Origin of the sequence: Clostridium sp. KNHs216, from assembly GCF_006714885.1 — a bacterium.
Taxonomy (GTDB): domain Bacteria; phylum Bacillota; class Clostridia; order Oscillospirales; family Acutalibacteraceae; genus Caproiciproducens.
Genome location: NZ_VFMF01000001.1, coordinates 1,667,941 through 1,783,283, shown reverse-complemented (window position 1 = coordinate 1,783,283; position 115,343 = coordinate 1,667,941). Strand labels below are relative to the sequence as shown.

Genomic DNA, 115,343 nt, shown 5'->3' with positions numbered 1-115,343 from the left:
GCTCCCTGCCGCCGGTCACTGCGCCGCAGACGGCGTCGCTGTGTCCGTTGGCGAACTTGGTCAGGCTGTTGACTACCAGGTCGGCTCCCAGGTCGAGGGGCCTTGCCAGCGCGCCGGTCATGAAGGTGTTGTCCACCACAAACCGGGCGTTGTGGGCATGGGCAATATCCGCCACGGCCCGCAGGTCGGGAACGGCGATCATGGGATTGGAGACCGTCTCCGTATACAGAAGGGCGGTGTTGGGACGGAGATTTGCTTTGATTTCGTCCAGATTTGTAAAGTCGATGAATGTGGTCTCCACGCCATAATTACCGAGAATCTTGGTGAAGATCTCCAGAGACTCGCCGTAGAGCGTCCGGTCGGAGAGAATATGGTCTCCCTTCTTCGTCAGCGCGATCGCCGCCGTAGAGATGGCGCCCATGCCGGAGCTGCAGCAAATGGAGTCCTCACCGTGCTCAATGAAGGTTATCAGCTCCGCAAGGGCGGAACGGTTCGGATTACGGTTGCGGTTATAGCAGAAGCCCTTTTCGTCGTACCGATTCTGCAGGTCGTCCAGATCCTCCACGTTAAACGCGGTGGTCATGAAAATCGGAAGCGCCTCGGGATTTGTCACCGGATACCGGGTATAGGCTCCCTTGGCGAGTATATCGGTGGAAAAAGTGAACTCTTTTTCGGTTTCCTTAAACATGATAGATTGTTGTCTCCTTTTTATAAAGCCGGCGAGGTCCGCCGTTTTCGCCGGGAATTACGAGGCCGATTTACCGGACTTGGCATAAGCCTCGCTGGTGATGCGGCGGGCCTCCTCGCGGATGGCTTCCTCCTCTGCCGCCACCTTGGGATCATCCTCGTAGAACAGGTTGAAGTCAGGATCAACCTTACCTGAACCCAGATAGCGGGCCTTGTAATCCTTCAGCAGTGTCCAGAACTTTTTGCGCAGGCAGATCAGCCCCAGCAGGTTCCCAAACACAGGAATGACCAGAGTGAGGTCCACAATGGTCCAGAACAAATCGGGGCCATTGCCTGTGAGTACTATGGAGGTCACGATAACGATGTTGGGCAGCGGGAAGAGAAACTTGAAAATCTTAATGACCCGGTCGCGGAGGACGGGATGATACCGCAGACCGTGGTTGATGATCGATATGTAATAAGTAAACCATCCGCTGGTGGTGGTAATGCCGAACATAACGCACATTAGGCCGATGAAAATAGGTCCGACGATGCCGAAGTTGTGCTCGAACGCGGCGATAGTCAGCGTGGCGCCGGTTTTTCCGGTGCCCAAAACGCCGGTGACCAGAATAGACAGGGCCGTGATGGAGCAGACAATAAAGGTGTCTACAAACACTTCAAAGCAGCCCCACAGGCCCTGACGAACGGGATGGACGGTGTTGGAGGTGCTGTGAATCTGGGGGGAAGAGCCCTGCCCGGCCTCGTTGGAGTTCAGCCCGCGGGCGACGCCGTTGCGCATGGCTACCACAATGGTGGCGCCGCCGAAGCCGCCCAGCGCGGCGGAGCCGTGGAACGCGTCGTGGAAGATGGAATAGAACACGCCGGGCAGGTTCCGGTAGTTGAGCGCCATCAGAAGGACGCCGCCTAGAAGGAAGGCCGTGCATTTGAACGGAACCAGTTTTTTGGCCACCGCTCCCACGCGGGGAACGCCTTTGTAAATAATGTAAAACACAAATATGGAATAAATCACTGTGACGGCAATCATATTGAAACCGAAAGTGGTATTCAGAACTTCGGAAATAGTGTATGCCTGAGAACCGCCCAGGAACTGTGCCACAAATCCGATGCCGAACAGCCAGGCCAGAGCGAAGCCGTATTTATGCCCCTGCTCTCTTCCGATGCCCTTTTCCATGTAGTAGGTAGCACCGCCAAAGTATTCCCCTTTTTCGTTCTTGTTCCGGTAGTGGCAGCCCAGGGTGATCTCCACCATCTTGACCATCATGGCCACCAGACCGAACACCCACATCCAGAACACGGCGCCGGGGCCGCCCACCGCCACCGCGGTGGCGATACCGCCGATGCAGCCGCAGCCCACGCTGCCGCCGATCGCAATGCAGATCGCCTCGAACGGAGTGGTCTGTCCGGCCTTTTTGTTATGAGTTTCCTTGCTGGTAAGACTGCCCAGAGTGTGGTGCAGCATATGGCGGAAATGCGCAATCGGAAAGAAACCGGAACGCACCAGAAAATACAGACCTACGCCGATGACAAACAGAGTAAACGGCGCGCCCCACAAGAAGCTGTCCAAGTTTGTAAGGACACTGTTCAACATATTGTAATTCCCCCTCAGTTTTTCTCTACGGATTTAGAAAATGCCTAACTCACCAAACGAGTGCGGGAATGGGCTGCAACCAAAACGCTGATAGGGAGCGCATACAACCCGCTTCCTTTTTTATCCCCAATCGAGCTGCCTTTCTCCATGCTCCTCACGGGAGAATACGCTGGATGAGGGAATAGATACTTTCTCTGTTCCGGCCGGGAACAAATCGGAAAATTGAATTTCCATTGCTAATTGTAAAGTCTATAGCGGCCTTAGAGTCAAGGCTGATACGAATTTTCTACATTTCATGGGGATTCAGAGGATTGAAATTGTGTAAAATGCTGATTTTTTGCAAAGAATAGTTCACTGAAGGCATATAAATGCAGTTGAAAACGTGCTGTCTGTCAATAAATTTGTCCGTTCAGAATAAAGACGGTGGAAAAACTGTTTACGGCTGCAGAGTCGAAAGTGTGATTTCCCAAGGATTATGATATAATGATCGCAATCGGTCATGGCGCGGGGTTTGACAAGTGTGTCTGGTATGACAGTTGGGGAGTATGACCGCCCTTCTCCCATTGTCTGTGCCGGACCCGAAAAAGCGGAGGAGACAAGCAAATATGGATAAGGAAAATCTGTACTCCATTGGCGAAGTCGCGGGGATTCTCGGAATTTCCGTGCAGTCGCTGCGGTACTACAGCAATATCGGGCTGCTGGAGCCGGCTTATACCAACCCGGAAACGGGATATCGTTACTACTCCTATATCCAGCTCTCCCTCATCGACCGCATCCGCTATCTGGAGACAATCGGGCTGTCGCTGAAGGAGATCAAGGATGCCTTTTCCGCAGGAAACGGCAAGGCGCTGCTGCCTTATCTGGAAAAGCAGCTCAGGGAAAAGCTGGCTGAGCAACAGAAAATGCAGGAGACTGTAGATATTCTGAAATGGTACATTAACTTTTTCCGCTATTCGGACAGACAGCAGTTTCAGGCCGTTCCCTATAAGCAGATGATCGGGGAGCGCTACATGCTGGCGGTTTCCAGCCTGCCGGAAGAGCGAAATATTCAAAACTCCAACCAGCCTTCAAAGGCATCCTTGCTACTGCGAAGCCTGAAAGCCGACAAGAAATTCAAGGATGTTGCTTTCTTGCGGCAGAACGGCAATATCATTTCCTTTCAGAGCATGTTGGAGAAGAAGTGGGAATCGCAGAAGTATTTTGTGTATCTCAAGGGCGACCCGGGATTTGAGGACCCCAATATCCTTCGGATCCCCGCCGGCGAATACCTGTGCTTTCAGGGCCGCCCTCTGGTCAACGACTGGGATACTACCTATATCCAAAAGCTTTTTGAGACGGTTCCGGAAAGCGAGCTCCCCACTCTTGTAATCGCCAACGAGTACGAGGAGGACTTCACCAGCTTTATGGAATCCCTTTATGAAATTCAAATCCTGATCTGGCAATCGGACTACCAGTCTAAGGAGGAGCTCTTCTTCCATAAATTCCCGATCTGACCGGACTCAAGCCGCTTCCCCGGTAATTTGCGGCAGTGAACCTGCGAAAACTGCCATCGTATTTCACTGGAAAGAAAAATTGTCTTTATCATAGAAAAAGGCAAGCGGACTTCTGGATGTTTTTGCTTTCTTATGCACCTAATGTTTTATTTAGATAAGTTATGAGAACGAGCTTTATCTATAAAGCAGAAAACCAGCATATCATTCAATCTGAATGATATGCTGGTTTTTAGACATTTTACTTGGCAGTACCCATAAAAAACTTATGCTTTCCGCTTCTTGATTTCGGCCGTCAGAATGGGGAGGACCTCATTCAGATTGCCCACGACACCGTAATCGGCCACAGAGAAAATAGGCGCATCCGGGTCCTTGTTAATGGCGATAATGACATCGGAACCGCTCATGCCTGCCAGATGCTGGATCGCGCCGGAAATTCCGCAGGCGACATACACCTTTGGAGCAACGGTCTTTCCCGTTTGTCCTACCTGATGGGAGTGGGGAATCCATCCCGCGTCAACTGCGGCACGGGAGGCTCCGACCGTAGCTCCCAATGCGTCAGCCAGTTCACGGACAGGAGCAAAGCCTTCCGGCCCGCCCAGCCCGCGACCGCCGGAGACGATGATCTCGGCGCCCTCCAGATCTACCAGCGCGCCGCCGGCTTCTTTGATATCTTCCAACAGTTCCGTACGGATTCGCTCGGCGGAAACATGAATGTCTTCCCGGATCACTTCGACGGAACGTCCGGTTTCCGCCTCCGGTTTTTTAAACACGCCGGGGCGTACGGTACCGATCTGCGGACGATGGTCGGAACAGAGGATGGTGGCCATCAGATTTCCGCCGAAAGCGGGGCGGGTCCAGGCGACATTTCCGCTCGCCTCGTCAATGTCCAGTGCGGTACAGTCGGCTATCAGGCCGGTCTTCAGCCGACAGGACAGACGGGGGCCCATATCGCGTCCAACACAGGTCGCTCCAATCAAAACAGCCGTAGGGCCATATTTTTCCACCAGTATGTAAAAAGCGTCGGTATAGGCATCGGTCGTATATCGGCGGAACTCGGGACCGTCCACCGCTATAATCCTGTCGGCGCCGTGAGCCGCCGCGGACTTAACCGCTTCATCGACCCGACTGCCGATCACCACTCCCACCAGCTCACCGTCCTGTGCGGCAGCAAGCTTACGGCCCGGGGCTAAAAGCTCCAGCCCAACGTTCCGGGCCTTCCCTTCCTCGTCTGTCTCAATAAATACCCATAAATCCTTATTCTTGACTTCCAATGATGCGTTCCTCCCTATTCTTAGATAATGTGGGCACCGCTGAGCATCCGGCACAGCTGCAGTGCCGACGCTTCATCCGATTCTTCCTGAATCTTCACACCACACGACTTGCACGGAGGCGTAAAGCTTTTTACAACTTTGGTGGGTGAGCCTTTCAGACCGACTCTCGCCAGGTCAATTGTAAAATCCGCGGAAGTCAGAGTAGGGATATCCGCGCGATTTGCCGCCATCTTGGTCTTTACAGAAGGGTATCGGGGTTCAAAAGAAGGCTTGGTCACGGTAATTACACAAGGCATTTTCACCCAGATCATATGAAATCCTTCTTCCGCCTCCTGTTTTACCCTGACCCTGCTTTCTTCTACAACGGCTTCCACTGCACACGTAACCTGAGGATAATCCAGATGTTCCGCGATTTCGGGACCAACCTGAGCGGTGTCTCCATCTATTGCCTGCTTCCCGCAGAAGATAATATCAAATTTTCCTTCCAGTTCCTCTACCCTGGCAATTGCCCTGGACAGAATATAACTGGTAGCAAGCGTATCGGAACCGCCGAACACACGGTCGCTTACCAGATAAGCCTTGTTCCCGCCAACCGCAAGACACTCTTTCAGAGCGGCTTTGGCCTGTTCAGGGCCCATAGACAGCACGACGATCTTGCTGTCCGGATTCACATCCTTAATCCGGGCAGCGATTTCCAGAGCATATGCGTCAAAGGGATTCACAATGCTGGGAACGCCGCTGCGAATCAGCGTATTCGTAACAGGATCGATTTTGATCTCCGTTGTATCCGGAACCTGTTTTACACAGACTAAAATATTCATATGAGTAGTCACCCTTTCATGTTCATGCGAAATATGGAAAAAACAGCGGCACTGTTAATATGATGAGTATGCCTATCAAAACAGACAGCAGTATATTTGCCTTGAAATAATCAGCAAACGAATATCCCGCCACCATCGAAATCCCTATTTGCGCGCTTGCAATGGGAGTACACATGGCAAGGCTGCACGCATAGCAGACCGCCAAACCGAACGGCAGCGGACTGAAGCCAAAATGCGAGCATAAGGATAAAACCGGTGTCAGCACAATAATGACTGCCGTGGAACTGCTGATAAAATTACTTACCAGCATAGACAATATTACCGCCGCGATCATCAGTGTTTGCGGTGCGAAGGATTCTCCCAAAACAGAAACCAGGCCACTGGCGATCAGCTTGTCGCAGCCGCTCTGGCTGATCCCGGTCGCTAACCCCAGACAGCCGGACAAGCGAATCAGAACGACCCAATCCATATTTTTAATCACCGATTTTTCTGTTGTACAGCGTGTTATAATACACAGCAGTGCGCCGATCACAGAAGCTACTCCGATCGACACGGCTTCCGTAACGAACAGCACGCATACGAAAAGCAGAATGACGAGCATCACGTATTGCTTGCCCGGATGGGTTCCCGCAGGCAGCTGCTCCTGGCGGGCAGAGAAATCATCCAGTTCTTCGTGATCCGCCTTGTCTTCGTCCGGCCACTTTTTGATACTTGCCGGATACCAGATCAGTTCCACATACAATAGGAAAGCGGCAGTCAGGATCAATCCTACAGGCAAATAATCGAACACACGGTATTCTATATTGTAAGTGCCTTTTACCAATGCCTGTACGGCAAGCTGAGGCGTAGACCCCATCAATGTCCAGACACCGCCAAATGTTGAGCTCATCACAATAGGCATGCACAAACGCTTCATGTGCATATTGGGGGATGTTTTGACCATCGTATTGATGATCGCCATAAACATGGCAATCACCATGATATTGGACAGGAAGGAAGCCAACGCGGCTGAAATGACAATGCTTACTGCCAGGAATTTTCGTTCGCTGTTTATTCCGGATTTAATGATCCATTTACTGACTGTGTTGGCGGCGCCGGTATCAAATAAGGCGTCGCCAACGACCAGCATTCCGGCAACCATCAGCGTTATATCGCTGGAAAATCCGGAAAAAGCCTGGGCAGGCGTACAAACTCCTGTCACAACCAACAGTGCACATCCCAAAACCGCTGTTGCAGCACTGGGGATCCAATCGGTCAAAAACAAAAGAATGCAACCTGCAAGAATGACCAATGCAATTGTCGCTGGACTCATAGCATAATTGCCTCTTTATCGTTTAATTCATTATTTCAAGATGCTTTGCATACGGCTGAGAATCTTTTCACTGCCGTTTACGATCTCGTCGAATACTTCCTGTACGGTTTTTACGTCATGAATAATTCCGCTGCACTCGCCGATGGGGAACAGACAGCCTTCTACATTGCCGTCTTCATAGCAGGCGCGTTGAATTTTCCCGCTGATAACCGTCAGCAATTCATCGATTCCTGCCCCTCGATTTTCCATTTCCAGGGTCCTGGCGGAGGCCTCGTTCTTACTGACGCGGTTCGCGTTGCGCAAAGATTTCTGAACCAGCATGGTTCCGTTTTCCTCTGTTTCAATCAGGCGCTGTTTGAAATTTTCATGGATCGGGCATTCTTTGGTGGCGACAAAACGCGTGCCCATTACCACTCCTTCCGCACCCAGCGCCAGTGCGGCCATGAAGCCCCTGCTGTCGGCGATGCCGCCGCCGGAAATCACCGGAAGCTTTAATTCCTCGACCGCCTTGGGAATAAGAGCCATAGTGGAAACATCATCCATACCCGGGTGACCGGCGCACTCAAAGCCCACGATCGTAACCGCGTCCACGCCCGCGCGTTCAACGGTCTTCGCGTAGCGCACCGCCGGGACCTTGTGCATGATTTTGATTCCGTGATCATGACAGGCCTGTACATACTCCGCCGGATTGCGGCCGGACGTCTCGATAATCGGTACCCCGGCCTCAAAAGCAGCGGCGAAATAATTGTCGGTATTGTCTTTATAGTCTTTGTGCGGCAGCATGGAAATGTTCACCGCAAACGGCTTGTCCGTTAATGTTTTTGTCTTGCGGATCTCTTCTGCAAGGCCTTCTTTATCCTGAAAACGTGTGGCGTTTATAATACCAAGGCCTCCCGCGTTGGAAACCGCCGCCGCAAATTCCGCGGTGGCAAGCCACTGCATCCCTCCCTGAATAATGGGATATTGAATGCCGAACAATTCAGTAATACGAGTATTCATAAAGAAATCAATCCTTTCCATTTAGAAAACCAAACAACCGACGCTGTAGCCGACTGTAACAAGCGCAATAAATGCCGCAATCATGGGAACCCAGCCGTACCTGACCATAAACGAACCTTCCACGTCTCCGCTTCCACAGACAAAGGAGGTCGTAGTCGTGCAGCCCGGAGTCCACATTGCATAGTGAATCGCGCAGATCATGACAACGCCAAGAGCCGGTCCGTTGACCCCGGGGATCAGAAGAGTAAGAGGCGCGGCCACTTTGAAAAGAACCATTGCGATACTGTTTGAAACAAAGTTTGTCGCGAGCAGCGCGATGCCGATGCAGACAACAACAAACAGGGCCGCAGGCATCCCCTGAACGACAGGGCCGAACACACTCTGCATCCATGCGGTGATGCCAAGCTTTTCATCCGCAAAAACAGTACCGAGCAGACGGACGGTACCAATCATCATACAGCTCTGCCACGCTATCTTTTTAGTCATTGTGTTAAAGTTCATGAGAGGTTTGCCATCGACGGGAACAACACACAGCACACAAACGCACAGCAGAATCGGTATTGCCGAACCCAGACCGCTGCAGAAAGCGCCTATTGTATTGTAAAGCAGGGGAATCGGCTGGGTAATATCGCCTGCGACCCAGCAGAGCACGACCGCCGCAAAGCATCCGCCGGCAAACTTTTCGGCTTTGGACATTTTCGTCATGCTGCCTTTCAGCTCATCCATGTCCAAATTGACTAATCTGGAGGCATCCATTTTATAAATCATCTTCATAATGAGTATAAGCAGGGCAATCCATACGATACCAATCGAACAGCCGATAATCGCGGACTGTGCAATGCTGATTTTAATACCGAAGGCTTCGGAAACCCACCCCATGCCGGTAATGAAGTTGCCGTGACCGATCGCGGTCATACCGTTGCCCGCAATCGTGATCCATGCAATACAGCAGAACAGGAACTGGGAAAACCGTTCCTTGCGGTCATAGCCGCAGGTATCCAGAATTTCTTTTGCCAAGGCCAGAAACATAACACAGGTCGCGGAAGAGGTCATAAACAGCCCCAACGCGAACATTGCCGTAAAAAACATGGAAATAATCAGGTAAGGCCTGCCCCTGGTAAATTTACGCGTAATGAACCAGACTGCGATACGCCGCGACAATCCGGTCTCGGAAAGGACGGCATTTACCATCATACAGCCCATTAGGAACGAGAACATCCAGTCGCCGAACGAGCCTTTGATGGCCTGTGCAGGCGTCATGTATTTGGTCATACCAAGTAAACAGACTGTAAGTATCGACGTCCAGCCGGTGCCAACGAAAATCCAGAGATAAAGCGCCATAATAAAAATACCGATGATTTCAATGCCATCTGCGGTAATAGGCGCCGGCGCCGGAACCAGAAACTTGAAAATCAGCCAAATGGCTAAAGCGAAAAGAACATGGAACACATTTTTCTGAGAAGATTTTGCGTTAACTGCGTTTGCCATATAATTTACGAACCCTCTCTCACTATATTGTTTTGGGGGGATTTATCAGACATTGCCGCTTAGTCCTTGCAGATGTCGCTGTTGATAATAACGCGCTGGATCTGGTTGGTGCCCTCGAAAATCTGGTAAATTTTTGCATCACGGAAGCGCTTTTCAACCGGATACTCTCTGCTGTAGCCATAACCGCCGAGTACCTGGACCGCGTTCGTGCAGACGTTCATCCCTACGTCGGCCGCAAAACACTTTGCTGCCGAAAACAGTTTACGGTCAACGACACCGGCATCTGCACAGCGGCAGGCATGCCAGACCATTTGTCTTGCCGCTTCCAGCTGCGTGTACATATCGGCCAGCATAAAACCGACACCCTGAAATTTGCAGATTGGTTTTCCGCCAAACGAAGTGCGTACTTTTGCGTAGTCTACCGCGCATTCATAAGCATACTGCGCATTGCCGATCGCGCCCGCACCCGCCGTGGGCCGCGTCCTGTTCAGGCTGCGGTTCATGATCGCCATCCCTTCGCACTCCGCACCGATCAAATTGGCTTTCGGCACGCGGCAGTCTTCAAAAATGATGTCCGTCGTGGCGGAAGTACGATAGCCCAGTTTATCCTCATGCTTTCCGACAGAAACACCGGCCGATTTCGTTTCTACCAGGAAGCAGGAGATCCCCTTGTTCCCCAGGCTGCGGTCTTTGGTCGCAAATACCAGCAGCAAATCGGCGACGCCGCCGTTCGAGATAAAGCATTTACGGCCGTTCATTACAAAGCTGTCCCCATCGTCTACATAAGTAGTACGCATGGATGCCGAATCCGAACCGGAGTCCGGCTCGGTAAGGCAGAACGCCATGACGCCGCCGTTGTTCAGACATTCCGCAACCAGATTTTTATGGTAATCGGTACCCGACAGCAATGCCGGCAGGCTGCCCATAAAGCACCCGGCGATCGCACCGGCAAAACCGGCGTCTCCGCGCGCGATTTCTTCTTTTAGCAGCGAATATGTAAAAATATCCAGTCCCATACCGCCATACTGTTCCGGCAAGGTCATCGTGGTAAGGCCCATATCAAACGCCTTGCGATAAAGCTCGTGCGGAAATTCACCGGCGATATCCAGGTCTTTGACACCCGGAATGATTTCTTTATCGGCAAATTCCCGGACCATCAGCCGCAGCTCCTGCTGTTCATCGGTCAGAAGATTGTAACTCGTTTTCATTTCAGCACCTCTTGTTTATTTTTGTTTTGCCCAACGGCTTTCCATTTCGTCTATTTTTTCTTTTGATAAGCCGATCCCGCTGAGGACTTCATGGTTGTATTCGCCCAGCTCACTTGCGCGCCTCATCACCGCGGGCGTTTTGGAATATTTGATCCAAGGACCGCGTGCTTTATAACTGTCCGTGTTTTTCATGCTGGGCATTGCTTCAATGTCGACAATTCCGCCGTGTGCAAGCAGCTGCGGGTCTTGTGCGACTTCACGGGTCGAGTTGATTTTACTTGCAACCAGCCCGAATTTCTCGACGGTCTTTACCGCATCGTCGATATTGTCGAAGGTTTTAAGCCAATCTTCAATAGCGGCAGCGATCTGGAGTTTATTTTCAATGCGGCTGTTTCCCGTTTTATATTGCGGATCATCAACCATTTCAGGCTTTTTAAGTACCTCGTTGCATAAAATCTCCCAATGCTTATCAGTGAATGCCGCCAAAACGATGCACTGGCCGTTTTTTCCTTCGAATATGCCATAAGGCGCCAGACTGATATGATGGCGGCCCTGCCTTTGGGGGTCACGCCCCATCAACGCGTGGTCGACATACAGGTTCATGCTTGAAACGCACTCCAGCATGGAAACATCCAGATACTGGCCCTCGCCGGTTTTCAGCTTGTGATACAGCGCCGCGGCTATGGCGGCGAAAGCATCCTTGGAAGACACCATGTCCGCCAGCACAATGCCGATCTTGGTGGGCATTCCGCCCGGTTCCCCGGTCAGGTCCATTATGCCGCTCCTCGCCTGCACAACGATATCAAATCCGGGCCGATACGCGTCCGGTCCATACTGACCAAATGCGGAAATAGAGCAATAAACTATGCCCGGGGCAAATTCTTTTACCTTGTCATAGCTGATGCCGAACTTTTCCATTACGCCGGGGCGGAAGTTTTCGACAAGAACGTCGGCTGTTTTAATCAGCTCTTTGATGGCCGCAACGCCTTCAGGATCTTTCATATTAATAGTGACCGACTTTTTACCGCGATTGTTCCAGAGATAAGTAAGCGCCTGCCCATCCAAACGCGGATACAAATTTCTTGTTGCTTCGCCGGTTACCGGCGGTTCGATTTTAATTACCTCAGCCCCCAGATCGGCAAGTGTGCTCGTACAAGCCGGACCGGATACGTGCGCAGTAAAATCGATAACACGGACGCCGTCAAAAATTCCTGCCATACTATCTTCTCCTTTTTCTTTCAGCTGTATTTCCTAAATATTGCGGACAATATCAGTCTCCCTTAAACTTTGGCCTGCGCTTTTCAAAGAATGCATAAACAGATTCTTTGTGGTCGTTTGTACGCTCACAGATGGTTTGGAACTCAACTTCCATTTCCGTGCCTTCCTCAAAAGCGTGATATACTGAGCGATTAACCATCTCTTTGATATATCCGTACGCTTTGGTCGGCCCGTTGGCATATTTTTCAATATACTGTGACAATCGCTCCCCGATCTGCTCCTGGGGAACCGCTTCGGTAACAAGTCCCCACGCGGCGGCATCCCGGCCCGAAAATCGCCTGCCCGACATCAAAATATCCTTTGCACGCACCGTTCCCACCGCACGCGTAACCAAATAGGTTGCGCCGGAATCCGGGACGTAGCCGATGTTTACAAATGCGAACACCATCTTGGCATCCTCCGTAACGATTTGAAAATCGCAGGACAGCGCCATGCAGAGACCGGAACCCGCTGCAGCTCCTTCCACAACGGCCACCGTAGGTTTCTTCAGATTCAGCAATTTGAGATTCAGTTCCCCTCCCAGACGGCAGCTTTCCCAGGTACCGTATTCGCCGCGGTCCAGTCGTTCCTTCATTGCGTTCATATCGCCGCCGGCACTGAAGACGCCTCCCGCGCCGCGGAGCACCACCATGCGGATCTCATCGTTCTTTTCACAGTAAGCAAGAGCATCCATTAGCTCTAATTTTACCGGATTGCCAATCGGATTTCTGATTTGCGGCTGGTTGAGCGTGATAAACCCTACTGCATTTTTTACATCCAACAGGATGTATTTGTATTCCATACTAGAATTCATTGCTGCCTTTTTTCCTTCCTGCTCTTTTGTAGTTTAAATCATTGAAATATCTCTTGGAAGACGGAAAAATTCAAGAATGTTTGTTTAATTTGATCATAACACACTGCTAAATTTGATATTCATTAATCATTTTATAACACATTGTCCATTTTTTATCAATTCAGATTGTGCTATAATCTATTCCATAAATGAATACAAATTCTGTTTTGTACGATTAGGAGAGATGTTTTATGACTTTTGAACAACTGCAATATTTTATTTCTGTAGCAACCTACGAAAGTTTTTCTGAAGCCGCTGCGCATAACAATATTTCCCAGTCTTCCATTTCAAAACATATTGCCTCCATCGAAAAAGAAATAGGCTCCGCTTTATTTGACCGCAGCCGGCGGCGCATTACTTTAACTCCGGTTGGCGTTATCTTTCTGGAATACGCACAGAAATTGGTTTCTATTTACGAAAAATTACAGAATAACATAAAGGTCTGCGCCTATGAGAACGGACAGGTTCTGACCGTCGGCATGCATTGTCTGGCCATGCACTACGACGCATTGCCCGCGATTGTTGAATTCAAGAACCAATATCCGAATCTCAACTTGCGTACAAAACATCTTCCAAACTGGAACATCTGGGATACTCTGGAAAGCCATGAGTGCAATTTTGGCATTTTATATGATGACGGGATCGATTTAAGCAAATATCAGATGCTTACATTAGCGGAAGATCATCTCGTTTTTGTGGTACCGAATTCACACCCGCTGGCTTCCAGAGAAAAAGTATCGATTCTGGAACTTAAAAGCTACCCAATGGCTTTTTCCCGTTCCCGTACACAAATGTTCCGTATCGCGGACAATGCCTGTTACCGATTCGGCTTTGAACCACAAATTTCCGTTCAGGAATCTTTTCCGGAGCCCCTTCTCTCTCTGCTCAGTATTCAGGGGCTCGGCATGCTTTTTCTCGATCATGCGCTGCGGTACTATAATCTGGAGAATCTGAAAGTGATTCCTCTCGAAGAAGAAATTAAAGTCCCCCTGGTGCTGACCCGGCAGGCGAAAATGCCAATGAATGCGACTGAAAAAATGTTCTATCATTTTATGGAGACCTATTCGGCAATCCATACCGACGACCAACACTTTTAACATAGTCTGTTGCCTAGTAAAGTGAACTGCCGCCGTATCCTTAGGTATGGATATCAGCCCCCTGCATTGAATTTTTCAGCAATTAGCTTTTTAGATAAAAATACGAAGGTGTGCCGCAATAAACGGCACACCTTCGTGTTTTTAAATGGACATCTTCTTTTTATGAGGAATCGTTATTTCTGCGGCGTCACTCCAGGATCGGATGATCGATATCCACAGTGATCTTTTTAAGCTTGAATTTTCCGACTTCTTTCCTGAGCCTGTCGGCCTGTGCGGACAATTCTTCGCTTGCCGCCGCACTTTCCTCAGCCGTGGCAGAGTTGGTCTGAACTACGGAAGACACCTGATCCACCCCCAGTATGATCTGCCGGACCGCGGCAGCCTGGTCGTCGGAAGCCTGATTGATTTTTTCGATGGTTTGACCCACAAGTTCCACTTCGGCAGCAATTTCATTTAATTCTTTCGCGGTGAGATCGGCAATTTGCGAGCCCCGTCTCACACTTTGTATGGAGCTTTCAATCAACTCCGTCGTCTGCTTTGCCGCATCCGCCGATTTGCTGGCTAGATTCCGTACCTCATCCGCTACCACGGCAAACCCTTTACCTGCGCTCCCTGCCCTTGCGGCTTCCACGGCCGCGTTTAAAGCGAGAATGTTGGTTTGAAAGGCGATATCATCTATTACTTTAATGATTTTTCCAATTTCATTGGACGAGGTGTTGATTTCCTGCATCGAAGAAAGCATTTGTTTCATCTGAATGGTACCTTGTTCAACTTTTCGGGAGGTTTCTTTTACATAGCTTGATACAAGCCCGACGTGTTCCGCATTTTGCCGAACTTTTTCGGACACTCCATTGCCGGATGAGGCAAGCTCTTCGACGGAACTCGCCTGCTCTGCGGCGCCCTGGGCCAGTACCTGGGCTCCATTGGAAACCTGCTCCGCTCCACTGCCAACCTGCTGCGAGGACTGTTCGATTGAGGAAAGGGTCTCATTTAAACTGTCGGCTATTTTGAGCAGGGCCTGCCTGATCGGAATAAAGTCCCCGTTATACTGCTGCGTAATCCCGCCCGTCATATCGCCTTGCGCCATTGCTCCTAAATTGACGGAAATATCGTGAACGTACATTTTCAGTATTGCCGCGGCAGATTGAAGCGAGGCTGCAAGGGAACCGATCTCATCTTCGGAAACATAGGTGATATCGATATCCAGATTTCCGTCAGCAAGTTTTTTGGCCGCTTCGGCCATTTGATTAATCGGTTTGCTCAATGTGTCTGCCATCCGGATTCCCCAGCAGATCGAAGCAGTGATTCCTAAAACAATCATGATGGTCAGGATAATCAGCATGGCGTTGGCCAAATGGTTGTTGGAATCATTGATGGCTTTCGCCTCGGTTACCTGATTTTGCATACACAGGGTATAATTATCGATTACTTTTGAGTTAATCGTGTTAAACGTATCCAGATTTTTCATTGCGTTGGAGGTGTTGCCCTTCCTGGCCTCTTTTATCGTGTCATTCAGTGCCGGCAGAAACTGTTCGTCATACATTTGCATTGTTTCAGTAAACAATGCCCTGGTTTTGGCTGCGGATATGGTGCTTTCATATTGCTTTACATCCAGAGCATAGGCCTCTTCGTATTTCTTCGTTTCTTCTTCAATTGTCTTCATCTTTTCCAAGTCATTGCAATAAATGATGTAATCCCTGGCTTGTCCTTTTAAGCGGTCCAGATGAAGCACAATGTCGGAGATGACCAACAGAGGCACCGTTTGTTTTTCATATAATTTCGTATTGGATTCTTTCATGCGCATCATACTGTAGATCCCAGCCGCCCCGATTATCGCTGTAATCAAAGAAATAGCTAAAAAAGAGAAAATAAGCTTCTGGGCAATTTTTAAATTTTTCATATCCTTGCCTCTTCCCTGAAATGATTCCTCACCTGAATGAAGTCAAATGTAGTATCGGCAGATATGTCAATTTATTTAGATACTTTTGCGAAAAGTTATTGACAAATATTATTTTGTATGATTAAATAATGAATAAATTAGACAGATAAATATTGTTTCATCCATGAAATTACAGATTATCTGTCTATTTATTAACAAATTTGGGAGGTAAAGGTAATGAAAAGAATTTTAGCGATTTTTGTGGCACTGACTTTGGTTTTTGCCATGGCAGCGTGTTCCGGTCAGTCGTCGACGTCCAGTAAGTCGGATGCGGCATCGGAAGGAGCGCCGTCGGCCGGTACATCGGATTCATCCGTTTCCCCTAAAGGTGATGATGGGAAGATCACCATTGGGTATTCGCTGAAAACCGTGCAGGAAGAGCGGTGGCAGCGCGAGCTGAATGGCTGTAAAGAGGCAGCGTCGAAGCTCGGAGTTAATTTTGTCTATCAGGTGGCCAACGGGGATGCTCAGACACAGATTTCTCAGATTGAAAATCTGATGACACAGGGCATCGACGTGCTGATGGTTACTGCTGTCGACGCGGGAGCGCTGTCCAACGTACTTGAGACAGCGAAAAACCAGGGGATTAAGGTTCTTATTTATGACCAGCAGCTTACCAACTCCTACGGGGATGCGTTTGTAGGATATGATGATTTCAGCAACGGCTCCCTCATTGCCCAGGTGCTGGATACGCTGAAGGTGAGCGGAAATGTGGTCCTTCTCAACGGGGACAAGACCTCCGGTATCGAAAGCGTTATTGAAGGAGAAAAATCCGTTTTGAGCAAGCTGGACGTGAAGATCGTAATGGAGCAGTACTGCCAGAACTGGGCGGCGGAGAACAGTCTGGGCTACGCGCAGAATGCACTTTCTCAGTATAAGAACAATATCGCGGCCTTCGTCTGCATGAACGACGGTATCGCTTCCGGAGCGATCCAGGCCCTGACGGATGCAGGCATAGCCGGTAAAGTAGTGGTGACCGGAATGGACTGCGAACTGACTGCCGTACAGAGAATTGCAAAGGGGACTCAGACTTCCACTCTGTATAAAGACAGTGCGGCGCTTTCCCAGGCCGCCATTGAAACCGCAGTTAAGCTGGCAAAAGGCGAGAAAATCTCCGATTCTAAAACAATTAATTTCGGAGTTGACGATATGCCGCATGTCGTTGTAAATTCCGTCGTTATTACGAAAGACAACATAGACAGCGCTTTGGTCGATAAGGGTGTTTACACGAAAGAAGAAGTTTATGGGAAGTAATTCTTTGCGTTTCCGTTAGGCACCGGGCAACTTTTAGGTGAATTGGGGCAAGCCCTTTCTTGCCCCAATTTCGGGAAAGGAGCAGACAATGAAAGACTATATTCTGCAGATGAAAAACATAACAAAACTGTTTCCCGGAGTGAAAGCCCTGAGTGATGTGACATTTAATGTTATGCGCGGCGAAATCCATGCACTGGTGGGCGAGAACGGCGCCGGAAAGTCTACACTGATGAAAATCCTGAGCGGTGTTTATCCCAAGGGCGAGTACGTCGGGGAAATGATTGTAGACGGACAGAAACAGGAATACGGCTCTATTAAGGACAGCGAAAAAGCAGGAATAGCGATTATTTATCAGGAACTTGGTCTGGTGAACACCATGACCGTGTGCGAAAACATCTTTCTGGGAAACGAAATCGTTAAAAATGGAAAAATCGATTGGGACACACAGAATAAAAAAAGCATTGAACTGCTGAAGATGCTCCATCTGAACGAGAGCCCTAATACGGTTGTCGAACAGCTTGGAACCGGAAAACAGCAGCTGATTGAAATTGCGAAAGCACTGAATAAAAATGTAAAGATTCTGATATTGGATGAGCCGACCTCTTCCCTCACAGAGGCGGACAGTGAGAATCTGCTGGAATTACTGAGACAGCTGAAAGCTTCTGGAATTACCTGTATTTATATCTCTCATAAGCTGAATGAGGTGCTGGAAATTTCAGATACGATAACCGTCCTGAGAGACGGGCAAACCATTGTAACCAAACCGACAAGTGATATGAATGAAACATCGCTGATTACCTATATGGTCGGGAGAAACATGGATGAGTGTTATCCCAAGGCCAAGCATGAAGCGGGTGAAGTCATATTTGAAGTAAAGGACTGGACCGTCCCGAAGAAAAAGAATCCCGGTCAGTATATGCTTAATCATGTTAATTTCAAAGTGCGCAGGGGAGAGATCGTAGGAGTCGCAGGGCTTGTGGGAGCAGGGCGGACCGAATTTGCCATGAGCCTTTTTGGAGCACTCGGTGAAAAAGCCACCGAAGGTGAAATCTACCTGAACGGCCAGAAAAGAAAGCCATTCAAGAATCCGAGAGAGGCAATCAATTCCGGCGTTATGTATTTGTCGGAAGACAGAAAAAGATACGGTCTGGTGTTATCTTCCGATCTCCGGACCAATATCACAATGGCGAGTCTGGACAAGATTTCCCGGATGGGTGTCATTGATTTAGATCAGGAGACAGAGAAAGTCGGGAAAGGCATTAAGGAGTTGAATGTAAAAACTCCGTCCATGCTTCAGCTGGCGAAAAACCTAAGCGGCGGAAATCAGCAGAAGGTAGTTATCATCAAGGCGCTTTTGACCGAACCGGCTATTTTATTCCTGGACGAGCCGACGAGGGGAATTGACGTAGGAGCAAAATACGAAATCTATCAACTGATGAACATGTTGGTGGATCAGGGAATCAGTATTGTGATGATTTCCTCAGAACTGCCTGAAGTCATTAGCATGAGCGATCGGGTTTACGTAATGTCTGAAGGAAAAATGCAGGCGGAGCTGGACAGTGAGGCGGACAACATCTGTCAGGAAAAAATCCTTTACTATGCAGCGGGAGGAAAATAAATTATGGGCACAAAAAAATTAGAAGGAGCAAAAAATCTGACCACTACGTTATACAAATCCAGCTTGTTTATTGAGCTGATCGTAGTTTTCGTACTGTTTCAGATTTTGACGGATGGAATATTCATTACCACGCGAAACCTGTCGAACCTGATGATGCAGGGCGTTACCTGTTCGCTGATCGCAGTAACGATGATGCTGGTCATCGTTTCCTGCAACGCCGATCTTTCTGCAGGCAGCGCGCTGGGGTGCATGGGTACTATTGCCGCCATTTTACAGGTGACCTTCGCGTGGGGAACCAATATGACCATCCTGGCGGTTTTCGCAAGTGCGATCGCCATCGGGCTTTGGCACGGATATTGGATCGCATACAAGAAACTGCCGGCGTTCATTGTGACACTGGCGACTCAATTGGTGTTGAAAGGGCTGATACTCCTGATTGGAAACGGCGCTTCTATCGGCCCGGTAAGCGAGTCGTTTTCATTGATGGGAAAAGCCTATTTACCGAATGTCTTTTTCAAAAACGCCGCGTTCAACGATCTGAGTCTTCTGATCACCATTGTACTGATTGCTCTTTACATCGTTTTTTCCGTTATCAATGAAAAAAAGAGAATCAGCCAGGGGCTGATCCAACCAAACTGGAAGAAAAAAATCGCCACTCTCAGCGCAATTTCAGTTGTCGCGTTTGGAATCGCGAGCATCTTTATTTTCTACAAGGGTTTTCCTTACGCAATCCTTATCCTGATAGCCCTTACAGCTTTGTTCCACTTTATTGTAAAAAACACCAAGTTCGGAAGATATGTTTTTGCAATCGGCGGGAATGCAGATGCAGCGAGGCTTTCCGGTATTAATATCGAACGTGTCACGATGGAGATTTTTATTCTGCACAGCATCGTGGTCGCACTTGCCAGTATTGTCTATCTGGGCCGCGTCGGTCAGGGAACCGCGTCAGCCGGCACGGGCTTTGAATTTACGGCGATTACAGGCTGTGTGGTTGGCGGAACCAGTATCATGGGCGGCCGCGGGAATGTAATAGGGGCGGTTATCGGAACCATGCTGATGGCAAGTCTCGACAACGGCATGAGCTTGCTGAATATGGGCCAGAGCAGCCAGTATATCATCAAAGGATTGGTACTTATGTTAGCCATTGCAATGGACGTTATTTCAAGAAATAAGAATGGATGAAGAAAATGGGTTACTATTTAGACAAAATTTCAAAGGTAGAGGTACATTTGGTGTCCGCACCGGTACAGGGGGGCTTCGCCGACGCAACAAGAAAAGTAGAAACAGTCGGATATACGGTTGTCGAACTGACCACGCAGAGCGGGATTACCGGCTTTGGGATCACCTACAATGAAGTGGGCGGGGAAGCGACAAAGCTTCTGATCGAAAAAAATATTGCACCGAAGCTCATTGGACGCGACCCTTTTGAGACCGAGGCTGTCTGGAACGAGATGGTCGCTTATCTCAGGGGTGTGGGACGGAAAGGCCTGATGTTCTGTGCCCTCAGCGCGGTAGACATTGCACTGTGGGACATCAAGGGGAAAATGCTTGATATTCCGCTCTACAGGCTGTTCGGCGGGAATGATCCCAAAGTTCCGGTATACGGAAGCGGAGGATGGACGTCGTATACGGACGAACAGCTGGTAGAAGAAATGGTCAGCCTGGTGAAAGATGACCGTTACAACATGATCAAGTTTAAAGTGGGCGTCGAGGGCGGACGCAATATCAATCGGGATGTTCAGCGGGTCGCAAAGGTGAGAGAGGCGGTTGGGCCGGACATCGGAATCCTGCTCGACGCCAACAACTGCTGGGATGCGGCGACCGGCGTCAGGTTTGCCAATATGGCAAGGGAATACGATATTATGCTGCTTGAGGAACCGGTTTTCGCTGACGATATCCCCGGCCTAAAACGGTTCAAAGAGGGAACGGATGTGCCTCTTGCGTCCGGTGAACATGAATACACGAAATACGGGTGCAGGGATCTTGTGCTGAACAATGCGGCCGATTTTGTCCAGATTGACGGAACAAGGACCGGAGGCTTTACCGAAATGCTGAAGATCGCGGCGATCACGCAGGCGTGGAACCTGAAGTTTGCGCCGCATGCCATGGAAAATATCCATATCCATCTGGTCAGCGCCTATGCAAACGCGCCGTTCCTTGAAAGGCTGAAGCTGTTCGAAAAAATCACGGCGGATGTTTATGTGGACGCGCCGGTTCCCGTAGACGGGTATATGACAATTCCCGACCTGCCGGGACTGGGGCTGAAGCTGAACAGGGACTTTATCAAAGAGCACGAATGTAAAATCTTTTAAATAATCAATTTGAGGTGAAATTTATGAAAATGCTAATGGACGGAAAATGGGTGGACTCGTCGGACGGTGCCGTGCAGAATGTGATCAACCCGGCAAACGGGGAGATTGTCGACACGGTGCCCAGCGCCACAAGGGAAGATGTGACCAGAGCGATCGACCTTGCCGAGAAGGCGCAGCCCGCCTGGGCTAAGATGCCTGTCAGGGAAAGATGCAAAATCCTGAGAAAGTTCTCCGCGGCCTGTATTGAGAAAAGGATGGAGCTGGGGAAAATCCTTTCCAAGGAAACCGGGAAACCGTATCTGGCGGAATCCGTGTGGGAATTTGACTCGGTTGCCTATGTGTTCGACGGAGCGTGTGAAATCGCAATGCACCACTACGGAAAAACGTTGCCGATCGCGACCGAACCTGGCTACGATACGGATGTCCAATTTACGGTAAATGAGCCGCTGGGTGTGATCGCCTGCATTATCCCCTATAATTTCCCGGCGGCTCTTTGGGCATTTAAGGTCGCCGCGTCCCTTGCGGCCGGAAACGCGGTGGTCATCAAAGCTCCGTCCTATGATCCCATGGCGGTACTCACAATGAGCAAAATGCTGGTAGATGCGGGCGTTCCGGGCGGTGTGGTAAACTGTCTGACCGGAAAAGGCAGCCTGGTGGGCGACTGGCTCGTGGACGATTTTCGGATTGCGTCGGTCAACTTTACCGGCAGTACGGAAACCGGCATCAGCATTGCCAAAACAGCCGCGAAGCATCTGACCGGTTACCAGTTTGAGCTGGGTGGAAACGATCCGTTCATCGTGTGTGAGGACGGCGATTTGGAGCTTGCGCTGAGAGAGGCGGGGGACAAGGCGAGGAACGCCGGCCAGTGCTGCAGTGCAGCCAAACGCTTTATTATACACAATTCGCTGAAAGAGGAGTTTTGCCGGCGCCTGGTCGACGAATATCTCAAACCGCTGGTTCTGGGCGACCCGTTTGACCCCAAAACGACGATGGGCCCTGTAATCAGTGAAGCGATGGCGAAAAAAGTTGTCTCCCAGATCGAGAAGACAGTCGAACAGGGCGCAAAGGTCTACTATGGCGGCAAACGAAGCGGCGCTTTTGTGGACCCGACCGTGCTGGTGGATGTAACCGATCAGATGGATATCACCAAAAACATGGAGGTGTTCGGCCCTGTGTGGCCGGTGATCGGGTTTGATACGGTGGAAGAGGCCATCCGTCTTGCCAACCTTACCGATTACGGCCTGTCGTCCGGCGTGTTTACCAAAGATATGAAGACGGCGGCAAAGTTCTGCCGCCAGATTAAAGCCGGATATGTGGCGGTCAACGGCTCGGGTGGATTCCGTGCGGCGGAACTGCCGTTTGGCGGCGGAAAGAAGTTGACCGGAAACAGCCGTGAAAGCCTGATGACGCTCATGGATGAGGTCACACAGAAGAAATCCATTATCTTACGCTATATTCTGGAGGACTAAATCTTTGTCAGAAAAACCTCTGCTGTTCTTTTCAGCGGCAGAGGTCGGTCTGACTGTCAGACGGGTGGAAGCTATGAAATTTGGAATACATTATATTTATTGGCGCAATGACCTGAAATGCAGAAGCTATACGCCCTATGTCGAACGGGCAAAAAAAAGCGGGTTCGATGTTTTGGAGATCGGCGATTACCTTTTCTTTGACCTGACTGGTGCTCAAATCGAGGAACTGGCGGCAGCGGCCAGAGAATACGATGTAGAGCTTGCCCTTGGACTTGATCCGCCGCAGGATGCCGCCCTCAGCGACGATGATCCGGCGGTCAGAGAAAAGGGAATCCGTTTTTATTCCGATATTTTTCCAAAGCTCAACAAGCTGGGAATCAAAGGAATCGGCGGGAATATGCTGAATGCGCCCTTCCGGCCTCCTTTTTCCGATCATCACCAGCGCGAATGGGCCAATGCAGTGCTGGCTTTACGGGAAATCTGCCGGCGTGCTGCCGATTACGGCCTACAGGTCAACTGCGAAATCGTTAACCGATATGAAGGCCATATCGCCAATACGGCTATGGATGCCAGAAAGCTGCTGGACGAAGTGGGCCTGTCCAATGCGAAGATGACACTGGACTCATTCCATATGAACGTAGAGGAATCCAGTTTTGCCAATGCCATCTTCGACGCGGGAGACCGTCTGGGACATTTCCATCTGGAAGAGAACCACCGGGGACTGCTCGGCACGGGACATCTTCCGCTGTATGAAATCCGGGACGCGCTGAGAAAGATCAACTACCAGGGGATCCTTACCATGGAAAGCCTGGTTCGTGCCGGGGGAGAACTGGGCGACTGCGCGCGGATCTGGCGCGATTTGACAGGATGGGCGGATGAGGAAACACTGGACCGAAATGCAAAAGCGTCCGTTGAGAGCATGAGATACCTGTTTTCACAGGGAACCTTGTAATTAAGGAGAAGAATCAATGGAAAAAGGAATTTATCCCGCACTGATCACACCTTTTAACCGGGACGGCAAGATTGATTTTTCGGCCCTGAACGAAGTGGTCGATCAATTGATCGGACGCGGGGTTGCAGGCTTCTATGTGTGCGGAAGCACCGCCGAAACGATGCTTCTTAGCCTGGACGAGCGCAAAAAAATTCTTGAATCGGTTGTGAACCGGGTTTCCGGACGCGTAGATATCGTAACGCACATCGGCGCACAGTATACCCCGGATTCCATTGAGCTGGCAAGGCACGCCGGTTCGGTGAGAGGGGTCAGCGCGGTTTCCTCCCTGCCGCCGATCTATTTCAAGTATACGGCGGAGGAACTGGCCGCCTATTTCCGGGAAATAGCGGATTCTTCCGAACTGCCTCTCATTGTGTACAACGCGCCGGCGCTGGCGGGAGTGGAATTCAAGAAGGAAAACCTCGGGAATATTTTCAGCCATCCTAAAATTGCAGGAATGAAGTACACCTCCTACGACCTTTTCGGTATGCAGCGGGTTATTTCCGCCTATCCGGATAAGCTCATCATCAACGGCCATGATGAACTGTTCCTCAACACCCTTCCGTTCGGCCTGAAATACGCGATTGGAAGCACTTTTAACTTCATGCCGGAAAAATTCACGGCAATCCGCGACTGCTACGAAAAAGGAGACCATGCGGCCGCGTATGCCATTCAGGATGAAGTGAACGAGATCATTGAAGGCCTGATTAAGGTCGGGGTGTTCCGGGGAGTCAAAGGAATGATGAAGGTCCTGGGGCTGCCCGTGGGCGATTGCCGCAGGCCGTTCAGCCCCCTGAGCGGGGATGAATTGGACTTTTTGAGCAGACTGGCCGAAAAATGCAAGAGATTTAATTAGGAGAATACATATGAATGCAAAATGGATCCATCCTGCAGACTTAATCTGCATGGTGATGCAGCGAATTTACGACCGTGGCCTGACGACCCTGACGGGAGGGAATCTTTCGGTCATGGATGATGAAGGGGTAATGTGGGTTTCGCCGACCAATGTGGACAAAGGATCGCTTACGAGGGACGACATCGTGAGAGTCTATCCGGACGGTCATTTTGAGGGAAAGCACAGGCCGTCCTCTGAATACCGGATCCACCATAGAATTTTGAAAGAACATCCGAATTTTCGCGCCGTCCTTCACGCGCATCCTCCCGCTCTGGTTACCATGAGCGTTCTGCACGAGGTTCCCGACACAAAGCTTACCGTTGCGGCTTATGAAGCTGCGGGCGAAGTCGGTCTTGCGGAATACGGCATGCCGGGCACGCTGAAGCTGGTAGAATGCGTAGGGAATGTATTCAGCTGCGGCTACAGCGCTGCGGTCCTGAAGAACCATGCTACTTTTCTGGCGAGCCAGGTGGACCTGTTCGACGCGTTCCGGCGCTTTGAGCAATTCAACAGTACCGCAGAGCTGCAATTAAACGCCGGTACCCTTGGCTGTCTGAAGAGTTTGACCAAACCGCAGATCGATGCGTATGAAGCCTCCGTCAAAAAGTACGCGGAGGCGGAATTCAGCGTTCGTTCGGAGGCGGAGCTTGCGCTGCGCCGGGACCTAACCGTAATAGCACGCCGCGCTTATGCTAAAGGACTCTTTACGGGAATGTTCGGTTCCGTTTCCGCCCGGACGGATGGAAACAATTTTATCATCAATCCCCGCTGCAGAGACAATGCCTGTCTTTCGGAAAGCGATTTTGTCAGGGTGGAAGAGGGGAAATGCGAAAGGGGCAAGACCCCCGACGACACCGCGGAAGTTCATCAGGCAATATACCGGAACAATCCGGACGTCAATTCGGTGATTGTTGCGGCTCCGGTCTGCGCCGCGTCGTTTGCCGTGTGCGATAGGGCTTTTGACGTAACCATCATTCCGGAATCCTATGGGGTGCTGAGAAATTCTGTCAGAATCCCGTTTGAAGCGCTGGTCAAGGACAAGGAGTCCATTGGCAGAACGATGAGCCTGGAGCATCCGCTTGGCATTATCGATCATTTGGGGATTGTGCTGGCGGGGCCGTCCCCTCTGTATGCCTTTGATAAATTGGAGGTGGCAGAGTTCACCGCGGTTTCCATCCATCAGGCCATTCGGAGCGGGAAAGAAATCAAAAGTATGACGAAAGAACAGCTGGAAGAGGCTGACAGCCAATAAAAAGGAGGAGACTCAATTGAGACTTGGAATCAAAGTGATCATGGGCTGTGACATTGCAGCACACGACATGAAGGAAGAGGTTATCGCTATTCTGCGGAAGAAGGGATACGATGTCACCGATGTCGGAACCTCCGGACCCGACCGTGGAGATTTTTCCGACGCTGCCGAACTGGTGGCAAACGGGATTCAGAGCGGGGAGTATCAAAGAGGGGTGCTGATTTGCGGTACCGGGATCGGTATGTGCATAGCCGCGAATAAATTTCATGGCGTGCGCGCGGCGCTGGCTTACGACGTGTTCCCCGCGGCCCTTGCCAGTGCGGACAACAACACGAATGTGCTGTGCACCGGCGCGTGGGTGATGGAATCGGCCGAAAAGTGCGCCAAAATGATCGAGACCTGGCTGCTGGTCCAGTATACGGGCCGCGATGTCGAGGGGATGGAAAGAGCCTCGGTAATTGAAAATCAGTATTGATGGGAGGAATGGAAATGAGTGATAAATTAAAGGTGATCATCGGATGCGACGGGAGCGGATATCCTCTGAAAGCGGCCATTGTCGAGGCCCTTATTCAGGATGGCTATGAGGTCAAAGACGTTGGCAGCCGTGCCGACAACACCGGCTATTATCTGGACGCCGCCGAGCCCGTGTGCAAGGGAGTTCAGGCGGGAGAGTACGACCGGGGCATCCTGGTCTGCGGTACCGGTCAGGGAATGAATATCTCTGCAAATAAATTCACCGGGATCCGTTCCGCCATCTGTTATGATATATTTACTGCCAAGATGTCCCGTGCGGACAATAACGCCAACGTGCTTTGCACCGGCGCGTGGCTGATGAAGCCGGAAGACGGGATAAAGATGGTACGGGTCTGGCTGAATTCCGACTATTACGACACCAATATCTACGGACTTGACAGAATTAAAAAGTTTGAGGCGGAGCGCAAAAGCAAATAAAGAATCATCATGATGCGGGGCGCGTTCCGAAAGGGGCGCGGCCGCAGCGGAGGCAATATGAAGACTTTGAATTTTTTGGCGATGGATTATGGGGCGAGTACCGGGCGGGGCATTGTAGGCGAGTTCGACGGCGACCGGGTCTGTCTCAGGGAAGTGCACCGCTTTGCCAATTACTTTGTAGACAACAACGGCACCTATTACTGGGACGTGTTTCGGCTGTTTCATGAAATGCAGCAGGCTATTTCAAAGGCCGGTTCAGATCTGGGCCCGGCAGCGGTCAGCAGTGTCGGGATCGACACCTGGGGGACCGATTATGGACTGATCGACAAAAACGGCCAGCTGCTTGGAAACTGCCGCTGCATGAGAAATGCGGGCGGTGAAGTGGTGGCGCAGTGTGAAAAAAAGATCAGTGTCCGGGAGCTTTTTGACAGAACCGGAATCCAGATGATCTATGGCAACACCGTATTTCAGCTCTATGAAAGGCTCCTAAACGGCGATCCGGCGCTGGCCCATGCGGATAAAATGCTGATGATGCCGGACTTGCTCGCGTATTTTCTCACAGGCAACAAGTTCAACGAATACACCATGGCGACGACATCCATGCTCTATAGCCCCGGAAAACGGGCGTGGGACTGCGAAATTGCCGACATTATCGGAATCCCGAATAAAATCTTCTGCGAAATCCTTATGCCTGGAAAGGACCGTTTCCCAGTACGCGGGGAGCTTTGTGAACAGGCCGGAGTACAGACACTGTCATATGTCCCCGTGGGAACGCACGACACGGCGTCTGCGGTGGCCGCGATTCCGCTGGAGGAGGATGTGGCGTTCTGCTCCAGCGGCACCTGGTCGATCTTCGGGATAGAATCCGACCGTCCCGTACTGTCTGAGGAAGCGTTTCAGGCGAATTTTTCCAACGAAGGAACGGCGGACGGGAAAATCAGACTGGTAAAGAATATCATGGGCATGTGGATTTTACAGCAATGTGTATCGGAATGGGCGAGGCAGGGGATTTCCCTTACCTGGGACGAGATCGTCCAGAAAGCATCCGAGGCGGCTCCTTTTCAATGCTTTATCAATTCGGAAGAACTTGAGTTTTACAATTCCGGCAATATGATAAAACGAATTCAGGCATTTTGTAAAAGGACGAATCAATATATTCCGCAGACGGTGGGCGAAATTGCCCGCTGCGTATACGAAAGCCTGGTCATGCGCTACCGGTATACGCTGGATCAGATGGAGGCTGTCACCAAGCGGAGGATCAAAGCGCTGCATATTGTCGGCGGGGGAAGCCGGAACAACATGCTGAATCAGTTCGCCGCCAATGTCATCAACCGGCCGGTGTACGCGGGACCTGTGGAAAGTGCATGTATTGGGAACGTTCTGGTACAGGCCAGTGCCTTTGGAGAAATTTCAGGACTGAACCAGCTGCGTGAAACCGTAAAACGCTCTTTTTCGATTGCAGAATTCCAGCCGCAGGATTACGATCAATGGCAAGAGGCATATCGAAAATATGAATCTATTCTTGGATATTGACCAAAGTGATTGACAAATTACCTAAAACGCTATAAAATTAATAATTAATTGATTATTAAGAATAAAAAAACCATGGTAGTGAGGAATTATGAACAGGTTACATCCCGATGAAAATACTCTGAATGCTCAAATCTCATCCCTTGTTGTAGATTGTATCGAAACGGGCGAGAGACTTCCCACAGAAGAAGAAATGATGGAGAAGTTTAACGTGAGCAGAACGCAATTGCGCAAGGAACTCAATATTTTTGAGGCAAATGGAATTATTGTCTCTCAGCAGGGGAGCGGACGCCATGTACAGGCGCCGGATATCGGTGCGCAGATTGTCGGCACGTGGTCGCTCTTAATACAGGCGAAGCCGGCACTGCTGCTCGACCTGATGGAAATCCGTTCCATGCTTGAAATTAGTACGATCCCAATGGTGCTTGAAAAGATTACGATCGATCAACTGCACAGTCTTGCCTATCAAATCTCTGAGATGAAGCGAAAGGCAGAGCAGAAGAAGACCTTTGCTAAAAACGACAGGGAATTTCACCGGGTACTTTACCTATGTATGGACAATGTCCTGCTTTCACAGCTCATGGGGGCTTTCTGGGATTTGTATGATAAATCAAAGATCGAGTCCTATCACGAGGGACTTGTGGAGCTGGCGGCCCAGCACGAGGAAATGCTGGACGCGATTATCCACAAAGATGCCGAGAGGCTGAAGACCCTGATGAGAGAGCAGCATGAGGACGCCCGGTATCAGATTATTATGTCCCTTGTAAATTCCGACGGGGACAGCCGGGACGAACACAAACATTTGATATCAGGCGTCTGATTGCTTTTCTGCGGCGCATTTCGGCCAACGCCGTCGCTGAAAGGGTCGGCATCGGTCGGTTTACTTTTTGTGCGCTCGGCGTGGAAAACAGGCATACTGATCGATTGGAGATAAACATGAAGATACAGAAAAGGCCCAAAATACTGGTGGTAGGCAGCCTGGTGATGGACCTGATCGTCAGCACGAACAAATTTCCCAATGCGGGGGAAACGGTGCTCGGAAACTCTTTCCGTACCGCTCCCGGAGGAAAAGGCGCAAATCAGGCGGTGCAGGCGGCACGGCTGGGTGCCGATGTAACGATGGTGGGCAAGATCGGACAGGATGCTTTCGGGAAAAGCCTGATTGATTCCTGCAATAAGTCCGGCATTCATACCGAATTCATAGCAGTTGACACGGATATTTCGTCTGCAGTCGGAAATGTTCAGCTGGAAGTCGGTGAAAACGAAACGAGAAACAGAATTATTGTCGTTTCCGGCGCCAATATGGCCATAACCCCGGACGATGTCGCTTTCTTAAAGGATACGGTCAGCCGGTATGATCTTGTGATTTTGCAGTTGGAAATCCCGATGGAAATCAATGAAATCGTCGCGAAATATGCTTTTGACAAAGGGGTCCCGGTTATGCTCAATTCCGCTCCGTCTGCGCCTCTTTCCGATCATTTGCTTTCCTGCCTGACTTATATTTCACCCAATGAGCACGAGGCTGCCGATCTTACGGGAGTTCACATCCGCAAAGACGGCAAAACGGTGAATCAGGGCGACGTCAGCGAAGCGGTCGGAAAACTGCTTGCAAAAGGCGTTAAGAATGTGATTATTACCTTGGGCAGCGCGGGCGCTGTTGTGGCGAACCCGGAAGGATCGGTCTATGCTCCGTGTGTGGATGTGGTGGAGGTAAAGGACCCGACCGCCGCGGGCGATTCCTTTGTCGGCGCCTTTTCAACCGCCGTGTGTGTTGGATTGAATCATAAACAGGCGCTGGACTTTGCCAATTATACGGCTGCTCTTACGGTTTCTCAAATGGGTGCGCAGCCCTCCCTTCCTGAATTGGAAGCGGTTATCGGGCTTATGAGAAGCCAGCATTATAACGGATTTGAATTTTCATTATTGGATGTTTTAAAAACAGCGGGAAGGAGTGAATGAATATGATAGAACAGGAAAGCCGTCAGGCTTTACAGACTTTTGTTGATATTTCAAAAGAGGAATTCGATGCATTCAGCAAAATTGTAACAGAGGAAAGCTATGAACAGGCAGTCGAATTGATTTTGAGTGCGGAAAAGAACGGCAATCGGGTCCATATTACCGGAATCGGCAAGCCGGCCCATGTGGCGGTATACATAGCTTCTCTTTTGTCCTCTACAGGAACGCCGACCTATTTCCTTCACGGCACCGAAGCCGTTCACGGTTCCTGTGGCCAGCTTGTTCCAGGCGATGTCGTGATTTGCATTTCAAACAGCGGCGAGACCGCTGAGCTGAAAGCTACGGTTACCGCGGTTAAGAATAACGGATGCAAGGTGATTTCCGTAACAGGTAATCCGGATTCATGGCTTGCCAGAGAGGGCGACGTCCATTTGTTTGCGGGAGTCGGTCAGGAGGGCGATCCTCTGAACCGTGCACCGCGGGCTTCTATCCTTGCGGAGATCTTTGTTCTTCAGGGACTGAGCGTTGTGCTTCAAACTACCAGAGGGCTTACGCCAAATGAATATATCAAATGGCATCCGGGCGGCACTCTGGGAAATCTGAGAGAAAATGAAAAATAATCAGGAGGGAAGCGTTTTGCTGAAAACAGCTTGTATCAATCCGGATATCATGCGTAGTCTTTCTTTATGCGGACATGGAGATAAGATTTTGATTGCAGACGGCAATTATCCGCTTGACTCCAAAAGCGGAAACGCGGCGAAAGTTTATCTTGGCCTGACAAACGGTGTTCCGGAAGTGACTCAGGTGCTCGAAGTGCTCAGTCAGGTAGTCAATTTTGAAAAAGCCGAAGTCATGGAACCTGATGGAGGGCAAGTTCCCATTTTTAATGAGTTTCAAGATATTCTCAGCGGGATGGAACTGAGCCGTTTAAAACGGTTTGAGTTTTATGATGCCTGTTGTCAGTCAAATGTCCGTCTTGTCATTTCTACCGGTGAGAAGCGCACGTTTGCCAATATCCTTCTCACTGTCGCAGTGGCGTAGCAAATTTATAATGATATAAAAAACTGCCATATATGATTTAAATCTGCTGGCATTCAGGCTAATACAATGTTGCCCGGTTCCATCATGACCGGCATTTATAAGAGCGGGAACTTTCTGCATGGCCTTGGAGGATGTCCTCGATTAGCAAGCGGCTATTGATTTTCGTTCCCTCAGGACAAGCGGGAGTGGAGATCTCCTGGGCGGTGATATTAAGATCGTCAATGAGTTTATTTTTCTTTAATCTTTCGAATGCTTCGCCCTCCGGATTTTTTATAAACAGGCTCCTTCCTCCGTAACCAATGAATGCCCGAAATCTTTAGATTTCGGGCATTTTTACGGTCAGCATTTCCCACGGTGAAATCAGCAGCATTCCATGAGGCGCAGGATGTTGTCAAAGGTGTCCCTCAGGTCCTTGCGACTGCGGGTTTTGGCAATGGAAAAAGGAACCGCTACGCGGTTGATGCTGAAAACGGCGGAAACGCCCTGCTCATAGACGCTTTCTATGTCGTCCGCGATATCTCCCACCACTGCAACAAGGGGAACTCCCGCCTTTTTAGCGCGTCTTGCCACGCCAATCACGACTTTTCCGCGCAAGCTCTGAGCGTCTATTTTTCCTTCACCGCTGAACACCATGTCCGCACCCTGCAGCAGCTCCTCGAACCTCACGGTGTCGAGCACCGTTTCTATGCCCATCTGAAGACGGGAGCGGAAAAAGGCTGCCATGCCGCCGCCCATGCCGCCTGCCGCGCCCGCGCCGGGAAGATTCGAAACATCGGAATTCAGCTCGCGGCGGATCGTTTCGGCTGCGGCGCGGAGCTGCTTATCCAGAAATACCGTCATCCGGTCATCCGCTCCTTTTTGGGGGGCGAAGACGAAAGCGGCTCCGGTTTCCCCGTACAGCGGATTGTCAATGTCGCACATTGTGATGATTTCCGCCTCCCGAAGTTCGGGCAAAAGGCCGGAGCAGTCAATGTGTTCGATTTTGGAAAGGGTTCCCCCGGTGGGGACAAAGGCCGTGCCGGAGCTGTCCAGGAAACGGATTCCCGCCGCGGCGGCGGCTCCGGTGCCGAGGTCGTTCGTGGCGCTCCCTCCAAGACCTATAATGATTCTTTTACATCCGCGTTTCGCGGCGTCAGCCATCAGAAGGCCTACGCCGTAGGTCGTGGCTTTATCCGGCTCCAGCCGCCCGCCCGCGAGGGGAAGCCCGGCGCAGGCCGCCATTTCGATTACCGCGGTCCGACCGTTGTCTACAAGGCCGTAAAAACTGGTGATATCCTCCATATAAGGCCCTTTTGAGGGAACCGAAATCTTTTCGCCGCCCATGGCGGCCAGAAAGGCGTCAACGCTTCCTTCGCCGCCGTCGGCGACCGGGATCGCGACGACCTGTGCCGAGGGGTCGTGCTCGTGGATGCATTGTTCCATAACAGAGCAAATTTCCAGGGAGCTGAGCGTTCCCTTAAAGGAATCCGGGACCAGAATCAATTTTTTCATAAGTATTTTCCTTTCACCTGATTACAGGATGCTCCATTGACAAAGGGTTCCAATCTGCTCGCCGTTTGTGCCCTTTCCAGGAAAGGACGGATTATTAATGGCAATATACAAGAAGAAAAGCACGCGAATACTTGGTTGTATTTCGGACGCTGTCCGGACAAAGATGATAGGAATAAAAGCAGTGCCGGGTTTCCGGCACTGCTTTTATTATAAACGGGAAAGCGAACGGGTTTCACCCTGTCACGGGGCAGCCAGAGTCAACACCCCGCATTTAAAGAAATCGCTTACCTTACCAAAGCAGGCTTCTTGGGATCGAATTTCCAGTTAGGGATCAAATACTGCATCGCTGCGGCATCGTTTCGGTCATGGAACTCAATCTTATTGTAAAGCTCGTTTGCCGCCATAATTTTTTCCATATCGGGATGAATCCCAAGGCCGGGCGCTTTTGGAACTTCCAGATATCCGTCCCTGATTTCAGGAGTATTTTCACAGAGGTTCTGTCCGTCCTGCCAGATCCAGTGCGTGTCCAGAGGAGTGGGAGTTCCGGGCGCCGCAGCGGCGACATGGGCATAGACGGTCAGGGTGATGTCGAAATGGTTGTTGGAATGTGACCCCCAAGTCAGCCCCCAGTCGTTGAGAATCTGTGCCATTCTCACTGTGCCGTTCATTCCCCAGAAATGCGGGTCCGCCAGCACGATGTCAACGGATTTGAGTGCCGTCGCATGATAAAATTGCCTCCAGTCGGTCGCAATCATATTGGTTGCGACCGGAAGATGAGTCGCATTTTTAAACTCGCACATAATCTCACGGCTGCTGTAGCCGTTTTCGGGGCCGCATGGATCTTCGATATAGGTAAGGACATTCTTCATGTCACTGCACAGTCCGATCGCTTCCCGAAGGCCCCATGCACCGTTGGGATCGATATTGATTCTTGCCTCGGGGAAGTGCTTCTTCAGCGCTCGGATCGTCTCCATTTCCTTTTCCCCGTCCAGAACGCCGCCTTTCAGCTTAAAGTTGCGGAATCCGTATTTTTCCTGCAAAGCCTGAGCCTGTTCCACGATTTTGTCCGAAGTAAGCATCTCTGTCCGCCGCATCCGGTACCAGGGGTCTGTATGGCTGCTCTCATCCAGATAAGGCAGGCCTTTCGCTTTTTCTTTATTGGACACATAGAACAGGTAGCCTAATGTTTCAACCCGGTCCCTTTGCTTTCCTTCTCCCAAAAGCGCGCACATCGGCAATCCCAGATATTGTCCCAGCAAATCCAGGAGCGCACATTCGATCGCCCACTCTGATTTCACAACAAATTTCAGCTTGCTGATATCCAGCATCTGGATGCCTTCACCGTCGTCCCCCTCCCCCTTTTTGGTGCCGGAGGCCGCTTTGTGGATGCTGTCCAGAACGGAGCGATAGGTACAGATATCTTTTCCGACAACCAGTGGAATACAGCTTTCCAGAGCGGTACGGGTATACTCTCCTCCATGGATTTCTCCAATTCCGGTGTGCCCCGCATTATCGGTCAGAATAACCAGATTTCGTGTAAAATAGGGACCATGGGCACCGCTTAAGGTCATCAGCATACTGTCATATCCCGCTACCGGTATCACTTTCATAGAAGTAACGACTGGATTTCCGGTTTTCATTCACAATCTTCCTTTCATCTAACGAATTCACAGCAATTGTCTCTTGAACACGCAGTCCCGGAAACAGCTGGATTTTTTACCCCGATCACCAAAAAAGAATGGTATTGGCTGCGGACCGAGTTGGGATAAAGCGCCCCAAATCGTCGGGGACCCACCTTGGCCTTAACAGGTTTCACGGATAACAGCGTCCTGGCGCTGCTTGACTTCCGGAAGCAGGCTCGCCCCGATGCCTGGTGTTTCGGGCAGCTGAATCTTGCCGTCCTTTATGACGGGAAGGTCGGTTACGAGGTCTTTGTACCAGGTGGCGAGATTGGCCCGGACAACCTCTTGGAAAAGGCCCGCGGGAGAGTGCATCGAAAGCTGGATGCCGGCCCAGAGGACAATCGGTCCGGAGCAGTCATGAGGGGCAATCGGAATGGCATAGCTTTCCGCTAAAGCCGCGATTTTTCTGCCCTCGGTCAGCCCTCCGCACCATCCCAGGTCGAGCATCGCGTAATCAAACGTCCCCTGCGCGAACATTTGCCTGAACGTAACGGCTCCGGCCAGTGTTTCGCTTCCGCAAATCGGAACGTCTATTTTGCTCCGCAGGTAGTTGATCGATTGGATATCATCCATTTTGCAAATCGGGTCTTCGGCCCAGAAAATATTGTACTCTTCCAGGGCCTTGCAGATACGGATCGCGGCCGGAACGCTCCAAAGGCTATGCAGCTCGCACATGACCTCCATTCGGTCACCCACGGCCTCCCGTATCTTTCTAAACGGTTCCAAACCGGCCTTAAGGTCTTCCAGGGAAATCGTGTTTCCCTGCACCTTGGACGCAAAGGGGTCAAAAGGCCAGATCTTCATGACCTTATATCCTTCGGACAGCAGGTCCTCTGCTAATTTTCCCGCATCCCGGTTGAATGCGATTTGATCGTCATATGGCCCTCTCATTTCGTCCTGCGCACCGATTTTTCTTCGGGATGCCCCGGCGTTGTAGGCGCTGCTGCTTGTGTTGAAGGAATACCCCGCGCATGTATTATAGACAGGAATGGATTGTCTTGCCGCTCCTCCAAGCGCTTCATAGACGGGAATCCCCAGACGTTTTCCGAACAGATCCCAGAGGGCGATATCGATCGCGCTGGCCGCGCGTACTTCCGCGCCGGAGCTGTGGTATCCAACGTATGGGGTCGTCAGGGTACGCGAGATGAACTCGATTTGGCGGGAATCCTTCCCGATCAGCCAAGGCCCAAGTTCGCCGTGAATGACCCCTTCGACTGCAGCCGTTCCCCTGAAAGCTTCTCCCAATCCAACCAGACCCTCGTCGGTTTCTATTTCTATCCAAATGATGTTAGGCATGCCTTGTAAGCGGATGGTTCTGATTTTCTTTATTGTTGATGATGACATACAGATGTACCTCCCAAACTGGTCAAACAATTTCCCCTGCGGCTCCGATTATTTGCTCAATTATAGATAGTATGAATAGCTGATCCACAGAATTTTTATGCCATTTGTCCAGATCACAAAACGAGTATACATTTCACCGAAGACCATGTCAAGGTTTGTTAGGAACCTAAAACCCTTGCTAATACAATAATAATTACTGATATTTATTCTAAAATACATAATAATAATGTATAAAATTTATACAAAATGCTATACGGGATAAAAGTGAAAGCAAATGAAAACAGATTGCTTTCACGAATGAAAAATGTATTTCACAAATTGAAATTTTAAGTATTTTCTATAAAGTTAAAATTTTATTGTTGGATTCCCTGTCAATGGATTTTAAAAGAGGAATGCTATAAGATACTACTTGTTGAATAATTAACAATTTCAATCGAAAAACGTGAAAATGTTCACGGAAACAACGCTGATAGGAGGTACTTAGAAATGTTTAAAGTTGGATTTATTGGCTTGGGAATCATGGGGAAACCCATGGCCCGGAATGTCCGGAAGGCGGGCTATGAACTGATTGTATTTGACCGCAATCCGGATACGTTGGAAATCTTTCGGGCAGAGGGGGCACAGATTGCCGCAACCGGCAAAGAGGTGGCTGAAAAATCGGATGTAATCATTACCATGCTGCCGAATTCGCCGCATGTCGCTTCCGCTCTTTTTGATAAGGACGGGATTGCGGAAGGACTCAGGGCCGGTCAGACGGTAATCGATATGAGTTCTATCAGCCCGGTGGCCAGTAAGGAATTTTATTCAAAGTTAAAGGATTTGAATGTGGATTTTCTGGACGCTCCTGTTTCCGGCGGGGAGCCGGGCGCTATTGAAGGGACCATCGCCGTCATGGTTGGCGGGGAAAAACCGGTATTCGACAAATACCGCGAGCTGCTGATGACCATGGCTTCCAGTGTGACATATGTTGGAATCGCGGGGTGTGGAAATATTACAAAGCTTGCAAACCAGATGATTGTCGCGGTCAATATTTCCATTATGAGCGAGGCTTATGTTTTTGCCAAAAAGGCCGGGGCGGATCCTCAGCTTGTTTTTGAGGCAATCCGTAAAGGCCTTGCGGGAAGCAAGGTGATGGAGCAGAAGTCGCCGAAGATTTTCAGCGACAATTACGATCCCGGTTTCCGGATCGAACTGCACATCAAGGATCTGCAAAATGTGCTGGATACGGCGCACACGGAGAACATCTCCGTTCCTTTCAGCGCAGAAGCGATGGAAATCCTTCAGTCGCTGAAGGCGGATGGCCTTGAGAAGAAAGATCATTCTGCAATCGCCAAATATTTTGAGAAGATCAATAACCTGAAAATCATGGGCTGATTTTCTATTCCGCTGTCCTCAGAGGGACAGCGGACACTCACTTCAACGCAGGAAGAAAGGATTACGCTTATGGATTTGGAAGACATAAAAGGAATAATCGTCCCTCTTATCACTCCGGTTGACGACAAAGAGGAAATTGACGAATCCAAACTCAGATTTATGGTAAACCGCGTCATTAACGGAGGGGTAAGAGGGATCCTTGTGTTCGGAAGCAATGGGGAATTCTACATGTTTCATGAAAAGGAGCATGAGAGAGGCCTGAAAATTGTTGTGGACGAAAACAGGGGCAGAGTTCCGGTTTATTACGGGATCGGCTCCATCGGTACGGCGCAGGGAGCTCGCGAGGCCAAAATGGCCGTTGCCGCCGGCGCGGATGGGATATCGATTCTGCAAACCATGTTTATTCAGCCGACGGAAGCGGGACTATACAAGCATTTTCGCACGATCGCGGAAGCGGTGCCGGATACGTATGTACTTCTCTACAACAACCCGGGAAGGTGCGGATTCGGCCTGACGGCGGACCTGGTCGAAAAGCTGGCCAGAAATGTAAAGAACATTGTCGGGATCAAAGATTCCAGCGGAAATTTCACCTTGCTCAGCGAGCTGATCCGCCGTACCCGCGACATAAACTTCAAGGTGTTTTCGGGGAAAGACACAATGCTTTTCGGCGGGCTTTGCATGGGCTGCGCGGGGGGCGCCTGTTCGATCGCAAACCTTTTTCCGGAACTTGTGTGCGGTATTTATGACAAATTCATGGCGGGCGATTACATAGGCGCCAGAGAGGATCAGTTCAGGCTGAATCCGGTAAGAATCTGTCAGGATGCCGTAAGCTTTCCTACCGCGACAAAAGATATGGCAAATATGCTGGGGCTCGACGTAGGAAAGCCCATTCTTCCGAGCGAGCCTTCGGAAGGTCCGGCGTGGGAAGAAATGAAACGCAGAATAGAGGAAGCGGGTCTTTTTGAATACTATTCAAAAAAATAGCGCCCTTGTCCGGGACCGTTGCCAAGCAGCTGTTTTATTTTCCAAATCAGCATGTTTTGTCCCGACTTTTACTATCATTAAGTTTACAGAGAAATTTATTTGAAATATGGAAATTGGGGTGAGAAAGAACATAACGGCTTCTTATGCGAAATTTGAAATAATGTATTGATAAGGAGAAATTTTATGGATATGGGTGTTTTGAGCCTGCTGGGGATTTTGCTGGCTATGGCGCTTTTTATCGTCGGTGTCTACAAGGGTTTCCCGATCATGATCATCGGCCCGGTCAGTGCGGTCGTCGTACTCCTGTTTTCCGGGCTGCCGATCATCGAGAACATGGGGGAAGCCTATGCGAAAGACTTCGGCGGTTTTGCAACGGACAATTTTTTGCTGTTCTTACCCGCGTGCGTTTTGGGCGCCATGCTGGGTGACTGCGGTGCTGCGGAGGACATCGCGGTGAAAATCTCAAGTCTGACCGAAAAGATGAGTGGAAAAACAGGAAAGTACTGGGTGCTGATGGGATTGTCCCTGATCACCGCGATTCTTTCCTTCGGCGGCGTCAGCGGATTTGTCGTAATCTTTACCATCGCGCCGATCTGCTACTCGATATTTAAAAAGCTGGATATCCCCTGGCATTTTGTCATCGCAGTGGCTGTGTACGGAGGCTCCATGTGGACGGCAATTCTTCCGGGCTCTCCGGCAATACAGAACCTGATTCCTATAAAATACCTGGGTACCGACCCGAAGGCAGCCCCGGTGATCGGCATCCTCTCAGCGGTGACCTGCATCGCTTTCGGCGCTTGGTATATCTGGTTCCAGCTTGGCAGAAACGAGAAGAGAGGCGAAGGTTTTGAGGTCACCGGGGAGCTGATGGATAAAGAGGCGGGGTCCTTAAACAACGCCATTCTTGAAAAAAACTGCTCGAATCTCCAGTTCCTCAAGGCATTGGCGCCTTCCCTTGTTCTGCTGATTGCAATGAATGTGTTTAATATTACGCCCTTTGTATCTTTGACATTGGGCTGCGTCGTATGCTTCGCGCTGTATTACAACAAATTTAAGCACATTGGCAAAACGCTGACAAACGGCTGTACCTCCACAATGAAATCGATTATGAATGTGTCTGCGGTCGTCGGCTTCGGAGCGATTGTCGAGCTTACTCCGGGATTTAAATACGTAGTTGAAAATCTGGATAAAATGCCCGGATCTCCGCTGTTCCAGTTGTGCCTGGCTACCAACATTGTGGCAGGGGTAACGGCCTCCGCTTCCGGGGGCGAGGGCATCGCGCTGAATGCGTTTGCAAATAAGTTCCTCCAGATGGGGGTCCCTGCGGATCAGCTACATAGAATTGTGAATATTTCCTGCTACGGACTCGATTCCATGCCGTATAACGGCTCGGTCATCAATCGCCTGAACTACACAAGACTGACGGTTAAAAACGGCTATTACCATGAGTTCATTCTGGGCGCCGTGTTCCCGTTCCTGAATTCGTTCTTCGCCGTGGCTTTGGCTTCCATGGGTCTTCACTAATCAAAAAAATTTAAAAAATCCCGGAAAATGAGACGAAAGGCTGCATTTGACGGGATTTTTTTAGAAAGATTTTGCGGTAAGTATAATTGCCTTACATCATAAAGCACAAGGAAAAAATATCTAATCCGGATATTCCGCGCTTATGGAAAGATGGACACGATAGGGCAAAGCGATGGTACGCGATAAAATACGAAAGAAGGTTGTGGAAATGAAAAATTACTTTCAATTTGATCAGAAGCTGACTTTTTCCAAGGCTGTATACTACAATCTGAACCCTGTGCCGGTGAAAAAACCGTGGCGCGACGCCACGGGCGGGTTCGGCAGCTTTGTTCCTCTTCAGGGGTGGATCGAGGTGTACGATACGGAAGGCAATTGCGGGCGTACTTTCTGCTCGTCCGGCTTGCTTTCCAACGTCCTTCCCCTGGTACTGACCGGAGAGACCCGCACCTATAACGAGTGGTACGATTATCTTTATTGGAAATTCCGGAATTTCGGTTTCCAAAGCGGCCAGATTTGCGATTTGGGCCAGTTTGACCGCATCATGCTTGAGATATTGGCTGAGCGGGAAGGAAAACCGCTGCACCGGTTTTTGGGTGCCGCAAAGGATTGGGCCGCGATTTATAAGGGCGGCGGCTCTCTGCTGTCGGATGACGATGATCTTGTGGCGGATATGGTCCGTTATGTTGAGGAAGGCAATAAAACAATCAAATTCAAAGTCGGAAGCGACTGGGGAAAAAATATGGACCGCGATGTGCGGCGCGTGGAATTGGTGCGAAAGGCAGTCGGTCCGGACATCCGAATCGCTGTGGATGGCAACCAGGTTTGGAATGTCGACGATGCTTTGCGTTTTGCCGACAGGATCCGTCCTTATCGTCCCGCATGGTTCGAAGAACCGGTGCATTCCCACGACATGAATGCTATCAGGGAATTTCGGGATCGGGCGGATATGAAAATCGGGTTCGGAGAATCCATGCGGAATTATTTCGCCTTTGAGACCTATGCCGAAAAGGGCGTGGACCATTTGATGCCGCTGCTGGGGCGCATGAGCGCAATGGGCGATCTGCTGAAAATCCGCGACCTGGCCCGGGAAAAAGGGCTGATGTTTTCTTCCGGAGGCACCGTCTGGCAGAACGCCTCGTTTGGCGCGCTGTATAACGAGAATGAGCCCCTGGAAAATCACGAACCGATGACACTCCCGATGGGAGAATGCTTAGAGGTGAAACCGACGGAAAAAGACGGCAGACTCTATCTGCTGCCCGATCTTCCCGGATCACCGGTGAGGATCGGCCTGAAGAAGCTGGAAGCAGACGGTACGCTGGAGAGTATGCAGATCTACCGCGCCAATAAAAATAATGTATCGTTTGCAGTCCGCGCCGCCTATTAAAGGGAGAGAAATGCATTGGCGAAATTGAATGAAATGCTGGAAGGCTACGAAATCCCCAAAATGGCGAAGGTCCGGCAGCTGTTTGACCGGACGCTGTTGGAAAATCTGGAAGAAAAACTGCTCGGGTTATTGCGCGGGAAGAATCTGCCGATTCAAAAAGGCGACCGTATTGCCATAACAGGGAGCAGCCGCGGCATCGCCGAATATCAGCGCATTATGCGCACAGCCGTGGCTTATGTCAAAGAGAAGGGGGGAATCCCCTTTATCGTGCCCGCTATGGGAAGCCATGGCGGCGGCACGGCGGAAGGGCAGGAAGCGATGCTTCGGGAACTGGGAATCACAGAGGCGGCGGTGGGCGCTCCGATCATTTCCTGCATGGACGTTGTCGAGGTGACAAGAACCGAGCTGGGGCTCCCGGTATATATCGATAAAAATGCCGTGGAAGCCGATGGGATTCTGCTGCTCAACCGTGTTAAAACCCATACCTCTATTCGCGAAAAATACCAAAGCGGCCTTATCAAAATGATGGCGATCGGCCTTGCCAAGCACAAGGGCTGCGCCATGACGCACAGCCTTGGGACGCCCTTTCTTGGTGAGAATATGGTGCGTGTCGGACTGACTGCGCTGAAGCATTTGAAAATCGTCGGCGGAATATCCGTTATTGAGAACGGATATGAACAGCTGGCGGATGTCTATGTTTCCCGGAAAGAAGAGATACCGGAAACGGAACCGGAAATTCTGAAACGCGCCATAGGGATGATTCCCCGCATTTATCTGGATAAAATCGATGCCCTGGTAGTCTTTGAACAGGGAAAAGAGATTTCCGGGACGGGTATGGACCCGGCGATTGTGGGGAGGCCCATCAACCGCCTGCCAAATACCGGCCCTCATGTGGAGGCGCTCGGAGTGCTGCGCATGACCGGCTTTTCCAGAGGAAACGCCAGCGGATGCGGCATGGCGGATTTTATCAGCCGCAGACTGCGCGACGCAATCGACGAGGAATATACGATCATCAATTCCCTGACGGGGATGAAGCCATTTCTTGCGAACATCCCCCCGACGCTCGCAACGGATAAACTGGTTTTTCAGGCCTGCGTCAAGGCGGCGGGACAAATCCGGCCCCAGGACCTGAAACTGGCCGTTATCCGCAGCACCCGGTCGCTGGAAGAAATTTGGCTCTCCAGGGCGGCGTGGGCGGCTGTATCGGAACCGGAGCGCATGGAAAGGCTGTCCGATTTCGAGGATTTGCCCTTTGACAGCGCCGGCATGCTGCAATTATTTGAAGCTGCGATTCCATGATTCCTGTATCCTTTGGGTTTTGCTCATAGCCGGTAATGAATGGAAGAGAGGAGCGAGAGAATGCAGATAGTAAAAGGGGGGACGGTTTCCGCTCTGCTGAAGACCGTCCCGATACCGAAAATGTTTCATGCAAAGCAGGAGTTCCCAAAAGACCGGATTGACCCCCGGGATATTCCGCCGCTGATCAGCCGCGAATTGTCTAAGCCGGAGTTCGGTTCCAAAATCAGGCCCGGCATGCAGATCGCCATTACGGCGGGCAGCCGGGGAATACGCAATGTGAATATCATTACAAAGGCAATCGCCGATTTTGTCAAATTGAAAGGAGCGGTTCCTTTTATCGTTCCCGCCATGGGGAGCCATGGCGGAGCGAATGCGCAGGGTCAGAAGGATATGCTGGCCGGGTTCGGAATCACGGAGGAATCTATGGGCTGCGAGATCCGTTCCTCCATGGAAGTCGTAAAGCTGGGAGTCTCCGATACCGGAAGGACCGTCTACATGGACAAAAATGCATATGGTGCCGACGGTGTTATCATTTCCTGCAGGCTCAAGCCGCATAATGCCTTTCGCGGAACGGTGGAGAGCGGGCCGTGCAAGATGATGACTGTGGGGCTGGGCAAGCAGAAGGGAGCGGAAGAGGTCCACAGCGATGGAATGGACCGGATTGCGCAAAACATTCCCTCCATGGCGAAGGTAGTACTGGAAAAGGCCCCGATTTTGTTTGCGGTTCCCTGTGTGGAAAACGCCTATGACGAAACCTGCCTGATTGAAGCGATTGCCCCGGAAAATATCCTGACAAGAGAAGCAGAGCTTTTACAATTTGCTTTTTCCAATATGCCGTCCATTCTGGTCGGAAGTGCCGATGTCCTTGTGGTAGACGAAATCGGTAAGAATTACAGTGGGACAGGGACCGACCCCAATATTACAGGGACATTTTCCACTCCTTATGCGACGGGAGGGCTAAAGGTTCAGAGGACCTGTTTTTTAAGGCTGAGCGAGGTATCTCATGGCAACGCCCTGGGCGTCGGTCTGGCCAGCTGCATCACCAAAGAAATTTTTGAGCAGATTGATCCGGAGGCAATGTATCCGAACTGTATTACCAGCACGGTGCTCCGGTCCGCTATGATTCCAGTGGTGGTGGCGACAGAGAAAGAAGCAGTTTCGCTCTGCATCCGCACGTTGAATAAGGTGGACAAAAATCGTGTCCGGATGGTGAGAATTCCCAACAGCCTTCATATTTCAGAGATCATGCTTTCGGAAGAATATTATGAAAGGGTAAAGAATTACGAGTTTAAGGGCGTGGAGGCTTTGGATAAACCGGAGGTACTGGCGTTCGACGAACAGGAGAGGTTAACGACCCCTTATTTGACGGTATAGAACCCGTGCTGTATCGCCCGTCCGGGGCTTCTTTTCTCCATTTTTGGGGGAAGGCGCGGCGGGAATTGCTTTTGGAGGAAGGAATGAAGATATATGACGCAGCAATTTGATGTGCTGATTATTGGCGCCGGCGCCGTGGGGAGCGCAGTCGCCAGAGAAATGGCGAGATATCAGTTGAAAATCGGTGTTCTGGAAAAGGAAATGGATGTTGCCTGTGGAAATTCGGGGAGAAACTCCGGGGTGCTGCATGGCGGATTTACTTATAAAACAGGTTCTCTGAAAGCGCAGTGCTGTGTGGAAGGAAACCGGGAATTCGACCGGGTGGCCAGGGAACTGGACGTTCCGTTTCGCCGTTGTGGAAAAGTGGTGGTCGGATTCAATGAAAAGGATATGGCCAGCCTGAAACGGTTTCAGGCGCGGGGAGAGGCGAACGGGGCCGTCGGGCTTGAGATCATCGACAAAAAAAGGCTGCAGGAGCTGGACCCCAGCGCCGGAGGAGAATTTGCGATGTATTCTCCGAATTCCGGAATTTTGGACCCGATCGCCTATAACATCGCATTGGCCGAGAATGCAAAAGCAAACGGTGTCAGTTTCTTTTTTGACCAGTGTGTGACAGGGATCGGACGCACGGACGGAATCTATGCGGTCAAAACGGAGAGGGACGTTTTCAAAACGAGATGGGTCGTGAACTGCGCCGGATTATACAGCGGGGTCATTTCAAACATGCTCGGAATCGGCGGCTATGTCATCCGCGGGTTCAAGGGAGAATACATCGTCCTGGATAAAAAAGCCGGGGCCTTTATCAATATGCCCGTTTATCCGGCTCCGAATGAGAACGGAGGATTCGCCACCCATGCGGTTCCCACTGTGGACGGCAATGTACTGATCGGACCGGATTCCTATATAACGGAGGATTTCGAGGATTTCGGCGTTACCAGTAAACATATTGAAGGGCTTTTAGAAGACGGAAGCAAAATGTTCCGGTACGTTAATCGCGAATACTTTATCAGAAATTTTGCGGGGATCCGGGCAAAACGGGTCGATCCGGAAACCGGGGAGGTCCTTGACTTTGTATGCGAAGCCAGGGATGAGGCACCGAATACCGTTAATCTGGTTGGGATCGAGTCCCCGGGGCTTACGAGCGCGCTTCCGCTGGCCAGAAGAGCCGTCGCCCTGATGGCGGCCAGAGAGGAACTGAAGCCGAACCCGAATTTTAACCCGATCCGCAAAGCGGTCCGCAAATTCAGCAGAATGAGCCTGGCGGAGAAAGAAGAGCTGATTAAAAAAGACCCGAATTACGGGGAAATCGTCTGCCGCTGTGAAAATGTCACCAGGTCGGAGATTTTGGCAGCGATTCACAATCCCTTGGGCGCCTGTACTGTGGAGAGTATAAAAAACAGGACGCGGGCGACCATGGGAAGATGCCAGGGCGGCTACTGTGAGATGCGGATTACAAAAATGATTGAAGAAGAGCAGCAGAAAAAAGAAACGGAAATCCTTTATTCTCGCAAAAATTCTTATATGTTTACTGGGAAGGTGAGAAAATAATGGCTGTTCAGCAGAGAGACGTCATTATTATCGGAGGTGGCCCCGCCGGGCTTGCCGCAGCGGTCGAATTATATAAAAAAGGGATCAAGGACCTCCTGATTATAGAGCGTGAAAGGAGCTTGGGGGGAATCCTGCGCCAGTGCATCCATGACGGATTCGGACTGACCCGGTTTCAACAGACCTTAAGCGGACCGGAATATGCCCAGCGCTTTATTGATGAAGTGGAAGAGCTTGGGATTCCTTACATAACCAATGCAACCGTGATTGACATTACCTGTAATAAAACGGTGCGCGCGGTATCTCCAAAGGGAATCCTTGAGTACCGGGCCAAAGCGGTTGTTCTGACCATGGGATGCAGAGAGAGGACACGGGGAGCCATCAGCATTCCGGGAACAAGACCGTCCGGCATCTACACGGCGGGCGTCGCCCAGTCCTATATCAATTTGAATAATAAAATGGTCGGCAAAGAAGTGGTCATTCTGGGGTCGGGGGACATCGGGATGATCATGGCCCGAAGACTGACGCTGGAGGGAGCAAAGGTAAAGGCGGTATTCGAAATTCAGCCTTATCCCAGCGGTTTGCCGAGAAATATCGAACAGTGCCTGAATGATTATGGAATTCCGCTCTGTTTAAGCCATACCATTACGCAGATCAAAGGAACCTCCCGTCTGGAGGGCGTTACGGTCGCGAGGGTCGACGAACAAAGGAAGGTAATTCCGGGAACGGAAAAGGACTATTCCTGCGATACCTTGATTTTGTCGGTCGGGCTGATCCCTGAAAATGAATTGTCTCTGGCGGCGGGGATCGATCTTGACGGCCGTACCAAGGGTGCGGTGGTCGATGAAAATGGTCAGACGAATGTGAAAGGGATTTTTGCCGCAGGGAACGTGCTGCAGGTACACGATCTGGTTGACTTTGTTTCAACGGAAGCGGAAAGAATGGCGGATGCGGCGGCACGGTACGTTTCGTGCAATTCGCTGGAGGCATGCGGGCTGAATGTCAGGACGGACGGCAACATCGTCTATACGGTCCCGCAGAAAATCAGCGGAAAAAAAGATTTTGTCCTCTCCCTGCGGGTGAAAAAGCCTATGAGAAACTGCGAGATCAGAATTTCCCAGAACGGAGAGGTAAAAAAGACAGTGAAAATGAAAAAGGCATTGCCTGCAAGCATGATTCAGGTGCCGCTGCGAAAAGAAGCCTTAAGTGATCGGGCGGATTTGGAGGTGGCCGTGACATGTTAAGAGAATATACGTGCATCCTTTGTCCAAACGGCTGTGAGATCAAGGTGCAGACCGAAGATGAAAAGGTGATTTCGATAGACGGGGCTTCCTGCCCGAAAGGCGAGGAGTATGTACGGCAGGAGGTGACGGATCCGCAGCGTAACATTGCTTCTTCCGTGCTTGTGGAAAACGGGGAACTGCCGCTTGCCAGCGTCCGTCTGGACAGAATGGTTCCGAAGGATAAAATATTCGACGTCATGGAGGAAATCAAAAGGGTCAAGCTCAAGGCGCCGGCGAGGGCGGGGCAGGTGGCGATTCGGAACGTGCTGGATTCAGGCAGCAGCGTGATCGTTACAAAAAATGTAAAAGCGATATAGTATGGGCTCATGATGGTTTTATTTAACAGAATATATGGGAGGAAAAGAGAATGAAAATAACGATTGAAAACATGGAAGTATTTCCGGTCGCGGGAAGAGATTCCATGGAACTGAATCTGAGCGGAGCGCACGCGCCTTATTTTACAAGGAACGTCGTTATTCTTACGGACAGCAGCGGTGCGACGGGTGCGGGGGAAGTCCCCGGCGGAAAGAAAATCACCGATGCGCTGGAAGAGGTAAAAGAGCTGGTCATCGGTACGAATCTGGGAGAGTATAAGAATACGCTACTGAAGGTAAAGGCTAAGCTGGAAAGCAGAAACGAGGCGGACGTAAGGGGAAACCAGACTTTTGACCAGAGGACGGGCATCCATGTCCTCACGGCGATCGAGGCGCCTCTGCTCGACCTTTTGGGAAAATCTCTCGGGGTACCCGTGGCCGCGCTTTTGGGGGATGGCATGGTAAGAAATAAGGTCCCTTTCCTGGGATATCTGTTTTATATAGGTGACAGGAAAAAAACGGATCTGGCATACGCTTCCGAACCGGATTCGAATTGCGGCTGGTACAGGCTCCGCCATGAAGAAGCGCTTACTCCCGAATCCATAGTCGAACTTGCAAAGGCGACTCAGAAAAAGTATGGTTTCCGGGATTTTAAACTGAAAGGCGGCGTGCTGGAAGGGAAAGAGGAAATCAAAGCCATCCGTGCGCTGAAACAGGCTTTTCCGGAAGCCAGGATCACTCTTGACCCCAACGGGGCCTGGAGTTTAAAAGAAGCAATCGAACTTTGCAAAGACATGCACGGTATCCTGACCTATTGCGAGGACCCGTGCGGAGCGGAAGGTGTATATTCCGGACGTGAGATACTGGCTGAGTTCCGGCGCGCTACGGGTCTTCCGACGGCGACCAATATGATTGCTACGGACTGGAGGCAGGTGAGCCATTCCGTTGTGCTTCAGTCCGTTGATATCCCGCTGGCGGACCCCCATTTCTGGACGATGCGGGGCTCTGTCCGGGTGGCCCAGCTTTGCAACGATTTCGGCCTGACCTGGGGAGCGCATTCCAACAATCATTTCGATATTTCCCTTGCGATGGTCGCCCATTGCGGCGCCGCGGCCCCCGGAAAGATCAATGCGATCGATACCCATTGGATCTGGCAGGAGGGGATCGAAAGGCTTACCAAGGAGCCGTTCCAGATCGTTGACGGATGCATAGAAATTCCGGCTAAGCCCGGACTTGGCATAGAAGTCGACAGGGAACAGGTGGAAAAAGCACATCGTGTTTACCTTGAAAATTGCCTTGGCGCGCGCGACGATGCGCTGGGAATGCAATATCTGATCCCGGGCTGGAAATACGATGCGAAAAAGCCCTGCCTGGTAAGGTGAATGCATTTGACGGCCCGGGCCGGGCCGGTTTTGCGGCAGCCTTTTTTGAGCCGTGGGGATTCTCTGTTTATCGGTTTCCGGTCCCTCCCATCTGACCGGAATCCCCGGCGGCTTTGTTGTGCCGCAAGAGCAATTGCTGACTTTTCTACGGTATATCCGGCATAGAAATGGAAGGAGGAGCTATGTCTCAGAAAAGGGTAATCAAAATCAACGACAGAGATAATGTCGCCATTGCTATCCATGAAATTCCGGCGGGAACGGAGGCGGCGGATGGCGTTTTTGCCAATCAAAATATTCCTCAGGGACACAAAATAGCGCTGTGCGATATCCCGGAAGGAGGAGAAATCCACCGGTACGGCGTAGTGCTGGGATATGCTTTGAGCGGCATAAAAAAAGGGGATTGGATCAATGAGCATATGCTTCAGCTTCCCGTTCTACCGGAGCTGGACGATATGGCGTTTGGAACCAATCTGGTCAGCGACCTGCCTCAAGCGCCGGTGATAACCTTTGAGGGCTATCGGAATCCCGACGGCGGATACGCGGGTACGCGCAATATCCTTGGCATAAGCACAACGGTTCAGTGTGTGACCGGCGTCCTTAACGTTGCCGTTAAAAGGATGAGGGAGGAACTTCTTCCAAAGTACCCGAACGTGGACGGCATTGTGCCGATCAACCATGCCTATGGCTGCGGGGTGGCAATCAATGCTCCGGAAGCCAGGGTGCCGATACGGGCGCTGCGCAATCTGGTCAGGCATCCGAACTTCGGGGGAGAAGTGATGGTGGTCGCGCTGGGCTGTGAGAAACTGACTGTGGAAATGCTTTTGGACAGCGGCGACATCAAACCGGAAAATGTTATCGCGCTGCAGGATAAATCCGGATTTCAGGCCATGATGGACTCCATTATGGAAATGGCCGAGCAAAAGCTTAAGCGACTCAACGCGCGAAAGAGAGAAACGCTGCCTTTATCCGATCTGTGCATCGGCATGCAGTGCGGGGGCAGCGATGCGTTTTCCGGCGTGACGGCAAATCCAAGCGCGGGATATGCAGCAGACCTTCTGGTCCAGGCGGGGGCGACGGTCCTGTTTTCCGAGGTGACGGAGGTAAGGGACGGCGTGCACCTGATTGCGGAGCGCTGCATTGACGACAGTGTCGGGAAAAAGCTGGCCGACGAGATGAAATGGTACGACCGGTATTTGGAAAACGGAGGAGTCGACCGTTCCGCGAACCCCACTCCCGGCAATAAAAAGGGCGGGTTATCCAATATTGTGGAAAAGGCAATGGGGTCCATTGCAAAGTCGGGGAAATCTCCGATCGTGGAGGTCCTGTCCCCTGCGGAGCGCCCGACAAAACACGGCATGATTTACGCCGCTACTCCGGCCAGCGATATTGTCTGCGGTCCCTGTCAGCTTGCGTCCGGCATCACGCTTCAGGTGTTCATGACGGGACGGGGAACTCCGTATGGCCTCGCCGCGGCGCCGGTTGTCAAGGTCTGTTCCCGGAACGACCTTAAGGATATGTGGAAAGACCTGATCGATCTTTCGGCGGGGGACATTGCGGTCGGGAATGCCACGATTCCCGAAGTCGGGACGCGGCTGTTCCAGATGATTGTTGATACGGCCAGCGGAACCTATAAGCCATGGGCCGAGGTTTATGGGCTGCACAATGATCTGTGCATTTTTAACCCGGCGCCAATCACCTGATGAAAGAATGAATTTGAATGCAGAAAACTCAGAAATTTTGACCATGCTTATGTTATAATAGCCTCGCGGCCGGGAGTCCTTGCGGACTTCCCAGGCGGGGCTTCGGGCGTTTCAATGGAATGTGGGAATCGGCCGGTTGAATGAAAAGGGATGGAGGATATTTTTCCATGGCTAAGATAATGATGCTGTTGTCCAAAAAGTATATGCAGGATCAGGCTGAAAAGGTGATCCGTGAAAACCGGTTTGATGTTGACACTATCAGAATTATTGAAACAGTGGACGCGGTTGACGAAGCCAGAAGGTGTATCGAAGAGGGAGCCAATATCATAGTGGCCAGAGGCGTGCAGGCACAGCTGATTAAAACTCATACCAATATTCCGGTCGTGGAAATTTTAATGACCGCTCAGGAGATAGGCCTTCTGGTTTTGGAAAGCAAAAGAATCATTAAAAAGGAAATTCCCTGCATCGCGATCGTCTCGCTGAAAAATATGATGAGTGATATTTCCTGCTTCGACAGGCTGTTCGGCGTCAAGCTGAACTGCTATATCATCGATAGCTTTGACGAAATGGAGCAAGCCGTGGAGAATGCCGTGAAAGACGGCGCGGATATCATACTGGGCGGCGATCACGTCATCCGGAGCGTGGAAAAATACCATATTCCGACTCTTTTTCTGAAATCCACGGAAGATTCCATGCGCGGCGCCCTGCAGATAGCTTCCAAAATGGCTTATGCGATCGACATTGAAAAAAGCAGCCAGGCTCAGTTTGAAACCGTGCTTGACATTGCGTTTAACGGAATACTCAAAATTGACAGCTATCGTACCATCCTGATTGTCAACCGTGTCATGGAGGAACTGCTGGGGAAATCGGAATCGGAAATCGTCGGCAAGCAGTTGGACGATGAGCTTGCTGATATCGACATCAATGCCATAGAAAGCATATTGAAGGGGGAAAGGGATAATTATTCCACTTCGATCAGGATCCGAAGAAATCCTTTACTTCTTTGTGTTGCGCCGATCCGGTGCGACCAGGTAATTACCGGCGCGATCCTTTCCTGCAGCAAAATCAAAAATGTTTCGCAATTCACGGATAAAAATATACATAATATGTATCTGTCCGGACGGATCGCACAGCTTGATTTTGGCGCTTTAAGGACACTGGAGCCCCAATTGAGGCAAAGCATCGAGCTGGGAAAAAAATATGCGCTGTCAAAGAACCCTGTCCTCCTTCATGGGGAAGAAGGAACGGAAAAGGAGCTTTTTGCCCAGTGCATCCACAATCACAGCGCAAGAAAGAATTTTCCGTTTTTGATGGTGAATTGCAGTTCCATGGGCAACAGAGAGCAATACGGTTATCTTTTCGGAAGTACTGCCGGTTCTGACGGCGGGGAGGGGGGCGCAAGCGGCATCCTTCAAAAATGCAATTTTGGCACGGTCTATATCGGCGAGATTGAACGGCTGGATTTTGCCAGTCAGTACGGGCTTTACAGGACAATATGTTATCAGGGGCTCATGCCGGGCAATCTGAACGGTGAAAAGAGTTATGATGTCCGCATCATTGCGGGGACACATCGGGATCTTAGCCTGCTTGTAAAAAACGGGACGTTTAGAAAGGACCTGTATTACAGTCTCAATGCGCTTACGCTGAATATTCCACCGATCCGCGAAAGAAAAGAGGATATTGAAAAAATGGTAAAACAGTATCTGAAGCAATTCACGGAGAAATATTCCACACATCTCACACTGACGGACGAAGCGATGGCCGTCATTCTGGAATACGGATGGGAAGGAAACCTGATTCAGCTGGAAAATTTTTGTGAAAGACTTTTTATTACGACTTACAAAAAAAATATCGATCAGGCTATGGTGACAGGTTTACTGGAGGAATTATATCCTGAAATAAAAGTTTCCAACGGAGAAAAGCACGTTATCGTGTATAAATATCCGGAAGTGTCCGACATCGTAGAGCTTTTGAAAAAATGCGGCGGAAACCACAAAGCGGTCGCCAGGGAGATGGGCATCAGTACCACGACACTGTGGAGAAAGATGAAAAAATACGGAATCGCCAACAATTACGAATACGAGCCACCAAATACGGAGAGAAGACCTTGAAACCAAATAAGCAAAAGCTGAGGCAAGATTTCTTGCCTCAGCTTTTTTTCTATGATTTTACTTTTATTAAATGATCGGAATAATTACGGACAAAAAATATTTCGCCAACTCCTCCGGGGATTGTCTCATGTTATTCTTAAGCCACCACTGCACCATGTCGACAAAGCTGCCGGCAATGTGGTTCACAAGAAAGTCCTCCGGTATGTTTTTATTTTTTTGTTCGACGCCTATTAATAGATGCTGAATAATCAGCTCGTTGAGATACTGCTTGAAAAAGTGCAGGAAAAGCTCGCCGCTTTCAGAAGTGAGGATACCTGTAATATTCTTTTTATTATCCTTCAGATGATACAGGATGTGAGTAATCATAGAGCCGGGATTGCCGCCGGCCAGCGAAAAGTCATGAGTTTTTTCCGTATTTAGTTTCTCGGAAAAAACATGGCTGAACAGATCGGTACACATTTCCTTGAGCAAATCATCCTTTGTCTCAAAATGGGAGTAAAACGTGCTGCGTCCGACATTCGCTTCGTCAATGATTTCCTGTATGGTAATCTTGGTATAACTTTTTGAGGACAACAGTGTGCTGAATGCCTCAAAAATCGCGTCTCTTGTTTTTTGTTGTCGTCTGTCCATAACGTCCTCCCAATGAACAAATACCTGAAATCGTTCAATACCGCACAATTCATCGAAACTGTTTCTTGTTGCGTGTCATGTAGAATCGTATAATAATAATGAACAAATAGTTCGGTATTGTATAGATAGTACCGCTTTTTTCCTAAAAAATCAAGCATGTTTTAAGGAGATATCGTTATGTGGAAAAAAATCAAAGAATGGTTCGTCAGCGAAGAAAAGCGAAACATTCTTTTTGTGATTATTTCGGCGGTCACACTGATATTGAGCCTGACCGGAGCTCTGAAAAGTGTATTGCCGTTCAATATTGCATGGGTTGCCATCCTGCTTTGCGGCATCCCGATCGTGGTCGGCTCCGTCACCGCCTTAATTACGGAACATGACATCAAAGCGGATGTACTGGTTTCCATTGCACTGCTTGCATCTATTGGCATTGGTGAATACTTCGCTGCGGGCGAGGTCGCCATGATTATGGCGGTTGGGACGCTGCTTGAAGATGTGACCGCCCGAAAAGCACGAAAGGGCATTGAAAAACTCATAGACCTGACACCGAAAACGGCAAGGGTCAAGAGGGACGGCAAAGAGGAAATCATCCCCGCAGACGATGTGGAAGTCGATGACGTTTTGGTCGTTTTTGCGGGCGAGACGATTGCCGTAGACGGGATCGTTACTTCCGGCGAAACATCTATCGACCAGTCCGTCATGACCGGCGAATCCATTCCTGTTGACAAAACCGTCGGCGATGAGGTCACAAGCGGGACCATCAACCAATTCGGCACTTTTGAAATGCGTGCCACAAAGGTCGGCGGCGACAGCTCGCTCCAGCGGATGATTCAGCTTGCCGAAGATGCGGATGTAAACAAAGCGCCCATCGTGAAGCTGGCGGACCGTTGGGCAACATGGCTTGTCGTTGTCGCTCTCGGTGCGGCGGGGCTGACATGGCTGTTTACAGGTGAGCTGATCCGGGCTGTCACGGTTCTGGTTGTATTCTGCCCCTGCGCGTTTATCCTTGCAACGCCGACCGCAGTGATGGCGGGCATCGGAAACGCAACGAAATTCGGTATTCTTGTCCGATCCGGCGATGCGCTGCAGCGTTTCGCCAAAATCGACCGCGTGGCTTTTGACAAAACCGGAACACTCACACACGGCAGACCCGAAGTGGTCGGCGTAGAAAGCTGCGACTCCACCCTCAGTTCCGATGAAATGCTAAGGCTGGCCGCCCTGGCGGAACAGCATTCCGAACATCCTCTGGGGAAAGCGATTCTCAGCTATTATCTCAATCAGGGCGGCTCTCTGCAGGAGATACAGGAATTTGTTTTGGCAGCCGGCATGGGGGTCGGCGCAAAAGCAGACGGACGTAATATTCTGGCCGGGAAAGCGGAGTACCTAAAGCAGGAAGGGATTGATATTCCCGATTCGGCATTGCGGATGGCGGGCGGGTATCTGCAAAAGGGAGCAACCGTTATTTATGTCTGCGTGGACGGCCATTTTGCGGGCATTATCGCGCTGGCAGACGTTTTACGGGAAACCGCAAAGGCTATGATCGCGGAATTGAAATCCCTTGGGGTACGCCCCGTCCTGCTGACAGGAGATAACGAGGCAACCGCAAAATTCATTGCTTCACAAGTCGGAATTGAGGACGTAAAACCCAACATGCTGCCGGAAGAAAAAATGAACGCGATCAAGGAATACAGCAACAGCGGGGAAAATATCTGCATGATCGGCGACGGCATTAACGATGCCCTCGCATTGAAAACGGCCTATGCCGGGATCGCAATGGGCGGGGTCGGCAGCGATATTGCCGTGGAGGCCGCGGACGCGGTACTTGTCAGTGATAATATTGAACGGGTTCCTTACCTTTTCTGGATGGCCCAAAAGGCAATGAAGCGCATCAATTTCAATATTACCGTTGCGATGATCTGGAACGTAATTGCCGTAATTTTATCGACAGTCGGAATGCTGAATCCCGTAACGGCGGCGCTGGTGCATAATGTTGGCTCCGTGTTTGTAGTGATTAGTTCGGCATTGCTGATAACAAATAAGGAAAAATAGCTCTTCCAAATAGAACAGGGTGTCTGCAACCCAATAAGCAGGCACCCTGTTTTATTTACGCATATCGATTTTTATATGGGCTTGGAAGGCAGTTGCTCATCCAACCAATCAAAAACGACCTGATGCAGCAGCGCGTGATTTCCTTCCTGACAGTGTTCCTCCGCGCCCTCTCTTTTCGTGAATATACGCACCGTGGAAGGGCAGTGCAGCCGTTTTACAAGCTCGTCAACTTGTTCCGCGGAAACAAAATGATCAGCCTCTCCAACGAGGATAAGCATAGGGCATTTGATCTGGCCGGCCACCTCCCGCAGGGTATATTGGGGAACGGCTTTCAGAAGTTCATACCGATGCTCCAGTCCGTAAACCCACAGAGCGTTTTGAACCATCCAGCGCAGAGAGGCGTTGGTTTTCATAGCCATACCCATGACAAACTCAGCGGCTGCGGGTGAAAGCCGTTCGACGATCCGCAGCTTGGGATTTTTATTCAGCATCGACGTCCATACGTCGTAAAGGACGTCATAGGCGATGCAAGCGGAGATCCTTTTATCAAATGCCGCCGCCCGAGGCGCGTAATATCCACCCATACTCATTCCCATCAGCGCGATGCGGCGTTGATCGACTTCGGGCCGTGTTTCCAGATAATCCAGTGCCGCGCCCACGGGCACTTCAAAATCAAAGCGCGTGGGCTTTTCCTGAATGCGCAAGGTCTCGCCCTGGCCGGGTCCGTCGAAAATCAGGCAATGGTATCCTCTCTTGATCGCAGCGGCCGCACCGGCAAAATAAAGCTCCTCGCAAGTGGAATCGAAGCCTCCAAGCATTACCAGAGTTGCCCTCGGGACGGAGGCGTCGTCACCGGAAGCGCGGTAAAAATAGCCGGACAGATAACTCCCTTCATAGGGGAATTTCACGGCTTCGCAGTGGAAATCCATATGGCGCATGGCTTCTCGGAAGGTGTCGGTGCTTCCCCGATACGACACCTTCCGCCGAGGATCGTCGGGGGAGAGAAAAAACTCCGCCGTTCTGTAGTAATTGGACGCACGCAGCAGAGCCTCCCGGCCACTGACCTCCCGGCCGTTCTCCAGACAGGACTTGCCAAGTTTGTGCAGGCGCTCGGCGGCCTTGTTCCACTCGACGAACCAACTGTTAAAGTCTCCCTCGCGGATATTTGCCGCAATCGCCAGACATTCTCCCAACTCCGCACCCTGATAGCCGCTGTAGGAAACTGCCCGCAGCAGCTCAAAAGAAAACGCCTGATCCTTAAAAAACAACTTCATTTTAACTCGCCTCCTTATTCTTGCTCGACGCACCCCAAACCTCTGAGAATAAACGTTAAGGTTTCTCTGGCGACGTCCTGCGGATTTTCTCTTTCCCGCAGATAACCCCGATAAAAAGAGTGCTGTCTCGGAAAAGACGCTGCCGCCATGACAAAGGATAATGCTGTGTCCACGTGCGCTACCCGGAAAAGGCCTTGCGCCTTGCCCAACTCAATAAGCGCACGGATACGGTTCCAAGTGGGGGCCAAAAGCTCCACCAGCTTTTCCGATCTCGCACTCTGCCGATAAAGTTCCTGCTGTAAAATAGTGACCAAATCCGGTTCATCAAATCGCAACATTACAATTCCGGCAATGATACCGGACAGTTCCTCCAGGAGTTGGTCACAATTCTCTGGCATTCTGTCATATGCGGGGGCCGGGAATCCTTCAAACAGTGCAAAAAACAGATTTCCCTTGCTTCCAAAATAATACGAAATCAGCGAGATGTTTACGCCTGCAGCAAAGACAATGTCCCTTGTTGACGTACCGTCAAATCCGTTTTGTGCAAACAGTTTTTTGGCTGCCTGTATGATTTTTAGTTTTGTATCCGGTTCAGACATAAGCACCTCAGTACATATTCAATCAATCGTTTGATTTATATTATCTCATATAAGCACAGGATGTCAAGAGGTGCACCATAAATAGCTACCCTGCCGGGTACTCCCGAAGCGCCCAGACGCCGCGATATGTGGGTAACAATCCGTAATTTAGGATTGTTCATTTTTTGATAGTTGCTTAACCGTTGCATAATAAAACATATTAAGTGCGGAGCCTAATAGTAAACCGCCTATAATATCGGTGAACCAATGCACCCCTGAAACAAAACGCCCGATCACTGTTACAGCAATTATAGCAGCGGATATGACCTCGACTGCAATTTTTAAGGGTTTATTCTTAATCCGTGTATGGAACTGCATCATTGCGGTAGACATGATACATAGAACAATCATCGTATGGGAAGACGGATAGGACGCTTCTAATGTGCTGCCTAACAGAATCGGCCTGTAATTAACAACGAAAATTTCAAAAAATAGATATGAAGCCATTACCACAATATAAAATACCCCAAGCACCAGTATGCTGCTGTCTACGCGCTTGATACTTTTTCTTTTAATTAGTTGCACCAACCCTAATATTGCAAATCCCAAAGCAACAAGGATAGCCACAACACCGAGCCAGTTTGTGATATGATACCACATTAAGTTTTCTCCAAGTAATTTGAACATGGAACTATTTAAGGCAGCAAATGCAACAACGGATTTCTCTGGCCCTATGGGGCTAACATCAAATGTTAAAACGCTTACTGTGAATAGAAGGAATAGCAGGAGCAGTGTTCCAGCAAAAATAAAGTGCTTTTTATTTTTCATCGTATCTTTCTTCCTTTTCTGTTTTATTGTTGTGTAACTGTGCGCAAGCCACAGCCTCATTGTGTGGCCGAGCATGAAAATATTCAAGAAACCAATCGTCACAACGCAAAAAACCTCCGACACTTTTCGTGTCAGAGGTTTTATCTCAAGGAATTAAGCCATTTTACTTACTACGGCTGCTCCTTATCAAAAGTACAACCTTAATCATAAATAAGACGAACATAAGAGCTATAGCGTAGGGATGGCGCGTTGCAATCAGTGCGAGTATTATAAACGCTTGTAAAAATATGGAACAAATTTTGCTGATATTCAGCCATTTATCATTATCATAATGCTGTATAACTAATTCAATAATACCAAATGCAGCCATCAGGATAGGAAAGATAAAAAATATAGCACGGGTAATAGCGGAAATGTCCTGAAGCGCAAACAGGTTTACCTTGCGAACAAACTCGCCTTCCTGGTATCCGTACAGGGGAAGGAATAGAAAGGTCAATGCCATCAAATCTAAAATCCCAAAAATCAAGCTGTAAATCTTATTTATATTCGCGAGGTTTTCGCTTTCGGCAAGAGAAATCAATTCTTCACCCGACAACAAATTATCGATAGAGACAGAGAAAAGTTTCGATATGCTTTTAAGCGAATCAATATTCGGATATCCTTTGCCGCTTTCCCATTTTGATATTGCAGTTCTGGACACAAATAATTTTTCTGCGAGTTGTTCTTGCGTCATTGACTTTTCTTTTCTAAGCTGTTGCAGTTTTTCATTAAATTCCATAGATAGACCTCTATTCTTAAGAATCCCTTGCGTTGCATGGAAACGCTCATATTATTATACATTTCCGACTGCTGGCTGTCTATCCTGTTATTAGTGCATCCGGTAGTTGCTTCCTTACAGACACTGTCACGCCTGGATTATCAGCCATAATCTTTCCAGAAGGTTGATAACACCCCACACGGCAAGTCCCTCGTCCAGCGCGACCACAAGAATTTGCAATGTGCTAACCGCCGAAGTGAAGAACTACATATTCTTTACCTCCTATCAATTATTTGGGCATGAAAAAAGCTGCCTGCGGTGGCAAGACTTATATAAAATTTATTCGTCATCAGAGGGGGAACGAGCCATATTACTCCTTCCTTGTTGTTTTATGGGAAATTCCGATATATAATAAAAACAGCCACTTGATAATACCAAGCAGTTGCCTTTATCGGGGCACTAATTGAAGTGCCGTAGTTTAGCAATAATGAAAAGTTTGGGTTGGCTATAACAAGCGGCTGACGTAAGCATGGGAATTTTCTATAAGTGTTAGATGGGGGTTGTTACTTGAAACAAATTGACCAATTGCGTACATGGACGAGCCCTGGAGTGTTAGGATTTTATCATTCGTGTGAGGTCACTGTCTGCTGCATTTTAAACCATAGTCAAACTGCTTTTAATCTGTTTACTATTTTTACTTTTGAATCTCGGGAAAATATTGCTGTCGAACCTGTCTTTTTAACAAGTAAAAACGAGCATTGTGGAAATAACCATAATCTTGCCCTTGTTCAGTACCATATCTCTATAGAAACCGCCTTAACTATCTGCCAACAAATCGAAGACGGTGCAGAACATATAGAAACGCCTCTCGGTCCGCTCCAGCTTGATCATTTGAAACCAGTTCCGTCTATCTTTGTGCCTTCTGATAGTACTCTCACTCTTCCACTCAACCGTATTTTAAAAAACAATTTCCGCGGTGGAAGTATGACTCTAGAGTATTTTTGTGAGAAGAAGAACATTTATGAACGAATCCCACAGAAAGACATAAAAAGGTCCGCCCTCCGAATCAGGGAACTGTTGCCTGTGGATCTTTTTACTATTTCTGATCGGATTGGTAATGTAATATTTCAACTGCCAGAACAGATTGCACATGTTCAATTAAGCGGAAATGAAAATAGTGTCACATGTAAAGTTATCTTTGATAATCGGGTTCCGGATAGATCCAGATATTGTCTGACAATGTTCGCAGAGCACGATCATGCTATAATGGGGTTTGCTTCAGCTCAAGGAGTGCTTAAAAATGAGCTTTCTTTGTCTGTTGAAGACACTGGTGGACCTTACACGATCACGCTGACTGATACATCATATCATATTCCAGTCCTGCAGCAAACCACCTCCATGATGCGCCAACTTAGCAATATCTTTACAATTGCCGGAAGTCCAGATACAGTACGGACGATTCAACTTCCAAACGGTTATGAGAAACATATAACAATTAATTCCGGTGAACTTATCTCGGTTGGTGCTCCGATGCTTCCGTGGGAAAATGCTGTGAATCAGCGGCATTATCAACGGAGAATGGAGGAGTTGGAGCATGGGAAGGAGTTTATCCAATATGCGAAAGGGACTAGCGATCGGGTTCGTGCCCTGGCGGATTTGCGTGTATTAATGAACGCGGGGCCTAAAGAAGAGGTTTATCTTTGGGATCCTTATCTCACCGCTGATGACTTGCTGGAGACTTGGTATTTCACTGACTTATTTGGCCTGAAGCTGAAAGCCATTACCTCCAATAAGGTATATAAAAAGGATTCGAGCAGTTCGGGGCTGGAGGATTGGAAAAAAACACAAAGAGATACACTGAGGACAAGGAGCAACCAAATAGGGATCAATATCCAGTGGCGAGTTCAACACGATCATTTCGGATATTCTTTTCATGATCGGTTTCTGGTTGTTATTCATCCCAAAGAGGAACCAAAAGCGTGGTCACTGGGTACTTCTCTCAATCATATGGGTGATACTCATCATATTCTTCAGGTGGTTTCCAATCCGGGTTATATAGCAGATGCCTTTATAGAGCTTTGGAATATGCTTGAAGATGAATCCTGCCTGATTTGGAACAGCGAAGAGGAGAGAAAACGCCGTGAATAATGTGTGGGACTCACTGGCAGCTTTAAAAATAGAGGTAGATATTCTAAGATGCCGTAGTGATACAGACAAGAAATATTCCAGGGATCTGATCGAAGGGATAACCTGCAATGCTCCCATAGACTTTTACAACGCAATAGATGCCGTGGAAAGGGGGTGCGGATTTCAATCTTCCGTAGAACTGTCAGAGCTTTGCCAAAAGGCTGCAAACCAGGACAGTGAAAGGCTCTTGAACGTAATAGAGGAAAAAACTAAGATGCTGGAGATCGTTTTTTTACTTTACAGCACAGAGCGGTCCGTCAAATTGTCTTGGGTTAAGAATGGGCTTTTTCATAAACCCATAGTACTTTATGAATGCCTACGTCAATTGCTTCGCGATTATCAATGTCAGGAAACAGAGGAAAACGATACGATTGCCAAAGGGTTATGCCGGCTTTTAACCCAAATTCCCGAACGGTTTATAAATTTGCTAAACCGATATATCCTATTTCATGAGCAGTTCATCCCCTTGTTCTCCAGAGTGATGGAGCTGCTGCCGCCAAAAGGCTGGGCGGTGTTTGGGTCAAGTTTGTCCTTTGAGGATGTTGACAAAAAACGTATGGCGTTTATAGATAAATGTGCCGGCCCACTGGATTGGGAAGAAATGAATATGCAAGCGTACCCTCTGGCTGAGGCGTGGTTAACTTTTCTGAAGAAGTGCGTTAAAAACATGAAATTTGGGTCGTCACTTTATAACGATGCGTCTAACCTCCTGATTACAATACTTGTTTATCATACAAAAACTTATGAAGGTTTCGTGCGCATTCTCAACGAGACAGTTAACTCTTGTGAGAGTTTGATGTACCAGTGGTATGAGAGCGTAACTCAATTGCGTTCCGTATATTTTGCACACCTGACATTCATGGAACATATGCATTTTGTATGGGAAAATAATTGCGGCAAATATGCCGCTGCTTTCCCGGATGATATCCGGACTAGAATGTTGTTTTTATTAGACGAATGGCAGTTTTTGTGGGACGACGACCTGTTCCGGGACAAATCACAATCAGAGATTCAACAACTGCGAAATTGGCTGAATGGATTGACGACAGGATAATATTTTTCACTTTGAGATTCCTATGAAAGCAATTACAGTTTACAAGGATAACGAGTGGTTTGCACTTTATTGCTTCGCGTTATCGTACCTACCTAACTTTCTTTATGGTACCCACGTCTTAGAATGCTCGCGTCTAATTACAATGATCGCGTGCAGGGAATAATGCTATAAAACCTCCTTATGAACTTCTTGCAGCAGCAATGTGCAGGAAGCCCGTAAGGAGGTTTTATTTAGATAGAAAATATCTGAATAGGATAAAGGAATAAGACAAAAAAGAACGAAGGGGAGGGCTTGAAAAATCAAATACTAAGACACTTTTTTTGTTAAAAAGGGTTTGGTTTTCCCGATTACGGCATCCATAACAATACCGGTGCACAGAATGGAGATCACGGTGCCAACGCCGATTTTTCCGCCGAACAAAACGCCGAGAACCCCTAAAAGCGCATCAAAAATGATTTTCGCCGTTTTGTATTTTAATTTGGTGTGCCGATAAATAATATCCACGATCGCTTCAAGAGGCCCCAGACCGAACTCTACAGAGACATAAATGCCCAGCCCGATCCCCATCAGAACGGTGCCTATGGCGGATACCGCGATTTTCCCCGGTAAGGGCAAAGCTCCCAGATTCAGCGGGCTGATGATGGCGGAGGCCAGATTTACATAAAGGCCGAGTGTGAAGGTACAAAGAACGGTACCCACGCTGATGTATTTTCTTGCCAGGATCAGGAGCACGATCAGGAAAGCGGCGTTGGCAAGGATGTTCGCGTTTCCCTGCGAGATATGCAGTATATTGTGCAGCCCATCCGCGAAGGTTCCCATCGGGGAAGAGCCGAGCTCAACGGAATACAGAAAAGCGAGTCCGATCCCGTTAATGAAAAGGCCGAAGCTGATCGTCAGGATGCAGAGAATGAGATGTCTGATAGGTTTCTTTGATTTCAAAAGGTTTTCCTCACTGTCTTTATTGGGATTTGTAATCACAGCATCGATATGTTTTGATTTTTAGTTTACCGTTTTATCAATTTGTAAAAACCTTCTTTCCGGAATTTTAACATTTGTATTTTCTATTTGAAATTGTATCAAGAATATTAGTATAAGTCAATAATATAATTTTTAATTACTATTTTTTTTGCATGTATTGACTAAATTAAAATTTGTGTTATACTGAATAGCAAGTTGATAAAACGTTTTAACAAATCGGTTAAAATTCTCGTTTCTGAAGATTCAGGCAGCTTTGTGCAAGAATGTTCGGTCCGGGATACAGTTCGATATACGGAGGCGAAAATCATGAGCGCGACCATTAAGGATGTTGCAAAAAAAGCAGGTGTTTCCACCACCACTGTTTCACTGGTTTTCAACAATCGGGAATCAAGGGTTTCCAAGGTCACACGGGAAAAAGTAATGGCTGTTGCCAAAGAGATGAATTATTATCCGAATCACTTTGCGGCAAGCCTTGTTACAAAGAAATCCCATATTATCGGTGTTGTCTCCGATTCCGTGAATATTTTCTCCGCTCAGGTCATCAGCGGGATTGTGAAGCAGGCGAAGGTGAAAGGATATCAGGTCGTTCAGGTAAGCTCCTCACAGGAAAATGAAAACGACATGGAGTACCTGAATATTTTCTTGAACCAGGGAATCGACGGTGTCATCTTTCCTCATTCCTCGATTTCCAGTCTGAAAAATCTGGAAAGCGGATTCCAGACCGTAATCCGTTCGGGTATTCCCGCAATCGCAATGGACGTCATCATTAACGGGGCCACTTCCTGCGCGGATATATGTGACCATGTTTACGGCGGATATCTTGCTACCCGTCATCTGATCGACTATGGGCATCGCAAAATCGGCGTTATTTCCGGCCCAAAGGATTACATCAGTTCCATCAAACGTCTGGAAGGCTATCGCAAAGCGCTGGAGGAAGCGGGAATCCCCTTCGATCCATCGCTGGTATACATGGGAAACTACAAGCTGGAAAGCGGACAGGAGGGCCTGCCGTATCTTCTTGGGAAAGGCGTTACCTCAATTTTCGCATTCAACGATATGATCGCCCTTGGAATTTACAAGGCGATCCGCAATTATGGGCTGTCCATTCCGAAAGATCTTTCCGTGGTCGGATATGATGACATCTTTATTTCCGACGTTTTGGAGGTTCCGCTTACCACGGTGCATATTCCGATTGAGGATATCGGAAAACGCGCGGCAGAGGAGCTCATCGAACTGATCGAAAAGAAGCATCCGGCCGCGGACCTGGAGAAATGCGAACCTGTCCTGATGGTGCGGGCGAGCACCCAGAGGCTGTAACGATCGCGCAAATTTTTCTTTATATAAAGCAAAAATTGGTTTCAGAAGGAAGATAGGAGGAGATTCACCGGGCCTTTTTCGAGGCTGGAAGGGTAAGCAAGAAAATTCTGAGGAGGTGCTGTTGATTTCGTTCAGTAGGAAGCTTTGAGAACCGAACGATTGCGACTTTTGGTAGAACTACATAGTGCATTTATTGTAAACAAATATGAGGAGGAACCCCAAATGATTGAAAAGAAAAAACATTCCATAAAAGAAGATTTTTCCACGCTGGCTCTGCTGACAATGCCGATTGCCGTGGCCGTAAACTTCGTCGGCTCACAGATCCACCACGCTCTGTCCCTGCCGCTCTTCCTTGATACGATCGGCACATTCTTTGTTTCCATGCTCTGCGGACCCTGGGTAGGCGCTTTGACAGGGCTGATCGGCAGCCTTGTGAACGGCATTACCAATCCGAGCGGCATTCCGTTCGCACTTACAAGCATTTCGGTGGGCCTTGTCGCAGGCTTCCTGGCCCGTGCAAAAATGTTTGATACCTGGTGGAAGATCGTGATCTCCATTGTGCTGACCTCCCTGGTATCCACCATTGTTTCGGCACCGATTGCCGTTCTGGTATACGGCGGCGTAACCAGCTCCACCGATTCCCTGTTTGCCGCTACCCTGATGGCTTCCGGCGTCAATATCTGGAAGGCGGTCATCGGTACGAGCCTGTTGTTTACGTGCATAGATCGAATCATCGCGATTGTTGTTACCCGGTTAATTATTAAAGTCATTCCCGCAAGGAACCTGATCAAATACAGTCTGGGCAACAACTACGTCAAAAACTCCACCTCAAAAACCGCATAAACCGGATACTAAAAGGCAGATACTATCTTTCCCCCCTGAACGATGAAAAAGGTGGTATCTGCTTTTATAAGGAGTCAACATATGTTCAGAGAAAAACTTAGCGCTGTTAAGGAAAACCCGATAGCCGCCTTGTATCCCACAACAAAAGGCTGGATCGTCATTTTGTACTGCATATGCGTAACTGCTCTTTCGACTGTTAAGGTAAACGGTTATGCGTTGTATCTTATTCCGCTTTTTCTGATGATCCCTGTCCTTTTCGCTGTCAGCGGCATATGGGAAAAGTTTTTTGGCTTTTTCAAAAGTATATTTATCTTTGTCGCCTTTATCTTTATCGTGCAGACGCTGCTGATCCGCAGCGACGCGGTCCTGTTCCGCTTCGGATTCCTCAGTATTTATGAGGATGGGCTTCAGCATGCGATTTTTCTGTGCTTCATCATTTTAAACATCGCGGGCATCCTTCTGTGGCTGTTCCAGACGACTGAGACCAAGGAAATGACTTATGCCCTTGAAAAAATGGGAATGAGCTATAAGGCTTCCTTCGTTTTTCTTTCGACCTTTCAGATGATCGAAGTTCTGGGAAAAAGCTCTAAAACCATTATGAATGCGCAGAGGGCGCGCGGGATTGAGACGGAAGGAAATATCATAGTCCGCTGCAAAGCGTTTTTTCCAATGATTGTTCCTTTGGTTGTCAGTTCCATCATGAATACGGAAGAACGCGTATTGACCCTTGAATGCAGGGGCTTTGATACGAAATGTCCAAAGACGCGCCTGCTGGAACTGAAAAAGTCGGGGAATGAGGCCAAAGCGATTGTGATTTCCGTAATCGTAACGGCGGCTGTATTGATAGGGAGGATATTGCTGTGGGTACTGTAGTTGAATTCAAGAATGTAACGTATACATATCCTCTGTCCGAGAAACCTGCCATTAAAAACATGAGCTTCAAAATTGAAGAGGGAAAGTTTTACGGCGTAATCGGAGAAAACGGGTCGGGAAAGACGACGCTCTGTTCGCTGGTGCGCGGTTTTGCACCGGATTTTTACAAGGGCACGCTGGAAGGCGAGGTCCTGGTTGACGGAAAGCCGACCACAGAGTATGGCCCGGGTGAGCTTGCCCTGAAATTCGGATATGTGTTCCAGAATCCTTTTAATCAGATCAGCGGGGTAAAAGACACCGTTTTTGAAGAAGTGGCTTTTGGACTTGAAAATTTTGGCTTCGATCCCGATGAGATCGAACAGCGCGTGACAGATGTCATGGAATTGACGGATATTACGGCTATTGCGCTGAAAAATCCCTTTGAGCTTTCGGGCGGCCAGCAGCAGCGGGTGGCGCTGGCTTCCACAATCGTGCTGAAGCCGGATATTCTGGTTATCGACGAACCTACTTCCCAGCTGGACCCGGAGGGAACGGAAAGCGTATTTAAAATCATCAGCGAAATGAAAAATGAACATAAGACCATTCTATTGGTCGAGCATAAGGTGGACCTTCTTGCGGAATACGCCGACGAAATTCTTGTTCTCAAAGACAGTGAATTGATAAAAGCGGGACCGAAGCAGGAGATTCTGTCGGACATCTCTCTTCTGAAGAAAAATGTTCAGCTTCCCCAAATGTCCATTCTGGGCAATGAATTGAGAAAACTCGGCCTGCCGATTAAGAATATACCGATTACGGAACATCAGGCTGTAGACATCGTCAAAAGCCACCTTGCAAAGGGAGGGAAAAGCTAATGGCCTATATAACGCTGGATCATGTCAGTTTTGAATACCCCGGTGGATTTCTGGCGGTGGACGATATCAGCATGGAGATCGAAAAAGGCGAATGCATTGCCATTATAGGCCAGAACGGAGCCGGAAAAACCACAACCGTAAAAATGCTCAACGGCCTTTTGCGTCCCACCAAGGGGGATGTCATCATTGGCGATATGAACAGTAAAGATCATACCATTGCCCAGATGAGCCGCAATGTCGGCTATGTGTTTCAGAACCCGGACGATCAGATTTTCCATTCGACCATTTACGATGAAGTCGCCTTTGGAACGAAGGTGCTGAACAAAACGGAGCAGGAAACCAAAGAACTGGTCGATTACGCGCTGGAAATCACCAATCTGGCTCAATACAGAGATGTCAATCCGTTTAACCTTCCGTTTTCCATCAGAAAATTCATCTCCATTGCCGCGATTATCGCAATGGACACGCAGGTCATGATTTTTGACGAACCGACCGCCGGGCAGGATCTGACGGGAAATCTCCGCCTTTCTTCCATTCTGGAGCATTTGCACAAAGAAGGAAAAACACTGATCACAATCTCCCACGACATGGAATTTGTGGTGAATAACTTTGATCGTGTCATTGTTATGGCCAATAAAAAGGTGGTCACCAGCGGTGCGCCGTCTGAAATATTCTGGAATTTTGAGGCGCTGGAAAAATCGATGCTGAAACAGCCCTATGTCAGCCGGCTTTGCAAAACACTTAACTTAGGCGGGAATATTGTCACGATGGAGGAAACATCACAGGCGATTTTAAAAGCGGTCAATGCAAAGACGGTTTCCTGAAAACAGTCTGACCGGTTACATTTCCGACCTACAGCAATTCCATTTCAGTTTGCGAGACAAAACACGTTTCTCCCCCGCCGAAGGCGGGGGAGAAACACAAACTTGTTGCATAATCAACTGGAAATGCTGTAAATCAAATTTAAAAATAAAGCAATTGAATTGGGCGTTCCGGATTTTGCTTAGGAAACGTTCCGATTGATTCTATAGAAATCACTGAAATAAGGAGAAACGCTTAAATGGAACAACAGCTAACTCATCACTTGAAATGTGCGGTGGGTGACGTCGGAAAATATGTGATCCTTCCGGGGGACCCCGGCCGCGTACCCAAAATCGCAGCTTATCTGGACAACGCCGTACATATCAAAACATATCGGGAATACGTCACCTATACCGGGACGCTGGAAGGCGAAAAGGTCAGTGTCACTTCGACCGGAATCGGCGGGCCTTCCGCTTCGATCGCCATGGAAGAGTTGGTTCAGCTTGGCGCCGATACGTTTATCCGCGTCGGCACCTGCGGCGGGATCGACAGCAGCCTGGTGCCCGGGGACCTGATTATTCCGACCGGCGCAATCCGAAAAGACGGTACCGGCCGCGAATATGTTCCCATTGAATATCCGGCCATAGCCGATCACGGTCTGGTTTGCGAACTCGACGAGGCGGCGGCAAGGCTCGGAAAGCGCCATCATCTTGGCGTGGTGGAATGCAAGGACTCCTATTACGGTCAGCACGACCCCGACCGTATGCCTGTCAGCTACGAGCTTCACCAGAAATGGGAGGCCTGGAAAAAAGCAGGTGCGCTCGGCTCGGAAATGGAATCATCTACCCTGTTTATCGTAGCGTCCACGCTGCGTGTCCGGTGTGCCACCGTGCTTTTGCTGTGCCGCAATCTTGAGCGTGAGGCTCTTCAAAACAGCGGGGAAGTCGGTGTCTGGGAGACGGCTCCGGCGATTGAAACTGCGGTTGAGGCGCTGCGCAGCCTCATCAAAAAAGAGAAGTCCAAGGCATAATCCCCGTTACAAAGCAGAAAATAAAGAGCCTCCCTTTGACAATGTCCAAGGGAGGCTCTTTTGGGTTCCTGCTCTACCGGGCGTTCCGAAGAAGGTCCTGAAGGCGGGAGTTGCCGTACACAGAAGGTTCCAGACCAAAAAAGTCAAGAACAGTCGCGGCGATATCCCCGAAAGTGGGCGAGGTGCCCAGATTGGCGCCGGGTTTTACGCCGGGGCCCGCAATGACCCACGGTGTACATTCCCGCGAGTGGTCCGTTGACGGCGTCGAAGGGTCGCATCCGTGGTCGGCGGTGATCATTACCAAATCGTCCTCTTTCAGGCCGGCAAGAATTTCGGGAAGCTTTTGATCGAATTCCGTCAGCGCCTTCGCGTAGCCGTCCACGTCGTTCCTGTGGCCGTACAGCATATCGAAATCAACCAGATTTGTAAAGCAAAGCCCGTCAAAATCGCGGTGTGTCAGCCGGATGGTTTCTTCGATTCCCTGCCGGTTTCCCGATGTCCGCATAAATTCGGTGATACCCCGTCCCGCGAAAATATCGTTGATTTTTCCAACGGCAATCACGTCCTTTTTTGCTGCGGAGAGCCGGTCGAGCATGGTGTCGGCCGGCGGCTCGAGTGAAAAATCATGACGGTTCGATGTACGCACGAAATTCGGGGATTCCCCGGTGAAGGGACGGGCAATCACTCTTCCGACCGCATGCTCCCCTCTGAGAATCCCGCGTGCTTCACGGCAGCAGCGGTAAAGCTCCTCCGGCGGAACGATCTGCTCATGCGCGGCAATCTGGAAGACGCTGTCGGCGGAGGTATACACAATCAGAGCGCCCGTTTCCACATGCTCCTGTCCGTAATCACGGATGACATCGGTTCCCGAGTACGGCTTGTTGCACAATACTTTGCGGCCGGTGCGGCGTGAAAATTCGTCCAGAATCTCCTGTGGGAATCCGTTCGGATAAGTCGGCAGCGGAGCGGGGGAATCGATTCCCGCAATCTCCCAGTGGCCAATGGTGGTATCCTTGCCTTTTGAGTGCTCAGCCATCCGGGCAAAAGCTCCCTGCGGTGCCTTTTCCGCGGGGCGGCAGGAGACTCCGTTTATATTAAACAGGCCCAGTTTTCCCATGTTGGGCATATTGAAATAGGGGCTCCGGGCGGCCGCCGCGAGCGTGTCGCTTCCGGTATCCCCGTATTCGGCGGCGTCGGGCGCGCCTCCAATGCCGCAGCTGTCAAGCACAATTAAAAAGATCCTTTTCGTAATCTATCATCCTTTCCGTATTTTGTATTGTTTTATGAATTCATTATAGTTCAGACAGCAATTATCGGAAAGGACAAGTGTACCAAAGCGTTCGGTTTTTTAAAATTTATATAGAAATTTTGGAAAATGGACAAATGACCTTGCTCAATTTTGCCAAAAGAGTTAATTTTTGAACAGGAGGATTTCCCATGGCCGATATTCTGCAATATCTTCATTCTCTGGATGAACCGGTAAAGGAAAAACTGCTTAAGCTGTTTGCCTCCATGCCGGGTCCTCTCAGGGAGCGCTGTGCGGTCCAGAACCTGAAAAAGGGCGATATTCTTGCCAGCCCGCTCGACCGGGCCGATTTTGTATATGTTCTTGTGCACGGAAGTATACAGACGGCAAATCAGGATTCTTCGGGCAATATTTACGTAGTCGCCGAATTTACGGCCCCCTCGCTGTTCGGGGAATTCGAACTGATTGCCGGGTATCCTTTTTACCGGGGAACGCTGACCGCTACAAGCGATTGCCGGATAATCACCATCGGACAGGAAACCTATCTTGCATGGGTCCAGGGCAACGGGGAGGTGCTGTTTCAAAGGGCCCGCGCAGTCACGCGGCGCCTTCTGGAGCAGTCCAGCAATGAAAGGAATTTTCTGTCTTTGCGCGCAACGGAAAGACTGATGTTTCTGCTCTGCCGGTACTACGAGAGGGACGCAAAGGAAGGGACCGTGCGCATTTGTGCCACAAGGCAGAAAATGGCCGACGAAATCAATACCAGCTTGAAAACGGTTATCCGTGGGATTCAGCAGTTGAAAAAATGGGGTCTGGTTTGTATGGAGGGCCGTGGGATTTCTGTTCGCAGGGAAGGTTATCAGAGGATGAAAACGCTTCTGGAAAAAGAGTATCTTTCCTGCCCCCCTGGAAACAATCATTTGGATTTTAATGAAATTGAGATGGAGAGAAGGAGTACGTAATGGATCAGGTAATGGATATTATCACAGCGCAAAACCTCACTTACGATCAAAAGCTGCTGCAGCTTGCCCAGGCCGCGGAAAATTCCGTGGACCCTTTGCATGTTTCGGATAAATTCCGGTACTATTTTGAAAAAGGCGCTCTGTGTGATATGAACGAGGGGAAAGCCCCCTACCGGCCGCGCTACATTCTGGCCGATTTTCAGAAATTTGTTCAAAACGGCAGTGAATTTCTTCGACTGAAGCCGCCGGAGGATCTTGACGATCTGCTGACCTCCCTCTGCATCCTGTACGGTCATATCCCCTCCGTGACAGGCCGTCCGGTGTATGTAGGCAATCTGGATAAGCTGATCGATCCGTTTCTGGAGGGCGTTTCCGATCAGGAGGCATCCAAAAAGATCAAACGCTTCCTCAATTTTATCGACCGTACGGTCGCGAATGGTTACTGTCATGCGAACCTCGGCCCGGAAGCGACTCGCGCAGGCCGGCTCATTCTGGACGCAGAGAAAGAATTACAAAACGCCGTACCGAATTTTACCTTGAAATACGATCCGGATATTACGCCCGACGATTTCGGAGAACAGGCTGTTCTGACCGCGCTTTCCTGTGCCAGCCCGGCGTTTTGCAACCACCGTATCCACAGGCAGACCTACAGCGGCGATTATGGAATTGTCAGCTGCTTCAACATCCTGCCGGTGCGGGGAGGCGGATACTGCCTGTCCCGCGTTGTGCTGCCCAGGTTGGCGGACCTTGCTTCCGGAGTGGAACAGTTTATGGAAGAACTTTTGCCCGAAGCTTTGCAGGCGCTGGGAGAGTATATGAATGAGCGCGTTCGCTTTATGGTGGAAGAGTCCCATTTCTTTGACACTTCCTTCCTGGTGAAAGAGGGCCTTGTGGACCCGGACCGCTTTGTCGGTATGTTCGGTGTGGCCGGATTGTGTGAATGCGTCAATACGCTGCTGAAAGATCACGGCGGCTTCCGCTATGGCCGCGATGAGGAGGCAAATGATCTCGGCGATCGCATCATGTGCAAAATACACGGGTTTGTAGAAGAGTTTCCCGCCGTATACTCAAAGCTGACCGGAGACCGCTATCTTCTGCACGCGCAGGCCGGACTGGCGCCGCAAAAAGGTGTGACTCCGGGCGTGCGCATCGTAGTCGGCGACGAACCGGACAACATTATGGACCATATCCGCCACAGCGCCCGGTTCCACCGCTTTTTCCCCACCGGAGTCTCCGACATCTTTCCGGTGGAAACCACGGCCCGCAACAATCCGGCGGCCATTCTGGATCTGGTGAAGGGAGCATTCAGCATTGACGACAAATATTTAAGCTTCTATATCGAAGACGGGGACTTGATCCGGATCACAGGCTATCTGGCCAAACGCAGTGAAATGGAGAAATTCAGCAAAGGAGTGCCTGTTTTGCAGGATACCTCCCATGGTGCGGTAAACAATTACAGAAATAACCATGTTGCTGATAGAAAGGTGCGGTTTTAATGGCCTCGGCCCCGGTCAACAAAATCATTCCCTTTAGTTTGGTGGATGGTCCGGGAAGCAGGACTTCCGTGTTTTTACAGGGCTGCAATATCCGCTGTGCCTACTGTCATAATCCGGAAACCCAGCAGATATGCTGTAATTGCGGAATCTGTGTCGGCGGCTGCCCTGCGAAAGCTCTTTTCGTACAGGACGGCCGGGTAGTCTGGGATGATCGGAAATGCGTATCGTGCGACCGCTGCATCAAGGTTTGTCCGCACTGTGCTTCTCCGCGTGTTCATATGCTCGACGCCCAGGAGGTTTTTCTGCGCATACAAAAGAATATTCCGTTTATCCGGGGCATTACGGTTTCCGGAGGGGAGTGCATGCTTTACCCGGAATTTTTGCTGGAGCTTTTCACGAAGGTAAAAAAAGTTGGGCTGACTGCGCTGATCGACAGCAACGGCACTGTGGATTTCAGCCTTTATCCCGAGCTGACCTCTCTGTGCGACGGCGTCATGCTGGACGTCAAAAGCTGGGAGCCACAGGTTTTCAGCGCTCTGACCGGCGGCAGCAATGAAATCGTCAAAAGCAATCTCCGCTATCTCGCGGATAAGGACCGCCTGGAAGAAATTCGTATTGTCTGCCTGAATGGCAGGGTGGACGCTGAAGCCGTCATTCGCGGAGCGGCGGAAATACTGGCGGAAAAAACAGCTCTGCAAAAACTAAAGCTGATCCGTTTTCGTCGTTTTGGTGTGCGCGGAAGTCTGGAAAACGCTCCTTCCCCGACGGAAGAAACGATGCTGGATTTATATGAACTGGCACAGAAACACGGATTCCGTAAAATAAGTATTACATGAGTAAGAAATGATATAGAGTATCCGGTTCGGATGTCCAAGCCGGCTGTGATCTGCAACGCCAACGCCCGGGTCCCCGATGCTTCACAAAAAATAAACCCGCATGGATGCTGAGAAAATCAGATTTCCATGCGGGTTTTTTTGTCTTTATCCACATTCCAATGCTGGAATACAATCTAATAATGGACATTGAATGGACAGTGGACAGAATGAACATGAATTCAGGCCGTTGTCTCATTACCGGATTCCAAATGATTGACTGTACGGTGGTCGGCGGTAAATGAATCGACGCAGATTCCGTTGCAGCGAATGAAAGAATTAGAAGGGAGGCCGTCGCTTGCGAATATTTCCATTGCTCGAAGCTTTCACGAACGGAACGGCAAAAAGGAATCACTGACCGGCATGTTATGCGGCAGCTTCGAATTGGTCAAAAAAACAGTCAATTGCATTGTCAATCGTGCAATCTTGACAAATAATCATCATGTATTGACTGTAATTTATACATTTGCAATAATAAAGGTGGCGCAAAGCAGAGGGGAATCTAATTCAAACTACCTTAAAACTGCAGATTTACGGCAAGAGGGATTTCCATGTATGCCGAAGGTTGTTTTTGCCACATCAAAATATTTTTTAATACGCGGAGGTGAATTCATCCATGTGAGATGTATCTTGCACATCGCGGCCTGATTTACCCGAACGCCGGATGTAAGGTCTTTTAGATGAAATCATTGAGAAGGAGAGATACGAAGATGGTAAAACTGCATCCATTGCTGGACCCGAGAGGTATTCAGAAACGCACTGTGATCAAGCTGGCGCACCGTCCCACAATCGAGGAACTGGGAAAAGGGAAAATCCTATTCTACAACAACACCAAGCTGGGCTTCTGCAATTATTATACGGTCTTTGACCGAATAAAAGAGCATTTTACGGAGCTCGGCATTACGAATTGGGTAGAGTATACGGAAACGGTCCGCGGAAAAGATGCCGCGATGCTCGAGGATTACGCCGTGATGCTTTCGAAGGAAAAACCGGCTGCGGCGATCGTTGCCTTCGGGGATATGGGAACGTCATCCTCGACGACCGTCATCGCCATAGAACTGGAAAAGCAGGGGATCCCCACCGTCTACATGACGGCGCCTCCCGGAACGGGAATCACGGAAGGGGTGGGGCTTTACCGGGCCGGAAACTTGTGCATGTGCTCCGTAGACGTCATGCAGGCCAGCACGGTGGAGGAGATCGCGGAACAGGTCGACCGGAAATGGGACTATATCCTCGGTTCTCTGACGGAAAACGGGGAAAAGCTCGAAGAACTGGCGAAAATTCCCGCAAAAATGGATTTGATTCCTCCGGCGGAGGACGGGCTGCTGCCGATCATCAATAAGATTGAGGTGGAAGAAGACCAGCTGCTGGAACCCGGATGCTACATGGAAGAGATCAACGAATTTTTCAACCGGGAGCATATCAGCGACGGCTTGCCCATCATTCCGCCCACAAAGGCGCGTTATGAGAAGATGCTGGAGTACTGCCCGTTCGACGAAGCCTTTAAGCTCTGTGACCCTAGCGGCCCAAGCGGCAAAATCGTTACCGTGAAGGATGTTGCAATCGCGGCGGTGATGGCAGGCTGCGTCCCGCAGGCGATGCCGATTTTGATTGCGGCATTTAAGGCGCTGAACAATAAGAATTATAATCTGAACCAGTCTGTCACGACGTCCCATCCGGGCGGCAATATGCTGATCGTATCCGGGCCGATTGCGCAGGAGATCGGAATTTCCGGGAAGCAGGGCTGTCAGGGACCGGGCTGGCCGATGAACGCGACGATCGGCCGTGCGGTCAACCTGGTGGTTATGAATATCTTCCGTTCGGTTCCCGGCATCTGTGATCTGGACTGCATCGCCTCCCAGGCGGAATTTACATACTGTTTCGCGGAAGAACCGGAACTCGCATGCTGGAACATGATTAACGAAGACCGCTGTGATGCAAAGACGACCACCGTGTATGTGCTGAAGGCCGAACCGATCCATGATATTATCGACTTCCTCAGTCTGGACGGCTATGATCTTCTGGACACCATCACGGCGTGCTGCACGACGCTGGGCTCAAATAATGCGTATATGCCGGGACCGATGATCGTCTGCCTGACTCCGGACCACGGTCAGATGCTGAAAAAGGCGGGCTTCACAAAGGAAATGATTCAGGAGCACATCCATACCTATGCTTACCACGAGGTGCCGATGGTACGCAACCGGGGGCTGGTACCCGTGCGTCCGGCCAGTTTTGCGAACCGCCACCCGATGCCGGTTACACGTTCCCCGAAAGATGTCGAAGTGGTCGTGATTGGCGGAAGAGGCGGGCACTCCGGCGTTATTCTTCCATGGGCGCTGCACAGTGAAGGCTGCGTGGAGCCGGTTGCGCTGCCGGACGGAAAAGCCGCACTGAGCATCAGCGAGTTCAAAACGCATTAATTAAAGAGAAAAGAGGGAGTATTGAAATGCCGAACTATCATGAGGAATATGACGTTATCATTTGCGGAGGCGGCACGTCGGGGGTCGCGGCGGCAATCGCAGCGGCAAGGACAGGCGCAAATACGCTGCTCGTCGAACGGATGGGCGCGTTGGGCGGCCAGCTGAGCGTTTCCGGACCTCCCGGCTTTGCGTTCGCGCACTTGTTTAATCCGTGCGGCGAGCAGGATGCCGCGGGCATTATTGAGGAGATTCACCACCGCCTGCTCGAAGAAGGGCACGCCCTGCCCCATTTGAAACCGGAGATCCGGCTGAGGGCGGGTTATACGTTCTCTTATATCGACCCGGACTGGTTCAATCTGGTTATTTTCGACATGATGGAAGAAAACAAAGTAAACCTCCTGCTCCACACGCTGGTTGTGGATGTGATGAGGGAGGAAAACAGAGTTACGGGCATCGTTGTCGAAAATGCGGACGGACGCAGGGAGATCAAAGGAAAAATCGTGGTCGACTGCACGGGAGAAGGCGATATTGCGTCCCGCGCGGGTGCGCCCTATGAGATCGTTTCTCAGGAGGAGATCCAGCCGCAGAGCCTCGCGTTTACGGCGGACGGCGTTGACTGGAAAGAGCTTCTTGCGTATATTCACACAAATCCGGACCAGTTCACCTATTTTGAGCTGACTCTTCCCGAGATGACCAAGGAGGAGGTCGAAGAAGTCCGCAAGGAAGCCGAGAAATACTATGGCAGCGTTACGGACGTGACGCAGCTCGGGGAAATCATGGGCTTCTATAAACTGCGCGACCACGGGCTGGAGACGGGAGAATGGCATCAATACGCGGGGGTTGGATTCTTCCTCACGCCGCGTGAGGGAGGACATATTCAGGCGCATTTCCAGCATTCGGCACAGGTGCCGGGCATCATGCCGACGGACGCATGGAGTCTTTCCAAGGGTGAAGCGGAATGCAGAAAGCAGATTCAGATTGCATGGAAATTCTTTAAAAAGTACGTTCCCGGCTTTAAAAACGCATACATCACCAGAATCTGCCCCGAGATGAGAATCCGCGAAGGCCGCCGCATTATGGGAGATTACAAGCTTACCCGCGACGATGTTGCGGAAGGAAGAAAATTCCGTGACGTAATCGGCAAAAGTCATTTCAAGGCGGGCGCCCATCATGCCGCAAACGGCAATACCATTGTTTTGACAAACAAATGCGCACCGAAGGACGGGGGTTCACATGATATTCCCTACCGCTGCCTCGTTCCCCTCGGCGTTGAGAATCTGCTGGTCGCAGGCAAAATGATTTCGACCGACAGAGACGCTTATCAGCGCTATGTCCAGCAGACGATGATCACCGGCCAGGCGGCCGGCGCGGCTGCGGCGCTGTGCGCCAAGCACGGCGTATCCCCACGGATGCTCGAACAGGATGTTTCCGAGCTGCAGCAGACCTTAAAAAATCAGGGAGCGGTTCTGGACGGAACCCATTGACACAAACGGATGAGGCTGTAAAAAGGCGGGCGAAGATTTTTTGTCCGCCTTTTGTATCAAGAGTCCGGCAAAGGGCGGGGAGGAGAGCTTGTATGGCTGAGATCGGGATAGTTGCTAATCAGGTGGCGGAATTTTTTCTTCTTATGTCGGTGGGGTTCGCCGCGGCAAAAGGCGGAATATTGACCCGAGAGATACTGGAAGGACTCATGAAGCTGATCGTCAAAATCCTGCTGCCGTGCCTGATCCTGAAAGTGGTTGCGGGGAGCGGGACGACAGTGGCGGATTATACCGAAAACGCGGGCTTTGCCATGGCGATTCTGGCGTGCTACGCGTTGCTGTTCGTCGTGGGAACGGGTGCGGGAAAACTGCTTTGCAGAAAAGGGCCCACTTACAATGTCTTCGTTGCGGAGTTTACCTTCGGGGATATGGGATTTATCGGGATTCCCCTCCTGACGGCTGTGTTCGGAGGGACTGGGACATCCGTCGCGGTCTCCGTATATACCGTTATTGACATGGCGCTTTTATGGACGCTTGGCGTTTATCTGTGCAGCAGGCACAACAAGGGGGCGGCCGACAAACCGAACGTCTGGAAAAACATGATAAGTCCAACAAGCGCGGCGCTTTTGGCGGGCGTCGCGCTTGTGTGCTGTGCCGTCCGCTTGCCGGACGTTTTGATGGGTCCTATCGCATCGATCGGCAGCATGAGCTCGCCGCTCGCTCTGATCTATATTGGAGGGATGCTGTCTTTCATGCCTGTACAGAGTCTGCTCCGGAAAAAGAGCATATTAGGGATCGTGGGGATCAAAATGGTCGTTTTGCCGCTTATTGTGTTCGCGGCTTCCGGCTCGTTTTTCGACATGCGGGAGCGCATGATGCTCATGTACATGGTTGGACTGCCCGCCATGACGACGATCTCCATGCTCGCACAGCTTTATTCCTCGGATCAGGAATACGCGACAACCACCGTCTTTCTCACAACGCTTGCCAGTGTCGGGACGCTTCCGCTAATCACTTGGCTGTCCGGCCTCATGCTCGCATGACGGGGCACTGTCGTCGGGAAATATGGTTTCCGTCAGGATGCGCAGCTGGCGTGAAACATAGTTTCTGTCCCGTCTTTGCGTAAGCGTATTGTACCAGAGTTTGTCGCAGAAGCGAAAAAGCGACAGAATGACGGACGATTCACAGGTGGTAAGGAGAAACGAGTCGTGGAACAGCAGGGAGTCGCAGTGATCGGGGGAATTGAATACGGAAATACAGGTATCCTTTTTCACGAACATATTCAAGGTGGCAGGCGGCCCCACATAACCGTCCTCCAGAAGTGCCATTTCGTACGTTGACTCTGATGGGAGCAGATCGGACAGTTTTCTCAGCAGCCGCCGGAAGGCGTCGTTTGAAATGTAAAGCGGTTTGCCCGAAAAAAAAGAAGGAGTATCCAGCATGATCTTTCTTTTGGTGAGAAGGCTCTCGATTTGCTTTTGCGGGATAAGATACCGAAAAAAATTGCCCGAGTTCTTCTTTGCGTCCCTTTTCAGGGAACGGTAGGCGCCGAGCGCGACTTCCTTGGTGTCGCTCGTTATTCCGTTGCTGTCCAGGATGTCCTCAATTTCCTCCATGGACAGGACATTCACAAAAGGAAAGCGCATCAGTACGTATTGCTGTTCATCCAGATTGACCATTTTGGATAAGAATTTTGCATATTTGTAATAATCCTTTAAAAAATATTTTTCAAAAATAGGCGAGGCATAGCGAAAGGTTCTCTGCAGGATTCGGTAGGCCTCGTTCAGAATCGACGGGGAGGTGAAAGCCAGCACGGTGGCGTCTGGGGAAGCCTCATCGACGGAAAGGCCGTAAAGGAGAAGTTTGTCTTTCAGGAGGAGCGCGACGTGTTTAACGTCATAACCGTCGACGTTTGGTGCGTAGTAGGGCGTAACCCGTCCGGTCAGATAGAGGGGGATCCAGCGCAGAAGGGATTCCGCAAGGGACTTGTACTGCCGGTCGTTCGCATGGATGATCCTGATGGTATTGCCCCGCTGCAGATACTCCAGATTGGCCTGTTCCCATATTTGCTGATAGTCATCATTTTCGGTGAACCAGTTCTGGGTGTCCCACATCAGGCCCCAGATTTCCTGGCCGGGCTGCAGCAAAGCGGCCGTTTTCAACAGCCTTAGAACGGCATCGCGTTTTCCTTCGTTTCCTCTAAACTGAAGGCAGGGGCATTCTCTCCCATGCTTGCTGTTGTGCATGAAATTATAAAGCGCGGCGTCGTCCGCAGACGTATCCGTGCTTTCGAGCAGCCAGCGCTTCAGGGCTAAAGACAGTTCCACAGGGGAGTTGAGATCCAAATTCTCGAAGTCCTGGCCCAACAGGGATTTAATGGTGCTATAGCCCGACAGGGAATCAAGCGAGACGAAATGCTGCACGATGTTGTTCAGATGCATGGAATTTTCTTTAAGACTGCGTTTGCTGTTCTTCCATTTGCTCACGAGGGAAGAGTCGATATGTAGGAGATCAGCGAGTTCTTTCCCCGATATGCCAAAGGCGCTCATCAGCAGATTAAAGTGTGATTGATAGGATTGAACAGTCGACATAAGCGGCTCCTTAGGAATAGAAATGAGTGGCATTTTCCGCGGCAGACGAGGCAGCTCCGTCATCCTGACAGCGTAAAGATGCGGCTATCCTGAGGCAAAACAAAACTGATTGCACAAAAAATCATGACCGTATATAGAATTTTTTATACAAACGATCCTGTTTCCTACTTTATCAAACTCCCTCCGGCCTGTCAATAGGAGAAAAGGAGGACGCGTAAAGATTTCCTTTAAACTGTCAACAATAATGTCAACATGTCTGCTTTGACAAGTTGTCGATTGATATTGACAATGGAAATGTCAAAACAGATAATATGAATATAATAAAAAAACAATTAAATTTATGATTTTTTTGTGTTATTTTTACAATGATTCTGACGGAAATATGTATTTTGGGAGCGATCGCGTTTCCGCAAGGCTAAGTTTCATCCATCCCACGAAAACCCAATAATAAGGAAAAGGAGAGAATGATCATGGCAAGAGTAAAAAACCACCTCCAGTTTGGCATTATGCAGAAATTGTATCAGGGCTCGGGCTGCATATCCGTACTTCCTCAGATACTGAAAAAGGAGGGATGGAAAAGAGTCATGCTGATTGCCGATCCCGGCCTGTATCAGGCGGGGGTGATCAAGCCCGTCGAGGATCTTCTGGAAAGCGCCGAGAATGTTGAATATATTTTATTTAAGAATATACGTCCGAATCCGGAAGCGGTTACAATCGAAACGGAAGCGCTTCCCGCCGCTCATGAATTCAAAGCGGATGTGCTGCTCGCCGTGGGCGGAGGAAGCACGATAGACACGGCCAAGGGCGTTGCGATCGTCGGCGACACGGATGCGCATGTCATGGACTTCAGCGGATGGCCGCCGAGCAAGCCGATCCCCCATAAGACGTATCCGATTATCGCCGTGCCCACCACGGCCGGGACGGGCAGCGAAGTGTGCCGCAATGCCGTTATCTGCGATCGGGACGGATTTAAGCTAGTACTGATGCACGATTCAATTCTGCCTGCCTACGCGCTGATGGATCCGGACTTTTTGGCGGGCCTTCCCTTTCCCATAGCGGCGGCGACGGCCATGGACGCATTTACCCACGCGCTGGAATCCTATACAAATATGAATGCAAACGATTTTACGGAAATGTTTTCCCTGCGTGCGTTGGAACTGATCGGCGAAGCAATTCGTCCGTTTGTGGCCAACCCCGCCGTTGACAAATGGGCGGACATGATGAGCCGGGGTTGCACGTATGCGGGATTTTCGCTCGGTATCGCCAGCATTGGACAGGATCACGTGATCACCCACCCGATGTCCGAAGAGCCGTTCCATATGCCGCATGGGGACGCGTGCGGGATGGTACTGCCTGCGGTCGTCGAGTGGAACGGGCTTGGCTGCAGGGAAAAATACAGAAGGGCTTACAACGCGATTACGAAAAAAAATATCTCCGAAGAAGATTTCGATGTGCAGATGCTGGTCGACTGGGTGGCCGAACTGAATCGCGATTTACATATTGCCGGGGATAAGAGCTTTGAGGATTGGGGTTACAACGATGGCGAAGTATTACAGCTGATGCTGAAGCATCCGATTTTCAACAATAAGGATGCGACGCCCAATGCGGCATGCAGCTACCCCAGAGTGACCAGAATGAAGGACTTTGAATATCTGATCCGGCTTACGAACGAGTATTCGAAAAGAGAGCGTTGAAACCACGCAGGGAAATCCATCTCAATGAAAGGAGAATGCGATTATGAAGATGCTGATTGGCGGGAAAAAGGTAGATTCCCGGGACAAAAGGACAATCGATGTCATCAATCCGGCGACAGGTGCATTTTTGGATACAATTCCTATGGCGACCAGGGAGGATGTCGACGAAGCGGTAGAAAATTCAAAAAAAGGTCAGAAAGAGTGGGCGGCAATCCCTCTTTTGCAGAGAGAAAAAATCATCCATCAGTTTCTGAGGCTTTTGGAAGAGCACAAACGCGAGATCATCTCTGTCTGCACACGGGAATGCGGCAAGCATGTCGGCACGACAATTTTTGAGTTCAATCAGACGCCCACACTGTTTTCAGGTTATATGGAATCCGCGAAACGCATGGACGGCAAGCTGCTGGTACCGGGCACGGAGCTCGGCCACGACGGAAAAACGGCGCAGGATCTGATCATGGTCCTGCATGAGCCGCTCGGCACGGTCGCGGCGATCGTACCTTTCAACGCGCCGATGCTGCTGTATTCCTTTAAAGTGGCTCCGGCGCTTGCAGCGGGCAATTCCGTTATCGTCAAACCGCCGACGGATAATCCGCTTACGGATATTATGATTACGGAGCTCCTGCTGGAAGCGGGCGTCCCGGGAAATACGGTGCAGATCGTCACGGGGAGCGGTTCGAAGGTGGGCAACTGGCTCGTTCAGAATCCGGGTGTTGACGCGGTGAGCATGACCGGCAGCACGGAGGTGGGCGTTGGCATTGCCGGGATTATGGCAAAACGGCTGGCGCCGTATACGCTGGAGCTCGGTGGGAACGATCCGTTTATCGTGCTTGACGATGTGGATGTCGGCAAGGTCGCAAAACAGGCATGCGGCTCCCGGAAAGGGAACACCGGACAGATCTGCATCGCTTCGAAGCGCTTTCTCGTACAGAACAGCATCCGCGAGGAATTTACGGAAAAGCTGCTTGAAAATGTACGTCGGATCGAATGCGGATTTGACGATGATTTTGAGCAGACGATGGAGCAGTATTTCAGCAATGTCGACCGAACGAACACCGCAAATGAAAAAATCGGAAGCTTGATCAGTGTGGAAGCTGCCAAACAGGTCGAGGAGCAGGTCAGGCACACGATCGAGCAGGGAGCGAATCTCGAATGCGGAGGCGTGCGTAGCGGCGCATTCTTTGAACCGACCGTGCTGACGAATGTGACCAAAGACATGGATGTGGCCAGGGACATGGAGATTTTCGGACCCGTGTGGCCAATCATCGGATTTGACACGGTGGATGAGGCTGTAGAGATCGCAAACGCAAGTTCCTTCGGACTTTCGGGCTGCGTCATGACAAACGACTGGAAGCTGGGAATGTACGTGGCGCAGAGAGTGCAGTCCGGAGGCGTGGTGGTGAACGGGTCCTCGGTATACAGGAACCAGATGCAGCCGTTCGGCGGGCAGAAGATGAGCGGGATCGGAAATGAAGGTTTTACGACGCTGGAAGAACTGACAAAGGTCAAAAATATCGTACTGAAAGGATTTCTTGTGTAGACCGGCATATGAGCGGGACCGGGATCACTGGAAAACGCAGGAAATCGGTACTGACCGGACGATGCCATTTACAGATCAGGCAGTACATCATGGAATCGAATGCACAGACTTTCATCAAGGTCCGGAAGCAGGAAAACTCTATTTTCCTGAAAGGTGGGAAATTCCATGGAAAATTCGATTGCTTTTGAACATATCAGCAAAAGATTTTCGGGTGTTCAGGCACTGAAAGACATCAGTTTCCAAGCCAGCGGCGGAGAGGTCTGCGCACTGTTGGGCGAAAACGGAGCGGGAAAAAGCACGCTGCTGAAGATACTGAGCGGTACCCTTCGCGCGGATTCGGGAAAGTACTTTATTAATGGCAAGGAGGCCGCGTTTGCCTCGCCGACCGAGGCGATCCGCTCCGGCGTAAGCATCATCTACCAGGAAAGGCAGCTGGTGGGCGAGCTTTCCGTAACGGAAAATGTATTTATGGAGGACCTTTACAAAAGCGGTCTGGGAATCGTGGATTTTCAGAAATCCCACGCCGAAATGAAGAAGATCATAGACTTGTTCCGGCTGCCTTTTTTACCCCAGACAAAAGTGAACCGGCTTTCCGTGGCACATCAGCAGATGGTGGAGATCATGAAAGCCTACCGGCGCAACAGCAAGATCATTGCGTTTGACGAACCGACGGCGAGCCTTTCGGACGAGGAAATCAATGTGTTGTTCGGCCTGATCGAACGGCTGCGTGAAGAAGGAAAAGTCATTCTGTATGTATCGCACAGGCTGAAAGAGCTTTTCCAGATTTCGGATAAGATTGTGATTCTGAAGGACGGCTGCTTTGTGGCGGAAGTGGCGACAAAGGAGGCGACGGAACAACGGCTTGTTTCCATGATGGTCGGCCGCGATATCGGGGATATTTACAACGGACTCAGCCGCAATGACCAAATCGGAGACATCGTGCTGGAGGCAAAGGAGCTTACGAACGATCATATCCATGATGTGAGCTTTCGTCTGCACAAAGGGCAGGTGCTGGGCTTTGCGGGCCTTGTGGGGGCCGGGCGCTCGGAAACGATGCGCGCGATCTTCGGGGCGGACCGGCTTTTTTCCGGCGAAGTGTATGTGAAGGGGCAAAAGCGCAGGATCCGGTGTCCGCGCGACGCAATCAGAGCGGGAATCGGCCTGTGCCCTGAAGACCGGAAGGAGCAGGGGCTGGTTCTGACAAGATCGGTCAAAGACAATCTGACGATCCCGATCCTGCGCACGCTTACAAATAAGGGTGTGATCGATGCCGATAAGGAAAGAACCGTTTCCGAACAGGCGGTTCAAACCTACGGAATCAAGACGCATTCCATCGAAAAAGCGGTTGTTGAGCTTTCCGGCGGGAATCAGCAGAAAGTGATCCTTGGGCGCTGGCTGCTCGCGAATCTGAAAATTTTGATCCTGGATGAGCCTACCAAGGGCATTGACGTCGGCGCAAAGGCAGAAATTTATCAAATGATATGCGATCTTGCCAAATGCGGAATGGGCGTCATCTTCATCTCCTCGGAGCTGCCCGAGATCCTGAACATATGCGATGATGTCATCGTCATGAACAGCGGAAGGGTGAGAGGAGAATTGACGAAAAGGGAGTTTTCGGAAGAGCGGGTCCTTCAATTGGCGATGCAGGAATAGAATCAAGACAGTTTCCGTAAGGTACAAATGTTGCAGCGTTGGAGGGATAAAAGTGAGAAACGGAGAACAAACAAGATCGAATAGAGCAGCCGGTGCGATGGTTTTTCAATCGAATGCCGTCATGCTGTTGCTTGTACTGGCGGTCGTCATCGCATTTTTTTCGATCACGAATAAAAACTATTTTTCCTATACGAATATAACCAATATTCTGTTGGGCGCATCGACGGTCGGACTGCTTGCCATCGGGGAGACATATCTGATTATCGCGGGACATATCGACCTCTCGAGTGCGCATACGGCGGCGCTGTTCGGCGTGTGGACGGCCATTTTGATCAATAGCGGAATGCCATGGGGATTTGCAATTCTGGTCGTCATTGCGGTCAGTCCTCTCGTGGGCTTCGCAAACGCGGGGCTTGTCAATATCTTTGGACTGCAGCCTTTCATTGCCACGCTGGCAATTGCGCAGGTATGCCAGGGGGTCGGATTCCTGATCTGTAATGGCAAATCCATCCCGATAAACGAGAAGACGTTTGTGATGATAGGCTCGATGAAGCTGTTGGGTATTTCCTTTCCGGCACTGCTGATGATCGTACTGTTTTTCGTATATGGGTTCATTCTCTCGAAAACGGTGTTCGGCCGCAGCGTGTACATGATTGGAGGAAATCAGACCGCGGCACACCTTGCCGGCTTAAATCCCAAAAGAATCAGCACGATCCTGTACGTGATGAGCGCCATGATTGCCGCCGTGGCGGGCGTATTGATGACGGCGAAAATGCATTCGGGGCAGCCGGCCAGCGCAACGGGGTCGGAATTTGACGCAATCACGGCCGCAATCCTGGGCGGTGTGGCGTTCAGCGGTGGCAAAGGGAATCTATTGGGGTGCTTTATCGGCCTTCTGATTATTGAATGCTTTGGCAACGGATTAACTGTGCTCAATGTTTCGTCTTTCTGGCAGATGGTCGCGAAGGGACTGCTGCTGATTGCGGCGCTGATTTTTGATTATGTTCGCAGAAAAAAACTGGCTGTTTGACAGAAAATGGAAAGTTATTCCGGTTTCCAAGCCCTATGGCCCATCAATCTACCGTGAAATAAAAGGAGGAGCGAAAGTATGAAGAAACCGGTGAGAGTCCTGTTGGCAATTGCAATGGTGCTGTGCATAACGCTTGGCGGCTGTACGGATGCTGGAACGGTCTCCGGGAGCCAGGCTCCCCCAGAAATATCGGGCGGATCCGTCGGGGAAAAGAAGCTGACCCTTGAGTATTTTGCCACTTCCATGACGGTGGAATGGATACAGCAGGTGGAAGCCGCGCTTAAAAAGCTTGGGGAAGAAGAGAATTTCGAGCTGCTGTCCGCGGATGCAAATCGTGATATCAATGCGCAGCTTTCGCAGATCGACACGGCAATCGAACAGAAAATCGACGGTGCAATCCTGTTTGTGGTTGATGAGAACAGTGCGCCTGCGGCGGTTGAGAAACTGAACGCAGCAAAGATCCCCGTGATCGGCGAGAGTATGAAGCTTCAGGATGGCGGCGGAAGCAACATTGCGCCTTACGTCGAGCTTGATTCCTATAACGTGGGAGTCAGGTGCGCGGACTGGGTAAGCCAGAATTACAAGAGCTGCGGCGCTGATTTCTCTGATTTGTCGAAGGTGGGCCTTATTTCAAACACGAACAGCAAATACCGGCCCGACGTGCTGCGGACGGACGGTTTCCGCGAAGCGTTTGTCAAAGCGTTTCCGGGGCTCCCTAAAAGCAATATCTTTATGGCGGATTGTGCGGCGGAAGCAACGAGCAATGATAATACGGAAGCTTCCTATAAGCAGGTATCCACCGTCATTTCTTCTCATCCGGATATCGAATACTGGGTCATCATGGGTGCGGTTGACAACTACGCCATGGGCGCATGCCGTGCGGTAGAAGCGGCGGGCGTCGAGGATCGTACGATCCTCGTATCCGCGGGCGGCGAGCTGGCGGTCAAGGAGTGGGCAAACGGCACAGGGAAAGCCTGGCGGGCGGTGTGCTATTATGATGCGATGAATTTTGCAAAAGTAATTGTTGACGGGATGGTGGGAATCCTGCGCGACGGGAAATCCCCTGAAGAAATTTACCCTGACTATAAGCAGGCCGGCCAGAAGTACGCGGCGGTCAAAATAACAGGCAATATGTGTACATCGGAAGACTATAAGCAGTATGTTCACTGAGGAAAACGGAAGGGTTTCTCCGCGAAAATTTTAAAGATGCGGAAAAGATCTCCCGCCGAAGTGTGCACGGCCCCAAGGTAGCTGGACAGAGCAAAAGGTCGCCGGACGTAGAATATCTTCAAATCACACGGACTGACGTCGTTTTTCGAGCGACGTCAGTTTTTTGTCATATGAAAACCCCCGGCTATGCCGGGGCGTTCAGAAAAAGCTTTAGCGATGAGTATAACAAAAACCTTCTTAATGAGCAAAAGAATCCCTGGTTTAGTTTTGACGTGGCGAAGGTTGTACGGTATGCCGTCCAAATAAATCATGACCGGCTGATACAGAACAACAAAAGGAAATTGACGAACTAGAAAGGCTATTTAAAAAAGCTGTAAGTCATAGGCTAAACCAGTTTTTATCTACCGGCAAAAATACCATCGGGTGATTATAATTACAGGACAATGTTTTTTTAAGAGCATGAACGCCGCCCTGATCTATTTTTCGTATTTTTCTTTGTCACTCTCAGTGATCTCCCGGATAACTTTGCAAGGATTTCCTGCGGCCAGCACATTGGATGGAATGCTTTTAACTACCACGCTTCCTGCGCCAAGGACTGTGTTGTTTCCAATGGTCGCCCCGGGTAGGATCGAGGTACCAGCGCCAACCCATACATTGCTTCCGATGTTAACAGGAAATGCATATTCAAGCCCAATATTGCGCTGCGGCACGTCTAAAGGGTGACCGGCGGTGTAAATGCCCACATTGGGCGCGAGAAATACGTTATCTCCAATGGAGACTTTTGCACCGTCCAAAATGACACAATTCACGTTGGAGAAAAAGTTTTCGCCAATATGAATATTGTATCCGTAGTCACAATAAAAAGGCTGCTCAATACAAAATCTTTCTCCGATTGTTCCCAAAAGCCTTTTTATAAGTTCTTTTCTCATAGCGTAGTCTGAGGGATTTAAACGGTTGTATTCTAAGAGAATCTGTCTTGCTTTATTTCGTTCAGAAATTAATTCTTTATCGTAATTTGCATCATACAACAGTCCTGCGGCTGCTTTTTCTTTTTCAGTCATATTATTTCACCTATCCTGTTATTTGATTTGGAATGTCACGCCAAATTTTGCATGATCGGTTATAAAATCTGCAGATTTTTATAAATTATCAATTAAACATTTAAAATATAAAGAAATTATGAATAATCAAGTAAAAAATATTGCAAATTTTATTTTTTTATTATATTGACATTGGACTCTGGGTGCTCTATAATAACACCAACAACAAAGGCGCTGTAGGGATTGCCCTATGGTGCCTTCTTTCTTATTCAAAATTAATATAGGGGGTGATTCAAATGAACGATAATCTGAAAGTGGATTCATCAAAGAAGGCTTTGCCTATTTTCCCATATAGACCATTGACGGCGGGACTTCTGCATTTTGTTTTAAGGCTTGAACCAATTGCTTTTTTATTTATTCCTATATGACAACGTTATCATTATACACCTAAAATAATGATTAGCAATCACTTTTCCAAAAAACATATAATCTATAAAATTGTTATATATTATGCTTGACAACTCGTATAATAATAGTTATTATGTAGTAAAGAACACCGCGAACACATTTTGTATAGAATCAATTCGCCATTAAAAGTCTGCAAACGATTGCAAAAAAATTATTTAATTGCACAATCTTCATGGTGGTTGGATTTGGTTCCGGAATCTGCCGATCTGGAAACGGCGAAGGGATCATAGCGGTATAGGAAATGGCCTTGAAGCAGACGCAGGGGACCAAGCCCGCGGGAAGAATGCCAGATTAGGAACGTCTTCGCCGGGATAATGAAGCAGGAAAAGTCGTATCCGGAGAAAGCTGAAGTGCTGGACGTTAGTAAAAGGCTGTCCGGGCAGACAAAGAAAGAGCCAACAGGAAAAACGGAACGGCTGGAATCACCTAAAAACAGCACGGCGGCGTGACGGAAAGAGCTTTCTGCTGGATAAATATGAGGATAGTTGGTGATAAAGACGACAGACAGTAAAACCGCGAATACTTGGAGGAATGAAAATGGAAAGAATTTTAAAGAAGCGGAAAATTATTATAAAGGTGGAAAAAAGTGAACATCAATTTTAATTGATAATAAGAGAACAGAAATAAAACGGGGAGGCGTTTTATGAATACCGCATAAAAATAATTTCATGTGTTAAGCAGCATGCCCCGAAATGTGGGACGAGGAAACAGGAGTAAGCAAAAGATGCTTAAAAGAGAACAGCAAATCTGAGCATGGTCACTTAAAAAGGGGGAGAAAAAATTGTTTTTTCAGGTGTTGATAAATGCAATAAGCGTTGGCAGCGTGTATGCGCTGATTGCACTGGGCTATAATTTCGTCTACGGTATTTTGGAGCAGCTGAATTTTGCGCATGGCGATGTTTATGCAGTGGGCTGCTTTGTTACATATACGGTTTATCTGGCTGCGGGAAATGTGTTTGTGGCAATGATTGCCGGTATTGCGTCTGCCGTTCTAATCAATCTGATCGTGGAACGCTTTGCTTACAGGCCGTTGCGAATAAAAGGTGCGAATCGCATTGCACCGACTATTTCGGCGGTAGGCATTGCATATATCATGCGGAATGGGATTCAACTGATTTGGGGTCCGCAGACATATCGCTTTGATCTTAATATGGGCGGTGACCGCAGCTTCCAGGTCGGCGGTTTATACATCGGCATATTACAGATTTGGATTCTGGCCATTGCTATTGCAGTTATGGTCTGTGTAAGCATTTTACTCAAAAAAACCAAGTGGGGGCAGGCGATCATCGGCGTATCCCAAAGCCTCCCAACCTCAGAGCTGATGGGTATTGATGTGAATAGAAATATTGCCTTGGTATATGCACTCGGCGGGGCAGTCGGTGCCATCGGCGGCATCCTGTTCTGCAGCTACTACGGCTTTATCTATATGGGCATAGGCTTTGCCTATGGCACAATGAAGGCTTGGATGGCGACCGTTCTGGGAGGGATCGGCAGCACAAAGGGCGCAATTATAGGCGCTATGTCCTTAGGTATTTTAGAAACGTTTGTCTCGGCTTTTATTTCCACAGCTAATAAGGATATTATTGTTTGGGGAGTTTTTATCCTTTTCATTCTGGTTAGGCCTAAAGGGCTGTTCCCTGCTGAAATCGCAGAAAAGGTGTGAGGAGTAAAAATGAAAACAATAAAAAGAATGAATATAAAGCTGAAAACCCCCCTTTTAATCGTATTTTTACTTGTATACGCCTGCACACCGCTTATCATTACGAATAATTATGTGCTTAGAATCATCAACAACATCATGCTCTACAGCATAATGGCGCTTTCGGTCAATTTGATCATGGGCTTTTGCGGTATGCTGGATTTTGGCAGATCTGCGTTTGTGGGCATCGGTACTTACTTTTATGCTCTTGTGATGACCAGAACCCATGTCCCGTTTCTCGTAGGCTTTCTGGGCGCCGCTCTGTTTTCAGCCATTATTGGCTATATATTGGGCGCGTTTCTGCAGAGAACTTCATTCGACTATTTTACGCTCATCACGTGTGGATTTGTTATCATTTTTCAAACATTTTTGATCAATGCACCAAGTGTTACCGGCGGCCCGATCGGTATTATGGGAGTGCCGGCACCGGAAATCTTTGGTTTTCAATTCTCCACACCCCAACGCTTTTTCTACTTTGTATTTGCCTTGCTGGTGATTGTATACATAATAATCAGAAATATCACAAGATCACATTCCGGACGGGCGCTGGAAGCAATCCGTGATGATGAGATTGCGGCATCGTATTCAGCAATCAATATCCCGAAATATAAGGCTCTTTGTTTTGGCATAGGATCTTTTATTACAGGTCTTGCCGGTGCCGCCATGGTAAGCTATACCGGCTATGCGTCTCCGGATAATTTCACTCTCGACGAAGGCCTGATCCTGTGCCAGATGGCGATTCTCGGTGGTTTAGGCAGCCTGCCCGGCTCAATATTAGGTGCGGCAATTCTTATTGTTGTTCCCGAATTATCTAGAACTGCGTATGAATACAGACTGCTGATTATGGGATTAATGATGGTCATCCTGATGCTGTTTTGTCCGAATGGCTTGCTCGGAAAAAACGGCCTGATGGATATCATTGTTCACTCGATTAACAAGTTAAGACATAAAAGCCATCATGAAGCTATGGAAGGGTGTGATGAGAATGACTGAATTGCTGAAAGCCGAACATCTTTCTAAGAACTTTGGAGGCCTGAAAGCGTTAAGCGACATTAATATTACAGTCTTTGACAACGAGATATTCGGGATTATCGGTCCCAACGGCGCAGGTAAAACGACCTTGTTTAACAATATAACAGGCTTCGATATCCCGTCGGAAGGCAAGGTATATCTCGAGGGGAAAGACATGACCGGAAAAAATGTCACGCTGTTCTGTAAAGAAGGGATTGCGCGAACCTTCCAGAATATTCGGGTGTTCTCACAGATGACGGTATTGGGGAACGTGCTGGTCGGCATGCACAAGAATATGACTAGCAGCATGCTCCAAACTATCCTGAGAACGCCAAGTCAGCGCAGGGAAGAACGGGAGGCTTACGATAAGGCCCATGAAGTCTTAAAAATCCTTGGGATCGATAATGTTGCCGACAAATTGGCAAATTGCCTGCCTTATGGTACGCAGCGGAAAGTTGAAATCGCGCGTGCATTGATTAGCCGCCCTAAGGTGTTGCTGCTGGATGAACCGACGGCCGGTATGAATCCTCAGGAAACGGATGATTTGATGCATTTGATCGCCAAAATCCGTGATTTGAACATTACGGTTATCGTCATTGAACACAACATTAAGTTTATGTTGAACCTCTGTAACAGAATTGCCGTTTTGAATTTCGGTCAGCTTTTAGCTTTGGATGTACCGGAAAAAGTCAAGGTGAATCCTGAGGTTATCAAGGCATATATCGGCGAGGGGGAGGAATAAACCATGCTTCTTGATGTGAAGGATCTTGTTGTCAAATACAATCAGATTCCTGCCCTGAAGGGGATATCCCTTTCTGTAGAGGAAGGCAAGGTGACGACCCTCCTCGGTTCCAATGGTGCAGGAAAATCCACGCTCTTAAAAACTATTTCTGGCGTACTAAAGCCAAGTGAAGGCGAAATTATTTATCTCGGGCGCAGGATCAATAACGAGTCGGGCCATGACATTGTAAAAATGGGCATTGCGCAGTGTCCGGAAGGCCGTAAAGTGTTCCCCAGGCAGACGGTTTATGAAAATTTGAAAATGGGCGCTTATATCAGAAAGGATAAAGAGGTTGAGTCGGATATCGAAAAGTATTTCAAGCAGTTCCCGATACTGCAAGAGCGCAGGAATCAGAAGGCGGGCTTTCTTTCCGGAGGGGAACAGCAGATGCTGGTGATCTGCAGAGCACTGATGTCCAGACCTAAACTGCTGATGCTGGACGAACCGTCCATGGGTCTGGCGCCGATCATTGTAAAAGAAGTGTTTAACGCGATTCGTATGGTAAAGGAATCCGGAACAACCATTCTCCTGATTGAACAGAACGCAAAGCAGGCATTGCAAGTGGCTGATTATGGCTACATTTTAGAGGTTGGCCGTATTACGATCGCCGATGATGCGGATGCTCTGCTGCATAGCGACACGGTTCAGAAAGCATATCTGGGCGGGGCATAACAAAATGCAGAATTTCCGTAAGGAAAAATAAATATGAAAAGAGGAAAATGAAATGAAAAAGAGACCCGCAGTAATTTTGGTGCTCCTTGGTATGGTGTTCTCCATGGCAGCCTGCTCGTCAACCGGAACGTCCCAGACAACTCAGTCGGCGGCAAGCACACAGGCGTCTGCCGCGCAGGCATCCGCAGCAGGAAATGAGATCAAGTTCGCAGTAGCCGTTCCGCTGACTGGTGACCAGTCTGAACAGGGCTTACAGTACCAGAAAGCCTGCCAGCTGGCAGTGGAAGAAATCAATGCCGCAGGCGGTATCAACGGAAAGAAGCTGGTAGAAGAGTCCTTTGACGACCAAGGTTCCCCGAATCAGGCAGTCGTTGTCGCAGCAAAAATTGCCGCGGACCCCAGCATAGAATTCGTCATCGGACATTTGAACTCCGGCTGTACAATGGCGGCCATGCCTACCTACATTAACGCAGGATTGGCTATAGTTTCTCCCACCAACAGTATGGACGAATTGTCCACCCAGCCCTGGAAAAACTACTTCCGTGCTTCCCTGTCAGACGGTATCTCCGCAAAACGTTTAGTTGACGCTATATATGCCGCCGGCGCTACCAAACTAGGTATATTCTATGGAAATATTACAAACGACCTGTCGGCTAAAGAAGTCTTTGCCAACTACATACAAAAAGAGTTAGGTAAAAAAGTTTACGCTGAAGCAACGTACAATCCCAGCACTGACCGTGACTTTTCCTCTCAGGTTGAGGCTTTTAAAGCTGCAGGATGTGACGGCATCGTTTTCACCGGCGAATATACACCCGCTGCGCTGTTTGCGACCCAGGCACATTCAAAAGGCTATACTCCCATAATGGGTGGCCTGTCTGCCAACAACCCTGCAATCCTTCCGCTTGGCGGCAAAAATGTAGAGGGACTGTTGACTGTGTGCGGCTTTGATGTGACTAATACGGATCCAAAGGTTCAGAAGTTTGTTAAAGATTACAAAGCAGCTTATGGTTCCAATCCGAACGATACTGGTTCCAGATCCTATGACTGCATTTATATGATTGCAGACGCATACAAAAATGGTGCTACAAAGGATACGCTGGCCGACTACATTTCCAATAAGACCAATTACCAAGGTGCTACCATGAACTTTAAGTTCGACGGTCAAATCGACAATAAGGAAGCGGATGTCTATATCCTGAAGATTCAAGATGGTGCGTTTGTAAAAGTCGCCCGTTATACTTATAGTGGCCAATAAAAATTCGCTTTTATAAATGGTTCTGCAATTTTGTGGTATGGGCTGTACGGAGGCCCATACCGCAAAACCGAAAAACTGATCCGAACGATGGCCCGGCTCGCATATAGCTGCTAATGTACGAAAAAAATTCAGAACTTTCAACTTCATTATTTGATGGAACAAATGTCCTTTCAGAGACGCATCTTAAAGACAAGGAGCTTCTAAAATGGAAATAGGAAAAAAGTATTGGGTATTTGCAGATGGGGATCTTCCTCCGCATGGCGACAGCGAGCCTCTGGGCCATGAAGCACTCATGATTACCAATGCGGGTGATCAGGACGCAGTGATTGACATGGAGGTTTTATTCTCTGATAAAGAGCCGAAAAGCAGCGTTATTTTAAAGGTTCCCGCAAAGCGCGTGATTGGCTTTCGCTTGGACTATCCGATCGGCGAGGAAAATTATCAGATCCCGTTTGGCCAGTATGCACTGGTGCTTAAAAGCAGTGTGCCGGTTGTGATGGTGTTCGGCCGGCTCGACCGCCGCAAGGACTGCGCTTACTACGAAATGGATGGTTACAGCATGTAACTGTTTTTATATGAAAACGTTGTCAGTATCTTTATTCTAATGGGCCTTTGCTTCCGCTTTTAGCAATAGCTGTTGGCAATCCGGAAAGGAGGAAATTCATTTCAATGAAGTATTTTTTAGGAATCGACAATGGCGGAACCTTTACAAAATCCGTTGTTTTTGATCAGAATGGTAAAGAGGTCGGAAGTGCTTCAGGTCAGATCCCGATGATTACACCGAAGGCACAGTATACGGAACGCGACATGGATTATCTGTGGCAGGAAAATGTACGCAGCATAAAAAATGCTGTTTTGAACGCGGGGATCGATTCCGCCGATATCAAAGGTATTTCTTTCTCCGGCCATGGCAAGGGCATTTATTTGTGGGGGAAAGACGGAAAACCTGCCTACAACGGCATTATGTCGACCGACGGGCGTGCTTATGAATACCCCGTCCGCTGGGAGAAGGACGGGACCGCTGACAAGCTTTTTAAAAAAACGTATCAAAAAATCCTGACATGCCAGCCTATTTCCCTCCTCAAATGGTTTCAGGAGAACGATCCGTCTGTGTTGGAAAACACCCGGTGGATTTTCGGCAGTAAGGATTATATCCGATTCCGTCTTACAGGTGAAGCAAATGCCGAGATGACAGATTTTTCAGGTTCAAACCTGGTGAATTTGAAGACGGCTTCGTACGACTACGAAATCTTAAAATTCCTCGGTTTGGAAGAGGTGTGGGACAAACTCCCGCCGCTAAAATATTCTACGGAATTGTGCGGCCGTGTAACAGAAAAAGCAAGCCGTGAGACCGGGCTAGCCGCGGGTACTCCGTGCGCTGCCGGTATGTTCGATATCGACGCGTGCGCTATTGCAATGGGTATTACGAACAGCGATAATCTTGCGGTAATCGCCGGAACCTGGAGTATCAATGAATATATTTCAAAGACTCCCATTCTGGACAAATCAGTTATGATGAACTCGCTGTACTGTATGCCGGGTTATTACCTCATCGAAGAGAGCAGTCCAACTTCCGCGTCCAACCATGAGTGGTATATCAATATGTTTATGAAGCATGAGAAGGCCGAATGTAAAGAGAAGGGCGAAAGTGTTTACAAGCTGGCAGATAAAATGGTGGCGGCGATCGCTCCGGAAGAACAGGATATTATTTTTCTTCCATACATCTATGGTTCCAATTATAATTCCCGCGGGAAAGCAGCCCTTGTGGGAATGGACAGCCACCATACCGACGCACATATTTTAAGAAGTGTATATGAAGGAATCGTGTTCTGTCACAAGGTACTTGAAAAGCTCCTGAAAAATTGCGACCAGGCGAGGGCTGTTCGTCTGGCGGGCGGTGTGTGTAACGCTCCGGTATGGATTCAGATATTTGCCGATGTATTCAATTTGCCTGTTGAATTAATCGATACCAGGGAGCTGGGCGCGTTTGGAGCGGCCATGGCGGCGAGGGTCGTCAGCGGGGAATATGAAAATTTGGAAAAGGCCGCGAAGGACATGGTGAAACTGAAAGATACGGTTTATCCGATTGCAGAAAATGTTCCGGTTTATCAAAAAAAATATGAGCGTTATTTAAAAGTGTCCAATGCGTTGGAAGACTATTGGAATGATTAAGGAGGATCTACATGCTTGAAGAGCTGAAGCAGAAAGTGTTTGAAGCGAATCAGTTACTTCCAAGATATCATTTGGTCACATTTACTTGGGGAAATGTTTCCGGAATCGACCGGGAAAAGGGACTGATTGTAATAAAACCTTCCGGGGTTGAATATGACACCATGGCGGCTGATGACATGGTGGTTATGGATTTAAACGGAAAAAGTGTGGAGGGGAGGCTCAGCCCTTCTTCCGACGCGCCGACACATATTGAGCTGTATAAAGCGTTCCCAAACATTGGCGGTGTGGTACATACTCATTCCCGCTGGGCTACTATTTTCGCGCAAAGGGGCATAGGCATCCCGGCGCTGGGGACCACCCACGGCGACTACTTTTATGGGGAGATTCCCTGCACTCGGCGCATGACGCCTGATGAGATCGCCGATGGGTACGAAAAGGAGACAGGTACGGTTATCGTTGAGCGCTTTACCGGAATGAATCCCGACGATATTCCGGCGGTACTGGTGCACAGCCATGGGCCCTTTACCTGGGGGACCGACCCTTTTAACGCGGTGCATAATGCGGTGGTGCTGGAGGAAGTGGCCATGATGGCGTGGCATGATCTTTTGCTGAGCGGCGCCGTGGCTGAACCAATGCAGCAAGAACTGCTTAATAAGCATTACTTACGCAAACACGGTGCGAACGCCTATTATGGACAGGCGGGAAGATGAACGCGCACAGCTACAGCCTTGGGCTGTATGAAAAATCAATGCCCAACACGCTTTCATTGGCAGAAAAACTGCGAACTGCCAAAGAAACCGGCTTCGATTTTGTAGAGATCAGTATTGACGAGACGGACGAAAAGCTTGTTCGTCTGGATATGTCCCCACAGGAACGCTGTGACATAGTGGACCTGATGTATCAAGAAGGGATTCGCTTCGAAACGATGTGCCTGTCCGGCCATAGAAAATATCCGCTCGGAAGTCCGGATCCGGCCATCCGCGCGCTCGGACTGCAGATCATGGAGAAAGCGATCCTGTTCGCACGCGACCTTGGAATCCGTGTTATCCAGATTGCAGGATACGACGTCTATTATGAAGAGTCCACGGATGAAACACGGCGCTTATTTGCGGAAGCCCTGGCTGTCAGTGTGAAGTCCGCGGCAAAGTACGGTGTCCTGCTGGCCTTTGAAACTATGGAAACAGAATTTCTTAACACCGTGGAGAAAGCAATGGGGTGGGTGGACAGAATCAGTTCGCCATATCTTGCCGTTTACCCGGATGCGGGCAACCTCACAAACGCCGCCAAACAATATGACAGGGATGTATTAAATGATATTGAGTTAGGGCATGGTCATATTGCTGCGCTGCATCTGAAAGAGACAGTTCCAGGAAAATATCGTGAAATTCCGTTTGGCAGCGGTCACGTAAATTTTACCTCCATTATCCGCAAAACATACGGAATGGGAAATCGTCGCTATACGGCAGAATTCTGGTATAACGGACAGGAAGACTGGAAAAAAGATATTTTTTATGCGAATGATTTTCTCAGAAAGAAATTTCTGGACGTTGGTGTTCATTAGCGATTTGCAGCGATCGATGGCTTCTTCTTTCACAGAAGAAGTAAGGTTGACAAAATTTTATATCAAAGATATAATGAATAATGTTTTAAAACAAACAAAAAATTGTTTAAAAACAATAGTAAATTTATGCTTGGAGTGAAGGTATGGCGGATAATCTTAAAGACATTGCGAATGAAGTAGGCTTGTCTGTATCTACAATTTCACGTGTTGTAAATGGAAAAAGCTATGTTGCTCCGGCAACTAAAAGACGTGTCATGAAAGCTTTGGAAAAACATAAATATGCACCAAATCAGATTGCCCGTTCTTTAAAAATGCAGTCTACAAATACAGTAGGAATCATAGTGCCTGATATCAGAGACTATTTTGCAAACGTTATTAAAGGGGCGGACACCATTTTCTCAGAGGCAGGATATTCTATTATTCTTGCTGATTCCAACGAGAGCGATGAAAAAGAAGAAAAATATTTGAAGCTGCTTTACGAAAAACGGATTGACGGCCTTGTTCTGGCCACTGTTTCACAGAACAGCAAAGCGCTCCAGATGTATTTTGAAAATGATATTCCAGTGGTTTTTATTGACAATCTGCCTAATCTTAATACCAGCTATGATGCCGTTCTTCTTGATAACGTTAAGGCCAGTATGATGGCGGTAAACCATATAGTGGACTGTGGCTACAATAAAATTGCAATTATTTCCGGAAAGCCGGCAGAGACAACTGCAGTGGAACGCGTCGATGGATATAAGCATGCACTCATGAACCATAATCTTTCCGTGGATCCGGCACTGATTATGTCCGGTGATTATACTGCCGAAGACGGATACCGCTGTATGATGAAATTGTTGGAAAACAAAGCTGAACACGAATTTGAAGCGGTTTTTGCCACATCTTATAAAATGACGTGTGGTGCAATGAAAGCGATAAAGGAGAAAGGGCTCAAGTACCCGGACGATATTGCACTGGTTGGATTTGATTTCGCCGATGAGTCCGATCTTTTTACTCCGAAGATCACTTCTATTCTGCAACCGATTGACAGTATTGGAAAACTGGTTGCAGAGCGTCTGATTTCTCAAATGAAAGACACTAACAGAGACAGTAAACATAATTTTGTTAATACAATCCCAAGGCGCATCCTGCTGGATCCTATCTTAAAAATGGGGGAAAGCTGTGGCTGCAGAAACAGGAATCAGTAAGCCTGCTTCTGAATTTTCATAGCATGGATAAGGGCAAATTTTTTGTAATTTTTTTTGAAAACGTTTGCAGAAATACCATTGGTAAGATTACACGGGAAATTGTAATCTTGACCTGCTTATGGAGCAGCAGGCAAATTATGATGCAGCGTGTATGGAATACAAAGTAATATGAGAAGAAACAAAATTTGGAAGGAGAATAAAATATGTCATATTACAACATGGAAGAAACCAAAAACAGGATCGAAAAGATCCGCAGAATCCTTCAAGAGAAGAAACTTGATGCGGCTTTAATTTATTATGATGAGATCAACATTGCAGACGGCTGGTATCTCACTGGCTGGTGCCCCCAGTTTGAAAAAGGTGCTGTGCTCCTCCCCGTAAACGGCGACCCGCTTCTTCTGGGCGGTCCTGAAAGCGAACCCTTTGCAAAGATGAGCAGTGCTATCACTGATACACGCTGCTTTTCTACCTTTATGGTCCCGGACGAGGAGTATCCGAATGCGACGATCAGCACATTTGAGACGCTTGCCGCAGAAATGGCGCAACGGGGATTGCATTTCAGGAGAGTCGGCATCGTTGGAACAAGCTATTTTCCCCATGCTCTGTATACCCAGTTCGAACAGGGCTTCAAGGGTGCCGAGCTGATCGACATCACGAATGAGTATGAAGCGCTCCGCTACGTCAAATCGCCGTGGGAAATTGAGAATATCCGGAAGGCGTTTTCCTTTACATATGCATCCTTCGAGGCAATGGCAGCCAAGGTCCGCCCCGGTGCAACCGAAATAGAAATTGCGGCGGAAGGCGAATATATTTCCCGTAAAATGAATGCAAACGGTTTCGCATTTGCGTGCATGGTGGGCAGCGGAAGCCAGTCAAACGCTGTCGTTCCGACCGCCACTAACCGCGTTATGCAGGACGGCGAACTCGTAATGCTGGGCTTGGCTCCCCGCTACAACGGTTATGCCGGGGTGTTCGGCGAAACGCTCCCGGTCAACGGTGTTTATACCCAGTCACAGAAAGATATTCTGAATATCATCAGGGAGGCCTACCGCCTTACAAAGGACATGATTAAACCGGGTAACAGCGGAAAGGAAATTGATGTTCCGGCCCGTAAATTGTATGAGAAACACGGCCTGTTCGATTACATCGTATGCCCGTTCATGCACACCATTGGACTGATGGAAGCGGAGCGTCCGTTCTTTGGTCCTAACAGTGAAGATATTCTTGTTCCGGGTATGACAATTTCCATCGATATCAGCCTCTTCGGACATCCGGAGCATCATGGCCTCAGAATCGAGAGCGGATTTGTTGTTACGGAAAATGGCTACGAATCTCTCTCCCCTGAAATGGATGCCCGTCTCAGTGCGGAACTTTAATTCAATTCATTCGGCTTTCTCAACGTCTTTTGCCCATAAAGCTTGTTTGGCGCAGCCGGTGTACGATGCCGGTTAAATAGATCGGGGTTACAGTGTTTTACGTGTCCGGCCGTGGGTGGCGAACGCGAAGAAAATAGGGAAAATAAATAAAGAAGGTGCTAAGTTGAATACAAGTTGCATGCTTAAGGTCATTGAAACTCACACGGCGGGCAATCCCACCAGACATATTGTTTCCGGCGTTCCGCGCATTTCCGGGGAAACGATGGGTGAGAAAATGCAGTACGTGATGGATCATCTGGACTGGGTGCGCAGAGTTACGATGATGGAGCCCCGGGGCCGCAACGGAATGTCCGGCTGTATTTACACAGAGCCCTGCAATCCGGAGGCAGATATGGGCATCGTCTATTTTGATGCCGCGGGCTATCTGACTATGTGCGGCCATAGTACGATTGCGATTTCCACCGTCCTGGTGGAAACAGGCATCGTCAGGATGACGGAACCTGTTACGACCGTTAAACTCGATACGCCCGCGGGCTTGATCGTTGCAAAGGTTTTCGTGAAGGACGGCCAGGTGGAAAAGGTGACTTTCCGTAATATTCCGGCGTTTCTATATGACGCCAGGGAGATTGATATCGGAGCTCTCGGCAAGGTAAGAGTGGAAGTCGACTACGGCGGCGTCGCATATGCGGTCGTCAATGCAAAGGATATCGGTATTGAGGAGATTTCTCCGAAGAATCTGAGGGAGATCGTAGAGAAGGCCCATCTCGTATATGCGGCGGCAAGCAGGGAGATCGGCTTTCAGCATCCGGAGAAGGCGTTCATTAACCGGATCACCAGCGTCATGATCGTCGGTGATCCGGATATTCAAGGCGCCGATAATAAGGAAGTCGTTGTGATCATGCCCCTTACGGAGGGGGATACCACGGCGGTCGACCGTTCCCCCTGCGGTACGGGTACATCGGCCCGGGTGGGCAGCCTGTTTGTCCAGGGCAAACTTAAAGAAAACACCCCGTTTGTACATGAGAGCATTATTGGGACCTGTTTCACTGCGGAGATTGTAGGAAAAGCCAAGGTGGGAGATTTCCCCGCAGGGATCCCGGAGATTACCGGATCGGCTTATTTTACTGCAAGCACGGATTTCTTTATAGATCCCAGAGATCCCCTGAAGAATGGGTTCAGTATGGATTGAGAAACAGGATGCTGGGATAAGGAGGAAATATGATGAGTAATATTTTGGAACACCCTATTTTAGGGACAGATACCAATGAAAAGTATGTCAGCATTACGGTTGATGGGAAACCGCTGAGCGTGAAAAAAGATTCTATGATCGCCGCAGCGCTTCTGGCACAGGGGATCCGCATCAACCGTTACACAGGCAAAAACCATGAACCCCGCGGCGTATTTTGCGGGATCGGTCAATGTACCGACTGCGTTATGGTTGTCAATGGTTTGCCGAATGTGCGTACCTGCATCACACCGGTTGAAGAGGGAATGGTTATTGAGACCCAAAACAAGGACAAGGAAGGGAAATCGTGATGGAGAAACGCGAAATAGCGATTATCGGCGGCGGCCCGGCCGGCCTGGCGGCTTCGATCGAAGCTGCCAGAGCCGGTGCCCACGTGTTGTTGATCGATGAAAACGCAAGTCCCGGGGGGCAGTTGTTTAAACAGATTCATAAATTCTTCGGCTCTAAAGCACACAGTGCAGGGATCAGAGGGATTGATATAGGCAAAAAGCTGCTGAAGGAAACCGAAGAAGCGGGCGTTGAGGTTTGGCTGAACAGCAGTGTCATCGGCTTATATGAAGGAAACAATCTGTCGGTTGTTCGATCCACTGCCGAAGGGAAGAAAATAGTCACTGTTCAGGCTGATAAAATCCTGATTTGCACAGGCGGTCAGGAAAATGCCATTAACTTTGAAGGCTGGACTATCCCGGGTGTGATGGGTGCGGGCTGTGCCCAGACTATGGTAAATGTCAACCGCGTGCTTCCCGGAAAACGTGTTCTGATGATCGGTTCCGGAAATGTCGGCTTGATCGTCAGCTACCAGCTGATGCAGGCGGGCGCAGATGTGGTCGCTATTGTCGAGGCTGCCGATCACATCGGCGGTTACGGTGTACATGCTGCCAAAGTCCGCCGGGCGGGAGTCCCGTTTTACCTCAGGCATACCATTGTACGCGCAGTCGCGGGGGAGAATCAGGAAGTTTGCGCGGCGGTCATCGGGCAATTGGATGACCAATGGAACATTATTCCCGGTACTGAGAAGACCATCGACGTAGATACCGTCTGCATCGCCGCGGGTCTGCGGCCGCTTGCCAAAATCGCCCAGATGTACGGCGTGAAGCATGACTTTATTCCTGAAATGGGCGGTTGGATGCCGATGCATGACGAAAACATGGAAACCTCCGTTCACGGGGTATATGTTGCCGGCGATACAGCAGGCGTTGAAGAGGCTAATACGGCAATGGACGAGGGCCGTCTGGCGGGTATTGCCATGGCCGAGGCCCTCGGATATATCTCCGGGGAGAAAGCGGAGCAACGCAAAAACGATATTCGTAAAAGCCTTGAGTCCTTGAGGCTTGGGCCATTCGGCGAAAGACGTCTGAAAGCAAAAGAAAGAATCATCGCAAGGGGGGTAGCGGAATGAACGACAATATTTTGCAGAACGGCTATCCCTCTTGGGAAGAGCTGAAAAAGTTCAACCGGATCCCTTCAGATGAAAGATTTGCGAAGGGACCCGTCGCGGTTATTGAGTGCATACAGGCCATCCCCTGCAATCCCTGCGAAGGCGCGTGCAAATTCGGCGCGATCTGTGTTGGCGAGCCGATTATCAACCTCCCGCAGCTGGAGGAAGAAAAATGCACTGGCTGCGGCATGTGTGTAGCGCAGTGCTCCGGCTTGGCCATCTTTGTGGTTGATAAGACTTATAGTGAAACGCAGGCAACAGTAAGCTTCCCGCACGAATACCTTCCTCTCCCTGAAAAAGGGCAAACGGTCACAGCGGTAAACCGCGCCGGCAAGCCCGTATGCGAGGCGGTCGTCGTGCGTGTGGTGAATCCTGAAAGAAACGACCATACTCCGGTTGTAACAGTTGCCATTCCCAAAGAATTCGCCGATGTTGTCAGAGGTATGGTTCGCCTTGGAATGGAGAAGCCGGCAGATCACAGCTGCTGTAAGGATTATGTATATAAGGAAAACGATCCGGACGATCTGATCGTATGCCGCTGCGAGGAAGTCACGGTCGGCGACATTCGCAAGGCGATCGCGGAGGGCGCCGCATCCATTACCGGCGTAAAGCGGAGGACCCGGGCCGGTATGGGCTTGTGTCAGGGCAGGACCTGTTCCAAGATTGTAACGAAGATGCTTTCCGACGCGACTGGCAAAAGAGGTATTGATATCCCCCTCGATACTGCGCGGCCGCCAATGAAGCCTGTAACCATGAAAATTCTCGGAGGTGACGATGATGTCTAAAACTGCTGACGTAGTAGTGATCGGAGGCGGTATGCAGGGCACCTGCGCCGCCTACTATCTGGCGAAAGCCGGACAGAAGGTTATCCTCGTTGAGCGCGGAGACCTTGCAAGCGGAACGACTTCTCGCTCTGACGGTGACTCCTTTATCAACGACGTACCTCCCGGATACATGACGGAGTTTGCTGAGGCTACCATCAAAGAGTTTATCAAGATGGACAAGGAAATCGACTGTGATTTTGAATGGGTACACCGGGGCTGCGTGCTTCTGATGGAGACCGAAGAAGAAGTCGAATTTGCAAAGGAACTTGCAAAAGCGAAGCAGGCTACCGGTTCCCAGGTCCGCTTCATGGATCAGAAGGAAGTTCATGACGACGAGCCGAATACCGCCCCCGATATCCCGGGCGGGCTGGAATTTACCGCCGGTGGTGCGCTCAATCCCATGCAGCTCGCTTATGGCCTTGGGCGTGAGATCGAAAAATGCGGCGGCGAACTGATGCGCTTTACCGAGGTGACCGGCTTTGAGAAGAATGCTGACGGCAGAGTCTGCAAGGTTATCACAAATGAGGGTGAAATCATTACGGACAATGTTGTCATTGCCTGCGGTATTTGGTCGCAGAGCATAGCCGAAAAGGCCGGAGTATATCTTCCGATCCATATCATGAAAGGCGACCTGCTTGTTATTGAGAGGGATGCTTACATTACGCGACGCAAGACCATGGAGTTCGGATACAACCTCGTCCGCAATGAAAACCACAGCTATAAACGAAAGGTCAGTCCGTTCATGGAAAAGTATGGCATTGGTTTTCTGTTTGAGCCGACAAACAGCACCAACGGTTTGGTCGGTTTCAGCAAGTATGCCGCAACCGACACGGTAAGCAACAACCTTGTGACAAGGGCGATTGCTAAACGTGCTATCCGATTTTTCCCCAAATTCGCCGATGTAAGTGTCATTCACTGTTATGCGGGCCTGCGTCCGCAGTCTCCGGACGGCGAGCCGATTGTGTCCAGGACAAACGTACCCGGCGTATTCGTGTCTGCCGGGCATGGCGGTAACGGCATCATGTTTGCGCCGATCAGCGGCAAACTGATCAGTCAGATGGTGTGCGGACAGAAGACGGATATGGAGATGGGGCCGCTGAGTCTCGACCGCTTTCAACGGGTGGAGCCGTCCGTAACAAGATAAAAATTTTTTAATCACTTTATATGGAAACGTGAACGGCGCTGAGTACATAAATTGATACTTTTTTGATAATTAAAGGAGGAAATGAAATGAAAAACTATGTCGAGGCCTTAAAGACGATTACTCCTGCTCTTATTACTCCATTAAAGAAAGACGGAACTTTTGACGAAGCCGGTATGAAGAGGCTTGTGACCCGTCTGGTAAGCAAGGGAGCCACTACCCTTCTTCCGCTTGGCTATTCCGGGGAGGCTCGTGCCTTTAATAAGGCCGAACGCAGAAGAATCATCGAAGTAGTCCGCGAGGCTGCGGGTGATGATGTGGTCGTGATTGCAGGCGCGCTGGGGGACAGCACTCAGCTTATTAAAGAGTACAGCGACGATGCGGCGGCGGCCGGCGCGGATATGACCCTGATTACTCCGACCGATTTCTTCTTCCTCACAGACGAAGAGCTGAAGGACCTGTTTGTTCGTCTGAACGAAATCGTAAAGATCCCATTCATGATTTACAACTGTCCCGAGAATCATCATTACTGCAGCCCCGAGCTGATGGCAGAGCTCGCAAAGCTTCCAAACATCAAGGCGCTGAAGCAGAGCACGACAACCGACAAAATTCAAAGCATCCTGCAGGCGGTCAATCCAAAGAATGACTTTATCATGGTTTCCGGCGATGAATTTGAATTCTTCCCGGCAATGTGTCTCGGCGTTGACGGCTTTGTCATGGGAGGCCCCGGAAATATTTGCCCCGAAATGTGCTCCGACATTTGGAACAGCTACAAGGCCGGGAAACTGGACGCTGCACGCGAGGAGTTTCTGAGATTGGTTTCTTTCTTTGATGAGCTCTACCACTCTCTGCCTTATCCGATGGTTATTTCTCAGATTAAGGGCGTTATGGAAATTGCGGGCGTTTGCGACCGCTGGATGAGGCATCCTGTCAAGGAAGTCTCCAATTCCGATATGCATGTGATTGAGGACATGCTCAAACGCCACAATATTAATCTTTAATACTTGTGATATCGCCCGCAGGAATGCTGCTTTCTCTCAGACGCAGTAGAAATCATTCTATTCTGGACGGGTAAATGACCGTATTATCAGAAGCTTGAACATCCATCCCGGAAAAGATGAATCCTGCGCCGGCCGGCGTGAAAATAACGAATCAAGGAATCTGTCATCAGAAAGACAGGTTCCTTGATTTTTTCGTTCTTACCCCCACGTGCAGCGGACAGAAAACGAAGGTGTGCCAGCAATCAGGACCTCTTGTATATTTCCATCAAAAGAAATACAATAGAGTTATAGAGTGGTATGCGTGGATTGTATCACAACAAAAAAGCAGCGAAAAATTGGAAACACGGTTTGCTCCGGCTGACGGTGAAAAACCGGCCGGCGGACGACATAGGAACAGGAAAGTAAAGAATGGGGAAAATCAATGAAACGGATATTTTTGGTTGAGGATGATAAGGAAATCGCCAAGAACCTTGTGCTTTTGCTCCGCTCGGAGGGGTTTACAGTCACCCATGCCTCTACGCGGGAGGAAGCCCTTTCCGCACTGGCCGGGAACAAATTTGACCTGGCGCTGATCGATATTTCTTTGCCTGACGGAAATGGCTTTACGGTTTGCACGGAGATCAAAGAAGCGCAGGATGTTCCTGTGATCTTTCTGACGGCTTCCGGCGATGAGGCGAGTGTTGTTACCGGGCTGAACATGGGTGCGGACGACTATATCACCAAGCCTTTTCGTCCGCGTGAACTGATCGCACGAATTGGAACCGCCCTGCGAAAAAGCGGACGTTCTCCATCGGCTTTTGAACTTTCCGGGCTTCATGTCGATACGGCAAGCGGCGTCGTGAAAAAGGACGGCGGCGAGGTTTTTCTTTCGGCTTTAGAATACCGGTTGCTGCTGGTGTTTATTAACAATCCCAAAAGGATTATCACAAGGAACAGGCTGCTTGACGAATTGTGGGATGCTGCGGGCGAGTTTGTCAATGACAATACGCTGACGGTGTACATCAAACGCCTGCGGGAGAAGATCGAGCAAGACCCGGCAAACCCGCAAATCATTCTGACCGTCCGCGGGACAGGATATCGATTGGGGGACGGGTATGCTTCGGAATAAAGAGTTTCGGCAGTTTGCCATTTTGTTCTCCTTAATAGCTGTCGCCGCTGTGCTGCTGGGATTTGCAGTCAATACGGCGGCTGGAATCCTTGCCATTGCATCTGCCGCCGCTTTTGGCGCGGTGTTTTTCGCGTTTACCAAAGCCCGATATCAGAGCATTGCGCAGATCGCAGAGCAAATCGATCTTGTGCTTCATAACGCGGACCATTTGTATATTGGTGAATCGGATGAGGGGGAACTTTCCATTCTGCAAAGCGAGATCACTAAAATGACGCTGCGTATTCGGGAACAAAACGATGCGTTGAAAAAAGAAAAAGAACATCTTGCCGATTCGCTGGCCGACATCGCTCATCAGCTCCGCACCCCGCTCACATCCGTAAACCTCATCCTGTCGTTGTTAGAGAATAACCCTGACGAAGAGGAACGGAAAGCATTGATACGGGAAACGAAGGGATTATTTGTACAGATGGATTGGCTGCTTACCTCCCTGCTGAAATTATCGCGCCTGGACGCGGGCATTGTGGTGTTCCAAAGCGGGCAAATCGATGTGAACGCTTTGATAAGCGCTGCACTTCACCCGCTTTTGATCCCGATGGAACTGCACGGGATTGCCTTGCAAACGGACGTGCCGAAGGGGATCGTCGTTCAGGGAGATTTCGGCTGGCTTTCGGAAGCAATTCAAAACATCCTCAAAAATTGCATGGAAAGTGCAGGCGATAACGGGAAGATCGAGATTGTTTGTGAAGACAATTTACTGTTTACCGGGATCGCTGTCCGCGACAGCGGCGCTGGCTTTGAAAAAGAAGATTTACCCAACCTGTTTCACCGGTTTTATCGCGGGAAAAATGCAGGAGCGACGGGATACGGGATTGGACTCGCTCTCTGCAAGATGATTATCACCCGGCAGGGCGGGACGATTACCGCCAAAAATCATCCGCAGGGCGGCGCAATATTTGCGATTCGTTTCCCAAAGTGACGGATCTCTCACCGAAAAGTCACCGAGATGTAAGCTGAAAGTTCTATTATATGGGTAAAACATGAGAAAGGAACCTCACATAATGGAGTTTTTGAAAATTGAAAACCTATGCAAGGTCTACGGCAAGGACGAAAATCGGGTTACCGCGCTTGACCATGTTTCTCTTACCATCGAAAAAGGGGAATTTACCGCAATCATCGGTTCCTCCGGCTCCGGTAAATCCACATTGCTTCACATCATCGCCGGTGTGGACGTGCCGACAAGCGGAAAGGTATATCTGGACGGGCAGGATGTGTATGCCCAAAGCAATGAAAAACTCGCCATCTTCCGCAGGCGGCAGGTCGGGCTGATTTACCAGTTCCACAACCTCATTCCCACTCTGAATGTGGTGGAAAACATCACCCTGCCGATCCTGATGGACAAGCGGAAGGTCAACGGGGAACGGCTGAACGATCTGCTGGAACTGCTTGGGCTGCAGGACCGCAAAACGCATCTACCCAATCAGCTTTCGGGCGGTCAGCAGCAGCGTGTCGCCATCGGCCGCGCGTTGATGAACGCCCCGGCCGTCATGCTGGCCGATGAGCCTACCGGCAGTCTGGACAGCCGCAACGGTCAGGAAATCATCAAGCTGCTGAAAGAAAGCAATCAAAAATATGGGCAGACCCTGCTGCTCGTCACCCACGATGAAAACATTGCTTTGCAGGCCGACCGTATTATTACGATCGCAGACGGAAAAGTCGTGCGGGATGAGAGGCAGGCGGCACGGTTATGAATATTTTTAACAAAATCGCACTGCAAAGCCTGAGGAAAAACCGCACACGGACGCTTGTAACCATTATCGGTGTTGTTCTGTCCGCTGCCATGATTACGGCGGTCGCTACCTTTGGCGTTTCCCTGCTGGACTATATGGCGGAGGGCGCAGCCGCAAAATACGGCGATTGGCACGTCGCGTTTCTGGATGTTGATTCCTCCTTTGTGAAGGAACGGGCCGGCGACAAGGAAGCTGCAAAAACAGTAACCTTTGAAAACATCGGCTATGCAGCGCTTGACAGCGGGAAAAATCCCAGTAAACCGTATCTCTTTATCGCCGGATTTAGCAAGAAAACCTTTGATGCCTTGCCCGTGACTTTACTTTCCGGCAGGCTGCCGGAAAACAGCGGCGAAATTCTTGTTTCGGGGAAAACTGCGACAGACGGCGGTGTTTCCTATGCGGTGGGCGATACGGTTTCCCTGTCTGTGGGAAGCCGCATGAATGGAAACAAGAAACTCGGTCAGAATGCCCCGTATACATCAGGGGCTGAAACGCTTGTGCCACAGGGCGAGAAAACCTATACGGTTGTCGGAATTTGTGGGACACCCGTTTTTGAGGAGGACTCCGCGCCGGGCTATACCTTGATCACAATGTCGGATACCGCAGAAACGGCGGACGATCTCAGCTTGTTTGTCACTCTGAAGAATCCCCGCCGGGTTCATTCCTACGCGAGCACGGAGGCGGCCGGCCATGCTTACATCCTGAATCATGATGTGCTGCGTTTCATGGGCCTTGATTCATCCGATAAGATTTTTAACACGCTTCTGTACGCAGTAGGCGGTATTGTGGTTGCCATTATCATGATTGGCTCGGTCTTTTTGATTCACAATTCCTTCAGTATCTCATTGAACGAGCGTACACGGCAGATCGGGATTCTTGCCTCTGTGGGGGCCACGGCAAAGCAGCTGCGTCATTCGGTGCTGTTTGAGGGGCTCTGCATCGGTGCGGTCGGCATCCCAATCGGCATTCTTGCAGGTTTGGGCGGTATTCAGCTTGTGATTTCCGTTGTGGCGGGGAACTTTGGGAACATTCTCTACTCCGGCGTTCCTTTGGCCCTGCATGTGTCGGCTCTCGCACTCGCCGGTGCAGCGGCGGTCAGCCTGGTTACGATTTTGATTTCAGCCTATATCCCGGCAAAAAAAGCCGCCAATACGCCGGTGATGGAGTGTATCCGCCAGACAAACGAAGTGAAGGTGGAAGCGGGAGCCGTAGAGACATCAAAGCTGGTGCAGCACGTATGCGGTCTGGAGGGGACTCTTGCGCTGAAGAATTTCAAGAGGAACAAAAAACGTTACCGCAGCATTGTGCTGTCACTTGTTTTAAGCGTCGTGCTGTTTATATCGACCAGTGCTTTTGTGACAGATTTGAAACAGACAATGGCACAGGCATTGTCGTTTACCACTTATGACATCGGTTTTGGAACGACGGATATGGATGATGGCGAAATGCTTAGGCTTTATGATCGGCTGAAAACCGCCGGAGGTGTTACCCAAAGCTCTTATCAGGCTGTTATGAAGTATTCCTGTGTTGTTCAGGCGGACGAACTCTCAGACGATTACTGGGAATCCGCAGGGGAATCTTCGCCGGACGAAACGGCAGAGCTGCCGATAGAAATCCAATTCCTTGATGACAGCACCTATCTGAACCTCATCAGGAGCGCAGGCCTGTCCGCAGAGGACTATACCGGGGAAAATGCAAAAATGATTGCTGTTGCCAAAATACAGACCGGCAGCAATGAGAAGAAGGGTGAAAAAGAAGCCGGTGAGTTTCGTAATATGTTCAAGGGTTCTTCTGTGGAGGCTGCCCTGATTCCCGAAACAGATGGCGAGCCGAATCTGGGACATGGGCAAAGCGCGAGTATTACTTGTGTGGAAGTCGTATCTCCGGACACACCTCCGACGACAGCGGTCTCCGACCAGCAGACATACTTCTTTCAGGTGATGGCGCCTTGGTCGCTGAAGGAGAAAATTGCCCCCTCCGATGCCTCTGCGGATGTCAGAGTCAAAGGCTTGACTTTTCAGTCTGAGAACCCGTCACAGTCTGTTGCTGAAATGAAAACGATGATACAGGGTGCGGGGATTACCTCCGCGTATATGCTGCTGAATACGTCTGAAGTGATGGATGAAAACAGGAACTATATCTTCATTTCCAACGTGTTTGCCTATACGTTTATCGTCATGATTTCGCTGATCGCGGTTGCCAATGTGTTCAACACGATTTCCACGAACATCCGGCTGCGCCGTCGGGAGCTCGCCATGCTCCAGTCCGTGGGGATGTCCGAACGTTCTTTCAATAAAATGATGCGTTATGAGTGTGCCTTTTATGGCGTGAGGGCGCTGCTTGTCGGGCTTCCCCTGGCAATCATTTTCTCCTGGCTGATCTACAAGGGAATGTTCATCGGCGGCGCGGAGGGTATCAAGTTTGTGCTGCCGTGGGCCAGTATCGGAATCAGTGTGCTCAGCGTGCTTCTTGTCATCTTTGTCACCATGACGTATGCCGTCGGCAAGATCAGAAAAGAAAACATCATCGATGCGCTGCGGGATGACACCGATTGAGTTTGGCGGCTTCAACCAGCGATATCTGAAAATTTGGAAAGCAACAGCCAATTATAAATAGCTGCCAAAACATATCACAAACACCTGAATTTTCTTTAAGGCATGGGAGCTAAACTTGTTTTATTAACATTGACCAACAAATACCGAAGCAAGCTATAAAGACAGAGAGACCAGAACACGTAGGTTCTGGTCTCTTTGTCGTAACCCGTCTATCATAGCTTAAAATCAGATACGCGGCTTTGTTAAAATCATTCATTCAAACGGCCCCCAAAGTCAATAGCAGAGCCAGCGGCTGATGAATAAAAAAATCTTGCCGACTCACCTTGGGACTTATCAAAGACTTAGGGCAGTGTGCGCACTGCGGACGGGGGCTTCTTTGCCGGATCAGGAAATGCCCAGATAGGTTTTCCTGATCCTGTCGTTATTGCTTAATTCCTCGGCGGACCCTTCCAAAACCAGCTTCCCGATTTCCATGACATAGGCTCTGTTGGCAATCTTAAGAGCGGAATTCGCATTCTGCTCAACCAAAAGAATGGTAACTCCGTCCTTGTTGATTTTTTGAATAATCGAGAATATTTCCCGGATGACCAATGGGGCCAGTCCCATGGACGGTTCGTCAAGCATCAACAATTTAGGGTCACCCATCAAGGCCCGGGCAACCGCCAGCATTTGCTGCTCACCGCCGGAAAGCGTTCCGGCATTCTGCAGTTCTCTTTCCTTCAGCCTGGGGAAAAGATCGTAGCAATACTCCATCTTCTCATGGGTGAATTTCTTATCTGTCTGCAAAAACGCACCCATCATCAGATTTTCCTTTACCGTAAGCTGAGGAAAAACCAAACGGCCTTCCAGAACCTGCCCGAGCTTCAAGCCGGCGATTTTGTTGGGAGGCAGCCTGTCAATCTTTTTCCCCTCAAAGGTGACCGAGCCCCCCGCTATTTTCCCCAGAAGCCCGGATATGGAGCGAAGCAGCGTCGTTTTGCCTGCGCCGTTGCTGCCGATCATGGTTACGATTTCTCCGGGGTATACATCGAAGGAAACGTTTTCCAAAGCGTGGATTTTATCGTAATAAAACTCCAAATTTTTTACTGAAAGAATCGGCTCCATATTAATCGTCCCCTCCAAGATATGCCGCAATGACGTCTTCGTTCTTTTGTACTTCTTCGGGCTTGCCGAGCGCAATCCGTTTGCCGTAGTTCAGGACGCAGATTTCGTCTGTAATGCCCATGACGAATTTCATATCATGTTCTACCAGAAGTACGGTGATCCCCGTCTCGCGAATCTTCAGAATCAATTCCGCCAGTTGGTTTTTTTCAGTCGGATTCATCCCCGCGGCGGGTTCGTCCAGCAAAAGCAGACAGGGATCGCTTGCCAAAGCCCGCGCAATCTCCAAAAGGCGCTGGTCGCCATATGGCATGGCGTTAGAAAGTACGGTTTCTTTTCCCTTCAATCCCACAAACTCTAAAATTTCAGCTGCCTTTCGCTTTGCCTGCGTTTCTTCCCGACGTTCCTTCGGCATTTTCAAAACACTTGACGGCAAGCCGCAGCTCAGCCTTGCGTGCTGGCCGACTAATATATTTTCAAGCGCCGTCATTGTTTTGAAGAGATTGATATTCTGGTACGTGCGGGCAACGCCCAGCTTGTTGATTTGATACATCTGTTTCCCGTCAATCCGCTTTCCGTTTAACTCGATTGAGCCTGAAGTTGGCTTGAAGGTACCGCTGATCATGTTGAAGCAGGTCGTTTTCCCCGCTCCGTTCGGACCGATCAGGCCAAAGATTTCGCCCTTCTGAATTTCAAAATTCAGCCCGTCGACCGCAACCAGACCGCCGAACCGGATCGTCAGGTCCTGTACTTTAAGCATTGCTTTCACCGCCCCGCCGAATGAATATGTTTGGAACTTTCTTGCCGATGCCCGCAATTCCTTCCGGCTGGAAAAGAATAATGACGAGGATGATGATTCCATAAATCAACATTCTGTAATCTGCAAGCGGCTGAAGCCCTTCCTGAATCGACGTGATAAACGCAGAGCCGAGAATAGGGCCCACCAGATTTCCGCTTCCGCCGAAAAGCAGCATAGTCATAAAAATGACGGAAGTATTCTGCACGAAGGTATCCGGGCTGATAAAGCCGATCATGTGCACATACAGCGCTCCGGCGAAACCCACAAAAAATGCGGAAATCGCAAAAGACATCGTCTTATAATAATGGACGTTTACGCCGCACCCATTGGCTGCCGTAAGGTTGTCGCGAATTGCGATAAAGCCGCGCCCGACCCTGGAATGAATGATATTTCTCTTTATGATTAAAAATACAATCGTGAAAAACAGAATCAGGTAATAATATCGATACTTACTGGAAACCGCGGAAAAGGAAAACCCGAATATGCTTACCTGCGGGACTCCGGTGATTCCGATATATCCGTTGGTAAGCGTGGGGAAATTGGAAACGACAAGCAATATGAGATAGTTGAATGCGATAGTCAGCAGCGCCAGAAAATGGAATACCAGTTTTGAAGCCGGTATTGACAATAAAATTCCGAATAAAGCCGATATGAATGCAGCGATAAAAATGCTGATTATCGGCGGCAAAGTGATCCCAAACCATTTTCCCAGTCCCCATGAGGGGTGAGTCATAAGCACCGACGCATAAGCGCCGATACAGAAAAAGCCCGCGTGGCCAAAGGAAACTTGCCCGGTATATCCAAACAGAATATCCAAACCGCTTGTTACGATTGTGTAGATGCCGATCATGCAGAGCAATACGTAAACGTACTTGCTTTGCACAAAGACAATATTGTGCTCCATCATCAATGGGATGACGATCAGCAGCATGATAGCAACGATTGCGGCTATGTGCTTTCGGTTGGATGGTTTTTGTAATTTTTCCATTCCATTGCCCTTCTTTCCGTATATTTGTCTACTACATTTATTGATCATATACTTTCGCGTTAAAGATACCGGACGGTTTCAGGATCATAACGAGTATTAAAACGCCATAGACAACAAACTCTTTGTAAGTAGAAGAAATATATGCAGAAACAAACGTTTCCATCAGGCCGATAATCAATGCGCCGACGACCGCTCCATAGATGTTGCCGTAGCCGCCGATAACGGCGCCGCAAAAGGCCTTATTGCCCAGCTGATCCCCCAGACCGTAGGAAACGGATAACGTAGGCGAAACCAGCACGCCGCCCAGGCAGGCCAGCGCGGCAGCGATCCCGTAGGTTATGCCGATTGTCCTGTTGACGTTGATACCCATGCAGCTGGCCGCTGTTTTATTCTGCGCGGCGGCGCGCATAGACGTACCAAATTTTGTCTTGTTTAAAAAGAAATGTAAAGCAAGCATCGCGCATATTGCAACGCCAATACATAACACGCTTTCTTTTGCAATGGAAATTTTTCCGATTCTGATAGGAGAGCTATTCTGAAAAATTTTAGGAAAGTAATGAACGCGGGCGTCCCAAATTAACATGGCGGCATTTTGCGTAATAATCGACAGCGCAATCGTTGACAGCACCACATAAATGTTTTTTGCATGCTTGGCGACCAGAACCCTGAAAATACAGCGTTCCATGAGCCAGCCGATGCCAAACATAATCATGACGGACAGAATCAGCGCAACGGCAAAGGGAAACTTCCATTGGGAGTAAAATTGGAAAGCCAAAAACGCACCGAACATCAGCAAATTCGCCTGAGTAAAATTCATATAACCTGAAGCCTGATAGATTAAACTAAATCCAAGAGAGAGCATCGCGTATGTGCATCCTAGTACCAACCCCCCGATCAGCACAGAAACAAACATCGTCATCGAATCTCAAACCCTTCTGTCTTATTTCATTTTGAATGATAAAGCTGGCCGTAAACCGCAACAAATTTCATTGATTCAATTGCTGTTTTACGGCCAGCCTGCAAGCGCTACAGCATTTCCAGTTGATTCTGCAACAAGGTTGCGTTTCTCCCCGCCGAAGGCGGGGAGAAACGTGTTTTATTTCGCAAACTGAAATGGAATTGCTGTATATTACGGAGCTATGATTTTGATACCTCAATTTCTGATGAAGGATTATTGGTAAGTATCAGCTGGATTCTCTTTAATGAAGTTGTCAAACGGAATATTTTTCCCCTGGTGAATAATATAAACCTTTTGCCCGCTTAAGCATTCCCCATTGTCAAAGGCGGAGTAATCCGCGGCACCTGCCAGCAGGTCGATCTTCATCTTTGCGATGGTATCCCTGACTTTCGTGCCGTCTGCCGTACCCGCTTCCTTTACAGCTGTCAGAAGGACGGTGGTTGCGTCGTAAGCTCTGTAAGCGACATCGTGCGCAGGCAGGGAGCCGTATTCTTTTTCATACGCCTTGAGAAACTCTTTCTCTTTGTCGGTGGCCCCTTCATCCGCACTGTCCGGAATACAGTGGGGAGTAAAGAATACGATTCCATTTGCAGAGTCTCCTGCAACTTTTCTAATATCAGGCATGGACATCGTTTCACAGCCGAATATGTATCCTGTATAACCTAAGTTGCGGATCTGTTTTACCATAAGGCTGCCCTGCTCGCCCTGAGCAAAAATGATCACGCCGTTCGGGTTTGAATTAATGATGGCGGACATCGCGCCCGTCCAGTCGGTTTCGCCGACCATAGCTTTCTGTTCTGATACAACTTGAATTTTGCCGCGTTTATTAACTTCTTCCAATACCTGTTTGTTGGAAGCGGTATTTCCGTCATCCTGATAAATTAATGTTGCAAG

Annotated in this window: 99 protein-coding genes and 1 pseudogene (2 of these 100 only partly in view); 71 read left to right on the top strand and 29 right to left on the bottom strand. The window is 49.5% G+C overall.

Annotated features, from left to right (window positions below; translation table 11 throughout):
* A protein-coding gene (locus LY85_RS08595) for a PLP-dependent aspartate aminotransferase family protein (RefSeq protein WP_141826310.1) crosses the window boundary here: on the bottom strand, window positions 1-688 show its 5' portion. 509 nt of this gene lie to the left of the window's left edge; the window shows 688 of its 1,197 coding nt (coding positions 1-688); the start codon lies at window positions 686-688; its stop codon lies beyond the left edge, outside the window.
* 57 nt (window positions 689-745) lie between these two features.
* Window positions 746-2,275: a sodium:alanine symporter family protein gene (locus LY85_RS08590; protein WP_141826309.1), complete on the bottom strand. Its 1,530-nt coding sequence runs from the start codon at window positions 2,273-2,275 to the stop codon at window positions 746-748.
* 605 nt (window positions 2,276-2,880) lie between these two features.
* On the opposite strand from LY85_RS08590, the gene LY85_RS08585 reads away from it, so the two are divergent.
* Entirely contained in the window at window positions 2,881-3,768 is an 888-nt protein-coding gene (locus LY85_RS08585; RefSeq protein WP_185741164.1) for a helix-turn-helix domain-containing protein, read from the top strand.
* A 263-nt stretch (window positions 3,769-4,031) separates the two neighbouring features.
* On the opposite strand, the gene LY85_RS08580 is transcribed toward LY85_RS08585, so the two are convergent.
* The 8 genes from LY85_RS08580 to LY85_RS08545 are packed head-to-tail and all read right to left on the bottom strand — an operon-like array spanning window position 4,032 to window position 12,938.
* Window positions 4,032-5,039: an electron transfer flavoprotein subunit alpha/FixB family protein gene (locus tag LY85_RS08580; RefSeq protein ID WP_141826307.1), complete on the bottom strand. Its 1,008-nt coding sequence runs from the start codon at window positions 5,037-5,039 to the stop codon at window positions 4,032-4,034.
* 20 nt (window positions 5,040-5,059) lie between these two features.
* Window positions 5,060-5,860: an electron transfer flavoprotein subunit beta/FixA family protein gene (locus LY85_RS08575; RefSeq protein ID WP_141826306.1), complete on the bottom strand. Its 801-nt coding sequence runs from the start codon at window positions 5,858-5,860 to the stop codon at window positions 5,060-5,062.
* Between the two features lie 22 nt (window positions 5,861-5,882).
* The gene (locus LY85_RS08570) at window positions 5,883-7,172 is read right to left on the bottom strand and encodes an SLC13 family permease (protein WP_141826305.1); all 1,290 of its coding nucleotides are present in this window, start codon (window positions 7,170-7,172) and stop codon (window positions 5,883-5,885) included.
* Window positions 7,173-7,202: 30 nt separating this feature from the next.
* A complete protein-coding gene (locus LY85_RS08565; protein ID WP_141826304.1) occupies window positions 7,203-8,171 on the bottom strand; it encodes a nitronate monooxygenase in 969 nt (322 codons plus the stop codon).
* A 21-nt stretch (window positions 8,172-8,192) separates the two neighbouring features.
* Window positions 8,193-9,659 carry an SLC13 family permease gene (locus LY85_RS08560; RefSeq protein ID WP_141826303.1) on the bottom strand — a complete coding sequence of 489 codons (1,467 nt, stop codon included), beginning with the start codon at window positions 9,657-9,659 and terminating at the stop codon, window positions 8,193-8,195.
* 59 nt (window positions 9,660-9,718) lie between these two features.
* Window positions 9,719-10,867, bottom strand: coding sequence for an acyl-CoA dehydrogenase family protein (locus tag LY85_RS08555; protein ID WP_141826302.1), 1,149 nt, complete (start codon window positions 10,865-10,867; stop codon window positions 9,719-9,721).
* 15 nt (window positions 10,868-10,882) lie between these two features.
* Window positions 10,883-12,085, bottom strand: coding sequence for a CaiB/BaiF CoA-transferase family protein (locus LY85_RS08550; protein WP_141826301.1), 1,203 nt, complete (start codon window positions 12,083-12,085; stop codon window positions 10,883-10,885).
* 52 nt (window positions 12,086-12,137) lie between these two features.
* Complete coding sequence (locus tag LY85_RS08545; protein WP_141826300.1) at window positions 12,138-12,938, bottom strand: enoyl-CoA hydratase-related protein; 801 nt, start codon at window positions 12,936-12,938, stop codon at window positions 12,138-12,140.
* Between the two features lie 230 nt (window positions 12,939-13,168).
* On the opposite strand from LY85_RS08545, the gene LY85_RS08540 reads away from it, so the two are divergent.
* Complete coding sequence (locus tag LY85_RS08540) at window positions 13,169-14,074, top strand: LysR family transcriptional regulator (RefSeq protein ID WP_141826299.1); 906 nt, start codon at window positions 13,169-13,171, stop codon at window positions 14,072-14,074.
* Between the two features lie 187 nt (window positions 14,075-14,261).
* On the opposite strand, the gene LY85_RS08535 is transcribed toward LY85_RS08540, so the two are convergent.
* On the bottom strand, window positions 14,262-15,974 hold the full coding sequence (locus tag LY85_RS08535; RefSeq protein WP_141826298.1) for a methyl-accepting chemotaxis protein: 1,713 nt from the start codon (window positions 15,972-15,974) through the stop codon (window positions 14,262-14,264).
* A gap of 216 nt (window positions 15,975-16,190) precedes the next feature.
* Between LY85_RS08535 and LY85_RS08530 the strand changes: the two genes are divergently transcribed.
* From LY85_RS08530 to LY85_RS08460, 15 genes are all read left to right on the top strand, one after another.
* Window positions 16,191-17,267: a substrate-binding domain-containing protein gene (locus LY85_RS08530; protein ID WP_141826297.1), complete on the top strand. Its 1,077-nt coding sequence runs from the start codon at window positions 16,191-16,193 to the stop codon at window positions 17,265-17,267.
* An 88-nt stretch (window positions 17,268-17,355) separates the two neighbouring features.
* On the top strand, window positions 17,356-18,885 hold the full coding sequence (locus LY85_RS08525) for an ATP-binding cassette domain-containing protein (RefSeq protein WP_038325808.1): 1,530 nt from the start codon (window positions 17,356-17,358) through the stop codon (window positions 18,883-18,885).
* A 3-nt stretch (window positions 18,886-18,888) separates the two neighbouring features.
* Window positions 18,889-20,067, top strand: a complete 1,179-nt coding sequence (locus LY85_RS08520; protein WP_042082237.1) for a hypothetical protein — start codon at window positions 18,889-18,891, stop codon at window positions 20,065-20,067.
* Window positions 20,068-20,072: 5 nt separating this feature from the next.
* Complete coding sequence (locus LY85_RS08515) at window positions 20,073-21,197, top strand: mandelate racemase/muconate lactonizing enzyme family protein (RefSeq protein WP_243122514.1); 1,125 nt, start codon at window positions 20,073-20,075, stop codon at window positions 21,195-21,197.
* A gap of 23 nt (window positions 21,198-21,220) precedes the next feature.
* Window positions 21,221-22,666 (top strand): aldehyde dehydrogenase family protein, encoded by a 1,446-nt coding sequence (locus tag LY85_RS08510; RefSeq protein ID WP_141826295.1) that lies wholly within the window; start codon window positions 21,221-21,223, stop codon window positions 22,664-22,666.
* Between the two features lie 4 nt (window positions 22,667-22,670).
* Window positions 22,671-23,618: a sugar phosphate isomerase/epimerase family protein gene (locus LY85_RS08505; protein ID WP_185741163.1), complete on the top strand. Its 948-nt coding sequence runs from the start codon at window positions 22,671-22,673 to the stop codon at window positions 23,616-23,618.
* Between the two features lie 16 nt (window positions 23,619-23,634).
* On the top strand, window positions 23,635-24,513 hold the full coding sequence (locus LY85_RS08500; RefSeq protein ID WP_141826293.1) for an N-acetylneuraminate lyase: 879 nt from the start codon (window positions 23,635-23,637) through the stop codon (window positions 24,511-24,513).
* Between the two features lie 10 nt (window positions 24,514-24,523).
* Entirely contained in the window at window positions 24,524-25,804 is a 1,281-nt protein-coding gene (locus tag LY85_RS08495) for a class II aldolase/adducin family protein (protein ID WP_141826292.1), read from the top strand.
* Between the two features lie 16 nt (window positions 25,805-25,820).
* Entirely contained in the window at window positions 25,821-26,276 is a 456-nt protein-coding gene (locus tag LY85_RS08490) for an RpiB/LacA/LacB family sugar-phosphate isomerase (RefSeq protein WP_141826291.1), read from the top strand.
* Window positions 26,277-26,290: 14 nt separating this feature from the next.
* Entirely contained in the window at window positions 26,291-26,752 is a 462-nt protein-coding gene (locus LY85_RS08485) for an RpiB/LacA/LacB family sugar-phosphate isomerase (RefSeq protein ID WP_185741162.1), read from the top strand.
* Between the two features lie 57 nt (window positions 26,753-26,809).
* Window positions 26,810-28,285: a rhamnulokinase family protein gene (locus LY85_RS08480; protein ID WP_185741161.1), complete on the top strand. Its 1,476-nt coding sequence runs from the start codon at window positions 26,810-26,812 to the stop codon at window positions 28,283-28,285.
* Between the two features lie 88 nt (window positions 28,286-28,373).
* On the top strand, window positions 28,374-29,102 hold the full coding sequence (locus tag LY85_RS08475) for an FCD domain-containing protein (protein WP_141826288.1): 729 nt from the start codon (window positions 28,374-28,376) through the stop codon (window positions 29,100-29,102).
* Between the two features lie 122 nt (window positions 29,103-29,224).
* The gene (locus LY85_RS08470) at window positions 29,225-30,241 is read left to right on the top strand and encodes a ribokinase (protein ID WP_141828035.1); all 1,017 of its coding nucleotides are present in this window, start codon (window positions 29,225-29,227) and stop codon (window positions 30,239-30,241) included.
* A 2-nt stretch (window positions 30,242-30,243) separates the two neighbouring features.
* Window positions 30,244-30,858 (top strand): SIS domain-containing protein, encoded by a 615-nt coding sequence (locus LY85_RS08465; RefSeq protein ID WP_141826287.1) that lies wholly within the window; start codon window positions 30,244-30,246, stop codon window positions 30,856-30,858.
* A 16-nt stretch (window positions 30,859-30,874) separates the two neighbouring features.
* Complete coding sequence (locus LY85_RS08460; protein WP_141826286.1) at window positions 30,875-31,279, top strand: RbsD/FucU family protein; 405 nt, start codon at window positions 30,875-30,877, stop codon at window positions 31,277-31,279.
* Window positions 31,280-31,639: 360 nt separating this feature from the next.
* Here LY85_RS08460 and LY85_RS08455 read toward each other — a convergent pair whose 3' ends face one another.
* From LY85_RS08455 to LY85_RS08445, 3 genes are all read right to left on the bottom strand, one after another.
* Window positions 31,640-32,770: a glycerate kinase gene (locus tag LY85_RS08455; protein ID WP_141826285.1), complete on the bottom strand. Its 1,131-nt coding sequence runs from the start codon at window positions 32,768-32,770 to the stop codon at window positions 31,640-31,642.
* A 284-nt stretch (window positions 32,771-33,054) separates the two neighbouring features.
* Window positions 33,055-34,410: an enolase C-terminal domain-like protein gene (locus LY85_RS08450; protein WP_141826284.1), complete on the bottom strand. Its 1,356-nt coding sequence runs from the start codon at window positions 34,408-34,410 to the stop codon at window positions 33,055-33,057.
* 162 nt (window positions 34,411-34,572) lie between these two features.
* Window positions 34,573-35,796, bottom strand: a complete 1,224-nt coding sequence (locus LY85_RS08445; RefSeq protein WP_141826283.1) for a mandelate racemase/muconate lactonizing enzyme family protein — start codon at window positions 35,794-35,796, stop codon at window positions 34,573-34,575.
* Window positions 35,797-36,282: 486 nt separating this feature from the next.
* On the opposite strand from LY85_RS08445, the gene garR reads away from it, so the two are divergent.
* The 12 genes from garR (at window position 36,283) to LY85_RS08385 (ending at window position 52,070) form a co-directional block, all read left to right on the top strand.
* Window positions 36,283-37,170 (top strand): 2-hydroxy-3-oxopropionate reductase, encoded by an 888-nt coding sequence (garR, locus tag LY85_RS08440; protein WP_141826282.1) that lies wholly within the window; start codon window positions 36,283-36,285, stop codon window positions 37,168-37,170.
* 69 nt (window positions 37,171-37,239) lie between these two features.
* The gene (locus tag LY85_RS08435) at window positions 37,240-38,154 is read left to right on the top strand and encodes a dihydrodipicolinate synthase family protein (protein ID WP_141826281.1); all 915 of its coding nucleotides are present in this window, start codon (window positions 37,240-37,242) and stop codon (window positions 38,152-38,154) included.
* Between the two features lie 183 nt (window positions 38,155-38,337).
* Window positions 38,338-39,678 carry a GntP family permease gene (locus LY85_RS08430; protein ID WP_141826280.1) on the top strand — a complete coding sequence of 447 codons (1,341 nt, stop codon included), beginning with the start codon at window positions 38,338-38,340 and terminating at the stop codon, window positions 39,676-39,678.
* Between the two features lie 208 nt (window positions 39,679-39,886).
* Window positions 39,887-41,062, top strand: coding sequence for an enolase C-terminal domain-like protein (locus tag LY85_RS08425; RefSeq protein WP_141826279.1), 1,176 nt, complete (start codon window positions 39,887-39,889; stop codon window positions 41,060-41,062).
* Between the two features lie 15 nt (window positions 41,063-41,077).
* Window positions 41,078-42,361, top strand: coding sequence for a DUF362 domain-containing protein (locus tag LY85_RS08420; RefSeq protein WP_243122512.1), 1,284 nt, complete (start codon window positions 41,078-41,080; stop codon window positions 42,359-42,361).
* Between the two features lie 60 nt (window positions 42,362-42,421).
* The gene (locus tag LY85_RS08415) at window positions 42,422-43,735 is read left to right on the top strand and encodes a DUF362 domain-containing protein (protein ID WP_141826278.1); all 1,314 of its coding nucleotides are present in this window, start codon (window positions 42,422-42,424) and stop codon (window positions 43,733-43,735) included.
* Between the two features lie 93 nt (window positions 43,736-43,828).
* Window positions 43,829-45,283, top strand: a complete 1,455-nt coding sequence (locus LY85_RS08410; RefSeq protein ID WP_141826277.1) for an NAD(P)/FAD-dependent oxidoreductase — start codon at window positions 43,829-43,831, stop codon at window positions 45,281-45,283.
* Window positions 45,283-46,524 (top strand): FAD-dependent oxidoreductase, encoded by a 1,242-nt coding sequence (locus LY85_RS08405; RefSeq protein WP_141826276.1) that lies wholly within the window; start codon window positions 45,283-45,285, stop codon window positions 46,522-46,524. The genes LY85_RS08410 and LY85_RS08405 overlap by 1 nt, the downstream gene beginning before the upstream one ends.
* On the top strand, window positions 46,518-46,880 hold the full coding sequence (locus LY85_RS08400) for a DUF1667 domain-containing protein (RefSeq protein ID WP_141826275.1): 363 nt from the start codon (window positions 46,518-46,520) through the stop codon (window positions 46,878-46,880). The genes LY85_RS08405 and LY85_RS08400 overlap by 7 nt, the downstream gene beginning before the upstream one ends.
* A gap of 50 nt (window positions 46,881-46,930) precedes the next feature.
* Window positions 46,931-48,259, top strand: coding sequence for an enolase C-terminal domain-like protein (locus LY85_RS08395; protein WP_141826274.1), 1,329 nt, complete (start codon window positions 46,931-46,933; stop codon window positions 48,257-48,259).
* A gap of 182 nt (window positions 48,260-48,441) precedes the next feature.
* Entirely contained in the window at window positions 48,442-49,959 is a 1,518-nt protein-coding gene (garD, locus tag LY85_RS08390) for a galactarate dehydratase (RefSeq protein WP_141826273.1), read from the top strand.
* 167 nt (window positions 49,960-50,126) lie between these two features.
* A complete protein-coding gene (locus LY85_RS08385) occupies window positions 50,127-52,070 on the top strand; it encodes a sigma 54-interacting transcriptional regulator (RefSeq protein ID WP_185741160.1) in 1,944 nt (647 codons plus the stop codon).
* A 66-nt stretch (window positions 52,071-52,136) separates the two neighbouring features.
* On the opposite strand, the gene LY85_RS08380 is transcribed toward LY85_RS08385, so the two are convergent.
* Window positions 52,137-52,700 (bottom strand): TetR/AcrR family transcriptional regulator, encoded by a 564-nt coding sequence (locus LY85_RS08380; RefSeq protein WP_141826271.1) that lies wholly within the window; start codon window positions 52,698-52,700, stop codon window positions 52,137-52,139.
* A 177-nt stretch (window positions 52,701-52,877) separates the two neighbouring features.
* On the opposite strand from LY85_RS08380, the gene LY85_RS08375 reads away from it, so the two are divergent.
* Window positions 52,878-54,749, top strand: coding sequence for a cation-translocating P-type ATPase (locus tag LY85_RS08375; protein ID WP_141826270.1), 1,872 nt, complete (start codon window positions 52,878-52,880; stop codon window positions 54,747-54,749).
* Between the two features lie 71 nt (window positions 54,750-54,820).
* On the opposite strand, the gene LY85_RS08370 is transcribed toward LY85_RS08375, so the two are convergent.
* From LY85_RS08370 to LY85_RS19775, 5 genes and pseudogenes are all read right to left on the bottom strand, one after another.
* Complete coding sequence (locus tag LY85_RS08370; protein WP_141826269.1) at window positions 54,821-56,023, bottom strand: alpha/beta fold hydrolase; 1,203 nt, start codon at window positions 56,021-56,023, stop codon at window positions 54,821-54,823.
* Between the two features lie 14 nt (window positions 56,024-56,037).
* Window positions 56,038-56,622: a TetR/AcrR family transcriptional regulator gene (locus LY85_RS08365; RefSeq protein WP_141826268.1), complete on the bottom strand. Its 585-nt coding sequence runs from the start codon at window positions 56,620-56,622 to the stop codon at window positions 56,038-56,040.
* Between the two features lie 147 nt (window positions 56,623-56,769).
* Entirely contained in the window at window positions 56,770-57,429 is a 660-nt protein-coding gene (locus LY85_RS08360) for a phosphatase PAP2 family protein (protein ID WP_141826267.1), read from the bottom strand.
* A 163-nt stretch (window positions 57,430-57,592) separates the two neighbouring features.
* Entirely contained in the window at window positions 57,593-58,207 is a 615-nt protein-coding gene (locus LY85_RS08355) for a helix-turn-helix transcriptional regulator (RefSeq protein WP_141826266.1), read from the bottom strand.
* Window positions 58,208-58,337: 130 nt separating this feature from the next.
* Window positions 58,338-58,426 (bottom strand): annotated as a pseudogene (locus LY85_RS19775) (Maff2 family protein); the annotation flags it as partial.
* A gap of 327 nt (window positions 58,427-58,753) precedes the next feature.
* Between LY85_RS19775 and LY85_RS08345 the strand changes: the two are divergent.
* Window positions 58,754-60,334, top strand: a complete 1,581-nt coding sequence (locus LY85_RS08345) for a VPA1262 family N-terminal domain-containing protein (protein ID WP_141826265.1) — start codon at window positions 58,754-58,756, stop codon at window positions 60,332-60,334.
* Window positions 60,327-61,427 carry a hypothetical protein gene (locus LY85_RS08340; protein WP_141826264.1) on the top strand — a complete coding sequence of 367 codons (1,101 nt, stop codon included), beginning with the start codon at window positions 60,327-60,329 and terminating at the stop codon, window positions 61,425-61,427. The genes LY85_RS08345 and LY85_RS08340 overlap by 8 nt, the downstream gene beginning before the upstream one ends.
* A 306-nt stretch (window positions 61,428-61,733) precedes the next feature.
* On the opposite strand, the gene LY85_RS08335 is transcribed toward LY85_RS08340, so the two are convergent.
* Complete coding sequence (locus LY85_RS08335) at window positions 61,734-62,366, bottom strand: YitT family protein (protein ID WP_038325775.1); 633 nt, start codon at window positions 62,364-62,366, stop codon at window positions 61,734-61,736.
* A 345-nt stretch (window positions 62,367-62,711) separates the two neighbouring features.
* On the opposite strand from LY85_RS08335, the gene LY85_RS08330 reads away from it, so the two are divergent.
* From LY85_RS08330 to udp, 6 genes are all read left to right on the top strand, one after another.
* Complete coding sequence (locus tag LY85_RS08330) at window positions 62,712-63,722, top strand: LacI family DNA-binding transcriptional regulator (protein ID WP_038325774.1); 1,011 nt, start codon at window positions 62,712-62,714, stop codon at window positions 63,720-63,722.
* Between the two features lie 222 nt (window positions 63,723-63,944).
* Window positions 63,945-64,565 carry an ECF transporter S component gene (locus LY85_RS08325; RefSeq protein WP_141826263.1) on the top strand — a complete coding sequence of 207 codons (621 nt, stop codon included), beginning with the start codon at window positions 63,945-63,947 and terminating at the stop codon, window positions 64,563-64,565.
* An 81-nt stretch (window positions 64,566-64,646) separates the two neighbouring features.
* The gene (locus LY85_RS08320) at window positions 64,647-65,438 is read left to right on the top strand and encodes an energy-coupling factor transporter transmembrane component T (protein WP_038325772.1); all 792 of its coding nucleotides are present in this window, start codon (window positions 64,647-64,649) and stop codon (window positions 65,436-65,438) included.
* The gene (locus tag LY85_RS08315) at window positions 65,426-66,289 is read left to right on the top strand and encodes an ABC transporter ATP-binding protein (protein WP_141826262.1); all 864 of its coding nucleotides are present in this window, start codon (window positions 65,426-65,428) and stop codon (window positions 66,287-66,289) included. The genes LY85_RS08320 and LY85_RS08315 overlap by 13 nt, the downstream gene beginning before the upstream one ends.
* Window positions 66,289-67,113, top strand: coding sequence for an ABC transporter ATP-binding protein (locus tag LY85_RS08310; protein ID WP_141826261.1), 825 nt, complete (start codon window positions 66,289-66,291; stop codon window positions 67,111-67,113). The genes LY85_RS08315 and LY85_RS08310 overlap by 1 nt, the downstream gene beginning before the upstream one ends.
* A gap of 236 nt (window positions 67,114-67,349) precedes the next feature.
* Window positions 67,350-68,120, top strand: a complete 771-nt coding sequence (udp, locus tag LY85_RS08305; RefSeq protein ID WP_141826260.1) for a uridine phosphorylase — start codon at window positions 67,350-67,352, stop codon at window positions 68,118-68,120.
* Window positions 68,121-68,193: 73 nt separating this feature from the next.
* On the opposite strand, the gene LY85_RS08300 is transcribed toward udp, so the two are convergent.
* Window positions 68,194-69,372, bottom strand: a complete 1,179-nt coding sequence (locus LY85_RS08300; protein WP_141826259.1) for a phosphopentomutase — start codon at window positions 69,370-69,372, stop codon at window positions 68,194-68,196.
* A gap of 185 nt (window positions 69,373-69,557) precedes the next feature.
* Between LY85_RS08300 and LY85_RS08295 the strand changes: the two genes are divergently transcribed.
* The 6 genes from LY85_RS08295 to LY85_RS08270 all read left to right on the top strand — a co-directional run bounded on the left by LY85_RS08295 (window position 69,558) and on the right by LY85_RS08270 (window position 77,643).
* Window positions 69,558-70,328, top strand: coding sequence for a Crp/Fnr family transcriptional regulator (locus LY85_RS08295; protein ID WP_141826258.1), 771 nt, complete (start codon window positions 69,558-69,560; stop codon window positions 70,326-70,328).
* The gene (locus LY85_RS08290; RefSeq protein WP_141826257.1) at window positions 70,328-71,824 is read left to right on the top strand and encodes a YjjI family glycine radical enzyme; all 1,497 of its coding nucleotides are present in this window, start codon (window positions 70,328-70,330) and stop codon (window positions 71,822-71,824) included. Before LY85_RS08295 ends, LY85_RS08290 begins: the two co-directional genes overlap by 1 nt.
* Window positions 71,824-72,660 (top strand): YjjW family glycine radical enzyme activase, encoded by an 837-nt coding sequence (locus LY85_RS08285; RefSeq protein WP_141826256.1) that lies wholly within the window; start codon window positions 71,824-71,826, stop codon window positions 72,658-72,660. The genes LY85_RS08290 and LY85_RS08285 overlap by 1 nt, the downstream gene beginning before the upstream one ends.
* Before the next feature lie 746 nt (window positions 72,661-73,406).
* Window positions 73,407-75,119: a hypothetical protein gene (locus tag LY85_RS08280; protein WP_141826255.1), complete on the top strand. Its 1,713-nt coding sequence runs from the start codon at window positions 73,407-73,409 to the stop codon at window positions 75,117-75,119.
* 26 nt (window positions 75,120-75,145) lie between these two features.
* Complete coding sequence (locus tag LY85_RS08275; protein WP_141826254.1) at window positions 75,146-76,603, top strand: FAD-dependent oxidoreductase; 1,458 nt, start codon at window positions 75,146-75,148, stop codon at window positions 76,601-76,603.
* Between the two features lie 92 nt (window positions 76,604-76,695).
* Window positions 76,696-77,643, top strand: coding sequence for an AEC family transporter (locus LY85_RS08270; RefSeq protein WP_141826253.1), 948 nt, complete (start codon window positions 76,696-76,698; stop codon window positions 77,641-77,643).
* On the opposite strand, the gene LY85_RS08265 is transcribed toward LY85_RS08270, so the two are convergent.
* Window positions 77,608-79,191, bottom strand: a complete 1,584-nt coding sequence (locus LY85_RS08265; protein WP_141826252.1) for a hypothetical protein — start codon at window positions 79,189-79,191, stop codon at window positions 77,608-77,610. The two genes, LY85_RS08270 and LY85_RS08265, sit on opposite strands and share 36 nt — an antisense overlap.
* Before the next feature lie 470 nt (window positions 79,192-79,661).
* Between LY85_RS08265 and LY85_RS08260 the strand changes: the two genes are divergently transcribed.
* From LY85_RS08260 to LY85_RS08240, 5 genes are all read left to right on the top strand, one after another.
* Window positions 79,662-80,885, top strand: coding sequence for an iron-containing alcohol dehydrogenase (locus LY85_RS08260; RefSeq protein ID WP_141826251.1), 1,224 nt, complete (start codon window positions 79,662-79,664; stop codon window positions 80,883-80,885).
* Window positions 80,886-80,928: 43 nt separating this feature from the next.
* Complete coding sequence (locus LY85_RS08255; RefSeq protein ID WP_141826250.1) at window positions 80,929-82,425, top strand: aldehyde dehydrogenase family protein; 1,497 nt, start codon at window positions 80,929-80,931, stop codon at window positions 82,423-82,425.
* A 165-nt stretch (window positions 82,426-82,590) separates the two neighbouring features.
* On the top strand, window positions 82,591-84,078 hold the full coding sequence (locus tag LY85_RS08250; RefSeq protein WP_141826249.1) for a sugar ABC transporter ATP-binding protein: 1,488 nt from the start codon (window positions 82,591-82,593) through the stop codon (window positions 84,076-84,078).
* 52 nt (window positions 84,079-84,130) lie between these two features.
* Complete coding sequence (locus LY85_RS08245; RefSeq protein WP_207705553.1) at window positions 84,131-85,108, top strand: ABC transporter permease; 978 nt, start codon at window positions 84,131-84,133, stop codon at window positions 85,106-85,108.
* A gap of 78 nt (window positions 85,109-85,186) precedes the next feature.
* Window positions 85,187-86,278: a substrate-binding domain-containing protein gene (locus tag LY85_RS08240; RefSeq protein ID WP_141826248.1), complete on the top strand. Its 1,092-nt coding sequence runs from the start codon at window positions 85,187-85,189 to the stop codon at window positions 86,276-86,278.
* Between the two features lie 476 nt (window positions 86,279-86,754).
* On the opposite strand, the gene LY85_RS08235 is transcribed toward LY85_RS08240, so the two are convergent.
* Window positions 86,755-87,339, bottom strand: a complete 585-nt coding sequence (locus LY85_RS08235) for a sugar O-acetyltransferase (protein ID WP_141826247.1) — start codon at window positions 87,337-87,339, stop codon at window positions 86,755-86,757.
* A 275-nt stretch (window positions 87,340-87,614) separates the two neighbouring features.
* Between LY85_RS08235 and LY85_RS19695 the strand changes: the two genes are divergently transcribed.
* From LY85_RS19695 to LY85_RS08130, 22 genes are all read left to right on the top strand, one after another.
* Complete coding sequence (locus LY85_RS19695; protein ID WP_279230993.1) at window positions 87,615-87,746, top strand: hypothetical protein; 132 nt, start codon at window positions 87,615-87,617, stop codon at window positions 87,744-87,746.
* An 821-nt stretch (window positions 87,747-88,567) separates the two neighbouring features.
* The gene (locus tag LY85_RS08230) at window positions 88,568-89,449 is read left to right on the top strand and encodes a branched-chain amino acid ABC transporter permease (RefSeq protein ID WP_141826246.1); all 882 of its coding nucleotides are present in this window, start codon (window positions 88,568-88,570) and stop codon (window positions 89,447-89,449) included.
* Window positions 89,450-89,458: 9 nt separating this feature from the next.
* Window positions 89,459-90,478 (top strand): branched-chain amino acid ABC transporter permease, encoded by a 1,020-nt coding sequence (locus LY85_RS08225; protein WP_141826245.1) that lies wholly within the window; start codon window positions 89,459-89,461, stop codon window positions 90,476-90,478.
* Window positions 90,471-91,238, top strand: a complete 768-nt coding sequence (locus tag LY85_RS08220; protein WP_141826244.1) for an ABC transporter ATP-binding protein — start codon at window positions 90,471-90,473, stop codon at window positions 91,236-91,238. The genes LY85_RS08225 and LY85_RS08220 overlap by 8 nt, the downstream gene beginning before the upstream one ends.
* 3 nt (window positions 91,239-91,241) lie before the next feature.
* A complete protein-coding gene (locus LY85_RS08215; RefSeq protein WP_038325758.1) occupies window positions 91,242-91,949 on the top strand; it encodes an ABC transporter ATP-binding protein in 708 nt (235 codons plus the stop codon).
* 52 nt (window positions 91,950-92,001) lie between these two features.
* The gene (locus LY85_RS08210) at window positions 92,002-93,204 is read left to right on the top strand and encodes an ABC transporter substrate-binding protein (RefSeq protein ID WP_141826243.1); all 1,203 of its coding nucleotides are present in this window, start codon (window positions 92,002-92,004) and stop codon (window positions 93,202-93,204) included.
* Between the two features lie 205 nt (window positions 93,205-93,409).
* The gene (locus LY85_RS08205; protein WP_141826242.1) at window positions 93,410-93,769 is read left to right on the top strand and encodes a sensory rhodopsin transducer; all 360 of its coding nucleotides are present in this window, start codon (window positions 93,410-93,412) and stop codon (window positions 93,767-93,769) included.
* A gap of 104 nt (window positions 93,770-93,873) precedes the next feature.
* Window positions 93,874-95,376: an FGGY-family carbohydrate kinase gene (locus LY85_RS08200; protein ID WP_141826241.1), complete on the top strand. Its 1,503-nt coding sequence runs from the start codon at window positions 93,874-93,876 to the stop codon at window positions 95,374-95,376.
* Between the two features lie 11 nt (window positions 95,377-95,387).
* Entirely contained in the window at window positions 95,388-96,086 is a 699-nt protein-coding gene (gene araD / locus LY85_RS08195) for an L-ribulose-5-phosphate 4-epimerase (RefSeq protein WP_141826240.1), read from the top strand.
* Window positions 96,083-96,937, top strand: a complete 855-nt coding sequence (locus LY85_RS08190) for an L-ribulose-5-phosphate 3-epimerase (protein WP_141826239.1) — start codon at window positions 96,083-96,085, stop codon at window positions 96,935-96,937. The genes araD and LY85_RS08190 overlap by 4 nt, the downstream gene beginning before the upstream one ends.
* Window positions 96,938-97,080: 143 nt before the next feature.
* Entirely contained in the window at window positions 97,081-98,127 is a 1,047-nt protein-coding gene (locus LY85_RS08185; protein ID WP_141826238.1) for a LacI family DNA-binding transcriptional regulator, read from the top strand.
* 203 nt (window positions 98,128-98,330) lie between these two features.
* The gene (locus tag LY85_RS08180) at window positions 98,331-99,503 is read left to right on the top strand and encodes a Xaa-Pro peptidase family protein (RefSeq protein ID WP_141826237.1); all 1,173 of its coding nucleotides are present in this window, start codon (window positions 98,331-98,333) and stop codon (window positions 99,501-99,503) included.
* Between the two features lie 163 nt (window positions 99,504-99,666).
* On the top strand, window positions 99,667-100,692 hold the full coding sequence (locus LY85_RS08175) for a proline racemase family protein (RefSeq protein ID WP_141826236.1): 1,026 nt from the start codon (window positions 99,667-99,669) through the stop codon (window positions 100,690-100,692).
* 32 nt (window positions 100,693-100,724) lie between these two features.
* Window positions 100,725-101,039 (top strand): (2Fe-2S)-binding protein, encoded by a 315-nt coding sequence (locus LY85_RS08170; protein ID WP_038325748.1) that lies wholly within the window; start codon window positions 100,725-100,727, stop codon window positions 101,037-101,039.
* Window positions 101,039-102,148 carry an NAD(P)/FAD-dependent oxidoreductase gene (locus LY85_RS08165; RefSeq protein ID WP_141828029.1) on the top strand — a complete coding sequence of 370 codons (1,110 nt, stop codon included), beginning with the start codon at window positions 101,039-101,041 and terminating at the stop codon, window positions 102,146-102,148. Before LY85_RS08170 ends, LY85_RS08165 begins: the two co-directional genes overlap by 1 nt.
* A complete protein-coding gene (locus tag LY85_RS19690; RefSeq protein ID WP_141826235.1) occupies window positions 102,145-102,972 on the top strand; it encodes a (2Fe-2S)-binding protein in 828 nt (275 codons plus the stop codon). Before LY85_RS08165 ends, LY85_RS19690 begins: the two co-directional genes overlap by 4 nt.
* Window positions 102,962-104,155: an FAD-binding oxidoreductase gene (locus tag LY85_RS08155; protein ID WP_141826234.1), complete on the top strand. Its 1,194-nt coding sequence runs from the start codon at window positions 102,962-102,964 to the stop codon at window positions 104,153-104,155. The genes LY85_RS19690 and LY85_RS08155 overlap by 11 nt, the downstream gene beginning before the upstream one ends.
* Window positions 104,156-104,241: 86 nt before the next feature.
* The gene (locus tag LY85_RS08150; protein WP_141826233.1) at window positions 104,242-105,153 is read left to right on the top strand and encodes a dihydrodipicolinate synthase family protein; all 912 of its coding nucleotides are present in this window, start codon (window positions 104,242-104,244) and stop codon (window positions 105,151-105,153) included.
* A 421-nt stretch (window positions 105,154-105,574) separates the two neighbouring features.
* Complete coding sequence (locus LY85_RS08145; protein ID WP_141826232.1) at window positions 105,575-106,261, top strand: response regulator transcription factor; 687 nt, start codon at window positions 105,575-105,577, stop codon at window positions 106,259-106,261.
* Window positions 106,248-107,237, top strand: coding sequence for a HAMP domain-containing sensor histidine kinase (locus tag LY85_RS08140; RefSeq protein WP_141826231.1), 990 nt, complete (start codon window positions 106,248-106,250; stop codon window positions 107,235-107,237). The genes LY85_RS08145 and LY85_RS08140 overlap by 14 nt, the downstream gene beginning before the upstream one ends.
* Before the next feature lie 82 nt (window positions 107,238-107,319).
* The gene (locus LY85_RS08135; protein ID WP_141826230.1) at window positions 107,320-108,009 is read left to right on the top strand and encodes an ABC transporter ATP-binding protein; all 690 of its coding nucleotides are present in this window, start codon (window positions 107,320-107,322) and stop codon (window positions 108,007-108,009) included.
* Window positions 108,006-110,603 (top strand): FtsX-like permease family protein, encoded by a 2,598-nt coding sequence (locus LY85_RS08130; RefSeq protein ID WP_141826229.1) that lies wholly within the window; start codon window positions 108,006-108,008, stop codon window positions 110,601-110,603. Before LY85_RS08135 ends, LY85_RS08130 begins: the two co-directional genes overlap by 4 nt.
* Window positions 110,604-110,987: 384 nt before the next feature.
* Here LY85_RS08130 and LY85_RS08125 read toward each other — a convergent pair whose 3' ends face one another.
* The 5 genes from LY85_RS08125 to LY85_RS08105 form a co-directional block, all read right to left on the bottom strand.
* Window positions 110,988-111,698 (bottom strand): ABC transporter ATP-binding protein, encoded by a 711-nt coding sequence (locus tag LY85_RS08125; RefSeq protein WP_141828026.1) that lies wholly within the window; start codon window positions 111,696-111,698, stop codon window positions 110,988-110,990.
* Window positions 111,699-111,708: 10 nt separating this feature from the next.
* Window positions 111,709-112,464: an ABC transporter ATP-binding protein gene (locus LY85_RS08120; protein ID WP_141826228.1), complete on the bottom strand. Its 756-nt coding sequence runs from the start codon at window positions 112,462-112,464 to the stop codon at window positions 111,709-111,711.
* Window positions 112,457-113,491, bottom strand: coding sequence for a branched-chain amino acid ABC transporter permease (locus tag LY85_RS08115; protein ID WP_185741158.1), 1,035 nt, complete (start codon window positions 113,489-113,491; stop codon window positions 112,457-112,459). Before LY85_RS08115 ends, LY85_RS08120 begins: the two co-directional genes overlap by 8 nt.
* A gap of 37 nt (window positions 113,492-113,528) precedes the next feature.
* A complete protein-coding gene (locus LY85_RS08110) occupies window positions 113,529-114,404 on the bottom strand; it encodes a branched-chain amino acid ABC transporter permease (protein ID WP_279231016.1) in 876 nt (291 codons plus the stop codon).
* Between the two features lie 258 nt (window positions 114,405-114,662).
* Window positions 114,663-115,343: the 3' portion of an ABC transporter substrate-binding protein gene (locus LY85_RS08105; protein ID WP_185741157.1), read on the bottom strand. 558 nt of this gene lie beyond the right edge of the window; the window shows 681 of its 1,239 coding nt (coding positions 559-1,239); its start codon lies off the right edge, out of view; its stop codon occupies window positions 114,663-114,665.

Bases quoted from the DNA above. Each gene is read 5' to 3' on its own strand.
- LY85_RS08590 (WP_141826309.1), bottom strand. From the start codon at position 2,275: ATGTTGAACAGTGTCCTTACAAACTTGGACAGCTTCTTGTGGGGCGCG.
- LY85_RS08585 (WP_185741164.1), top strand. From the start codon at position 2,881: ATGGATAAGGAAAATCTGTACTCCATTGGCGAAGTCGCGGGGATTCTC.
- LY85_RS08575 (WP_141826306.1), bottom strand. From the start codon at position 5,860: ATGAATATTTTAGTCTGTGTAAAACAGGTTCCGGATACAACGGAGATC.
- LY85_RS08570 (WP_141826305.1), bottom strand. From the start codon at position 7,172: ATGAGTCCAGCGACAATTGCATTGGTCATTCTTGCAGGTTGCATTCTT.
- LY85_RS08565 (WP_141826304.1), bottom strand. From the start codon at position 8,171: ATGAATACTCGTATTACTGAATTGTTCGGCATTCAATATCCCATTATT.
- LY85_RS08560 (WP_141826303.1), bottom strand. From the start codon at position 9,659: ATGGCAAACGCAGTTAACGCAAAATCTTCTCAGAAAAATGTGTTCCAT.
- LY85_RS08555 (WP_141826302.1), bottom strand. From the start codon at position 10,867: ATGAAAACGAGTTACAATCTTCTGACCGATGAACAGCAGGAGCTGCGG.
- LY85_RS08550 (WP_141826301.1), bottom strand. From the start codon at position 12,085: ATGGCAGGAATTTTTGACGGCGTCCGTGTTATCGATTTTACTGCGCAC.
- LY85_RS08545 (WP_141826300.1), bottom strand. From the start codon at position 12,938: ATGAATTCTAGTATGGAATACAAATACATCCTGTTGGATGTAAAAAAT.
- LY85_RS08540 (WP_141826299.1), top strand. From the start codon at position 13,169: ATGACTTTTGAACAACTGCAATATTTTATTTCTGTAGCAACCTACGAA.
- LY85_RS08535 (WP_141826298.1), bottom strand. From the start codon at position 15,974: ATGAAAAATTTAAAAATTGCCCAGAAGCTTATTTTCTCTTTTTTAGCT.
- LY85_RS08530 (WP_141826297.1), top strand. From the start codon at position 16,191: ATGAAAAGAATTTTAGCGATTTTTGTGGCACTGACTTTGGTTTTTGCC.
- LY85_RS08525 (WP_038325808.1), top strand. From the start codon at position 17,356: ATGAAAGACTATATTCTGCAGATGAAAAACATAACAAAACTGTTTCCC.
- LY85_RS08520 (WP_042082237.1), top strand. From the start codon at position 18,889: ATGGGCACAAAAAAATTAGAAGGAGCAAAAAATCTGACCACTACGTTA.
- LY85_RS08515 (WP_243122514.1), top strand. From the start codon at position 20,073: ATGGGTTACTATTTAGACAAAATTTCAAAGGTAGAGGTACATTTGGTG.
- LY85_RS08510 (WP_141826295.1), top strand. From the start codon at position 21,221: ATGAAAATGCTAATGGACGGAAAATGGGTGGACTCGTCGGACGGTGCC.
- LY85_RS08500 (WP_141826293.1), top strand. From the start codon at position 23,635: ATGGAAAAAGGAATTTATCCCGCACTGATCACACCTTTTAACCGGGAC.
- LY85_RS08495 (WP_141826292.1), top strand. From the start codon at position 24,524: ATGAATGCAAAATGGATCCATCCTGCAGACTTAATCTGCATGGTGATG.
- LY85_RS08485 (WP_185741162.1), top strand. From the start codon at position 26,291: ATGAGTGATAAATTAAAGGTGATCATCGGATGCGACGGGAGCGGATAT.
- LY85_RS08480 (WP_185741161.1), top strand. From the start codon at position 26,810: ATGAAGACTTTGAATTTTTTGGCGATGGATTATGGGGCGAGTACCGGG.
- LY85_RS08475 (WP_141826288.1), top strand. From the start codon at position 28,374: ATGAACAGGTTACATCCCGATGAAAATACTCTGAATGCTCAAATCTCA.
- LY85_RS08465 (WP_141826287.1), top strand. From the start codon at position 30,244: ATGATAGAACAGGAAAGCCGTCAGGCTTTACAGACTTTTGTTGATATT.
- LY85_RS08455 (WP_141826285.1), bottom strand. From the start codon at position 32,770: ATGAAAAAATTGATTCTGGTCCCGGATTCCTTTAAGGGAACGCTCAGC.
- LY85_RS08450 (WP_141826284.1), bottom strand. From the start codon at position 34,410: ATGAAAACCGGAAATCCAGTCGTTACTTCTATGAAAGTGATACCGGTA.
- LY85_RS08445 (WP_141826283.1), bottom strand. From the start codon at position 35,796: ATGTCATCATCAACAATAAAGAAAATCAGAACCATCCGCTTACAAGGC.
- garR (WP_141826282.1), top strand. From the start codon at position 36,283: ATGTTTAAAGTTGGATTTATTGGCTTGGGAATCATGGGGAAACCCATG.
- LY85_RS08435 (WP_141826281.1), top strand. From the start codon at position 37,240: ATGGATTTGGAAGACATAAAAGGAATAATCGTCCCTCTTATCACTCCG.
- LY85_RS08430 (WP_141826280.1), top strand. From the start codon at position 38,338: ATGGATATGGGTGTTTTGAGCCTGCTGGGGATTTTGCTGGCTATGGCG.
- LY85_RS08425 (WP_141826279.1), top strand. From the start codon at position 39,887: ATGAAAAATTACTTTCAATTTGATCAGAAGCTGACTTTTTCCAAGGCT.
- LY85_RS08415 (WP_141826278.1), top strand. From the start codon at position 42,422: ATGCAGATAGTAAAAGGGGGGACGGTTTCCGCTCTGCTGAAGACCGTC.
- LY85_RS08410 (WP_141826277.1), top strand. From the start codon at position 43,829: ATGACGCAGCAATTTGATGTGCTGATTATTGGCGCCGGCGCCGTGGGG.
- LY85_RS08405 (WP_141826276.1), top strand. From the start codon at position 45,283: ATGGCTGTTCAGCAGAGAGACGTCATTATTATCGGAGGTGGCCCCGCC.
- LY85_RS08400 (WP_141826275.1), top strand. From the start codon at position 46,518: ATGTTAAGAGAATATACGTGCATCCTTTGTCCAAACGGCTGTGAGATC.
- LY85_RS08395 (WP_141826274.1), top strand. From the start codon at position 46,931: ATGAAAATAACGATTGAAAACATGGAAGTATTTCCGGTCGCGGGAAGA.
- garD (WP_141826273.1), top strand. From the start codon at position 48,442: ATGTCTCAGAAAAGGGTAATCAAAATCAACGACAGAGATAATGTCGCC.
- LY85_RS08385 (WP_185741160.1), top strand. From the start codon at position 50,127: ATGGCTAAGATAATGATGCTGTTGTCCAAAAAGTATATGCAGGATCAG.
- LY85_RS08380 (WP_141826271.1), bottom strand. From the start codon at position 52,700: ATGGACAGACGACAACAAAAAACAAGAGACGCGATTTTTGAGGCATTC.
- LY85_RS08375 (WP_141826270.1), top strand. From the start codon at position 52,878: ATGTGGAAAAAAATCAAAGAATGGTTCGTCAGCGAAGAAAAGCGAAAC.
- LY85_RS08370 (WP_141826269.1), bottom strand. From the start codon at position 56,023: ATGAAGTTGTTTTTTAAGGATCAGGCGTTTTCTTTTGAGCTGCTGCGG.
- LY85_RS08365 (WP_141826268.1), bottom strand. From the start codon at position 56,622: ATGTCTGAACCGGATACAAAACTAAAAATCATACAGGCAGCCAAAAAA.
- LY85_RS08360 (WP_141826267.1), bottom strand. From the start codon at position 57,429: ATGAAAAATAAAAAGCACTTTATTTTTGCTGGAACACTGCTCCTGCTA.
- LY85_RS08355 (WP_141826266.1), bottom strand. From the start codon at position 58,207: ATGGAATTTAATGAAAAACTGCAACAGCTTAGAAAAGAAAAGTCAATG.
- LY85_RS08330 (WP_038325774.1), top strand. From the start codon at position 62,712: ATGAGCGCGACCATTAAGGATGTTGCAAAAAAAGCAGGTGTTTCCACC.
- LY85_RS08325 (WP_141826263.1), top strand. From the start codon at position 63,945: ATGATTGAAAAGAAAAAACATTCCATAAAAGAAGATTTTTCCACGCTG.
- LY85_RS08320 (WP_038325772.1), top strand. From the start codon at position 64,647: ATGTTCAGAGAAAAACTTAGCGCTGTTAAGGAAAACCCGATAGCCGCC.
- LY85_RS08310 (WP_141826261.1), top strand. From the start codon at position 66,289: ATGGCCTATATAACGCTGGATCATGTCAGTTTTGAATACCCCGGTGGA.
- udp (WP_141826260.1), top strand. From the start codon at position 67,350: ATGGAACAACAGCTAACTCATCACTTGAAATGTGCGGTGGGTGACGTC.
- LY85_RS08295 (WP_141826258.1), top strand. From the start codon at position 69,558: ATGGCCGATATTCTGCAATATCTTCATTCTCTGGATGAACCGGTAAAG.
- LY85_RS08290 (WP_141826257.1), top strand. From the start codon at position 70,328: ATGGATCAGGTAATGGATATTATCACAGCGCAAAACCTCACTTACGAT.
- LY85_RS08285 (WP_141826256.1), top strand. From the start codon at position 71,824: ATGGCCTCGGCCCCGGTCAACAAAATCATTCCCTTTAGTTTGGTGGAT.
- LY85_RS08280 (WP_141826255.1), top strand. From the start codon at position 73,407: ATGGTAAAACTGCATCCATTGCTGGACCCGAGAGGTATTCAGAAACGC.
- LY85_RS08275 (WP_141826254.1), top strand. From the start codon at position 75,146: ATGCCGAACTATCATGAGGAATATGACGTTATCATTTGCGGAGGCGGC.
- LY85_RS08270 (WP_141826253.1), top strand. From the start codon at position 76,696: ATGGCTGAGATCGGGATAGTTGCTAATCAGGTGGCGGAATTTTTTCTT.
- LY85_RS08265 (WP_141826252.1), bottom strand. From the start codon at position 79,191: ATGTCGACTGTTCAATCCTATCAATCACACTTTAATCTGCTGATGAGC.
- LY85_RS08260 (WP_141826251.1), top strand. From the start codon at position 79,662: ATGGCAAGAGTAAAAAACCACCTCCAGTTTGGCATTATGCAGAAATTG.
- LY85_RS08255 (WP_141826250.1), top strand. From the start codon at position 80,929: ATGAAGATGCTGATTGGCGGGAAAAAGGTAGATTCCCGGGACAAAAGG.
- LY85_RS08250 (WP_141826249.1), top strand. From the start codon at position 82,591: ATGGAAAATTCGATTGCTTTTGAACATATCAGCAAAAGATTTTCGGGT.
- LY85_RS08240 (WP_141826248.1), top strand. From the start codon at position 85,187: ATGAAGAAACCGGTGAGAGTCCTGTTGGCAATTGCAATGGTGCTGTGC.
- LY85_RS08235 (WP_141826247.1), bottom strand. From the start codon at position 87,339: ATGACTGAAAAAGAAAAAGCAGCCGCAGGACTGTTGTATGATGCAAAT.
- LY85_RS19695 (WP_279230993.1), top strand. From the start codon at position 87,615: ATGAACGATAATCTGAAAGTGGATTCATCAAAGAAGGCTTTGCCTATT.
- LY85_RS08225 (WP_141826245.1), top strand. From the start codon at position 89,459: ATGAAAACAATAAAAAGAATGAATATAAAGCTGAAAACCCCCCTTTTA.
- LY85_RS08220 (WP_141826244.1), top strand. From the start codon at position 90,471: ATGACTGAATTGCTGAAAGCCGAACATCTTTCTAAGAACTTTGGAGGC.
- LY85_RS08215 (WP_038325758.1), top strand. From the start codon at position 91,242: ATGCTTCTTGATGTGAAGGATCTTGTTGTCAAATACAATCAGATTCCT.
- LY85_RS08210 (WP_141826243.1), top strand. From the start codon at position 92,002: ATGAAAAAGAGACCCGCAGTAATTTTGGTGCTCCTTGGTATGGTGTTC.
- LY85_RS08205 (WP_141826242.1), top strand. From the start codon at position 93,410: ATGGAAATAGGAAAAAAGTATTGGGTATTTGCAGATGGGGATCTTCCT.
- LY85_RS08200 (WP_141826241.1), top strand. From the start codon at position 93,874: ATGAAGTATTTTTTAGGAATCGACAATGGCGGAACCTTTACAAAATCC.
- araD (WP_141826240.1), top strand. From the start codon at position 95,388: ATGCTTGAAGAGCTGAAGCAGAAAGTGTTTGAAGCGAATCAGTTACTT.
- LY85_RS08190 (WP_141826239.1), top strand. From the start codon at position 96,083: ATGAACGCGCACAGCTACAGCCTTGGGCTGTATGAAAAATCAATGCCC.
- LY85_RS08185 (WP_141826238.1), top strand. From the start codon at position 97,081: ATGGCGGATAATCTTAAAGACATTGCGAATGAAGTAGGCTTGTCTGTA.
- LY85_RS08180 (WP_141826237.1), top strand. From the start codon at position 98,331: ATGTCATATTACAACATGGAAGAAACCAAAAACAGGATCGAAAAGATC.
- LY85_RS08170 (WP_038325748.1), top strand. From the start codon at position 100,725: ATGAGTAATATTTTGGAACACCCTATTTTAGGGACAGATACCAATGAA.
- LY85_RS08165 (WP_141828029.1), top strand. From the start codon at position 101,039: ATGGAGAAACGCGAAATAGCGATTATCGGCGGCGGCCCGGCCGGCCTG.
- LY85_RS19690 (WP_141826235.1), top strand. From the start codon at position 102,145: ATGAACGACAATATTTTGCAGAACGGCTATCCCTCTTGGGAAGAGCTG.
- LY85_RS08155 (WP_141826234.1), top strand. From the start codon at position 102,962: ATGATGTCTAAAACTGCTGACGTAGTAGTGATCGGAGGCGGTATGCAG.
- LY85_RS08150 (WP_141826233.1), top strand. From the start codon at position 104,242: ATGAAAAACTATGTCGAGGCCTTAAAGACGATTACTCCTGCTCTTATT.
- LY85_RS08145 (WP_141826232.1), top strand. From the start codon at position 105,575: ATGAAACGGATATTTTTGGTTGAGGATGATAAGGAAATCGCCAAGAAC.
- LY85_RS08140 (WP_141826231.1), top strand. From the start codon at position 106,248: ATGCTTCGGAATAAAGAGTTTCGGCAGTTTGCCATTTTGTTCTCCTTA.
- LY85_RS08135 (WP_141826230.1), top strand. From the start codon at position 107,320: ATGGAGTTTTTGAAAATTGAAAACCTATGCAAGGTCTACGGCAAGGAC.
- LY85_RS08130 (WP_141826229.1), top strand. From the start codon at position 108,006: ATGAATATTTTTAACAAAATCGCACTGCAAAGCCTGAGGAAAAACCGC.
- LY85_RS08120 (WP_141826228.1), bottom strand. From the start codon at position 112,464: ATGCTTAAAGTACAGGACCTGACGATCCGGTTCGGCGGTCTGGTTGCG.
- LY85_RS08115 (WP_185741158.1), bottom strand. From the start codon at position 113,491: ATGGAAAAATTACAAAAACCATCCAACCGAAAGCACATAGCCGCAATC.
- LY85_RS08110 (WP_279231016.1), bottom strand. From the start codon at position 114,404: ATGTTTGTTTCTGTGCTGATCGGGGGGTTGGTACTAGGATGCACATAC.